Below are 104,801 nucleotides of genomic sequence, written 5' to 3'. Positions count from 1 at the left end.
TATATCGCTAAAAAAGCCTTTACAGATAGGTTTGTGCAACAAAGCCTTTTGTAGGTAATGGATTAGTAAAAGTAGATATAGAATATTTAATCAAATTTCTTCTTTCGAGTAACTTTTTTTATGAAAAGGATATAAACAAAAATGAAGTAAGGAAGCTCTACCAAAATTTTATAAAATATATTGAAAAATCGATGGAAAAAAGTGATATCTGGAAAAAGGCTATTGAGAAAGGTAAGCAAATTAAATAATTAAAAAACCCCGCAATAAGCGGGGTTTTCTTTTGATCACGTATTTAAGAATTAAACACGTTCGATCACTGTTGCGATACCTTGACCCAGACCGATACACATCGTCGCAAGACCGATTTGTGTATCTTGCTGTTCCATCACGTTCAACAACGTTGTTGTGATACGCGCACCAGAACAACCCAATGGGTGACCCAATGCAATCGCACCACCGTTATGGTTCACGATGTCTTGCTTGTCATAAATGCCTAAGCCTTTAAGAACAGACAGACCCTGTGCAGCAAATGCCTCGTTCAATTCAAATGTTTGAATATCAGAAATCGCAAGACCAGCGCGTTTTAACGCTTTTTGTGTTGCTGGAACCGGACCAAAGCCCATGATCGCAGCATCACAGCCTGCAACCGCCATAGAGCGAATTACAGCACGTGGCTTAAGACCCAACGCTTGCGCACGTTCAGCAGACATCAATAACATTGCAGACGCACCATCAGACAACGCTGAAGAAGTCGCAGCAGTCACAGAACCGCCTTTCGGATCGAATACTGGACGCAATGCTTTGAACGCTTCAAGGTTTGCATCAGGACGAATTACTTCGTCGATGTCGCAAAGCTGTTTAAAGCCGTTCGCGTCATGACCTTCAATACCGATGATTTCGTTCTTGAAGCGACCTTCCTGAGTCGCAGCCCAAGCACGGCGGTGAGATTCAACACCAAATGCATCTTGTTCTTCACGGGTAATGCCGTTCATACGACCGAGCATTTCAGCGGTTAAGCCCATCATGTTAGACGCTTTAGCATAGTGCTTAGACGCTTCAGGGTTCAGGTCGATGCCGTGCATCATACCTACGTGACCCATATGCTCAACACCACCAATGATGAAAACATCACCTTGACCAGTCATGATTTGTGCCGCAGCAGTATGGATTGCCTGCATAGACGAACCACACAGACGGTTAACCGTTTGACCTGCAACAGTCTTAGGAAGATCTGCCAGTAACGCGATGTTACGACCGATGTTCATACCTTGTTCTAGAGTCTGGTTTACACAGCCCCAGATTACGTCTTCAACTTCGTTGACATCGAACTGGTTACGAGCAACAAGCGCACGTACAAGTTCAGCAGAAAGGCTGTCTGCACGTACATTGCGGAACATACCATTTTTGGTTTTACCCATTGCTGAACGTACGCCATCAACGATGACAACGTCACGTGGATTTAAAGTAGCCATTCACGTTGCTCCTTAACCGTAGAATTTTTTGTTGTTAGCAGCCATGTCACGCAACATTTGTGGCGCTTCATAAGCCTTACCTAAGTGTGCGTACTTGTCGCAAAGCGCAACGTATTCAGCTACACCAGTCTGGTCGATATAACGGCATGGACCGCCACGGAATGGAGGGAAACCTACACCCATGATCATCGCCATATCTGCTTCAGCAGGTGTTGCTACAATGTTGTCTTCCAGGCAACGAACAGTTTCGTTACAGAAAGCAAGCATCATACGGTCAATGATTTCCTGAGCATCAAATTCGCGTTTTTCCGCAGTTGCAACAGAAGCCACAAGTTCGTATGCAGTTGGATCAACCACTTTGGCTTTCTTGCCTTTACGGTCCAATTCGTATTTGTAGAAACCAACGTCATTCTTTTGACCTAGACGTTTGTTTTCGTACATCACCTGGATTGAACCTTTGTAGTCAGGCTTCATACGGTCAGGGAAACCTTCCGCCATGACTTCTGCACCGTGAACGCCAGTATCAATACCCACAACGTCCATCAAGTAAGCAGGACCCATAGGCCAGCCGAATTTTTCCATCACTTTGTCGATTTGCTGGAAGTCAGCACCATCTTTCAGTAGAAGGTCGAACGCACCAAAGTAAGGGAACAATACGCGGTTCACCAGGAAGCCCGGGCAGTCATTCACCACGATCGGTGTTTTACCCATTTTCTGAGCAAGTACCACAGTGGTTGCAATCGCTTCGTCAGAAGTCTTCGCACCACGGATCACTTCTACCAATGGCATCATGTGCACTGGGTTAAAGAAGTGCATACCGACGAAGTTTTCAGGACGCTCCAGGTTTTCAGCCAGACGCGTGATTGAAATCGTAGAAGTATTCGAAGCAATGATCGTGTTTTCACGAACTTTCGCTTCAGTTTCTTTCAGTACGATACCTTTCACTTTTGGATTTTCAGTCACCGCTTCAATCACGATGTCCACTTCTTTAAACTCGTCATAGCTTAAAGTTGGGCGGATGCGCGCAAGAGTTTCACCCATTTGAGCAGGCTTCATCTTCTTGCGTTCAACTTGTTTGGTCAGTAAGCCGTTTGCTTCTTTCATACCTAAAGCAAGTTGTGGATTACCAATGTCTTTCATGATGATTGGTGTGCCTTTGCTTGCCGCTTGGTAAGCAATACCACCACCCATGATACCTGCGCCTAATACAGCCGCTTGGTTCACAGGGTGTGCACCTTTCTCATATTTCTTGGAAGTTTTCTTCACCACTTGATCGTTGATGAATAGACCAATCAACGCACCTGCTTGCGGTGTTACCGCAGCTTTGGCAAAGCCTTGTGCTTCTGCTTTTAATGCTTCATTACGTGGAAGGCTTGCACCTGCCTGTAGTGAATCAAGCATCAATTTTGGTGCTGGGTACTGAGCAGGGTTTGCTTTTGCAAGAACCGCACCTTTCGCTGTATTGAACGCCATCATTTGCTCAAGCATGTTCAACTTAACAGGATCTAGTTTTTCCTGGCGTTTTGCTTTCCAGTCTAGACGACCTGCAATGGCTTGTTTAACCAGATCAATCGCAGCATCTTGCAGTTTGTCCGCAGCAACCACTGCATCAACAGCACCGTCTTTCAGTGCAGCAGCAGGTTTCTTCGGATTGGCCATTGCCATCCATTCAACCGCATTGTCGATACCGATCACACGGCTTAAACGAACAGTACCACCGAAGCCCGGGAAGATCCCCAGTTTGATTTCAGGCAGGCCAACAGCAGCCGCTTCTGACATCACACGGTAGTCACACACCAGACACATTTCAAAACCGCCACCCAATGCTTGACCATTGATTGCAGCAACTTTAGGAATGTCTAAGTCTTCAAAAGAGTTGAAGATGTCATGAACAGGCAGTGCCCATTCTACAATTGCCTGTTCGCCTTGCGCGAAGTTCGCACCGAACTCAGTAATGTCTGCACCTACGATGAAGGTTGACTTCGCTGAAGTGACGATTAAACCTTTGATGTCAGCGTTTGCTTTTACCGCGTCAATTGCAGCTTTAAAATCTTCAATTGTTGCACGGTTAAATTTGTTGACCGACTCACCTTGTAAGTCAAAGCGGAATTCTGCAATTCCGTCCGAAAGCATTTGGACGGTAATGGCATTGCCAGCGTGGATCATGCCTGATCTCCTTTATTTTGGAGGACTTCTAAGTTGATGTTGTGAAGAGCCTATGCGCGATTCCTGCGCATATTTATGCTTCGCCAATCTTACGATAACTATATCCAAAAAGAACATAACAAGTTGTATCAAGCCGTGACGCAAGGGTCATCTATTTTTGCCTGAACTGTTTTGGCTGTTATGCGTTCTAGTATGGCTCTTATCAAGCACAATGAACTGAACATTTTGTTTCAGCTCATAATTTTTTAATGAGAACCCCATTTATATTGGGCGATAGCGAGGCTTTTCAAGTCTTTGAAAAAATCGTTTTACTGTCAAAAAAGTCAATTTAGGGCAGAGAATTTCTTTGTTGCTGTTTTGCAGCCTGATTAAAATCGCGCTCCAAGTCCAGCTTTGTTGCAGTTTAGTTGTGAGGTGGTTGTTTGCCGATAAGCTGACTGGGATTGTGAATCGGCCCGGCTTAGAATGGGGGGAAATAAGTAAAAACCTAGAACAATAATAAGAAGATCACTGCATGAAATTGACAGATCAGACGCTGATGCAGCAGATGCAGATTTCATTGCCCGACATCCAGCGACGCAAGCAATTATTTGGACTGACTGAAGAAGCCTTGGCAGCACTGGCGACTGTGCGTGAACTGATAGAGCCAGGCTTACAGGACACTGTGGCCGAATTTTATGACTATCAAACCTCTGTACCCGAAATTAATAATCTGATTGGTGATGTCGATACGCTTAAACGCCTCAAGGTCGCCCAGCATCAATATATTCTGGATCTGTTTTCTGGCTGCTATGACAGTGTCTATGTTAATAACCGCTTGCGTATCGGATTGGTGCATAAACGTATTGGGGTAGAGCCGCGTCTGTATCTGGCTGCCTTGCATCAGATTAAATTAGGCATCTTTAAACTGGTGGAACAGTATGTAGCGGATGCAGCCCTGGCGCGGCAGGTGCAGGACACCCTGGAAAAACTGTATACCTTTGATATTACCTTGGTGGTCGAAACCTATATTTGGAGCCTGGTCAAAGAAGTGAATAGCTCCCATCACAAACTGCAGGAATATGCCATGGCACTTGGTGCACATGCACAGGAAATGGAAACCCTGTCCCGGCTGGATCCACTGACAGGGCTTTATAATGTGCGTAGCCTGACCTCGATGTTAAATGAACTACTTTATCGTGCACGGCAACAGCATGCGCCTGTGACCGTGGTATTTATTGATATCAACGACTTTAAACTGTTAAACGACCAATATGGCCATGTCTATGGTGATCAGGTGATTCAGGCAGTAGCGAGTACCTTAAAGCAGATTGCCCGGGATGAAGACTACTGTTTCCGCTATGGCGGTGATGAGTTTCTAGTGATATTGCCGAACTGTACCGAGGTAGATGCCTTGCAAAGCTTTATTCCACGCGTAGAGCAGACTTTGAGCCAACTGACAATGCCGGTCAGTCTTAGTGTCGGGATTCATCAGGCCGATGCCAATAGCGGCTATCTGGATAGCGCCAGCCTGATCCGCTGTGCGGATGACAAGATGTATGCGGTCAAGAAACAGTACAAACTAAAAGGGAAATAACAGTAATCAATACGGCAATTCATGATTGCTATTTCATGCTGTATCACTTTTAAAATATCTGATGAGTTAAGTAATTTTGCTGGTAGATCCTATTTTTAGATTTACAATAGCTTTAAGAATAGGGGAGCACACATGCAGGTATTTCGTTCCAAAAAAGACTGGTGGCTGGTGGCCTTCCTGGTGTGTATGACCGGACTTTTGGTGCAGTTATTGCTGGTAATGTCAGCCAAAGGCACCATGCAGCAATATCCATTGCATACTGCGGTGTATATGCTGACGATTGTAATGATCTGGTGGCCTGTGCTGAATACCCGATATCAGCTTACTGCAGATCAATTGATCGTCAAAAGTATGTGGTTTAGCTGGCAGATTCCCGTAGCTGCTATTCAGGCGGTCACTCCAACTGACTATTCATCTGTTGCGCCCGCTTTGTCCCTGAAGCGTTTACGCGTGGATTATCGTGAAGATGGAACCAATAAATATGTACTGATCTCACCCAAAGACCAGATGGCGTTTATTAATGCGGTACAGAATCAGCAGGCATCTTAAGCGCTCATTCTGTGGTTGAAGCTATTCGGGCTGAATCACTAAATTGCCTTCAATACAATCTAGCTTCAGCGTAGACTGTTCAGGCTGATTTAAAAAATATACCGCTAAAACTGGTTCTAGTTCGATACGCATCTTGCGACCCAGATGACGTGCGCCATAGCGAATATCATGCCCTTGATAGAAATAGGCCTTGGCTGTATCGGTTAGGATCACAGTTCGCTTCTGATGCTGTAATCGCTGATTGAGTTTTTCCAGCTCAATCTCAACCAGTCGTGGCAGAGCATCATTTTGTACAGCCTGATAATGCAGGGTACGGTCAATCCTGTTCAAAAATTCAGGATCAAATTTACGCTGCATGACCTTTTCAATAATGCGCTGTGTCGGTACTTTTTTCAGGCACAGATTCTGAACCTGCTGCGGCAAATAACTGAGCTTTTCCAGATATTGCTGGGCAGCTTGCGCGCCAACATTACTGGTCATAAAGATCATACAATTCCGAAAATCGATGGTCTTGGTGCCTGCTGTGAGGTTTAAACGACCTGTATCCAGCACGTTCATTAAACCTCGAATGACTTCGGTTGAAGCCTTTCCTAATTCATCAAATAGCATAATGCCCGGACGGGTATGGCTACCTGCAATCGCAGTTTCATCAACCAGGCTATGACCTTCTTTGGAGCCGACATAACCCGGAGGCGCACCTGTTAGCGCTGCGGCATAATGTTCTTGCGCCAGCGTATTCATGTCGATACGGCAAAACGCATCTGGACGTCCATAGATAGCTTCGGTGATCAGGCGCACGGTCTCGGTTTTACCTACTCCGGTTGGGCCAAGCATCAAGGTCATGGACAAGGGGCGATCCGGGCTGGAAAAATCAGCCTTGACCACATATAGCATCTTTTCGATTTCATTCAGCGCAGCATCCTGCCCAATAATCCGTTCCCGAAGCAGGTCCATGACTGCCTTGGGTTCAAAGTGAAAGCGTGGCTTGCCAATCAGGCGGTCACGTTCCGAAGCACTATGCGTGGAGGTACCAGGCTGGACGATATGGAAACCGGAATGCTGCGTGGTCATCTTGGGGAATCTCAAAAACGAACCCGTCGAGCATAACAAAGATATCAATTGAAATTTATAGCTTTTAGCAATCACAGTATAACGGCGAGCCTATAAATTAACCGGGATTGCATATTTATAAACTTCGCTTGTGGGCAGGCTTGATGGTAATTTTGTCACCGCGCTTGAAAATCAGGCAATAAGCATCACATTATCTGCATATTGCATGTGAAAAATAGGTTGCAGGTGAACGAGAACGCGCGTCCCCATATTGAAAAAATCCTGGCGAATATGACCACACTTCCGGGGGTATACCGGATGTATGGTAAGGATGGCGAATTGCTGTATGTGGGCAAGGCAAAAAACCTGAAAAACCGCGTATCTAGTTATTTCGTCAAGACCCTTGAACATCCGAAAACTCAAGCTCTAGTAGCGAGGATTTATGATATTCAAACTTTGGTGGTGCGTTCTGAAACCGAAGCGTTACTGTTAGAGCAGAACCTGATCAAGTTGCATCGTCCACCGTATAACATCATGCTGCGCGATGATAAATCCTATGTCTATATCTTTGTATCTAGTGATAAACCTTATCCACGGATTGCAGCAGGTCGAGGCAAGGGCAAACATCAACCAGGCAAGTTTTTTGGACCTTATCCAAGTGCTTACAATGCCAAGGATACCCTGATCGTTTTACAGAAACTGTTTAATGTGCGCCAGTGTGAAAACAGCTATTTTGCACAGCGTAAGCGTCCCTGCCTGCAATACCAGATCAAGCGTTGCTCAGGCCCCTGTGTCGGACTGATTTCACCTGAAGACTATCAGGAAGATGTCAACAACTCGATTCGCTTCTTGCAAGGCGATACCAAGGAGCTGAACCAGCAGCTGATTGCTAAAATGGAAGCTGCTGCCGAACAGCTCGAATTTGAAAAGGCTGTATTTTATCGGGACCGTATGGCTCTGTTACGTGATGTTCAAGCTAATCAGGCGATCTACAAGGTCAAAGGTGAAGCCGACATTCTGGCGATTGCCCATCAGGCCGGCGTGACCTGTGTGCAGATCATGCATGTGCGTAATGGTAAAATGCTGGGAGGTAAAAGCTATTTCCCGGATATCCAGAGCGATGATCTCAGTCAGATGTTGAGTGATTTTATTGCCAACTTCTATTTCCAAGTCGCTGATGAAATTCCAGCAGAACTGATCGTCAATGTAGAAGTGACTGATCGTAACGAGCTGGAACAGGCATTGGCCCAGCATTTTGATAAAAAAATCCAGATTAAATCCAAGGTTCGGGAAACCCGTGCTGAATGGCTGGAACTGGCACAAATGAATGTGCTGCAAGGAATTAAATCGAAACTGGCGAATCACTTTGAACTGAATGAGCGTTTCCATCAGCTGGAGCAGGTGGTGGGACATCCTGTGGACCGGATTGAGTGCTTTGATATCTCGCATACCATGGGGGAGGAAACGGTCGCATCCTGTGTGGTGTTTGATAGTGGCGGTGCGCGTAAGCGGGATTATCGCCAGTTCTCGATTAACGACATTACCGAAGGCGATGACTATGCTGCAATGCGTCAGGCGTTGACCCGACGTTATAAAAAGCACATGTTGCCCGACCTGTTACTGATTGATGGGGGTAAGGGACAGCTGCATATGGCAATGGAAGTCATGCAGGATCTTGGTCTGGACGCTTTTATGGTGGGTGTATCCAAAGGTGAGGGACGTAAACCAGGCTTAGAAACTTTACATTTTACTGATGGCACCAAGATTCAACTTCCCGAAGATCATAAAGCCCTGCATCTGATTCAACAGGTACGGGATGAAGCACACCGCTTTGCAATCACCAAACACCGTGCCAAACGCGACAAGAAACGAGGCTCTTCAGTTCTGGAAGTGATTCCCGGTCTGGGTCCAAAACGCCGTCGTGACCTGCTGACCCATTTTGGTGGCATTCAAGGTGTGTTGAAGGCTTCAGAGAAAGACTTGATGTTAGTACCAGGCTTAGGTGAAGTCATGGCTCGTACTATTTATAAAGTACTGCATGAATAAAAATCCAAATTAAATCATTTGCCAAAGTGCTCAGTGACGGAGAAGTCATTGAGCATTCACATCAATTTAAATTTATTGAATGATATCAGAACTAAAATGAACCACAGGGATGCACAATGACACTGGAACAGGTGTATGCAGCGATTGCTGTTGAGGAATGGGTTGATCTTCCAGCAGGATGGTTACAAGGACGGACCCTGTATGGTGGTCTGGCTGCGGCGATGATGATGCAAAAAGCGGTGCTGAGTATTAATGACCCGGCGAAACATCTTTTAAGCACTAGCGTAACTTTTGTGGGGCCGGTCCAGCAACGGCCAGTCAGGTTAACTGCAGAAATTCTGCGTGAGGGTAAATCCGTCACTACGGTTGAAGTTCGCCTGTGGCAGGATGATGCAGTGCAGAGTATCTTGTTAGCCAGTTTTGGTGTAGCACGTGACTCGACTATTCAAGTACATCAGGAGGCATCTGCTCCGGATTATCCAGCTCTAGAAAGCCTGTTTAGCATTCCTTCAAACGTAGGTATGCCGGAATGTTACCAGCAGTTTGAGGTTCGTTGGGCTGAAGTGAATTTGCCATGCACGGGGAGTGATCATCCTGATTTTGGCGGATGGTGCCGTTTTGATCCGGAAAGACATGCAAACCGCAAATTTGAAGTTGCTGACCTGATGGCAATTTTTGATATTTGGCCACCCGGTGTATTGCCGATGTTTAAGCAGATTGCACCAGCCAGCAGCCTCAACTGGACGGTGACCTATGTGCATCCAGTACAACATCAGTTGAATGATTGGTTTAAATATAAAGTATTTACTGATCATGCAGCAGATGGCTACGCGACAGAACATGCCTATCTGTGGGATGCTGAAAATCGCCTGATTGCGATTGCCAGACAGACAGTGACAGTGTTTGCCTAGTGACACTGCTGGCCAATTCGTATAAAGTGAAGCCTATTAACGATGGATCAAACCTCAATAAAAGTGTGCATTTTCATCGTACATGAGGGGAACAATTGGCGGTGTCTATGACTACAGGTCGTATCCTGAATATTCCAAACATCTTGACCTTGGCACGTATTGTCCTGATTCCAGTCTTTCTATTGGTGGCCTATTGGCCGCCGGCGATGGGGATTGATGAAAGCAATCCGGATATGACGCGTCATATGCTGTTGACTGCAATTTTTGTGGTTGCGGCGGTAACGGACTGGTTTGATGGCTATCTGGCGAGAACATTGAATCAGACTTCGGCTTTTGGTCGATTCCTGGATCCGGTGGCAGACAAGCTGATGGTTGCAGCTGCACTGATTGTACTGGTGCAATGGCAGCCTTCGATCTCCATGGCCTTTGCTGCAATTGTGATTATCTCGCGGGAAATTACGGTATCAGCTTTACGTGAATGGATGGCTGAACTGGGTGCGCGAACCAGTGTGGCGGTGTCTACAGTCGGCAAATACAAGACAGCCTTCCAGATGATCGCAATTACCGTATTTCTGCTTAACTGGCAGCCGCTGGATATGCTGGCTTATGCATTGCTCTATACTGCAGTCGTGCTCACGTTATGGTCGATGTTTATCTACCTGAAAGCGGCCTGGCCCTATTTGAAACAGCCTTAATCGAATATTGAATCAAGCTCCAGTCACTGGGGCTTTTTTATGGTCGATGGTAATTTTCAGGCAAAAAAATACCCAGCCTTTGGGGGAAGAACTGGGATGAAATCGGGGATATTTATCGCTATTATACAAAGATGTTGCCATCCTCTTAATTGCTATTATAGGAAATCCATTTTTTAATTCATGTACATTCTTGTAGTGTAATGTTGCATTTCTATAGTGGCATGTATCTGCCGTTTACAATCTATTATTTTGAAATGAATGAAGGGTTTAAATCTAATAAGACTCATAATTAAATTCTTTAAATCGAATAAGTAAATTCAGCATTTTTAAACTTAATTGATTAGTAAAACTTCATATTTACAATAAATTTAATCTATAAAATAAATAACATTGAGAAAAAATGATCTTAAAACTGATGCAATCTGTTGTTCTGAGAAGTTTAGGAAAAAAGGAAGGATATGATCTATTGATTAGAAAATAGATAACTAGATGAAGGGAATTCTAGGGATTTAATTTGCTTATTTACGGTACATTTCTGCAATCAAGAGAAAGGTAGGTGGAAAAATTAAAAAAACGCTTTAAGAAACCTTTTTCGGATTTTACTTGAGAGGACGGTTCCTGTCTTTAATCATGTTGAGCGTCATATAAAGAGTCTGTCTAATGATGGAGATTCTTTTTAAATTAAAGCTTACGCGCAGCATGGCTGCTTGTCTTACGGCGTGGCAGAGCAGTGCTCTATCAAAGAAAAAGAGCCGCATAAGAGACTCTTTTAAAATTAAAGCCTACGCCCACCTGCGGTGTTTGTCTGGCGGCGTGGCGGTATAGTGCATAAAAAAGGAGTCTTCTTAGACTCCTTCTTGACATTTGAAACTACGCGCTTCGCTTGTCTTGCGTAATTTTTAGAGCAGTGCATAAAAAAGAATCCCCAAGTTGGGGATTCTTTTAGATTAAAGCCTACGCGCAGCATAGCTGCTTGTCTTGCGGCGTGGCAGAGCAGTGCTCTTACAAAGAAAAAGAGCCTCATAAGAGACTCTTTTCTAATTAAAGCCTACGCACACCTTTGGTGTTTGTCTTGCGTAAAACTTAAAGCAACGCTTTAAGTTTTACTCAGGCTTTAGCCCTTCAGCTTTTTCCAATGATTCATCATTATTGAAAAACTTCTCACGTTGTTCTTCAAGGAACTTTTTCGCATCCGCTTCAAACACGTTTAAACGCTTTTCATTGATCAGCGTAGTTTGATGCTTCAGCCATTCCTGCCAAGCCTGTTTAGATACAGTGTCAAACAGTTCCTGACCCTTTGCACCTGGGAATGGTGCAAAGTCTAAGCCTTCCATTTCTTTTTGATACTTACGGCAAAATACTTGTCGAGACATATCAATACTCCGAATTTAAGATAGCGCAATTAAGCGTAAAGTTTTTCCAGACGTGCATAAGCGCGTTCGATTGCTGCTGCGACTTGTACAGGTGCAGTACCACCAATGTGGTTACGCGCATTTACAGATGCTTCTAAAGTTAACGCTTTTTCAAATACATCTGCCTGGATCAGGTCAGAGAATTGCTGTAGCTGTTCAAGGGTGAGTTCAGACAAGTCTTTACCTTCCTGAACACCAAGTGCAACGGCTTTACCCACAATCTCATGTGCATCACGGAAAGCAACGCCATTTTTCACCAGGTAATCTGCAAGGTCAGTTGCAGTCGAGAAACCACGAAGCGCTGCTTCACGCATGATTTCGATATTTGGAACCAGTGCAGGAATCATATCTGCAAATGCCATCAATGAACCACGAACGGTATCGATCGCATCAAATAATGGTTCTTTGTCTTCCTGATTGTCTTTATTGTAGGCTAATGGCTGACCTTTCATTAGAGTCAACAAGCTCATCAAGTCGCCATACACACGGCCAGTCTTACCACGGATCAGCTCAGGCACGTCTGGGTTTTTCTTCTGTGGCATGATCGATGAACCAGTACAGAAGCGGTCCGGAATATTCACAAACTTGAACTGTGCAGATGTCCACAGAATCATTTCTTCAGACATGCGAGACAGGTGCATCATGATTAAAGATGCTGCTGCATTGAATTCGATGCCGAAGTCACGATCAGAAACAGCATCTAATGAGTTTTCAGCTACTGCTTCAAAACCTAGCAGTTCAGCTGTATAAGTACGGTCGATTGGATAAGTGGTGCCTGCTAAAGCAGCAGAACCCAATGGCATACGGTTAACGCGTTTACGGCAGTCAATCAGACGCTCAGAGTCTCGGACCAGCATTTCAAACCAAGCCATCAAGTGGTGACCAAAAGTCACAGGCTGTGCCGTTTGCAGGTGAGTAAAACCTGGCATGATGGTATTGGTATTTTTCGCCGCCAAGCTCAAAATGCCTTTTTGTAATTTCTCTAATAATTTTAGGATGGCATCAATTTCATCACGGACATAAAGACGGATGTCTGTTGCCACCTGGTCATTACGGCTACGGCCAGTATGTAATTTTTTACCTGTAATGCCGATACGCTGAGTCAGACGTGACTCAATGTTCATGTGCACATCTTCAAGGTCAATGCGCCACTCGAAATTACCTGCTTCAATATCTGCCTTAATCGCAGTCAGGCCTTCAATGATGTCATCACGTTCTTGTTCAGTCAGCACGCCCACTTTTGCAAGCATGGTTGCATGCGCAATTGAACCCGCAATATCTTGTTTATAAAAACGTTGGTCAAATTGTACAGATGCTGTAAATTCAGCAACAAAAGCATCAGTCGCTTCAGAGAAACGACCGCCCCACATACCCGAAGTCTGGGCTTGTGATGGATTTGAGGAATTAGAAGATGTGGTCATGTCGGCTCAATAAGATTAAAAGCAGTAGAACGAAAAAGAGTATAGCAAATTCAACGGCTGTTGCCGAAGTTCCATCTGCTCAATCTGTTACAGATCCGATGGGGCAGCAACAATCTTCTTATTTTTTTGGCCAGATTGGCAATTGGCGTTATCTGCTGGAACTGTTTGTTGGCGGTAATGTTTTGGCTTTGGTACTGAGTCTGGCAGAAGCCCAGTCCTGGCAAGCGCTCAATTTTATGCACTTGCTGCAATACATCCTCTATATTAACTGGGTATTGCTATCATTTGCGGCTTGTGTAGACCTGTTTCACCAGTATTTTGATCGTATGGGGATCAAATCTGCATTGATTACCGGATTCTTGTTATTACAGGCTATCGTGCTGGTAACGACAGTTAGTTTAAACATTCTGATACATTTTGGCATAAATTTTCATCTGCATGATCTTACATCTGAAATTGCTTTTAAGCAGGTCGGAATGCACCTGAGTTTTGGAATTTTGCTCGGAACTTTGTGTTTTCGTTATCTTTACTTAAGGGAGCAATGGACACGTCAACGCCATAGCGAGTTAAATTCACGGATTCAGGCCATGCAGGCCCGGATTCAACCACATTTTTTATTTAATAGTTTAAATAGTGCTATCAGCCTGATCAGCATTGATCCCGATAAAGCGGAACATATGCTACTTAATCTTTCCCGACTGTTTCGTGCCAGCTTTCAGGAATTAAAGCTGGTCAGCTTGCAAGAAGAAATCGATTTGTGCAAACGTTATCTGGAGATTGAACAAATCCGGCTCGGTGATCGTTTGCAGGTTGAATGGAAATTAGAAAACAAAGACTTATACTCACAAGTCCAAATTCCATTACTGACTTTACAACCCCTATTAGAAAATAGTATTTTCCATGGAGTTGAAAAAATTCTAACAAAGAGTACGATAAGCGTATTGATTGAAATCCTGCAAAATCAAATTAATATTATTATAACAAACCCATATTCACAGGATCATGCAGCATTAAAGCGGGGAAATGGTATTGCAATTGAAAATGTTCGACAGCGTTTGAAGGCCTATTATGGCCCGAGAGTAACCTTTAGAACCTATGCCGGCAAGGGAATTTTTACGACGGTTGTGCAATATCAGTATAAATAACAATAAAATGCAGTTAACTTAACAACAATGACATGCCGTTAACTGAAGGAGGATAAATGGACATCCTGATCTGTGATGATGAGCCTCTTGCCATAGAGCGTTTGGCACGCCTGGTCAGCCAGCTCGGCCATACTGTGGTTGCAACCGCAACCCATGGTCAGCAAGCCCTTGATCTGGCCCATCAGCACGAGCCCGATGTCATTCTATTAGATATTCAAATGCCCGAAATGGACGGTCTGCGTTGCGCACAACATCTGCGCCAGCTTGACCCAATGCCGGCAATTGTTTTTTGTACGGCCTATGACAACCATGCGCTTGATGCATTCAAGTCGAATGCAGAAGGCTACTTGCTCAAACCAGTGATGCAACAGGAGTTAGCACAGGTATTCGAGCATTTAACCAAACTTACCCAAGCTCAGATGAGCCAACTAAAACAAAAAGAAAATATGGAAGAACTCAATATCAGCCGCCATCAGATTGCGGCAAAGACTTATCGCGGGGTGGAGCTTGTCCCTGTGGAAAATATTTACTATTTCCTGGCTGATCAGAAATATGTCACGGTACGGCATAAAAATGGCAGTGTCCTGATCGATGAAACATTAAAGGACTTGGAACAGGAATTTGGCCAGAATTTTATCAGGATTCACCGCAATGCGCTGGTGTCTGTAAACTATCTGGATGGGCTGGAAGTGGTCAGTTCGGGGCAGTATCAGGTGCGTTGCCGTGAGCTGGATGAAAGACTTGCAGTAAGTCGGCGCCATTTACCATTTTTACGTGAACGCATTCATAAGCTCTGAAGCGTATGGGATCGGGTTGCAGTTGAAACTTGCATAAATTCACTTGCATTTTAAAGTGATCAGGTTAAGTTTAGACTATTGTTCTCATTCACTGTATTTGAAATTTATGAAGACCCTAAAAATTGCAACTCGACAAAGTCCTCTTGCACTATGGCAAGCGGAGCATATCCGTGCACGTCTGCAGGAACTGCATGCCGACCTTCAGGTCGAGTTGGTCACGTTTGTGACACAGGGTGATAAAATTCTTGATACCCCATTGGCAAAAATTGGTGGCAAGGGCCTGTTTGTTAAAGAACTTGAGGCTGCATTACTGGATGGTCGTGCAGACTTGGCCGTGCATTCCATGAAAGATGTACCCATGGCACTGCCTGAAGGTTTAAGTCTTGCGGTGATCTGCGAACGTGAAGATCCATTGGATGCTTTTGTCTCTAATAGCTATACCAGCTTTGACGAGCTGCCACAGGGCGCTAAAGTAGGCACATCCAGTCTGCGTCGTAAGAGCCAGATTTTAAAGGCACGTCCGGACCTTGAGATCATTGATCTGCGAGGTAATGTCGGCACACGGCTGTCGAAACTCGATGCAGGCAATTACGATGCTATTATTCTTGCCAGTGCCGGTTTAAAACGTCTGGGATTGGCAGATCGTATTCGTCATACGCTTAAGCCTGCGGTCAGTTTACCAGCTGTGGGACAGGGTGCGCTTGGTCTTGAATGTCGTGATCGTGATCAGGCTGTACTTGACCTGATCCTGCCACTGTTACATGCTGAAACTGATGCCTGTGTTCGTGCTGAACGCGCATTTAATGCCTATCTGGAAGGCGGTTGTCAGGTGCCGATTGCAGGTTATGCAACTTTACAGGATGGTAAAATTGCTATTGAAGGCCGTGTGGGTAGCGTGGATGGTGCCACCTTATTAAAAGCAGAATTACAGGGTGATGTAAATCAGGCAGAGCACCTCGGTGTGATTCTGGCACAGAATTTACTGGCCCAAGGTGCGGGTGATTTGCTTAAAGCACTATATTCATAAGATTCATGCTGTTTATCAATACTCGCCCTCAGGATCGTGCTGTCCGACTCACACAGCAGTTACAGGCAGCACAAATTCCTGTGGTAGAGCTACCTTTGCTGGAACTGGTTGCACAGCCTTATTCAGCAGAATTGGATAGCTTGTATCAGCAGTTGAATCGTGCTCAAGTCATTGTGGTGGTGAGTCCGACTGCGGTGCAGATTGGCATGCAATATCTGGCGCAGGCAGGCATTGAACTGGCTACATTGGCCTATATACAGTGGATTGCTGTAGGGCGCAGCACTGAACAGGCATTGCTACAATATGGCATTCAAAGTCATGTGCCTGAGGTTGAAACCTCTGAAGGAATGCTACAATTACCGATTTTGGAGAGTCTTGAAAAAGATACTGTTGTAGCCTTTTGGCGAGGTGAGGGCGGTCGATTATTTATGATGGACCATTTGCGTCAACAGGGCGTTGAAGTACTAAATTTTGTACTGTATCAACGTCAGTGTCCGGTTCAGTCACAGCAGGCTATAGCTGCGCTCTTGCCTCGATTGCAGGACAATCGTCATTATGTGGTTCTGATGAGTAGTGAAGCCAGCTGGTTAAACTGGGTGCAGCTAATGCAGCAGGAAATCTCCTTGATCAGCAAGGGAATTTATTTGGTTTTAGGCCCACGTTTGGCCGCTATTTTAGGGGAATACCGTCAACATCATGCTGCAGCATTTGAGTATATACAACTCGAGAACCTGAGCAGCGATGTGATCGTACGGGAGATGAAGCGAGTACTGGGGAACTCATGAAGAAAATTTTAATCGTGCTGTTCATTGTGGCATTCGCCTGGATGGTCAAAATCAGTTATGACCTGTTCAGTTTGCGCCAGGCCCATACAGAACTCAGCTCCAGCTTTACTCTATTGCAGCAGCAAAATGCCAGTTTGAATGACAAGGTGGTTGCACTTAAACGCCAGGTAACTGAACAGCGCCAGGATGCACCAGCTGTATTCAACTCACAGATAGCTACTGCACCTGAATCGCATGATGCCGAACTGGTTCGTCAGCAACTCAGCCTGATTGAGTTCGCTTTGCAGCAGCAGCAATACAGCACAGCATTGGAAAAACTCAGTCAGCTGCAACTGGATTTGCCGAATTATACGCTTGCACCGGCTTTATTAGACGGTTTGGAGCGTGTACTCAGTAAAGATCAGGTAATGTTGCAACAGTTCATCAATAGTCGTCTGGTACAGCAGAATAAAATCCGGGATTTACTTAATCAAATGGATGCTGAAATTGCCAGGGAGTTAAAAGCCCAGCACAGTGCCACACCGGCAGAGTCTGGTTCCTTCTGGCGCAATCTGATTCAAATTGAAGCTGTGCAGCAGCCAAGTACGGTGTTAATGCAGCGAGGACTAGTGTTGAAAGAGGCGCAATTACGTTTATTGATGGCACAAAACGCGCTACAGCAAAGTCAGCAAATTCCTTTCCAGCAATCGCTTGGTGCCGTGGCTGAAGTCCTCAAACAATTACCGGATGCGAAAAGCCAGCAATGGGTTAAACAGCTGGAACAGATCCGCACCATACCGCTGACACCGGTTCCTCCTCTGAATGCCCGTACCTTAATGAGCTGATCGCTTATGAAACAGATTCTGCTTGCCTATTTATTTGTCAGTCTGCTCGGTATTGCGGCTTTAAGTCTACTCAGTTACGGTCACGGACCAGGGTATGTCTATCTGTACTGGCGTAACTGGCAGCTACAGACCAGTCTATGGATACTGGCAGCGCTACTGGTTACGATCAGCTTTGTCATGCATATGCTGTGGTATGCGGTTACGCGTTATCTGAATCGCGAGCAGCGCAAAAAACAGCGCGTTTTCAGTTTTCATCATTTACATCCTTATGAACAGCTGGCAGTGGTGTGGCTGCTCAATGCCTCACAGGATCAACGTGATTTTATTCAGCAGTCTTTTGTCCAGTCTGGATTATTAAAAGATATTATTCATGCACGTTTGTCTTGGGGGCAGCAAGATTTTGATGAGGCCTTGAAATCTTTAAATCAGTCCAATCCGATGGCATTTGAACTGGCTGAATTACAGCGTATTGAAGTGTACTTATCGCAACAGGACGGTCAGCAGGCATTAACCCATCTTGAATTCTTAAATCAGCATGAATTATCCCCGTGGCTGTTTAAAGTTAAATCAGCTTATGAGCAGCGATTAACCAAATTATGGGGACAATTTGCCTTGAAATTTCCCTGGTTGTATTTAAGATCAACTCAATATGGTCATTTAGAGCAAAATACTAAAACACTTTGGCTAGAACAATTATTACTGGCTTTTGAACAGGCGGATCAGGAAGATTTAAAATACTTGCAACAGCGCTATATCGACTTAAGCGAAGAAATATTTACACGTGACTATACCGTCAAAATATTGTGGCTGAAGTTGTTATTTAAAATGCCTGAAATGAGTGCCGAGCATGAAGCGCTAGCAGTGCATTTATTGGAACAGCAATTTAATCAGGACGTATTTTATTTATGGTTTCAGCAACAATTACTTCGACAAAATCCTGATTATGAAATTATTAACCAGCAAATTTCATTGTGGGAAGAAAAATATACAGCAGTGCCGGTCTTAACATTTGCCAAATGGCATGTACTGCAAGCTGCGGGTCGAGTAGAGGAAGCCCAGCAACTGCTTGCACTCTATCCAGATGATGTGCGTATGAGTTATCTGCGCATTAAATCTGCCTTGCAGGGGCAGGATGAGTTACAACAACAACTGAATCAGGTGTTTGAATCAAATGCCAATTTTATTGATACAAGAATATAGGGGATAATATATGGAATCACTTGCGCAGTATCCAGTGATTTTTGAGCAACGCGTGGCTTGGGGTGATATGGATGCCTTTGGTCATGTTAATAATGCGGTGTATTACCGTTATATTGAAAGTGCCCGACTGGCTTATCTGGATCGATTAAATATACTGGTTGGTCCATTATTAACTGTTGTGGCTACGAATCAATGTCGCTATTTAAAGCCTGTGGTTTATCCGGATCAACTTAAAATCGGTGTGCGTATTGAAGATATAGGCACTACCTCATTTCGTATGAGTTATTTATTATGGAGTGAGCAGCAGCAAAGTATAGTGGCAATTTCTGAAGCGGTTCTGGTTTGCATAAATAAAAATAGCATGCAAAAAATGCCAATTCCTGAAGATGTACAGGAAATAATAAGAAATTTAGAAAATACGGTTGAACATACAGTTTAAAATACGAGAAAATTATTTAATTTTGTAATTAATTTTATTATTTGTTGTTATCCGTTCAAATTTTTTTATTGAATATTTTATTTAATCTAAATATTATGAAAAAGTTATTTATAAAACGAATAATATTATTTTTATGGAGAGAGTGATGCCAGACATTACGAATTTATCAGTTGAAGAGTTAAAGCGTTTACAAGCTGAAGCTGAAGCATTAATTGCGTCTAAAAAAGACCAGGAAATCGAAGATGCTTATAATCAGGTATTAAGCATTGCAGAAAAAGTAGGTATGAGCATTGAACAGTTGCTCGAGTTCGGTGCCTCTAAGCGCAAGAAATCATCTCGCAAGACTGTAGAACCACGTTACCGCAGTAAAGCAAATCCGGAAGAAACCTGGACAGGTCGTGGTAAACAGCCACGCTGGCTGGTTGCAGAACTGGAACAAGGTGCCAAGCTGGAAGATTTTCTGATCTAAAGATTTGACTGTGAATGTTGTCATAGGTCAGTCATGGAAATGATCTATATATCTTTAACCAAGCATCATTGCTTGGTTTTTTTATGCCCATCAATTGGCGTGGTGAAAAAAGTATGCATAATGTACTTATATTAAGAAAAGAATCATAACTAGGAACTGAAATTGATGGATTGGTTGGGGTGGGATGAGCAGTAAACCGAAAACTTTCAAATGGTTAATTCTTGCCATAGTCGCCTTTTTTATTTTTGTGGTTTTGCAGGTGCCGGCTGCCTGGCTGATTTCAAAATTTTATAAAAATAATCAGGTACTGCATAACGTCAGTGGCAATATCTGGCAGGGGAGTGCTGACTGGAAAAAAGGTCAATTGCGTGGCAGCCTTAACTGGCAGGTCCGTCCATTGGATTTGCTATTATTGCGTCTCGGGGCAAATGTGGAAGTACATAGCGGCAATACTAAACTTGCCGGTGTAATGGCTTACGGTCTGACCAAAACGCTAGTCGCCAGGAATCTGGAAGGACAGGTCGCACCAGAAACCTTGAAAAATCTGGCAGATTGGCAATGGCCAACCAATGCAATTCAATTTAAGCAGCTCGATTTTAAATATAAGAAACAAAATGGCTTTAGTGATGTGAGTGGTCAGTTGAATTGGACCGGGGGAGAATTGATCTATACCTTTGCACAGCGTCAAGAGCGGATGAGTGTTCCTGTTCTTGCCGGGAAGCTGGCAGATGAGTCAGGTAAATTATTGCTGGATGTTCGCGATAGTCGTGATCAGAAAATGCTGAATATTGAACTTGATCCCGATCTGATGCTGAATGTGCAACTGACACAGCGTATGTTACTGAATGTTCCTTCCTATGAAGGTAAAGCTGGACTGGACACTTATGTCATCAGCACCCGTCAGCCGTTGATGGGAGGCCTAAACTGATGGCCATCAATATAGATAAATTTAAACAGCTGGATCTACAGGCATTTAATAAAGCGGCACCCGCACTTTTAGTTTTACTGATTCTGTATCTGTGCTGGAAACTGGCAGCCCTATTCTGGCTGGTTGTTGCACCGCCTCAAGCCCTACAGGTAGAACGTGTAGAGCTGGGCTCACAGCAGTCACGGATTCCGAATATCAGCTCTTTCGCCTTATTTCAGGAAACTGGACAAAGTGCGGCAAGTGCGGAAGTCTCCAATATTCTGTTACAAGGGGTGATGGTTGCCAGTCCAAGCTATTTGTCTTCAGCAGTATTGAAGTTGAATGATCAGGTCGATCGTTATCGTGTTGGCGAGAGCTTGGGTAATAGCGGCTATGAGCTGGCTGAAGTGTACTGGGATCGGGTGATCATTCGTCAGCAAAATGGTGCGAGTAAGGAAGTTTTCTTTAAGGGCCTGGAAAATGGCTTAAATCAGCCTTGGCAGAGTAATGAGCAGAAGAGTGGGCGTTCATCGTCATCCTCGAATTGGGGTGGGACAGCGAATCAGCCAACAAATGAGCCTGCTTCACCACAGAATGAGATTAGTCGCGCGATTCAGCAGATGAATGAAAACCGTGAACAGTACCTGGAAAATATGGGAGTTTCTGCAGGTGAAGGGGGTTATGAAGTCACTTCGCGAACTCCGGCAGTGCTGCGTAACCGTCTCGGTCTCAGACCGGGCGACCGGATTGTCTCTCTAAATGGTCAAACCGTCACTGCAGGACAATCTGAAGCGCAGTTGCTGGAACAGGCACGACAGCAGGGCCAGGTAAAACTTGAAATTAAACGTGGTGATCAGGTGATGACCATTCAACAGGATTTAAAGTGATGTGTCATCACATATAGGGTTGGGAAGCATTTAGGTTTATGGCTTTATTTAATAATAATCGATCAGCATGGGCGCTTTGTGTTGCCGCACCTCTGGTGGCTATGGTCAGTACCGCAACTTATGCGCAGACTTGGAAAATCAATCTGCGTGATGCAGACCTGGCTGCTTTTATTAATGAAGTAGCCGATATTACGGGGAAAAATTTTGCCGTTGATCCAAGGGTACGCGGCAATGTCACAGTCATTTCAAACCGGGCATTAAACCGGGCTGAAGTCTATGATCTGTTTCTTGGAGTTTTGAATGTTAATGGTGTCGTGGCGATCCCATCCGGGAATACCATCAAACTGGTGCCAGACAATAACGTCAAGAACTCCGGTATTCCGTATGATGCCCGTAACCGTGCGACTGGTGACCAGATTGTGACACGGGTAATCTGGCTGGAAAATACCAATCCGAATGACCTGATTCCAGCACTACGCCCACTAATGCCGCAGTTCGCCCATCTGGCAGCTGTACCGGGAACCAATGCCCTGATTGTTTCCGATCGCGCTAGCAATATTTACCAGCTGGAAACGATTGTGCGTAACTTGGATGGTACCGGTCAGAATGATCTGGAAGCCATTACCTTACAGTCGAGTCAGGCTGAGGAAATGATTGGCCTGATTGAGTCCATGACAGCTACAGGTTCTGCCAAGGATCTCAAAGGCTCACGTGTGCGGGTCATGGCAGATCAGCGGACCAATCGGATTATCATCAAAGGCGATACTGCAACCCGTAAGCGTATTCGCCAGATTATTGAAACGCTGGATGTGCCTGCAGCGGATCGTTTAGGGGGGCTAAAAGTCTTTCGCCTGAAATATGCCAGTGCCAAAAACCTGGCTGAAATTTTACAAGGACTGGTTTCTGGGCAGGCTCAGGGGCGTTCGAGCTCTTCTTCAGAGAACAGCTCCGCAGGAACTTCGCTGAATACATTGGGCAATAACAGCTCTGCATCCAATATGTCTCAGGAAGCTTCCACTTCCGGGATTCAGTTAAATTCAGGATTAGGAAATAACCAGCAAGGAATTACCAGTTTTAATGCCAATGGTGTCAGTATTATTGCTGATGCGACCCAGAATTCATTGGTAGTGAAGGCTGATCCACAACTGATGCGCGAAATCGAGTCAGCGATTAATCAGCTGGATACGCGTCGTCAGCAGGTGTTAATTGAAGCTGCGATTATGGAAGTGGAAGGTACGGATGCTGACCAGCTGGGTGTGCAATGGGCACTTGGTGATCTGAGTAGCGGTATTGGTCTGATTAACTTTGATAACTTTGGTGCCAGCCTGAAAAATATTGCTGCCGGCTATCTGACCGGTGGTGCGGCAGGGGCAGGCAGTGCAATTGGTACAGGAACCTCACTCGTGATAGGTGATTATCGTGAAGGCAGTGATGGTTCTCGAAAGCTCTATGGTGCACTGATTCAGGCACTCAAAGAAACCACGAAGTCGAATCTATTGTCTACGCCATCGATTGTGACCATGGACAATGAAGAAGCCTATATCGTAGTGGGTGAAAACGTTCCATTTGTAACAGGTTCAGTTTCTACGGGTGCGGCAGGTGTTGCCAATCCCTATACCACCATTGAGCGTAAAGATGTGGGTGTGACATTAAAAGTCATTCCGCATATTGGTGAAAATGGAACCGTACGTCTGGAAGTCGAGCAGGAGGTTTCTGCAGTTGCACGTGATAAGGGGCAGGCATCAGATCTGGTCACTAGTAAACGTGCGATCAAAACTTCAATTCTGGCTGAACATGGTCAAACCATTGTGCTCGGTGGTCTGATTTCAGATAACACCAGCTACGGTCGTCAGGCGGTACCGGGTTTGGGTGCAATCCCTGGTTTAGGGCGTTTATTCCGCTCGGAAGGTAAATCCAATCAGAAGCGTAACCTGCTGATTTTTATACACCCAACGATTGTGGGGGATAAAAATGAAGTGCGTAAGATTTCCCAGCAGCGTTACAGCCAGCTGTATAGCTTGCAATTGGCGCTAGATTCGGATGGTAATTTTGCCAAACTGCCAGAAAACCTAGATGACGTATATCAACAACGTCTCCCTGTTTCTAAAACACCCGTAGGGTCGAATTACCAAACTGTACCGACTGCACCTGTAGCCTCACAGCCGACGGCAGTAGTCACTACGCCAGTTGCAATTGAACCTGTAGGGCAACAGCAATCTGTGCAACCAGTACAAAATGTAGAAAAAACCCGAAATACAGTGACAACCACGACGTTGCGTCCGAAAAGCTAGAGGTGCGGTAGTTGCAAACAGCATGTTATGATCAACGTAACAGAATAAAAGAGAAGTGGATGTTATGACTTGGAAAATTCAAGCCATTACTGGCGATCTGACGGGACAGGAAATTAGCATTGACCGTGACATGCTGGTGGGTCGTCATCAGGCAGCAGATATTGTGTTGCAGGCTGCAGAAATCTCGCGTAAGCATGCTGCCTTCTTGCTGAAGGAAAATGCACTGTGGGTACAAGACCTGGGTTCTTCAAATGGTACTTTTGTCAATGATATGCGCATTGATTCAGAAGCATTGCTGAAACAGGGTGATATTGTACAGTTTGCCAGCCTAAAATTCTCTGTGCTTGAGCCAGCACAAGAAGTCATCGTCGAACCTGAACTAGAACAGACAGCTGAACGTATTATTGAAGAGGCTGCTGAGAAGACTGCTGCTCATCAGATGAATGAGCAGGGTATGCCAGAGCTAAAAGAGCGTGATGCTGAAGTCCAGTTGACTCGTGATGGTATGCCAACCAATGTAGGTATTCCAAAACCGGCGCCAATTCCTGAAGGTATAGATTTATCTGCGGTTAAACCTGAACCAACACCAATTCCTGTTGAGCAACCGGTTTCTCGTGTAGAAGAAGCGAAGGAAAAAAAAAAAAATGCTTCAGTCGGTTTGATTTCTTTAATTGTTATTGTGATTTTAGCAATTATGGCCTGGCTATTCTTTAAATAAGCCAAGTATTGGTTACAATTAAGGCATGCAATCGCATGCCTTTTTTGTGGCTGCGTGATGAATAAACATAAAGAGGGTGGAAATGTCTGTAGCACAACTGGATAAACGTGAGCTGATTTTATTTGATCTGGATGGCACCTTGGTGGATTCTGCTTCTGACCTGTATCGTGCCATGAATATGAGCTTAAATGTGCTGCAATTGCCTTTTGTGACTGAAGAACAGGTACGAGTCTGGATTGGAAAGGGTACTTCGAAGTTTTGTGAAAGCGTACTACTGCACCTGACTGGAAGTTTGGATCCAGCACAGCATCAGGAATTACTAAATACTTTCCTGGAAGTCTACAATGCTGATCCATGTGTCGATACCGTACCATTTCCGGGCATTATTGAATTTCTACAATGGGGTAAAGTACAAGGTAAAAAGCTCATTTGTGTGACCAATAAGCCCGAACAGCCTGCACGCAGTATTTTAGATATTTTGGATATGGCGAAGTATTTTGATGACACTATTGGTGGTGACCGTTTTACCGAGCGTAAGCCGGATCCGCGTCAATTGCTGCATTGTGTCGAGCATTATGCTGTCAGCAAAGAGCAGGTGCTGATGATTGGCGACTCGGTGAATGATGTCGAAGCTGCACGCCGTGCCGGTATAGATTGTATTGTAGTCAGCTATGGCTATAATCATGGTGAGAATATAGCAGACAGCCATCCTCAGGAGATTGTGGATGATCTACGTGAACTGCTGGCTTAATTAGGGTATTAGGGAATTAAAATGAATAGTTCTAAGGTTTTTCGATGGCGTCGCTCAGTCCAATTCTATTTACACACTGAGTAACCCTAATTTAAAGAGAAAAACCGAATGACCACTCAAGCACAATTCCAGCAACTTGCTGCGCAAGGCTATAACCTGATTCCCGTTTACCGTCAGCGCTTGGCCGATACTGATACGCCCCTTTCTATTTTTGCTCGCCTTAAACAGCATCAACAGGCTTATCTGTTTGAATCGGTTGAGGGGGGGGAGAACTGGGCGCGTTATTCAATCATCGGTTTGGGTGAATCTACCGTGTTCTCCTGTAACGCAGGTGAACTGACGGTACAACATGCCGATGGCTCGATTGCAAAGCAGCACTGTTCAGACCCCTTCCAATACATTCGCGACTTTCAGGCGCAGTTTAAAGTGCCGACTCAAGCAGACTTACCTGCTTTACCAAGTTTTACTGGTGGTCTGGTCGGTTACTTTGGCTATGACTCGGTACGTTATATCGAGCCAAAGCTGAATAATGTCCCTGAAGCCGATCCAGTAGGTTTGCCAGATATCTGGATGATGCTGTCTAAAACAGTGATCGTATTTGATAACCTCAAAGATACCTTGTTTTTGATTGTGCATGCCGATACGAATGATGCTAATGCATATGAAAAAGCACATGAAAAATTAAATGAATTGGAAAATATTCTGGCAACACCAATCAGTCTGAAAGCAGAAAAACATACTCCACCGCATTTTGAGTCATTAACCGGGCATGACAACTTCCTTGCTTCTATTGAAAAAGTGAAAGAGTACATCCGTGCTGGTGATGTGATGCAGGTAGTACCCGGTCACCGTATGGTCTCTGATTTTGATGGAGAGCCTCTACAGGTCTATCGTGCGTTACGCCACCTTAACCCATCACCCTACCTGTTCTTGGTGCAAGGGCAGACCTTAGAAAACAAGACACCATTCCATATTGTAGGTTCTTCACCTGAGATTTTATCTCGTTTGGAAAATGGGATTGCTACTGTGCGTCCCCTGGCAGGGACTCGTCCGCGTGGCAAGACCAAAGAAGAAGATCTGGCATTAGAAAAAGATCTGCTTTCTGATGAAAAAGAGATTGCCGAGCATTTAATGCTGATTGATCTGGGCCGAAATGATGTTGGTCGGGTGTCAAAAATCGGTAAAGTGCAAGTGACTGATCAAATGGTGATCGAACGTTATTCGCATGTCATGCACATTGTCTCGAATGTACAAGGTGAAGTGCGTGATGATGTAGATGCATTGGATGTTTTTAAAGCAACATTCCCGGCAGGCACGCTTTCTGGTGCACCAAAAATTCGTGCCATGGAAATTATTGACGAAGTTGAGCCGGTAAAACGTGGAATTTTCGGTGGTGCTGTTGGTTATTTAGGCTGGCACGGCGAAATGGACATGTCGATTGCGATTCGTACCTGTGTCATTCGTGAAAATAAGGTCTATGTTCAGGCCGGAGCAGGGCTGGTTGCTGACTCAAATCCTGAATCTGAGTGGAATGAAACCCAAATAAAAGCTCGCGCAGTGATCAAAGCGGTTGAATTATCATCAAATGGTTTGATTTTATGAGTTTTTGACGTTTTTTTTGAAAAAAACACTTGCATGGTTTCTGAGTTTTGCTAAACTGCACACCGTTCCGATACGAAACGTACGAAACACTAAGAAACGCCGGCATAGCTCAGTTGGTAGAGCAACTGACTTGTAATCAGTAGGTCCACAGTTCGAATCCGTGTGCCGGCACCATCTTAGAGAGTTTCTAGTGTAGAGTAAAGAACAGCACTGATGTAAGTGTAAAAAATGGTGAGGTTCCCGAGCGGTCAAAGGGGGCGGACTGTAACTCCGCTACGAAAGTTTCGAAGGTTCGAATCCTTCCCTCACCACCAATTTTAAGACTTCAATAAGTGGTTTGTACCAACATCGTGCGGGAGTAGCTCAGTTGGTAGAGCGGTAGCCTTCCAAGCTACATGTCGCGAGTTCGACCCTCGTCTCCCGCTCCATTGAAGTACTAATATTTGCTCTTATAGCTCAGTGGTAGAGCACTCCCTTGGTAAGGGAGAGGTCTCGAGTTCAAATCTCGATAAGAGCTCCAGATTACAGTTTATCGCAACATTGTTGCAAAAGATTCCAAAAGCAGGCTATTTAGTCTGCTTTTCAAGTATTGGGCGTTTGATTTTTTTAGGCGATATGTCGGAGCTGAGTTTTACTCAGAATTGTGTTCGACGTAAACGAGGAAGATGAACATGGCTAAGGCTAAGTTTGAACGTAATAAGCCACACGTTAACGTGGGCACAATTGGTCACGTTGACCATGGTAAAACAACTTTAACAGCTGCAATTGCAACTGTATGTGCGAAGAAATTCGGTGGTGAAGCGAAAGACTACGCTGCAATTGACTCTGCACCAGAAGAAAAAGCACGTGGTATTACCATTAACACTTCTCACGTAGAATACGATTCTCCAACTCGTCACTACGCTCACGTAGACTGCCCGGGCCACGCCGATTATGTTAAAAACATGATTACTGGTGCTGCTCAGATGGACGGCGCGATCCTTGTATGTGCTGCGACTGATGGTCCAATGCCACAAACTCGTGAACACATCCTTCTTTCTCGTCAGGTAGGTGTACCTTACATCGTTGTATTCTTGAACAAATGCGACCTTGTAGACGACGAAGAGCTTCTTGAGCTAGTTGAAATGGAAGTTCGTGAACTTCTTTCTACTTATGACTTCCCAGGTGATGACACTCCAGTTATCCGTGGTTCAGCTCTTCTTGCGCTTAACGGTGACGCTGGTCAATATGGCGAAGCTGCAGTTGAAGCTCTTGTTGAAGCGCTTGACTCTTACATCCCAGAACCAGAACGTGCAATCGACCAAGCATTCTTGATGCCAATCGAAGACGTATTCTCAATCTCAGGTCGTGGTACAGTAGTAACTGGCCGTGTTGAGACTGGTATTGTTAAAGTTGGTGAATCAGTTGAAATCGTTGGTATCCGTGATACACAAACAACAACTGTAACTGGCGTTGAAATGTTCCGTAAACTTCTTGACGAAGGTCGTGCGGGCGAGAACTGTGGTGTTCTTCTTCGTGGTACTAAGCGTGAAGACGTTCAACGTGGTCAAGTACTTGCTAAGCCAGGTACAATCAAGCCGCACACTAAATTCGACGCAGAAGTATATGTACTTTCTAAAGAAGAAGGTGGTCGTCATACTCCATTCCTTAACGGTTACCGTCCACAGTTCTACTTCCGTACAACTGACGTAACTGGTGCGATCGCGCTTAAAGAAGGCGTTGAGATGGTTATGCCTGGTGACAACGTTGAGATGTCAGTAGAGCTGATCCACCCAATCGCGATGGACGCAGGCTTACGCTTCGCGATCCGTGAAGGTGGTCGTACAGTTGGTGCTGGTGTAGTATCTCGCGTTACTGCATAATATAGTATAAGATATTGACTGGAGCCCCGGCTCCAGTCTGTCTTTTTGAAGGTCAGTAGTTCAATTGGTAGAGCGTCGGTCTCCAAAACCGAATGTTGGGGGTTCGAGTCCCTCCTGACCTGCCATCATTTTTTCTTAAAAGACGCTTGATGTCGGCAAATCTGGTCATATAATAAGTCGCGAAACCTACGACGAGTACAAAAATGTCGAATGATAAATCACGTGACGCAATGAGCGGCGCGGCAATTCCCCAAAGAAATAATCCTGCTGTAGATGTAAAAACTGGTTCTCCATTGGACATTGTTCTATGGGTTATCGCCTTGATTTTATTGGTGGGTGCAATGATGGTAAATCAATATTTGCCAGCGTACTGGGCACCGGCGAATGATATTTGGGTTCGTGTTGGGGTGATTTTGGCTTGTATCGTGGGCGCTTTAGGTTTATTATACGCCACCCATCAAGGCAAAGGCTTTGTTCGACTGCTGAAAGACGCACGAATTGAGCTCCGTCGAGTGACCTGGCCTACCAAACAAGAGACAGTGACCACCTCATGGCATGTTCTTGTTGTTGTTGTCATTGCAGCCGTTGTTTTATGGTGTTTTGACTACGTATTAGGCTGGTTAATGAAGTTTATTATCGGGTAAGAGAGCTATGAAACGTTGGTACATTATTCATGCCTATTCTGGTTATGAAAAACAAGTGATGCGTTCGCTTAATGATCGAATCCAGCGTAGCGCTGTTGCCGATAGCTTTGGTGAAGTCCTGGTCCCTACTGAAGAAGTAGTGGAAATGAAGGATGGCAAGAAACGTAAATCAGAGCGTAAGTTCTTTCCAGGCTATGTATTGGTCGAAATGGAAATGAACGATGAAACCTGGCACATTGTTAAAGAATGTCCAAAAGTATTAGGTTTTATTGGTGGTACGGCAGAAAAGCCGGCACCAATTACGCAAAAAGAAGCTGATGCGATTCTTGCGCGTGTGCGTAATACTGGTGAAGCACCTCGTCCTAAGACGATGTTTGAACCAGGCGAAGAATTACTCGTAATTGACGGTCCATTCACAGACTTTAAAGGTGTGGTGGAAGAGGTTCAGTACGAAAAGTCACGCTTAACGCTGACAATCAACGTATTTAACCGACCAACTCAGGTTGAATTGGAATTTCGCCAAGTCGAAAAAACAATCTAATCGGTATTGGTTGAAAACGCCCGATTTGTTGAAGGATCGGGCATTGTTGTTGTAACGGTTATCGTTACGTAGAATCATTGGGGAGCCTAGCGGCGTTTGCACCCAGAGGTAATTTGAAATGGCTAAGAAGATTGACGGCTATATCAAGCTGCAAGTTCCAGCTGGTAAAGCGAATCCATCTCCACCTATTGGTCCTGCACTGGGTCAACGTGGTGTTAACATCATGGCATTCTGTAAAGAATTCAACGCTGCTACTCAAAAGCTTGAAGCTGGTCTGCCAATCCCAGTAGTGATCACTGTGTACAACGACAAGTCGTTCACTTTCATCATGAAAACTCCACCTGCTGCGATTCTTCTTAAGAAAGCTGCTGGTATCCAAAAAGGTTCAGCTGTACCTAACAAAACTAAAGTTGGTAAGTTGACTCGTGCTCAGTTAGAAGAAATTGCGACTACTAAAGAACCAGATCTTACTGGTGCTGATTTAGACGCACGTGTTCGTACCATCGCTGGTTCTGCACGTTCTATGGGCTTGGAAGTGGAGCTATAAGACATGGCAAAGTTAACTAAACGTCAAAAAGCCATTGCTGCTGCTATTGAAGCGCAAAAAGTTTACACTTTAGAAGAAGCTGTAGAAGTTCTTACTAACCTTCCAGCTGCGAAATTCAAAGAATCTTTGGATATCGCTGTTAATCTAGGTGTTGACCCTCGTAAATCTGATCAGGTTGTTCGTGGCGCGACTACTCTTCCTGCAGGTACTGGTAAAACTGTACGTGTAGCTGTATTCGCTCAAGGCGCTGCTGCAGAAGCTGCTAAAGCTGAAGGCGCAGACGTTGTTGGTTTCGACGATCTTGCTGAAAGCATCCAAGCGGGTAACCTTGATTTCGACGTAGTTATTGCTGCTCCAGATGCAATGCGCGTTGTAGGTAAACTTGGTACGATTCTTGGTCCACGTGGCTTAATGCCAAACCCTAAAGTGGGTACTGTAACTCCTGACGTTGCTACTGCAGTTAAAAATGCAAAAGCTGGTCAAGCACGTTACCGTGTAGATAAAGCGGGTATCATCCACGCTGCGATCGGTCAAGTAGGTTTCTCTGCTGAAGCTGTTCGTCAAAACGTTGAAGCTCTTGTAGCTGACCTTAAGAAAGCAAAACCTGCTACTTCTAAAGGTATTTACATCCAAAAGATCACTCTAAGCTCTACTATGGGTCCTGGTCTGATCGTTGATGTTCAAAACGTTTCTAAATAAGTTTTAAACTTATACAGAATTTTAAAGCCCTGAGTGAAAATCAAAGCGCTGCTTTGATTTTCACGCAAGAAACGCTCCGTCTCTTGTGAACTTAGGCAGACTTTGAATTGATAAATGAGAATTTATCAGCGTCAAAGACCTCAGGCGAGGGGAGTTTTATGCTCTTCTCTTAATAGTCCAGCCTGCGTAGACGCGGTGGTGTGATTTGTTCATCCTCCGCGTGTAGGTCCAGTGATGGACTTGCGAATTGGGAGTGTACTTCTTTGAAGTACATAAATCACCGTTAGGAGGTTTTACAATGGCTCTTCTTATTGAAGGCAAAAAACAGATCGTAGCTGAAGTTGCTGAAGTTGCTTCTACTGCATTTGCCGCTGTTGTTGCTGACTACCAAGGTTTAACAGTTGAGCAATTAACTGCTCTACGTGTTGAAGCTCGTAAACTAGGTGTTCACACACGTATCGTGCGTAACACTTTGGCTAAACGTGCTCTTCAAGATACTCAATTCAATATCTTGAACGACAACCTTGTTGGCCCAACAATCTTAGCTTTCTCGACTTCTGAAGACGACATGGGTGCAGCTGCACGCTTGTTCGAAGAATTCGCAAAAACTAACAAAGCATTTGAACTTAAAGCTGCTGCATTTGATGGCAAGGTTTATCAAGGTGCTGAAGTTAGCGTGATCGCGAATCTTCCGAACCAAGAAAAAGCGCTTACTATGCTTGCAAACGTTCTTCAAGCTCCTATTTCGAAATTGGGTCGCCTTATTACTGCGCTCAAAGAGAAAAACGAGTCAGAAGCTGCTTAAGCTTAAATTTATTTCCACACCATTCAATTTCCATTTGGAGTTATTCTCATGGCTTTAACTAACGAAGAAATCCTAAACGCAGTTGCAGAAAAAACTGTTCTTGAACTTGTTGAACTAATCTCTGCTTTCGAAGAGAAATTCAACGTATCTGCTGCTGCTGTAGCTGTTGCTGCTGCTCCAGGCGCTGCTGCTGCTGCTGAAGAACAATCAGAATTCAACGTTGAGTTGACTTCTTTCGGTGCGAACAAAGTTGCTGTAATTAAAGCAGTTCGTGAAGCTACTGGCCTTGGCTTGAAAGAAGCTAAAGATATGGTTGAAGGCGCACCTGCTGTTCTTAAAGAAGGCGTTTCTAAAGAAGAAGGCGAAGAGCTTAAGAAGAAACTTGAAGAAGCTGGTGCTACAGTTACTCTTAAGTAATTTCTTAAGGGAGTCGGTTTTTTTATAATCGGCTCCAAAAATTGGCTGATGGCTCTTGGGTCATCAGCCTTTTTGCGTTACAATAATCGGCTCGATTTTTGTTTGCATGATAGAAATTCATACAAATTTAAAAAACAAACATAATTGATCAAATGCTTACCAATATTTTTGCAGTAAAAAATATTGTTAAGCGTTTTAATACCACTAAAAATTGCAGCATTTGTAAAGAGTGGTGGCCATATCGGCCAGCGTAATTCCTTCTGAGCCCGTTCTGCAGGCGGGCTTAGTTTACACTTTCCGAGGACTCCAGATGGCATACTCATATACCGAAAAGAAACGGATCCGTAAGAATTTTGGTAAATTGCCTAGCGTTATGGATGCTCCGTACTTGCTCTCGATTCAAGTCGACTCGTACAGAACATTCTTACAAGATGGCAAATCACCAAAAAACCGCGAAGATATCGGTCTCCAAGCCGCATTTCGTTCAGTTTTTCCTATTGAAAGTTATTCTGGCAATGCTGCTTTAGAATTTGTTGAGTATAGTCTTGGTAAGCCTGAGTTTGATGTACGCGAATGTATTCTTCGTGGCTCAACTTATGCAGCACCAATGCGTGTGAAGATTCGTTTGATCTTGAAAGATCGTGAAACGAAATCGATCAAAGACGTACGTGAACAAGAAGTCTATATGGGCGAAATGCCATTGATGACGGATAACGGTACTTTCGTAATTAACGGTACCGAGCGTGTAATCGTATCTCAATTACACCGTTCACCAGGCGTATTCTTTGACCACGATAAAGGTAAAACTCACTCAAGTGGTAAAGTCCTTTATTCTGCGCGTATCATTCCTTACCGTGGTTCATGGTTAGACTTTGAATTCGATGCCAAAGACCTAGTCTATGTACGTATTGACCGTCGTCGTAAATTGCTTGCGACTGTGGTACTTCGTGCGTTGGGTTATAACAACGAACAAATTCTGAACATGTTCTATGAGAAAGTGCCTGTATATCTTGATATGGGTAGCTATCAGATTGACCTTGTTCCAGAACGCCTGCGTGGTGAAATGGCACAATTTGATATTGCTGACAAAGACGGCAAGATCATTGTTGAGCAAGGTAAACGTATTAACGCACGTCACGTACGTCAAATGGAAGCTTCAGGTCTTGAAAAACTTGCAGTGCCTGATGAATACCTGTACGAACGTATCACTGCTGAAGACATCCAGTTAAAAGATGGCGATGTGATCGCGGCCAATACTGTATTAAGTCATGAAATCATGGTGAAAATTGCAGAAGGCGGCGTGAAGCAGTTCAACTTACTGTTCACAAATGATATCGACCGTGGTTCATTCATCGCGGATACATTACGTGCCGATACGACGACAGGTCGTGAAGAAGCACTAGTAGAAATCTACAAAGTAATGCGTCCAGGCGAGCCTCCAACAAAAGAAGCTGCTGAAAACCTGTTCAACAACCTGTTCTTCTCTTCTGAGCGTTATGACTTGTCGCCAGTCGGCCGTATGAAGTTCAACCGTCGTTTGGGTCGTCCTTACGAAGTGGGTACAGACCAGAAGTCACGTGAAGTTGAAGGTATCCTCTCGAACGACGATATCACTGATGTATTGAAAACATTAGTTGAAATTCGTAACGGTAAGGGTGAAGTCGATGATATCGACCACTTGGGTAACCGTCGTGTTCGTTCAGTTGGTGAAATGACTGAAAACCAATTCCGTGTCGGTCTGGTTCGTGTAGAGCGTGCGGTTAAAGAACGTCTATCACAGGCTGAAACTGATAACCTGTCTCCGCAAGATTTAATCAATGCGAAGCCAGTGGCTGCTGCAATCAAGGAATTCTTTGGTTCAAGCCAGTTATCTCAGTTCATGGACCAAAACAACCCATTGTCTGAAATCACTCACAAGCGTCGTGTATCAGCGCTTGGGCCTGGTGGTTTGACGCGTGAACGTGCTGGCTTCGAAGTACGTGACGTACATCAAACTCACTACGGTCGTGTTTGTCCAATTGAAACGCCTGAAGGTCCAAACATTGGTTTGATCAACTCGCTTTCTGTATATGCAAAATGTAACAACTTTGGTTTCTTAGAAACGCCTTACCGTAAAGTTGTTGATGGTCGTGTAACGGATGAAGTTGAATACCTGTCTGCAATCGAAGAAGTAGGTACTGTTATCGCACAGGCCGACTCTGCAATCGATAAAGATGGCAACCTGACTGAAGAATTCGTATCTGTACGTCACCAAGGTGAATTCGTACGTATTCCACCAGAAAAAGTGACGCATATGGATGTATCTGCTCAGCAGGTGGTATCTGTAGCTGCATCACTGATTCCGTTCCTTGAACACGATGATGCGAACCGTGCATTGATGGGTTCAAACATGCAACGTCAGGCAGTTCCTACGTTAATCGCTGACAAGCCACTGGTTGGTACCGGTATGGAAGCGAACGTAGCACATGACTCTGGTGTATGTGTGATCGCGAAACGTGGTGGCCGTATTGAATATGTAGACGCTTCTCGTGTCGTGATTCGTGTCAACGAAGACGAAATGGTTGCGGGCGAAGCAGGTGTAGATATCTACAACCTGATCAAATACACACGTTCTAACCAGAACACTTGTATCAACCAGAAAGTTCTTGTGAACATGGGCGATAAAGTGGGTCGCGGTGACGTTCTTGCTGATGGTCCATCGACTGATGGCGGTGAACTGGCACTGGGTCAAAACATGCGCGTAGCATTCATGACCTGGAACGGTTACAACTATGAAGACTCGATCTTGTTATCTGAGCGTGTACTTCAGGAAGACCGTTTAACGTCTATCCACATCCAGGAACTTTCATGTGTTGCACGTGATACTAAACTGGGTGCTGAAGAAATTACTGCCGATATCCCGAACGTGGGTGAAGCTGCACTTTCTAAACTGGATGAGTCTGGTATCGTTTATATCGGTGCTGAAGTGACTGCTGGTGACATCCTGGTAGGTAAAGTAACACCTAAAGGTGAAACTCAGTTAACACCTGAAGAAAAACTGCTTCGCGCAATTTTCGGTGAAAAAGCAGCTGACGTAAAAGACTCTTCTTTACGTGTTCCATCGGGCACTAAAGGTACAGTGATTGACGTTCAAGTGTTTACACGTGATGGTCTTGAAAAAGACGAACGTGCGCAAGCAATTGAAAAAGCTCAGCTTGATGCTTACCGTAAAGACTTGAAAGAAGAATACAAAATCTTCGAAGAAGCAGCACGTGAACGTATTGTTCGTCTGTTGAAAGGTCAGGAATCTAACGGTGGTGGCACAACTAAACGCGGTGACAAACTGTCTGAAGATGTTTTGTCTGGTTTAGAGCTTGTTGATCTGTTGGACATCCAACCAGTAGATGAAGCAATTGCTGAGCGTTTAACTCAAATTCAAGTTTTCTTGAAAGAGAAGAGCCTTGAAATTGATGAAAAGTTTGCTGAGAAGAAACGCAAATTATCTACAGGCGATGAACTTACAACTGGCGTACTGAAAGTTGTTAAGGTTTATCTAGCGGTTAAACGTCGTATCCAGCCTGGTGATAAGATGGCGGGTCGTCACGGTAACAAGGGTGTTGTATCTAACATCTTGCCGGTAGAAGACATGCCACACGATGCTAACGGTGTACCAGTTGATATCGTTCTTAACCCGCTAGGCGTACCGTCACGTATGAACGTGGGTCAGATTCTTGAAACTCACCTGGGTATGGCCGCCAAAGGTCTTGGCGACAAAATCGACAAGATGCTTCAAGAGCAACGTACGGTACTTGAGCTTCGTGAATTCTTAGACAAGATTTACAACAAAGTTGGTGGCGAGCAAGAAGATCTTGATAGCCTGACTGATGAGGAAATCTTGGCATTGTCTGGTAACCTGCGTAAAGGTGTTCCTTTGGCAACTCCAGTATTCGACGGTGCTGAAGAATCGCAAATCAAAGAATTGTTAGAGCTTGGTGGCATTTCACGTACTGGTCAAACAGTATTGTATGATGGCCGTACTGGTGAACGTTTCGACCGTCCGGTAACTGTAGGTTACATGTACATGCTGAAACTGAACCACTTGGTTGACGACAAGATGCATGCGCGTTCTACTGGTTCTTACTCTCTAGTAACGCAACAGCCGCTTGGTGGTAAAGCACAATTCGGTGGTCAGCGTTTCGGTGAGATGGAAGTATGGGCACTGGAAGCATACGGTGCAGCATATACACTCCAGGAAATGCTTACTGTGAAATCGGATGACGTTGAAGGTCGTACCCGTATCTATAAGAATATTGTAGATGGTAACCATTACATGGACCCAGGTATGCCTGAATCGTTCAACGTATTGACCAAAGAGATCCGTTCTTTAGGTATCAACATTGAACTGAAAAATGGTGACTAATTAGTTCCATTTAATCCCCCCAGCCCCCTTTGAGAAAGGGGGGGTTCTCACTCGAAAGGGTTGGAGCTTCCCTCCTTAAAGAAAGGAGGGACTGAGGGAGGATTATTCAGTTAAAAAACAATATTTGTGACCCAGTTGTTGAGTGAAAATCTCCACAACACACGGAGAAAAAAATTGAAAGACTTGCTCGATATCATGCGCAAAAAGACGGATTCAGACGGTCATGCTCCAGTAGAGTTTGATCGCATCCGTATTGGTCTTGCGTCACCAGAAATGATTAAGTCGTGGTCTCATGGTGAAGTTAAAAAGCCTGAAACCATCAACTACCGTACGTTCAAGCCTGAACGTGATGGTCTATTCTGTGCCAAAATCTTTGGTCCAGTAAAAGATTATGAATGCTTGTGTGGTAAATACAAGCGTATGAAATACAAAGGCGTCATTTGTGAAAAATGTGGCGTTGAAGTAACAACTGCGAAAGTTCGTCGTGAACGTATGGGTCACATCGAGCTGGCTTCTCCAGTTGCACACATCTGGTTCCTGAAATCACTACCTAGCCGTATTGGTCTTCTTCTAGACATGACGCTACGTGATATCGAACGCGTATTGTATTTCGAATCTTACGTTGTCACCGATCCAGGTATGACTCCATTTGAGAAATACCAGCTTCTAAATGATGAAGAATACTTCAATGCCTTAGAAGAACACGGTGACGAATTCACAGCGAAAATGGGCGCGGAAGCAGTTCAGGACTTGTTGAAAGACATCGATCTTGAAGCCGAAATTTCTCGCCTGCGTGAAGAGATTCCTGTAACGACTTCTGAAACTAAGTTGAAAAAAGCGTCTAAGCGTTTGAAACTTATGGAAGCGTTCAAAGAATCGAATAACAAGCCAGAATGGATGGTAATGAACGTACTTCCAGTACTTCCACCAGATCTTCGCCCGCTTGTGCCACTTGAAGGTGGTCGTTTCGCGACTTCTGATTTGAACGACCTTTACCGTCGTGTGATCAACCGTAACAACCGTTTGAAGCGTCTTCTTGACCTTGCAGCGCCAGACATTATCGTACGTAACGAAAAACGTATGCTTCAAGAGTCTGTGGATGCATTGTTAGACAACGGTCGTCGTGGTCGTGCAATTACCGGTTCGAACAAACGTCCTCTTAAATCTTTGGCAGACATGATCAAAGGTAAACAGGGTCGTTTCCGTCAAAACTTACTTGGTAAGCGTGTTGACTACTCAGGTCGTTCGGTAATTACTGTAGGTCCAAACTTACGTCTTCACCAATGTGGTCTTCCGAAGAAAATGGCACTTGAGTTATTCAAGCCGTTCATCTTTGCGAAATTACAAGCATCTGGTCAAGCCACTACCATTAAAGCTGCGAAGAAAATGGTTGAGCGCGAAACTCCAGAAGTTTGGGACGTACTTGCATCTGTGATCCGTCAGCATCCAGTCATGTTGAACCGTGCGCCAACACTTCACCGTCTAGGTCTTCAAGCATTTGAACCTATTCTGATTGAAGGTAAAGCGATCCGTCTTCACCCGTTAGTTTGTGCGGCATTTAACGCTGACTTCGACGGTGACCAAATGGCGGTACACGTACCATTAACACTTGAAGCTCAGTTAGAAGCTCGTGCGTTAATGATGTCAACCAACAACATCTTGTCTCCAGCGAACGGTGAACCAATCATCGTACCGTCTCAGGACGTTGTGTTGGGCTTGTATTACATCACACGTGATGCAATCAATGCCAAAGGTGAAGGTATGGTGTTCGCGGATACTCACGAAGTAAACCGTGCACTTGCAACTGGTCAGGTTGATCTACACGCTCGCGTGAAAGCACGTGTACACCAAACTGTGATTGATGAAGATGGCAACCGTCGTCAAGAAACCATCATTGTTGATACAACCCCTGGTCGTTGTCTGCTTTGGGAAGTTGTTCCTGAAGGTATGGACTTCCAGCAAATTAACGTTGAGATGACCAAAAAGAACATCTCGAAGTTAATCAACTCTTGCTACCGTAAACTGGGTCTGAAAGATACTGTTATCTTCGCTGACCAGTTGATGTACCTAGGCTTCCGTCAAGCGACACGCTCTGGTGTATCTGTGGGTATGGAAGACATGCTGATTCCACCAAACAAACAGGCGATTATTGGTAAAGCTGAAGCTGAAGTTCGTGAAATCGAACAACAGTTCGAACAAGGTTTCGTGACTGCCGGCGAACGTTATAACAAAGTTGTCGATATCTGGGCACGTACTAACGACCAGGTAGCGAAAGCGATGATGGACAACTTGTCTTACACGACTGTTAAGAACAAACAGGGTGAAGATGAGAAACAGAAATCATTCAACAGCATCTACATGATGTCTGACTCCGGTGCCCGTGGTTCCGCAGCTCAGATTCGTCAGTTGGCTGGTATGCGTGGTCTGATGGCGAAGCCGGATGGCTCGATCATTGAAACGCCAATTAAAGCGAACTTCCGTGAAGGTCTGACAGTACTTCAGTACTTCATTTCAACACACGGTGCGCGTAAAGGTTTGGCCGATACAGCACTGAAAACAGCGAACTCTGGTTACCTGACTCGTCGTCTGGTAGACGTTGCGCAAGACTTGGTCATCACTGAGCCAGATTGTGGTACTTATGATGGTCTTGTCATGACGCCGTTCATTCAAGGCGGTGACGTGATCGAGAACCTGGGTACTCGAGTACTGGGTCGTGTCGTTGCTGAAGACGTTAAGAAAGTGGGTACAGACGAAGTTCTTCTTCCTCGTAATACCTTAATTGACGAGAAACTGGCTACGTTTATTGAAAACGCGGGTATTGACGAAATCAAAGTACGTTCAGTTGTAAACTGTGCCTCTACTTTCGGTGTATGTGCGAAATGTTACGGTCGTGACTTGGCACGTGGTCATCAAGTGAACCCTGGTGAATCTGTGGGTGTAATGGCTGCTCAATCAATTGGTGAGCCAGGTACACAGTTAACCATGCGTACGTTCCACGTGGGTGGTGCTGCGAGCCGAACTTCTGCTGCAAACAGCGTACAAGTTCGTAACAAAGGTACTGTACGTTTCCACAATGTGAAAACTGTACAACACGCGAAAGGTCACTTGGTATCAACTTCACGTTCAGGTGAAATCGGTATTGCAGATGATCTAGGTCGTGAGCGCGAACGTTACAAGATCCCTTACGGTGCGTCTATTCTGCTGAAAGATGGCGAAGCTGTAGAAGCGGGCGGTATCGTGGCGACTTGGGATCCGCATACACATCCACTGGTAACAGAAGTAGCTGGTAAAGTTCGCTTCAGCCAGATTGCTGATGGTGTAACTGCAACATCGAAAACTGATGATGCAACTGGTATGACGACTGTTGAGATCTTGCCTGTTACAGCGCGTCCTGCTTCTGGTAAAGATTTACGTCCTGCTGTTGTGCTTGACACAGTAGATGGTGGCGAACAGTTCTACTTCTTGCCACAAAACACAATTCTTTCTGTCCGTGATGGCGAAACAATTGGTGTGGGTGATGTAATTGGTCGTGTACCACAAGAATCTTCACGTACTCGTGATATTACCGGTGGTCTGCCGCGTGTAGCTGACTTGTTCGAAGCACGTAAGCCGAAAGAACATGCGATCCTTGCAGAAGTGTCTGGTATCGTAAGCTTCGGTAAAGAGACCAAAGGTAAGAACCGTCTGGTAATTACTCCGGATGATGGTTCAGAGATCTACGAAGAGCTTATTCCGAAATGGCGTACCATTAACGTGTTCGAAGGCGAACATGTGAACCGTGGTGAAACGATTTCTGATGGTCCACAGAACCCGCATGACATCTTACGTCTGAAAGGTGAAGTGGCGTTGACCAATTACATCGTGAATGAAGTTCAAGACGTTTACCGTCTGCAAGGTGTAAAAATCAACGATAAGCACATCGAAGTGATCGTACGTCAAATGTTGCGTAAAGTTGAAATCACTGATGGTGGTGATTCTAGCTTCATCAAAGGCGAACAGGTGGATTACATCCGCGTTGCTCAAGAGAACCAAGCATTGCTTGCTCAGAACAAGTTCCCTGCGAAGTTTGAACGTCAATTGATGGGTATTACCAAAGCGTCACTTTCTACTGATTCGTTCATCTCTGCTGCATCGTTCCAGGAAACAACTCGTGTGTTAACTGAAGCGGCTGTAACAGGTAAAGAAGATGATCTACGCGGTCTGAAAGAAAACGTAGTTGTAGGTCGTCTGATCCCAGCGGGTACAGGTCTGGCTTACCACTTGGAGCGTCGTCGTCAAGAAGCAGAAGCTGCAGAATTTGAACTGCATAATGACTTCTCTGATGTAGACCAAGCGCTTAGCCAAGCATTTAATGATGAGTTTAACGGTCTGTAATCAGACACTTTAAATCAGAAAAAGCCACCTTCGGGTGGCTTTTTTTATGGCTGGATGTTGTCAAATCAGCACTTTTAAACAATGATTTGAAATCAAACCCTAAAATATGCCAGTATTTCTGAGGAAAACATAAACTTAAATGGGAACAGTAAGATGAAAAATTTAGCAATCTCAGTTGTACTACTGCTAGCACTCGGTTTGACAGCGTGTTCTAAAGATCAAGCAGAAAATACAGCACCTGGCGACACTACAGCCGCGGATGAAACTGAAGTTGTAGATCAAACAGCTGCAAATGAAGAAGCTCAACCTTTGGATGCGGCACCATTAGAAACAGATGACGTTGCAACATCAGAAGCTGTTACTCAATAAAGTAAAACAAGCTTTACATCTATTTAGGCACTGATCATTGCTACTTATTAATCCATACCGATGATCTGTAGTACAAGTGCCGCTTGTTAAGCTCGGTACTTATTTTTTATTGAGAGGGAAAAATGCGTTCTATAAGTAAAAAATTAGCGGTTACCACATTATTCGTAGTCTCAACTGTTTCATTTGCAGCACCTATGCCCAATACTATTATGGTTGAAGATAAAGCTGTGGTTCCTGTATTAAAAACTGAAGTGCTGCGTCGGGTAGAAGGACAGCAACCTGTACGTCATGTTGAAGCCACGATTCTGGAAATCACCAATAAAGGCAAGGATATTGTTGCTAAAGAAGTGGTATTTGATGACACTCTGGGGCAGTTCTCAGATAAAAAACTGTCAATTCCAGTGATTCAAAAGGGGGGCGTGATTGTTCCCACCTCTAAAATTGAATTCAATACGACATTGAAGCAGGACGGTGAAATCCTCCAGCAAATCAGGACTATTGATGCTGAAGGTATCGAGTTTAAAAAAGATCAGGCTGAACCTGTAAAACGTACTCTACAATTGCAGCAACATAGTGGTACGGATAAAACCAAGGTAACCCATACCGTGATGACTGAAGATGGTGCAACCTCTCGTGATTTGATAATAGTAGATACTGCGGAATAAACTTAAAAGATCCCATTTCATGTGCTATTTACAAAATAGCGTAGGGGAGTTTCAAGATTTAACATCTTGTTATAAATCGCTCCTTAAATTCCGGTTACTCTTAACTCATAAGACAGAGGAATCGAACAGGGGGCTGGATCATGAAAAAGTTAATTGGCGTAGTGGCTGCGGTGACAGTTTCAACCTTTATGTTAGCAGGTTGTGAAAATATGTCTGCCCGTGATCAACGTGTAGGTGCGGCAGCACTCGGTGGCGCAGTCGGTGGTGGTGTGGGTAATAGTGTCGGCGGCGGCTGGGGTTCTGCTATTGGTGGTGGTGCTGGTGCCGCTGTCGGAAGTAAAACCCAAGGTGGCTCTAACCGCAATGCAACCTACAGTGGTGTAGGCGGCGCTGTTGGCTCAGCCGTTGGTAAGAGTATTTTTGGTGGTAACGCTGGTGCAGCAATCGGTGGTGCGATCGGTGGTGGTGCAGGCGCGGCGATTGAGCAACGCCGTTAATCACAGCCCTATCTGGTATTAATATATAAAAGCGCCTGTACAGGCGCTTTTATTGTGTTGATCCAATTCCTATTTATCTTTAAAAAGAGCTTTGGGTTTTTTACGACGGATATATAAGGTCTTTTTTACTTCTGCAATACGTACACCTGAATCATCATAAATATCGACCTGATAGTTACGATAGACAGGAGCATGATCAGCCGCCAAATTCATAATAGTTTTCACTTCTTCAGCATCAATGCGTATGTCTGCATACACGGTTCCGCGGCCTGGAGAAAGGAATTGGATGGTCGCTTCTTTATCCCAGACAATATATTTTGGTCCCAGATGATGCATCAGGAGCAGCATGTAGAAGGGATCGACCATGGAATACAGGCTACCCCCAAAATGTACGCCGACAATATTCTGGTTTTTACGAGTTAGTGGCATTTTCACGCGAATATGATAATTGGCATAATCCAGTTCATCAATTTCGATACCCGCTCCACGATAGGGTGCATAACGGTTTAAGATAAATTTAGTGACCAAAGGCAGGCTTTGAATTTTACGTAATAGGCTCATACTGACATTCTTTTTTCTTGTATAGCTATGCATACTAGAACAACAAAATTGTGATGGCATTGATAAATCATGCCGAGTTATAAAATAAACGGTCAATAACAATAAAGGAAGACCAAATGGAAACACAAACTCAATGGGTGGCAACCAGTGATCAGCAGCGTCTTGCAGTAAGAACTTTTGGTGATATCAGCAAGCCTGCTTTGGTTTTGGTGCATGGCTATCCGGATCATCAGGAGGTCTGGAAAAATGTAATTGTCTATCTGCCGGATTATTTTATCGTTACTTATGATGTGCGTGGTGCAGGGGATTCATCTATTCCCAAATATATCCGTGATTATCATCTAGAGCGTCTGAGTATGGATTTGGAGGAAGTGGTGAATGCCGTTCTTCCAGGACAATCTTTTCATTTGGTCGCCCATGACTGGGGTTCGATTCAGTCTTGGGAATCGGTAACTGACCCAAGATTCGAAGGCCGTATTCTTTCCTTTACCACGATTTCAGGTCCCTGTCTGGATCATGCCGCCTTCTGGATGCGGAATCAGTTCAAGCAAAACCGATCAAGATTTTTTAAACAATTAAGCAAGTCTTGGTATATCGCCATGTTTCAATTGCCTTGGCTGGCACCAACTGCATGGAATTTTTTCAATCCCGAGCGCTGGGGCAAAATTATTCGGGAATTGGAAGGCAAAGAAGGACTGCCATTGAACCAGAATATTGTCAAAGATGGAAAATATGGCGTTGGGCTGTATCGGGCCAATTTTATTCCACGGTTGCTTAAACCTCGTGAACGCCATGCCATCTGTCCGGTACAGGCCATTGTGCTAAAGCGGGATAACTTCGTCAGTCCGCAACTAGTTGATGAAATGCCAAAATGGGTGCAAACCTTTTCCAGGGTAGAGCTAGATGCCAATCATTGGGCAATCTTAAGCCAGCCAAAACTTATTGCAGAGTCTATCCGTGAGTTTACTCAACAGCATGCTTAATCCAGTCACAAAGATGGATTTGGATTGATAAAAATGTAGGGGAATTTTTATTCGCATTTTCTGATAAAATACCTCCCTTTCTCTCATTCCCAATTCATTATGTTTGCGATTCTTGCTGCTATCGGAGTCATGTGTGGACTCTCCTTGGCACGTGTACCTGTGGTTTTTGCCCTGGTCATTGGTGCTATTCTTGGTGGTTTGCTGGCGGGTCTAGGCCTGCAGGGAACTTTAGATGCATTTAACAATGGCCTGGGTGGTGGTGCTAAAATTGCCTTGGCTTACGGTATTTTAGGTGCATTTGCTTTAGCTTTGGCACGTTCAGGCCTGCCTGATCTTTTGGCTTATAAGATGATTAGTACCTTAAAAGGTGAGGCTGATATCAAAGCACAAAATCGTGTTAAATATATGATTTTTGCAACTGTTGCAATTGCAGCGGTCTTCTCTCAAAACGTGATTCCTGTGCATATTGCGTTTATACCTGTGTTGATTCCGCCTTTATTGATTGTATTTAATCACTTGCAGTTAGACCGCCGTCTGGTGGCCTGTTTGCTGACATTTGGTCTGGTTGCGACCTATATGCTGATTCCAGTTGGTTTTGGTGCAATCTTCCTGAATGATATTTTGGGTCAGAATATCAATACTTTTGGTAAAGCTTATGGCTTCCAGATCACCTATGACCAGATTCCAGCTGCCATGGCGCTTCCTGTATTTGGCATGTTTATCGGTTTGCTGGTTGCGATCTTTATCAGCTATCGTAAGCCACGTGTGTATAAAGATATCCAGGTCGAACAGCAGCAGAGTATTTCTGCCGAACTGGGCGTAGAACAGCAGGCAGCTCGACCTCAAATTGCCAAGTTCACCATCTGGATGGCAGTGATTGCAGTTGTAGCAACGCTGGCTGTGCAGCTGTATTCAGATTCTATGATTCTTGCAGGTTTGGTGGGCGTAGCAATTCTTAGCTGTGCCGGAATCTTTAAATGGAAAGAAGCAGATGATGTGATCATTACCGGTATGCGTATGATGGCACTGGTTGGTTTCATTATGATCGCTGCCCAGGGGTTCGCCTCAGTCATTGAAGCAACCAATCAGGTGCCAGCGCTGGTTCAGGCCTCTGTAGAATGGATTGGTCAAAGTAAAGCACTTGCAGCCTTCTTAATGCTCTTGATTGGTCTGCTAGTAACTCTTGGGATCGGTTCATCATTCTCGACTGTGCCAATTCTAGCCATCATTTATGTACCGTTATGCATTCAGTTTGGCTTTAGTCCTGAAGCAACTATTGCCATTATTGGTACTGCTGCGGCATTGGGGGATGCAGGTTCGCCAGCGTCAGATTCTACCCTTGGCCCAACGTCTGGCCTGAATATGGATGGTCAACATGACCATATGAAGGACAGTGTGATTCCAACCTTTATCCACTACAACATTCCATTGCTGATTTTTGGCTGGATTGCGGCAATGGTGCTTTGATTGTGTGATGTTTCACACATTTTATTTGAATTAGTGCCTATTAATTCTGACTTGTCTGCTTGGAATAAATAATAATTAAATCAGATTAACTTGGTTGGTGTTTTAATCCAACCGGGTTGGTCAGATTAAAATAAATATATATTAATTACATATACTTAAATAATACTTATAATTTGATTTTATAATATCTATTGCATATTAATTTTAACCATGTTTATTATTAATTAAGGTATATTTTTCTTAATAATTATTCTTCCCGTGGGGTATTAAAAATGTTAAAGCAAGTTGCTCTAATTGCATTAATGGGTCTTTCAGTATCTGCGATGGCAGGCCAGTGGCAAGTTAAGGTAGGTGGCTCGGTTGTTTCTCCGACTGGTGAGTATCAGCTTGGCCCAGATGCTGAGCTAAAAGCTGCGGATGAATTAGCATTTACACCATCGGTTGAATATTTCTTTAATGACAACATCTCTGCAGAATTATTACTTGCAGCACCTATTAATCATGATGTTGAATTAAATGGTACGGATGTAGTGCGAATTAAACATTTACCACCAACACTGACTGCAAAGTATCATTTTAAAAACTCAACTCGCTTTACTCCATACATTGGTGTAGGTGGTACAGTATTTGTTGCTTGGGATGAACGTACAAAAGGTCTAGGCGATACTGACGTAGATGTAAAAGAAGATTTTGGCTTTGCTGGACAGGTAGGCTTCGGCTATCAACCAGCTGATGCGAAAAACTGGGGTGTTTACTTTGATGCACGTTATGCACAAATTAGCCCTGAAGTTACTTTGACTGGAGATGTACCAGCTAAATTTGATCTAGATATTGATCCTATGGTTTACACCATTGGCTATAGCTACAAATTCTAATTTTTGGAATTATCCAAAAGCCTTATCTACGGATAGGGCTTTTTTTTGCAAAATAACAACGATTTATAACGTGATTTAATTGAGCAGATTCGCCCTGTTCAAATATATTGAATGCAATAAAGTTAAAGATAATCTGAAGATAATAAAGAGAATAGGAAGATCAAGAATGAAATGGTTGCTTAGAAGTGGATTGGTCTTCTTTATGGTCTGGACGACTCAAAGCCATGCGGCAAGTTTCGACTGCCAGAAGGCTCAGTCACAAACTGAAAAGGCGATTTGCCAGCATCGGACACTGAATGATGCCGATGTCAAAATGGCCACCAGTTACAATATTATCCGTCATCTTGTGCCCATGGGTACGCGCTCGGTCATTCAGCGAGATCAGGTCAAGTGGTTACAGTTTCGTGATCAGTGTCAGGAGTCTGTCGACTGTCTGACGCAGGTGTATAAAATGCGCCAGCAACAGATCGACTTGCAATTTGACCGGGTCTATCGTCAAGGACCATTTTAAGTGGTGAATTTTTTTGCATGAAAATCACTAGATACTATTGAAAATTAAACAACTCACTCCATCCATATAGGCATCAGCTTAAGTCTGTTTCCAAGAATGAAAGGAGTAAAGAATGAGCGAGTCAAACGCACAAAAGCATAGTTTCCAGGCCGAGGTGGCGCAGTTACTGCACCTCGTGACACATTCGCTATACTCAAACCCTGAAATTTTCCTGCGTGAATTGATTTCAAATGCTTCAGATGCATGTGATAAGTTACGCTTTGAAGGGATCAATCATCCTGAATATTATGAAAATGAACCTGACCTGCGTGTACGGGTTAGCCTCGATCAAGACAACAAAACCATTACTATTTCAGACAATGGCATTGGCTTAAGCCAGCAAGAAGCCATTGATAATCTGGGGACGATTGCCAAATCAGGGACCAAAGACTTTATGTCCAAACTCACTGGTGATCAAAAAGCTGATGCTCAGCTGATCGGTCAGTTCGGTGTAGGTTTCTATTCAGGTTTCATCGTAGCGGATAAGATCACCGTAGAATCCCGTCGTGCAGGTGCGGACAAGTCTGAAGGTGTACGCTGGATCAGTGGTGGTACAGGTGATTTCGAAGTTGAACAGATCACTAAAAATGGCCGTGGTACGGACATTATCCTGCATTTGCGTGAAGATGCTCTGGATTATCTGCAAAGCTATAAAGTAAAGCAGATTATTAATAAATATTCTGACCATATCAGCCTGCCTATCCAGATGCAGAAAGAAGTCTGGCAGGAAGAAGAAGCTGCAGAGGGTGAAACACCAAAAGGTGGTCAATATGTGAAGACGGACGAGTGGGAAGCGATCAACTCTGCCAGTGCTTTATGGACTCGGAATAAATCTGAGATTACTGAAGAACAGTATGTCGAGTTTTATAAGAACCTGACTCATGACTTTGCTGCACCGCTGGCTTGGACACATAATCGTGTGGAAGGTAGCACGGAATACACCCAGCTGCTTTATGTACCGAGCAAGGCTCCACAGGATATTTTCACCCGTGATGCTAAAGCAGGGATTAAGCTGTATGTGAAACGTGTCTTTATTATGGATGATGCGGATAACCTGATTCCAAACTATCTGCGCTTTGTACAAGGTGTGGTGGATAGTGCAGATTTACCATTAAATGTAAGCCGCGAATTACTACAGGAAAGCCGTGACGTCAAAACGATTCGTGAAGGCAATACACGTCGTATCCTGACCATGCTGGATAATCTGGCCAAGTCTGAAGATGAAAAAGATCAGGAAAACTTCAAAACTTTCTACCGTGAATTTGGTGCTGTGCTGAAAGAAGGTTTGGGTGAAGATTTTAGTAACCGTGAGCGTATCCTGAAATTACTGCGTTATGCGACCTCAACCAATGATGAAATCAGTACTTCATTGGCAGACTATAAAGCTCGTATGAAGGAAGGTCAAAAGGCTATTTATTATGTAACGGCTGACAGTCTGAATGCAGCGAAAAATTCCCCTCAGCTGGAACTGTTCAAGAAAAAAGGTATTGAAGTTCTACTGATGTCTGAGCGCGTAGATGAATGGGCAATGAACTTCGTGCATGAGTTTGATGGTACGCCGTTGCAAAATGTATCTAAGGGTGCAGTAGATCTTGGTGATCTGCAAGATGCTGAAGAGAAGAAAGCGCTTGAAGCAGCTGCTGAGCAGTTTAAGCCTGTAGTCGATAAACTGACGGATTCCTTGAAGGATAAAACTAAGGAAGTGCGTGTAACAACTCGTCTGGTAGATTCACCAGCCTGTCTGGTGACGGGGGAAGGGGAGTTATCACCACAATTGATCCGTATGCTGAAAGATGCGGGCCAGCCTGTACCGGATATGAAACCGATTTTAGAGATCAACCCTGAACATCCATTGGTGAAAAAATTGGAAGGCTCTACCCAGTTTGATGACCTGGCCAATGTCATCTTTGATCAGGCAGTAATTGCTGAAGGTGGTTTACCAGAGAATCCGGCGGAGTATGTAAAGCGTATTAACAGTCTGTTATTAGCTTAATTTTCAGAGTTAGAAAAACCCTTCTTATAGAAGGGTTTTTTTATGACTATTCACTGGAAATATTAGACTATAAAAGGGCTTTAATCTGGAAAACCCATCATCAAAATAAAAAAATACATTAAAGTATTTCATTTGATAAACAGATAATAAAATAAAAAATAATTTATAATAACGATTGTTAAGTTAATAGAGATATAGATCATGAAATCAGTAATTGTAATGAGTTTGGCAACTGCTGTACTTATGTCCACAAGCCAGCTTGCTATGGCGAATACCAGTGCTGAAAAAGTGGTGCGTACTGATCGTATAAGTTTCTATAAACCTATGAAAATGGAAGCTCAACAGGTTGAACGTGTACAGCGTACCGATCGTGTAGTGTTTAACAAAGCCACTCTGGATCAACCATCTTTGCAACCTAAACGTGTAATGCGTACAGACCGTATTATGTTTAGCAAAATTTAATGAATGACGATTGTATCGGATTGAAAAAGCCCATCTGACATGGGCTTTTGCATATCTAACGTTACTGATTTTAGAAAATAGCTTCTAAGCGGACTGCGGCGCCTAGGTAATGATTCCGATCTTCACGATGGTCATTTAAATAATTGACATCCGTCTGTACGAAGAACCATTCTCGAAGAAAGGGCTGGCGCCAGGAAACATAAGGTCCCCAAGTATTCAGACGTAGGTCTGTATCATTCATATAACCACCAGTATAAAGACCGTAGCTGAAACGGTGAGCATTAAAGAACTGGTGCTGTCGAAAACTGTAATTATTCCAGCGTAAATCATCATCCTGTTCATCTGCATAGATCAGGCTGAACTGGTTAGAGAGAAAAGGTTGATTAGGGCGCGCATGGGTTAATTCCAGGTTGGTTCGCAGATAGTTTTCACTATCAATCCCGTAACGATAGATCTGTTCGGCATGAAATGAGAAGTCATTATGTAGTGCCCAATCTCGACTTGCTTTTACACGGACATAGATATCATCGCCAGAACGAACCCCCAGATCCAGATCAGTTTCAAAAGGGAGTTTTTTAGAAAGTTCCGACCAGCGCAATGCGAGAGAGCTGTTATTTTCTCGTGTCCGGCTACGGTCCAGCCGTCTGTCAGGCGCATTGCCTGGATTCTCATTGGTAATTGTGACATTGTCATTCAGTTCATTATCGAGGCTGTCATCTCCAAAGACTACACTGAGTTTACGTTCTAATGTGGGAAGCTTGATTCTGCCGCGAATACGGGGTTTGACTTCATATTCATCATATTTGTTCCAGCTATTATCCACGATCACTCTCAGGGTGGCACGTGCAGGTTCATTTTCATCGGGTTCACCAAACCAGTTGTCAATTTTATTTGCAGTACGGTTAGTCCAGTGACGAATCCCTTTTTGTTTTCGATCTACCCAGGTATTTTCCTCAGTCTCATGGGTACTGGGAACGATGGGTTCACTCGACTGCTCCGGTAAAAAAGTAGGTGTGCTATCTATGAATCGCGGAATATAGTCAAGGAAGCTAAAGCTTTTGGAAGGCTCTGCTTCCTGCTCATCAGGCTCGGCTGTTTGACTTGTATCAGAAGATTGATCAAGCCCGGCCCAAAGTATCGGGCTAACACTTGTTAAACTGATCAGTAAGAAAGATGCGGGCAAAATCCGGCTTTTTTTCATAGGGCTATTCTTGCTCTTTTTCTTTATATTTCAAGAATAAGTTTGCAGAATTGCATCTAATAAAAGCAACCAGAACTACAAAATTACATCAATTTTTCCAAAGCCTTATCCAGGATGCTTGCATAAAGTTCTGCTACCGCCACAGGCTCTTTAATCTCCAGCAGAATCTGGTGGATCAGCTGCCAGTTAATTTGCTGATCACGTTTTAGAATCAAGCACGGATACATCTGTTCCGTGGAAGACAGCTTAAGACGTTGTTCCCCATGAATCACACGCAATTTTTGACGTTCCTGTAGTAATAGAAGGGGAGTATGAAAGTTGGCTGGCTGCTCATCAAATAGAATGAATTTTTTGGTGGTAATCTGATGCAGAGGAATAAATGGAAAATAATCCTCTTGTTGCCAGATCAATCGGGCCTGTTCGGAATAAGTTTGATAGAGTGAATCAAGCTGCAAGAATTTAGTATCTAATTCAACAGCGCTAATCGTTTTAATAGCAGCAATATGATAATTCTGTTGTTGTCCCCAGAACTGCATTAACTGTATGGCTTGCTGCCATTCACTTGTCCCTAATAGCATACAATAGTGGCTAAAGCGTCCCATGCTATCTATCTGCTCAGCCAGGTAAACTGGTTGAGAGTTCCACTCTATATGTTCCTGATAATGCCAAGCCATTTTGAGATGTTGCAGGGATGAATCAGAAGCCAGACTTAATTCAAAAAGATGATGATTACCTACTTCGACCAAGCTGAAGTCAGAAACCTGAAATAATAAATCCTGGAATTCTAGGGTCGCTGGAATATCAGGTACTGCGACGCTTTCCTTATTCTCTACTTGTGGTTCGTCTGGCTCTGAATGCCTTAAATCTAATTCTGCTGAAGGTACGATTATTTGAAGCACATTTGAAGCTTTTTGTTGAACGGGCAAAACTTGAGGATTCGCCCAAATCTCATGTTTGGAGATATAAGTATTTGTAGAGGGTTCAGGAAGCTTTTCTTCAACCATCTCTAAAGACAATGGGGTCGCAGTAGCTTGTAATTCATGATCACTTTTCAAACATGAAGAAAGCTGTTGCTGGTGTAACAGCCAGCTAAAGCTCTGCTCTATATCAAGGTTCCATTCACTGATCAATGCAGTACGTTGAGGTGCTGGGATCAGCCAGATTTGCCAGCCACGTTTAGGATCATGCAAGAAAGCCCAACCTGAAAGCGGGTGAGCATACAGGGCTTCTTTCAGATGATCTGCATTGAGAAAAAAACCACGGAAGCTATGGTAATAATGGGTTTCTCGAGCAAATTCCTGTGCAGCAAGTTCAGGTTGAAGACGGGTTCTGAATGCCAGCAGCTGTTTCTTGAAAACAGGCTCATTGCACTGCTGGAAAATTTCTTGCACACGTTTTTTAGAGCGGACTACTTCATATAAGCTGAGACTACGATGATCCAGATCATGTCCTAATTCATGCAGTTCTTTAATCAGGCGTACTTTTTCAAGAGCATTCATCATCGTCATCTATTATAAATATTTAAGTGCTTTATCCAGGCTTTTGGCCAGAATGATATTGGCAGCCAGTTCAATCAGTTTATATTCAGTTGAGTTAGGGTCAGTATAACGTTCGGCTAACTGCAAAAGATGATCAATCGGAATCGCCTGTGGCGAAATTTGACCTTGTACTAAAGCTTGCAATTCATTCATGGCAAAACTTGTCACATATAAAAAATGATCATTTTTTGATTATATGGAGGGAAAATATAAAAATGTTATTTTTTATCAATTATTTTCTAGAAATGTAGCGCGATAAAATTTTGAAGGGTGTGGAAGATCACCTGGATGAATCATGGATCAAAATATTTAGGTAATTGAAATAAGCTTGAAAATAAATTTAATCGTTTTCTGTCATGTAGTACTGCAAAAATAAAAAACAGGCTGAATATTTCAGCCTGTTTTTTTTAAGAAAGAAGCTAGAAAATTAAGCTTCTTTTACAGTTTCAGTAGTATCCGCCGCAACAGTTTCAACGGCAGCCGCTTTTTTTACTGGAAAGTCAGGTGTGTAGACAATCTGCGCAGTTGCAGTTACTGAAAGCGCCATTACCGTTGCAGCCAAAACAAATTTAATTGCGTTCATAATATGACCTTTATGAGCTGATGTTCAATATATTGAACTGGGAGAAAATAGAACCTTATTTGTGTGAAAATGATACCAAAGCGGCAGTATTAAAAAATGATTGATTCGGCAATTTTATAAAAAATAATAAAATTTTATTTATAAAAAACAATAAATTAGAACTTTTACTCTAATCTCGAGAAAACTCATTCTTCATAAGGCTTATTTAAAAAATAATAATTTAAATAAGAATAAAGATTTTTATATGAAAGATTTAAAAGGTGATGCCATGCTGATTAGACTGAGGTGAACACGGTATTGTAAAACACATGTAAGGATTTGCTGTCCGATGTTTAAGGAACGTTTGCTCAGGATTTAAATCCATTATGATGACGCTTCACTCACCATAAAAAGAGAGTTACATCATGGCGATTGCAAAAGTTGTTGAAGTTAATTCGAGTAGCAATAAGAGCTTTGAGGATGCGATTCAGACTGGCATTGCTAAGGTCACCGAAACCGTCAAGAATGTTCAGGGTGCCTGGATTAATGAACAAAAAGTTGTCATCAAAGACAATAAAATTACTGAATATCGGGTCAATCTTAAAATCAGTTTTCTGGTCGAATAAATACAGAACAAAAAAATCCCCATTTGAAATGGGGATTTTTTTATGTGTCTTATCTTATTCAGATTTAGGCAGATCACATTGATCATCAGTACATTGTTCTGCAGCAGCCTGCGGTGGCTCTAGCGCTTTTTCTAGAACCTGTACAAATACTTCCTTGGGTTGGGCACCCGCCAAGGCAATACGCTGGTCAAATACAAAGAACGGAACACCTGTAACTTTCAACTGGTCGCGTGCAATTTCCTGATCGAATTTAACGAAATCTGCATATTCTTCTGAATTCAGCACGTCATCAACTTCAACAGGATTCAGACCTATACGGGCTGCTACATCTTCTAAGGTTTCACGCTCTCCAATGGCTAGACCTTGGGTCATATAACTATAGAAGAAAGCTTCTTCAGCTTCGTTACCTAAACCTTTGCTCTGGGCAAGATGGATAATACGGTGAGCGTTAAAGGTATTGCCTGAGTTGGCACCTTCCCAGTTAAACTCGATACCTTCTGCCTTGGCCATCTCGGCAATATTACGTTGCATTTCTTCGACTTCTGCCACAGTACGGCCATATTTCTGCGCAAGTCTTTCAGAATTAGAAATTTCCTGACGTACAGGTGCTTCAGGATCAAGCTGGAAGCTATGCCAGTGAACTTCAAGTTCTACACCTGCCTGTTCTGCAGCAGCTTCTAAACGTTTTTTACCGATATAACAAAAAGGGCAGACCACATCCGACCAGATATCTACGCGCATGAAATTTCCTAAATATTTCTATTAGGAGAAGTATGAGGGCATATAGCCAGAATTTAAAGGTTGAATAGGTCGAAAGAACTAGGGAGAAGATTAAAGAATTTTAAATTTTAGACATTCTTTATTACTTAACTTGTCTTTGGTTATTCGTCTGAATATTCACGTTTTTTGTGAAATAGTTCAATGAATAGCATAGATCTGTTGGGGATATTTTATAAAATAATGATAAGTGTTTGATCTTATTGTGAATTAAAATGCTATTTTGATATTGCTGAAATTTAGGAGGCAGTGCTATGAATAGGGTCTGTAGCTATACATGCGCTATGTTAATGGCAGGGATTCAGCTTCCAGCAATTGCAAGTTTTTTTGATTCATCTGATTTTGAACATTTGGATGATGATTTACTTGCGCTGGTGTCAGGACAGGATCGTTCATTTCAAACAAAAACAGATTTATATCGGGCTGATACATTGCAAAGAATGACGCCGCAGGGTTTCCCAGTAGCTGCACAGAGTAATCAGGAGAGTTTGAGTTTATTTAATAGTGTATTTCAGTTTAATGAAAAAGGGCAGTTAACCTTACAGATCAATCAGGATGTAGTATCGATTGGTGTGATTGAATGTTCTTTAAGTATTCACGGTCTCTCAGAAGTCAGAAGAATCCTTGGTGATCAAATCAAGTTTAATTAAGTTTTGCCGATAAAAAAACGCCCCGAAGGACGTTTTTTTATCAACTCAATTATGCAGATTTAGCTTCTTTTACAGAGACTAACATCGAACCAGTTTCTTCAAAGTTTGCATGCCAGCTCAGCGCTTCATTTAGAAGGTGAGGTGTCTGACCACCACGTACACATGCACGATCAAAGTAGTCATTTAATGCATCTTTGTACATTGGGTGTACACAGTTGTCGATGATGGCACGAGCACGCTCACGTGGCGCTAAACCACGAAGATCTGCCAGACCCTGTTCAGTTACAAGCACATCTACGTCATGGCCAGTATGGTCAACATGAGATGCCATTGGAACAACAGATGAGATGTCACCGCCTTTGGCAATTGACTTGGTTACGAAGATCGCAATGTGCGCATTACGCGCGAAGTCACCTGAACCACCGATACCGTTCATCATTTTGCTACCACATACGTGAGTAGAGTTCACGTTACCGTAGATATCAAACTCAAGTGCAGTGTTAATACCGATAATACCTAAACGACGTACCAGTTCAGGATGGTTGGAAATTTCTTGCGGACGTAATACAAGTTTATCTTTGTATTGCTCAAGATTGTTAAATACTTTCTCGCCGTATTTTGCAGAAAGGGTAATTGATGAGCCTGAAGCAAATTTCATTTTACCCGCATCGATCAATTCGAAAGTACAGTCTTGCAGTACTTCTGAGTACATGATCAGGTCTTCAAAATTAGACTCTTTCAGACCAGTCAATACGGCATTTGCAATTGAACCGATACCGGCCTGAAGTGGGCCTAAGTTTTTCGGTAAACGTTCTGCTGCTACTTCTTTTTCGAAGAAAGCAATCAGGTGATTTGCGATAGATTGAGTCTCATCATCCGGAGCTGTTACTGTAGATGGAGAATCGTGGTATTCACTGTTAATTACGATACCGACAATTTTCGCCGGATCGATGTTGATTGCATGTGTACCGATACGCTCATCTACTTTAGTCAATGGAATCGCTTGACGTGTTGGACGATAGGTCGGGATATAGATGTCGTGTAAGCCTTCAAAAGCTGGGCTTAAGTTTGTATTGATTTCTACAATCACTTTTTCTGCAAAAATTGCAAAGCTTGCAGAGTTACCAACTGAAGTTGTAGGAATAATGCCGCCGTCTTCAGTAATCGCAACCGCTTCAATCACTGCTACATCTGGTTTTTTCAGCTGCTGGTTACGCATCTGTTCAACAGTTTCAGACAAATGCTGATCGATGAACATCACTTCACCCTTGTTGATTGCTTTACGCAGGGTGTTGTCGACCTGGAATGGCAAACGACGTGCCAATACACCAGCTTCTGTTAATTGCTTGTCCAGGTCATTCCCTAGAGAAGCCCCAGTGATGAGGGTGATCTTTAATGGGTTCGCTTTTGCCTGCTGTACCAGCGCCAGTGGAACCGCTTTTGCTTCACCTGCACGAGTGAAGCCACTCATACCTACAGTCATGCCATCTTCGATGAACTGAGCTGCCTGTTCTGCACTCATTACCTTATTGTGTAGGGATGCTAAACGGATACGGTCTAAAGACATTTGAACTCTCTTAAATTCCTGAATACTGATACGGATTGTACCGATCAAAAAAAGTATTTTGCATAGGTGTTAGGCTAAGGTCTAATTTTTTAGCCAAATAGTGGTATAAAAATAAATGATGATTTTTAACATATTGAATAATATATTATTTATATAAATAAGAAATTAAATCCTAAAAATCAAATGTATAAATATTAATCTATTCTTAAAAGTGACCAGTGATACTTTGTCGGATTTTGTCGAGCGTGGTCGGGGTCGCAGTCTGTTCTGGTTCCGCTTGATGAATTGGTAGTGAAATGATGGCTTCCAATCCACCTTCAGGTCCATTATGAATGTATAGTTCACCAGAATGAATATCGACAATCCGTTTTACAATGGCCAGTCCCAAGCCACTACCCTGAACAGTACGAGCCGAATTACCTCGTACAAAAGGCTGCATGAGATCTTCAATTTGATCCTCTGGAATGCCTTCACCATGATCAGCCACTTTGATTAACAGTCGATCCTGTTCAATCTGGGCCGAGAGTTCAACTGGTTCGGCACCATAGCGTTTTGAATTGTTAATCAAGTTACCAATCAATCGTTTAAGCGACATACTGCGGGCTTGGATTAGCGGTAATTCCTGAGGCGTAAAGCGGATATCAAGCGGCTTAAACTGGGTAACCAGTTCTTGTAGTAGGGTATTGACATTGGTTTCTTGTGGCTCTTCATCGGAACCATCGCGCATAAAGGAAATAAACTGATTTAAAATTGCATCCATGTCCTCGACATCATAAATCAGACCTTCTTTGAGGAAATCTTCGTCTGGCATCATCTCGGCACTCAGGCGGATACGAGTCAGAGGCGTGCGCAAATCATGTGAAATACCAGCGAGCATAATCCGGCGTTCACGCTCGGTCTGTTCTAGCGTATAGATCATATGGTTAAAGGCATTGTTTACTTGACGGATTTCAAGTGGCCCATGATTGGTATCCAGATAGGGTGCAGAACCAGTTGCACTATAGCTATTCGCGGCTTCCTGTAAGCGACGTAGCGGACGATTCAGCTGACGGACCAAAGTCAGAATAATAATGCCAGCAATCAATGGTGTACCCAGCAACCAGCCAAAAATCAGTTCAGGGCTATAGTTAGCATAGGTTTTTAAAGGTTCACGAACCCAATGACCATTCATTTCAGGCGTTTGAATCCAGATCTGTGGACTCGGCTTAAACTGGAAATATACAGTTGCCCGGTCAATACGTAATTCTTTTGCCAGCTTTTCCTCAATTTTACTGGTAAAAAATTCGGCAATCACTTTTTCACGAATATTGGGATACTGTGCAGGGTCGGTAATATACTCAATCCCAATACGGCTTTTTAAATAATCATCGATATCTACTTCCTGATCATGGTGATACAGGCGCAGGCTAGGATTATTCAGGATTTCCAGTTCAACAGCGAGATAGCGGGCATGTTGCTGAATTTCCGGCAAATAAAGAGTTCGCCAGAAAAACCAAATCGACATCACCAGACTGAACAGGACCACAAAAACCACAAGTACCGCGGTTCGCATTGCAGCTGAACGTGGCTTGATTTTGTCGAGAAAACGTTCCATACGGGTACGTTTCTTTTCCGAGTAATGGACAAAATCAGTAAATTCTTGTGGGTCGATGGGGTCGAGTTTCACTGCACAATCCTGTGTTATTACTTCAGCAAATGATTAGAATTCTTTTATAAATAATTTTTTAATTACTATAAAGAAAGTTCCCTCTCCTTATAGGAGACTTGCGGAGCATGCTCCTCAGGGAGAGGTTTTACTCAAAAATCACCTCATCCTCTTACGAAGTAATGCATATCACATCCAAATTAAATTATTTCGAATTTAGATGAGGCTTGAAACCTTCGGTTCGACCTACTTTTGTTTTGGCAAAAGTAGGCAAAACCATCTTACGGAGCAGGGCTCCTCATCGCAAAACTCGTCAAAATGCATTAAGTCATCAAGTGGTCGCAGAAACATTAGAGATGAATACCTCCTACCTCAAACAGCTGCGAATGAATTTGTCACGTAATTCAAAATCAGAAAGGTATATACAGACAATTCATCTTATTTTTCTGATACGAAAAAATTACTCCGCACCATCTGGAACAAAGACATAACCCACACCCCATACTGTCTGGATATAACGCGCACGAGCCGGATTTTCCTCTACCAGACGACGCAGGCGAGACACTTGCACATCAATCGAACGTTCCATTGCCCCCCATTCACGACCACGTGCCAGATTCATCAGCTTGTCACGTGTTAACGGTTCACGTGGATGCTGTACTAAGGCTTTTAATACAGCAAATTCACCTGTTGTGAGGGTTACCACCTGACCTTCACGCGTTAAGGTACGGGTAGAAAGATCAAGTGACCATGGACCAAAGCTAACCACTTCCATTTGCTGGCTTGGCGCACCTGGTACTTCACGCACCTGGCGACGTAATATGGCACGGATACGTGCTAATAACTCATTTGGATTGAATGGTTTAGGTAAATAGTCATCCGCACCGGCTTCAAGTCCTGCGATACGATCCGAGTCGCTACCACGTGCTGTCAGCATGATGATTGGTGTATCGATATTGGACTGGCGTAAACGACGACAGATACTCAGACCATCCTCAACAGGGAGCATAAAGTCGAGCACGATCAGAGAAAACAGTTCTCGCTGTAGCAGTCGGTCCATTTGAGTAGCATCATGCGCAGTCTTGACCACAAAACCCTTATCTTCTAAAAAGCGTTGCAGCAAGGTACGTAAACGGACATCGTCATCGACAACCAGAATGCGTTCTACCCGATCGGTTTCGGTATGTACTGCATCGGTTTTTTCAGCGGGTACAACTAAACTCATAAGGTGCTCCTTTATTCTTTATTGTCGTCTTAAACAAAAACTAATAGATGTCTTGAGTATACGATTCATTTATAGCGATTGACTATGCTCTAAAGCAACAAAAATTGCAGTTAAAATCAAGGGATGGATACCAAATATATACAGGTAAATGATAAAAGTTTCGCAAATATGAGGGAGTCATTGCCTGGATCTAAACGTCATTCTTCAAATATTGAACAACACTGTCATAATTCATAAAGATAAATTAATAAAAACAATTGTGGATTTTATAGGCCTGGTCTTTATAATCATGCCATTTAGTACTTATCCTTGTGGGATCAAACACGATGACTGACTTAGTTCAGCAGTTGGCAAAAGAACTTGCCGTACGTCCAACTCAAGTAGAAGCTGCCATCAAACTTATTGATGAAGGTGCCAGTGTTCCATTTATTGCACGTTACCGTAAAGAAGTAACGCAGGGCTTAGACGATACGCAACTACGCCAGCTCGATACGCGTTTATCATACTTGCGTGATTTGTATGAGCGCCGTGAAAAGGTGATTGAATCACTCAAAGAACAAGATAAATTATCTGATGATTTATTGGCGCGGGTAAATGCGGCAGAAACCAAAAATGCATTAGAAGAAATTTACGCGCCGTACCGTCCAAAACGTACCAGTAAATCATTCAAAGCCAAAGAAGCTGGTCTTGGTCCGATTGCAGAGAAAATCTTTGCTGAAGCGGTTGATCCTGCCGAAGCACTTGCAGGCTTTAGTCATGAAGATTATCCAGATCAAGAAAGCCAGTTGGATGCGATCCAGCACATTCTGATTGATGACTGGGCACAGAACATTGCGCTGACCACTGAGCTGAAAGCGACATTTGCAAAAACTGCCATTTTAAAAAGTTTGGTTGCTTCCGATGAGAAAAAAGAAGTTGGCAAGAAATTCCGTGATTACTTCGATTTCTCTGAAAACCTGAACAAAGTTCCTTCGCATCGTTTGTTGGCAATGCTGCGTGGCCGTCAGGAAAATGTCCTGGGCCTGAAAGTGGATGGCGAAGACGATGCTCCATTGGCACGTATTGAAACAGAATATAATCTGGATGCCATTCAGCCCCAGTCTCGTCAGGATTTCCTGAAACAGACTGCGAAACTGTTCTGGCTGGGTAAAGTCCGCCCAACGATTGAGCATTCTTTATTGACTGAAAAACGTCTGGCTGCTGAAGCAGAAGCGATGCAGGTCTTTGCTGAAAACTTACGTCACTTACTGCTTTCTGCACCTGCTGGCGCGCGTACGACGCTGGGCGTTGACCCGGGTATCCGTACAGGTGTGAAACTGGCAGTAGTAAATGAATCTGGCGATGTTTTGGCACATAGCACCATTTATCCATTTGCTCCAAAAGATGATAAAGAAGGTTCACTGACCGAACTGGCGCGTTTATGCCGTGAGTTCAATGTTGACCTGATCGCGATTGGGAATGGTACGGCAAGCCGTGAAACAGAAGCATTGGTTGCTGAAATGATGGCAGCAAACAGCGACCTGAAACTGACCCGTGTTTCTGTGTCTGAAGCAGGCGCTTCTGTTTATTCTGCTTCTGAATTGGCTTCTCAAGAACTTCCAGAGCTGGATGTATCGATCCGTGGTGCAGTTTCAATTGCACGCCGTCTGCAAGACCCTCTTGCTGAACTGGTGAAAATCGATCCAAAATCGATTGGTGTAGGTCAGTATCAACATGATGTGAATCAGACTGGTCTGGCAAAAACGCTTGAAGCAGTGGTAGAGGACTGTGTGAACTCGGTGGGTGTTGATGTCAATACTGCATCTTCTGCAATTTTGGGTTATATCGCCGGTCTGAATAAATCGATTGCACAGCAGATCGTAGATTTCCGTAAGGAAAATGGCCGTTTTGATAACCGTCAGTCGTTGAAAAAAGTGCCACGTTTAGGCGAACGTACTTTTGAACAGGCTGCGGGCTTCTTGCGTATTCTAGATGGCTCTGAGCCACTGGATGCTTCTGCAGTGCATCCTGAATCATATGCTTTGGTCAGCAAAATTGTTGAAGCGAAAGCCACGACTGTAAAAGACATTATTGGCAATACTGAAATCATTCGCCAGGTAAATCCTGAAGAGTTTGTAGATGATAAATTCGGTCTGCCAACGATTCAAGATGTATTGGCAGAGCTGGAAAAACCGGGTCGTGACCCGCGTCCAGAATTCCGTACCGCCAAGTTCCGTGATGATATCACTGAAGTTGCACAATTGACTGAAGGCATGCAACTGGAAGGTGTAGTGACCAACGTGACTAACTTCGGCGCATTTGTCGATGTCGGTGTCCATCAAGATGGCTTAGTGCATATTTCTGAACTTGCCAATGAATTTGTCGCTGATCCACATAAAGTAGTGAAACCTGGTCAAATCGTGCAAGTTCGTGTTTTGAATGTGGATGCTGAACGTAACCGCGTGAATTTGTCGATGCGTCCTGAAGGTTCTGCAGCTCCGGCAAAAGCCCCACGTCAGCCACGCCGTGAAAACAATGAAGCACGTGGTGAACGTAAGCCTCAAGGCAAACGTCCACAGCAGGCACGTCCGCAAGGTGAGCGTCCTCAGGGCAAGAAACCGCAAGTGGCTAAACCACAAGAGCAAAAAATTGGTGGTTTGGGTGCGTTATTATTACAAGCTGGGATTAAAGGTTCTAAATAATTTGCAGATATCTTTAATTTAAAAAAACCTCCCAATCGGGAGGTTTTTTTATTTGAACACTCTTATGAGTTAATCATCGGAACAATCCAGCTAGTGATGATCAGCAAAATACCCAGATGCCCCAGTTTTCGTGTCACATAAACCAGTTTCGACGGTGGCTGTTCCAGTCGTTTTGCATATTCTTCCATGCTAATTCCAGACTTACCTTTACTGGTATATAAAAACACCCCTAAGTCGATACAGATCAGAATCGTACCAATATCGGCCACCAGTTCCATCAGCTCAAATTGCTGGGTATATAGCGACATGCCAACGCTATAGATCAGATAAAGAGCAAAGGCAATACAGGCATATTGCAGGACCACTAAAAACTTCTGCATAAATCTCAACAGCTCAAAAAATTAAGGCAATTATACAAATAATCGGGCAGCTGCGGCCAATTACAAGGCTTGCATCAGGTCGGCAAAATTCTGTTTCTCGACCAGTTCCAGAAATTCATCGCCCAGACGCTGACTTTCAGCAATACATTGCTTCCAGAGCTGAATCCGCTGAGTTTGATCCAAGCCTTTCAAGGTAAAATCTTTACGGTCTGGCAAACGGCCTAAAGGTAAACTTTGCAGATATTCCTGTGATGGAGATATGAGCAAAGTGCGTGCCTGATTTTCCGGATTTGAGGTGCGTTTAAATAACCTGTCAAACCAGCCCGGCGTAATGCTGTCAGTAAAATGCGGATACAGTACAATGCCTTTGCTCTGGAAGGGTAGGTCAATGTGATAGTCAATTAAACCACCATCGCGGTAATAACCTTGCGGTGCATCCGGAATATTATTTACTGCCGCCATCACCCCCGGAATAGAGGCAGATGCCATTAGCCAAGACAGGACACTCTGTTCAGTCAGGGTATGGTAATGCGTGGTAAATCCATCTTCAGCGATTTTAAACTGTTCACCCATATTCGGTTGGCTGATGACCCGTTGCATAAAATGACGGCTGTGCTTGCGTGCAACTGCAGTCGCCCCGACAATTCCGGCTACAGAAGCCAGTAAAGGTAAGGCCTTGTCACTTTGGAAAATGTGTTGGGCTTTAATCGACAACACGGTCAGATGATAATCTGGATGATTAACTAGCTCATTCTCTTTGCCTTGGACCAAGTCGAATAACATGCCGCGGCAGACTTCGCTCACTTCCAAACGTGACATTTTCTTATGGAAGTAAAGGTTGGTATACAGTTCAGCTAGGCGTTCGGTTCCTTGTTTAGCACCATGAGCAGCAATACTGGCAAAACGCCAGCTGCCAATGGAAGAACCCACCAGGGTTCTACGCTGAGGGGCACGTGGGAAAAAATCACCAAAAATTGCCTGATCCAACCCCTGAATACCAATACCTTTCGGACCCCCTGCAGCCCCAGGAACAATATCCACCTGTTCGGGTTGTAAACCTTCTTTCAGAATCAGCTCACGTGCCAGATGCCCGGCACGGATTTTCAGGGCAGGGGCATGTTTTTGTAAAATCTGCATAGAGGTTTAACCCATATTCGACCAGTGAGGGCTTATTTTAAGCGTTGTGCCTTTGGACCCAATGGCAAGATGTGTCCTAAGGTGACTTTAGAGTCATATGACATTCAGCAAATAAAAAAGCCTGAACAAATCAGGCTTTTTGCGTATCTAAATTGCTTATTTAGCAATCCGCCATATCGCTAGGATGCTGGCCAAAATAATCAGAATGACTGAGACAAACCAAGGTGAAATAATCGCAATCGCAAGCAGAATCGCCATTAAACTGCCAAATATCCAGCTACGTTTTTGTTGATGTTCCATTTGCAAACGCATGCTTTGTAATTCATTCAATTGTTTGGCATGCCAGGCCGACTGATTTTTCAAACCATTCAGACTATCGATCATCAAGGTTGGTAAATCCTGCGCCCCTAAAAGCAGATCCGGGATTTTCTGTCCCAGTTCTTTCAGATTTTTCTGCGGATTCATCTGTGCCTTGATCCAGTCGGTCAGGATCGGTTTGGCCAGACTCCAGATATCCAGTTCCGGATATAGGTCAGTGCCTAGGCCCTCCACATGGACCAAGGTTTTCAATAACAACATCAGTTGCGGTGGAATTTCCAGATGAAAGCGACGGGCAATGTCCATGACTTGAATCAGAATGCCGGCAAAGTCCAGCTCATGCATTGGTTTTGAAACCATGGGACCCACAGTACGGCGCATTTCGCGTGCCAGCGCATCCTGATCGGTGCCCGGTGGAATCCAGCCAGCCTGATGCACAATCTGGATCAGCTGCATGAAGTCGCTGTTCATGACCGCCAGCAGCATGCGCGCCACAGTCATCTGATCATGTTTGGATAGCTCGCCCATAATCGCACAGTCCAGTGCGATAAAACGTGGATTGGCCGGATTAATGGTTTCTACAAAGACATTGCCTGGATGCATGTCGGCATGGAAGAAGTTGTCCCGGAATACTTGGGTAAAGAAGATGGTGAGGCCCTTACGTGCCAGGTCAGCACGATCCATACCCAGTTCATCAAAGGTGGCAATATCCGAAATCGGTACACCGGTAATCCGTTCTGCGACCAGCACATCCTTGCTGTCCATGTAGACTTCAGGCACATACATCATGCTGGAGCCGGTGAAATAATGACGCATCCGGCGGGTATTATCCGCTTCCAGCGTCAGGTCCAGCTCATTCAGAATGATCTGACGATAATCCTGAATAATTTCAGTCAAATGTAAGGCACGCGCTGCTTCCAGACGCTTTTCCAGAAAATCGCCCAACCAGCTCAGGATCTCGAAATCCTGCAAAATCTGATTACGGATATTGGGGCGGGTCACTTTGACTACGACTTCACGGCCATCGTGCAGTGCTGCAGTATGTACCTGTGCAATTGATGCAGCAGCAAGTGGCTGAGCATCAAAACGGGCAAACAGGGTGTTTACATCGGCTTTCAGCGATTCCTGAATACGCATTTTAGCCACGTCATTGTCAAATGGCTTGACGCGATCCTGTAGTAAGACCAGTTGTTGCAGTACTTCAGGTGGAATCAGGTCACGACGCGTAGATAGCAATTGGCCTAGTTTGATTGCCAGTGGCCCCATTTCCTCTAAAGCTTCTTTCAGCTTGAGAGGATTTTTACGCTCTCGGCTGGACCATGCAGCCGGATGCATACGAATCAGGGACAGGATATGACGGCTTTTTTCTGGGAGTTCTTCCGCAGGAAACAACGTATCGAGTCGATAATGCGCGGCAATGCGCCAGAGTTCGAATAAACGTGAAACATGCGGAATCATAAAGTGGTGTACCTAGTTTTGAGTTGAATCTTGTTGGTTTTCAATCTGTATCTGAAGCTGACGAATCTTGGCTTCTACGCGATCAATATTTTGATTGAGTATACGCGTATCTTGCTGTAAATCATCCATTTGCCAACGTGCAGCAAATAGACCGCTGTCTTCTTTAAGCGTATCTTCCATAAAGAACAGACCGCTTTGCAGACTGCGTTTGAGATGTTTGGGTGCCAGTTGCAATTTGCCAATTTCATGCGCAAGGGTTGGTCCGATCCATGGGCTTAAATGAGCCGCCAGATCAGGTTCAGCCTGTTGCATAATACGCTGGATTTCCTGCAATAACTTATAATCACCTTGCAGCGGAATATTGCCTATTTCATCTGAAAGCAGCAGTTTCAGCAGGCTAATGACATTATCGACTTGTAAAGTTGCAGTGGCTTCAGAACTCTGTGAGCTGTCGGCTTCATAAGGCCGCTGTTCAAAAAACGAAGCAGCTTCAGTATGCCCAGTGGCTGTTGGTTCCAGGCGAACCTTGCCATCATCAAAGAATACATCTACAGAAAGCTGCGGTGAGGTAATTACTACACGTAGCATTTTGCCAGCCAATGCATTTAACTGGATGCGGGTAATCGCATCCAGATCAATGAAATGGTGAATCACACGTTCAACGGCACCAAGTGCCAGAATTGACCACATGAATGGGAACCTTAAAGTTTAAAACCACGGTGAACGGCAACGATACCACCCGTCAGGTTATGGTAGTCACAGTTCTGGAAGCCGGCATTTTCCATCATGCCTTTTAGGGTGCGCTGATCTGGGTGCATACGAATCGATTCTGCCAGATATTTATAGCTTTCAGAATCATTGGCAATGATTTTACCCATGATTGGCAATGCCGTGAACGAATACAGGTCATACAGTTTCGAGAATGGCTCAAAGACTGGTTTAGAAAATTCTAAAACAAGAAGACGGCCACCTGGCTTAAGCACACGGTACATCGAAGCAAGTGCAGCATCTTTATCAGTGACGTTACGTAGACCAAATGAAATGGTTAACAGGTCAAAACTGTTATCTGCAAATGGCTCTAAAGTTTCGGCATTGGCCAGTACGAAATCGACATTGGTACAGCCTGCATCAATCAAGCGATCACGACCCACATTCAGCATGGATTCGTTGATGTCAGATAACACCACATGACCGGTTGGACCAACCTCACGGCTGAATACTTTAGCCAGGTCACCCGTACCACCGGCGATATCCAGCACATGCTGACCACGGCGCACGCCTGACATGTTAATGGCAAAACGTTTCCATAGACGGTGAATACCAAAAGACATCAGGTCATTCATGATGTCGTATTTGCTGGCGACAGAATGGAATACTTCCGCGACTTTTTGTGCTTTTTCTTCACTGCTGACAGTTTGATAGCCGAAGTGAGTGGTTGGACCGACATTACCGGTATTCGCCCCACGTGGCAGGTTATATTTCGGTATGCTACCTGTGACAGGTGTATCAGTCAGACGTTGTTCTAGAGACTGTTGCTGACCTTGTGGCGCACCTTGTGGTAACGGTGCAGTTAAGAATGGGCTCACTTTGTCTGTTTGTTGTGCCGACTCAGCTGTAGGGGTAGGCGTAGTATTTTCATTGGACATTGGAGTCACTCCTAACAGATCAATGGGGTTAATCTTGCATGCATGCATGGATTGCATAATGACAGATTCTAAGATGTTATACAGCAATCATCATGCAATTGTTATGAATAATATACAGAAAAATGCGTCTTTAGCTGAAATCTCAGCCGAAAAATCGATCTTAATTGATGATAAAAAGTCATGATATACGTTCTGAATTTTTATATCTTCCTGCTGCTGCGGTGCACCATAGCTTAATTAAATGGCGAGTCAAAACCTACTCAATTCTTTGTAGGTTTTTGCTTACATTGATTCAGGTTTTTGGCGACTATTTTATAGTGATAGAAATTTCATATGATAAGTTCATCAGGAACAGGATGTTCTCTCTAAGAATTAAAATAGATAAATACAAGGAAAGTAAGGTACGACAGGAGTTGTACCAAGCGAACCAATACGGAAAACCCCGGCAGGATGCCGGGGTTTTTCATTTTGTATCCAGAATTTTTAAGATTCGTCCAGTTTATGGATGAACTGGTTTTTACCATAGCGAATGGACAGTTGATCTAGCTCATAATAAAGACCATCTCCGAGTGCATAATCCCCACGTTCAACAGAGATAATCCGTTGTTTATCTGTAGTAATCACAATATGGAAATAGCCTATCTTTAACTTGCATTTCAGATCATGAACAAGCATCGCCTGACCGTAAACATCCAAAGACTTATGGCTTTCAATCTGTATATCTTGAGCATCAATTTTATAACTGCTTATTGAAGGTCTCAGGTTTATTTGTACAGTGCCGCGAATAGATAACTGTTTGTACCCCATTACATTTTTCCTAAAATTCATTGACATGGGTACATCTATAAAGAATCAAGATATACGGAGGCTTAGATAACACGTAAGCCGATCAAGTGCGTTGACCATAAACAGATTAATTTCTATAAATTTTGCATAATTTTTATAACTTTATTAAAGACTATAACTGATTGATACGATTAGGGCTTTGGAACCATTATTTTGTCTATTTATTAAGACCTGATTTTTTTTTGTATCGATGAAATTACTACGATTTAAAAATAGCTGGTTGATTGGGTTAAGAGAATAAGGCAAGCAGATGCCAGCCTTATCCTGAGGTGATATTTTCAGATTTTTTAAGCTGTCGGAAATTAACGGAAAGGCTGTGGATCACCGGCATGCACGCGATCAATGATATTACGTTCAGTTGCCGTAAATTCACGTACAAACTTTTCTGCGGACTTAAGTGGTTTCATCGCCAGGAATCCATCCTGCATAAACTCATACATGACTTCAAAACGGTATTTTTCTGCGGCACCTTTACACATTTTAAATGCTGCCTGCACAATGAACGACCGCATATATTTATCCAGATGAGTGCCTAGCTGATCCAGCATGGCTAGCTGTTTAAGGCGATCCTGGCCCTGATCCAGCTTTAAATAGGTCAGACGCATAATTTCATCAGTCAGTGATTCGGCTGGATGATAATCTTCCAATAACTGTTGTGCCACCTGCTCATCAAGCTGTACCGCAAGAATGGCCAGCTCTACTCCGTGAGTGCCGGTCTTGATCGCATTATCCGGAATCAGCCTTTCTGCCTTATGTGCATAGCGCGTCAAGCGGGCAATCTGTTCTGCCAGCGCATCGAAGTCCGGTCCACCATAGAGACGGTTCAGGAAATATTCTGACATCAGCACATTTTGCTTTTCTGCAAACTGCTTGGCATGAGTGCGTTGCATACGCTCTTTTTGCCAGAGCTGTACATCTTGCAGACGTTGTTGCAGTTCCGGTTGCTTGTGATAGTTCAGTTGATAATAACGTTCCAGAAGATCGTCTAAAACCGCAAGTTTGGACATGGGAAGTTCAAATATGGTTATGGATGCGGGAATCTTAGAACGAGTTAGGATGGCGCGCTATGACAAATTGACCGGTTGCACAGGATTTGAAGTCAATTTGTTGAAAAGTTCGAAAAAAAGATCGTTTAAAAATCGTAGCGATCGCTATTCATCAGGCAAAAAGTCTGTCTATACTGTATTCACGAACAAGAAAAACAGAACAGGCTATGTCTACAGAACAGCAACAATTTCAACTGATTGAAGAAAATGAATTATCGTTACAGCTTATCGATGCGCAATATGCCCTGAAAGATACACGTGGACAGAAGAATGCTAAAAGTTTAGTCATACTGGTCAATGGAATTGAGCTGGCCGGCAAAGGGGAAGCGGTTAAGCAATTACGGGAATGGGTTGACCCGCGTTATTTGCGGGTAAAAGCAGACCAGCCACGGCCCCTGAATGAAAGACAGACTTTCTGGCAGCCTTATGCACGCTTTATCCCGGCTGAAGGACAGATCATGGTGTTGTTTGGTAACTGGTATACAGATTTGCTAAGTACCGCCATGCATGTAGCGAATCCTATAGATGAAAGCATGTTTGATCATTATGTTGAACAGATGCGTGCCTTTGAGCAGGATCTGAAAAATAACCATGTTGATGTGATCAAGATCTGGTTTGATCTGCCCTGGAAGTCTTTACAAAAACGTTTAGATAATATTGATCCAAGTGAGATGCATTGGCATCGTTTACATGGTCTGGATTGGCGCAGTCGTAAGCAATATGACGCGATCCAGCGTTTGCGTCAGCGTTTTACCGAGGACTGGATCATCATTGATGGTGAAGATGAAACCCGGCGTGACCAGCAGTTTGCCCAGACTATTCTTGCGGCCTTGAAACACTGTCCGGATCATCCTGCTAAAGGAAGTAAGACATGGTCCCCGGCGTCTATTCCTGAAGCATTGCTGCAGCCTTCGCGGGAGCCGGTGGATCAGAATCCCTATAAGGACGAACTCAAGAAACTGACCCGCAAGGTGGCCAGTGCAATGCGTATGGATCAACGTAATGTGGTGATCGTATTCGAGGGGATGGATGCAGCCGGTAAGGGGGGAGCAATCAAGCGGCTGGTGAAAAAGCTTGATCCACGCGAATATGAAATTCATACCATTGGTGCACCAGAAAAATATGAATTGCGCCGTCCTTATCTGTGGCGTTTCTGGACAAAATTGCAGCCGGAAGACAAGATTACGATTTTTGACCGGTCCTGGTATGGACGGGTACTGGTAGAACGGATTGAAGAACTGATTAGTCCTGCGCAATGGCAGGCATCTTATGCAGAAATTAACCGGTTTGAAAATGACCTGATTGAGGCACAAACCGTGATTATCAAGTTCTGGCTAGCGATTTCCAAGGACGAACAGGCTGAACGTTTTAAGGCGCGTGAACAGACGCCGCATAAACGTTTCAAGATCACTGATGAAGACTGGCGTAACCGTGAACGCTGGGAGGATTATTTGCAGGCAGCGGCAGATATGTTTGAGCATACCAGCACCGATCAGGCGCCATGGCATGTGATTGCTACCGATGACAAGGATAGCGCGCGTTTACAAATCTTGAAGACTATACTGAAACAGCTTGGCGTAAGTTAATACGACCAAGCTACGTTTAAGTAAGATGATTCTAAATCAAAATTATACAGTTTTAGCTTGCTGTTTTTGCTGGATATTTTTGGCTAGTTTATAAGAGTCTTCCACATGTGCCTCAGCAACTTTTTTCATTACGAAGTAGCCTAAACTTGCCGCAATTAACTGACCACCGAGCGGGATAAATTTGGTCACTTGCTTGGTGATATATTTTGCGGCAACATTATTGATGGATTTTTTTACCGCCGTACGTGCCACCACAAAACCAGAAAATTGTACGCCGCGTTTACGTAATTCATCCCATTGAACCTGTTTGGTTTTTGGATCAAATACGCTGACCTGCTCTGGCGCCAAGCCGAATCGGGCATTGATTTCAGGAATTAGCTGTGACAGGATGCCGACGTCAATCAAGACATCAAGAAACGGTACCGGAATCACGGCTGCACCTGCAGACATATAGGCACGCTTCTTAATCAGCTCCAGGCATTCTTCACGGATCTGTTCTAGATTTAAACTTGGATCAATTTGATCGGGAAATTTGTCTAATTTCATGGGCGATTACCTAAAGCTTCCTGTTGTTGTTTTTCTAAAAAAGTATCCTTAAGATGCTTTTTTAAAAGAAATTTTTCTACTTAAGTGTAGATTAAAAGTGACATAGACAGAACAGGGTGTATAGTAAATAATCTTTATTGTTTTGTAGTGCTGCTTTCTTTTAATTTGGGGAATTCATGGCTATTCATGTTATTCAAAGTCAGAAAATTGATGTGCTTTTGGATAGCATGCTGCTGGTTACGAGTCAGCAGAAAAGAACTGCTTTTCAGGTGCTTGAGCCGCAGCATTTCATTGTGCCTTCGCCTGCCGTTGAAGCCTGGCTCACCCAGAAAATTGCCGAGAAAAAGGGCATCAGTGCCAATACACAATTTCATCATCGAATTCGTGCTTTTCAATGGACTTCTTATCAATGGGTACTGAACAGCCAAAAAGAGCTGGAGCAGGTCCGTGAAGCCAATATCCCACGTATCATCATTAAGTGGCGAGCCTTTCAGGCGCTACGCAAGACTATTCTGGCGGATGAAATTCCACTCAAATCCCCGCATCCGCTGTATTCGATTGTAAAGCGGATTTATGACAGCGCTGACCGTCTGGAACAGCCGAATGAGCGCCTGCTAAAGAAACAAAGCATGCTGTACTGGGTCTGTGAACAGGTATCGCGCCTGTTTAGTCACTATATGGATTATCGCGGCTATTGCGCACGCAATTGTCCGCCGCAACAATGTAGTTGCCCTACCAACTGGCTGCACAACTGGGGACAGAATCTGCCTTTAGAAATAGAGCAGATGCTATATATCCCCAAAGATGAAAATGGTCAGGAAATTCCGGTAGCAGATTTCGTCAAAATTCAGGCGCGGGAACTGGAAGCCTGGCAGCGCTGGCTGTGGCAAAACGTATTTCAGGATGACTATGCCAAAATCCTGGAAATTGAAAAGCTGTACTGGGAACGCATTGAAAATCCGGAAACCCGAGCGCAGGCTTTAAAGCAGCTGCCATCTCAGGTGGTGGTCTTTAGCATGCTGGAATTGCCACCAGCCCAGCTGGATTTCTTGCGCCGTCTGGGTCAGTACATCGAGATTTATATTTTCCATTTTAACCCGTCACAGGAATACTGGGCGGATAGTGTCGATCCGAGCTGGAAGGCGCGCTATGACCTGGGTGTACAGGAACGCTTTATCCGCAAATACGAACAGTCGCGTGGAGGTAAGCCGAGTGATGAGGAAATTGCTGCATTCTGGAAAAAGTTCCAGCTGAACTTTAATGCTGAAGACCGTGAATCACGTCATCCTTTACTGACCCGTTTTGGTAAGCAGGCACGGGACCACTTCTCGTTATTATCCAAACTGTCTTCAGGTGAGGAAGGACATTGGGCGGATGCCTTTGTCGATAATTATCAGGACCATCTGCTGGCAAAAATCCAGTCGGATATTCTGTATCTGGTAGAACCGGAGCGGCATACTTATCCCTTGAAGCCGGACGATAGCTCGGTACAGATCCATGTCTGTCATTCTTCATTACGCCAACTGGAAGTACTGCGCGAACAGATCATTCACTGGCTGGCTCAAGGCACGGAAGAAGTACCGCGTCAGCCCAGTGACATCCTGGTATTGAGTCCAAACCTGAAAGAACTGGAACCGGCGATTCGTAGTGTCTTTGCACCACCACCACGTGAACGAGAAGGCAGCCAGTCCCGTCTGCGCAAAAACAATATTTATCTGCCGATCCAGATATCCGGGGTATCCCGTCTGGATGTCAGCAATGCCTGGCGTGCCGTGCTGGGCCGCATACAGTTGATGCATCGCCGTTTTAGCATTGAAGATTTTGCCGACTGGCTGAGTTTAAGTGCGACTCAGCAGTACTATGCATTGGACTATGCACAAGTGGAACGCATCATCCAGCTGCTCAGTGATGCCGGCTTTAAGCGTGGCTTAGATCAGCAGCATTTACAGCAGCATTTATATGAAGGTGATGAAGATTACCGCTTTAGCTTCCGCTTTGCTCTGGATCGCTTGGTACTGGGCATGGCGGTGCCAGAACATCAGCTGTTTGAAGATACTCTCAGTTATGCCAAAGTGCTCAGCAGTGATTTTCCGCTGATTGTTATCCTGATTCAGATCTATGAGGATTTCAATGAACGTCGCGGCTGGCTGAATGCACATGAGCAGGGACAGCGTACACCGGTAAAAACTTGGCTGGAATATCTAAATCGGGACGTGAATGCATTCCGCAGCAATGGGGTTGAGTCATTAAAAACCGTAGCAGAAATCATTGAAAAGCAGATGCGTATGCTGACGCTGGCCGATTATCATGATCAGGATGATCCAAATGCGATTCAGGAACTGGTGGCATTGAGCTTACCATTGCCTTATGTCTTGGAAGAAATCCAGAATAGTCTGGACATGCAGCTGGATCAGGCCGAACCGACCGGACAAATTACCTTTAGCCAGATTGGCCAGATTCGCCCGCTGCCTTATAAGCTGGTGGTGATGCTGAATTTGGATACGGGCAAATTCCCGAGCCGAAATCAGCAGCTACCGTTTGACTTGATGAGCATTCTTAAGCCACAGCTCGGTGACCGCTCCCGTCTGGATGATGATCAGGGTGCATTTCTGGATGCCTTGCTGTTAGCACAGGAAAATCTGTGGCTGTTCTACAACGGCTTTGATGTGAATGATGGCGAAGTGCGTGATCCATCCACGTCAATGCAGGAATTGATCCAGCATATTGCCCTGATCTGCCAGTCCGAGCATCCAGATGCAGATGTCGATGTGATGACCGAGATGAATGGCTTGCCAGTCGCAGCGCATATCCAGCAGCTCTATCATGTGCATCCTTTACAGCCTTTTGATCCAGTTGGTTTTAGTACACTACGTACCCCACGTTTTCAGGATCAGTGGCATGATGTGGCTTCTTTTCTTTGTAAGGCTGAAGGGCAGCGTCGCAGCTGGATTAATATCCATTGTCCGCCAGTACAGCAGGAGCAGATTCGGATTCTGCATGGCGATGAATGGATTCGGGACATGATCTTCCCGGCACGTCTGTTCCTGAAAAGTGTTGGCATTTCCAGCGTGAAATATAAAGACTTGCCCGCGGCACAGGAACCATTATTGCTGGATAAATTGCAGCAATATCAGGTACGGGATTTCCTGCAGCAGCAGGAACAGGAAATAGATACTCGGTTGATGCTGGATCGTCTGCCAGTCGGAAAAACCCAGGAAGCAACCTGGCTGAGTACCCAGCAGGAACAGGAATTGCTGCAGCAGCGCCTACAGCAACTGGACAAACAGATTACTCGTACCACGCAGCAAAACTATCGTTATTCATCTGATCTGATGTTGCAGATTACTGTGCCGCAGCAACCGAATGCGTCGTACTGGCTGAGCATGCAGTCCGCTTCAGCCTCAGAGCGCCGTCGCGCGCATGTCTGGCTGGAATATCTGCTTTGGCTGGCCTATTTAAATGATGACAGTTATACCGCAGAGCTGGAACGAATTGTGCTGTTCAGTAACAAGACCGTAAAATTCTGCAAGGTGACATCTTCTCAGGCTAAAGAATATTTGGTTCACTGGTTTAAGGCCTGGGAAGCAGGTCAGCAGCAACCGGTAGTGTTGCCGGCTGAGCTCATTCTGAAAAAAGACTGGCAATGGGAAACCAATGAGCAGGGTCAAATGATTATTGGTGATCTGGATAAGCTGTTGGCGGCCTGGAACAACACTTATGAAAGTACCCGCCCACTGAGTTCGGATGAGTCCTGTGTATTGCATCAGGACTGGCAGTTCATTTTGCAGGATCAGGATCCAGAGCAGGCGTTGCAGCATAGCCTGCTAAAATTTGCCTATGACTTGTATGCTCCGATTCAACAACATTTAGAGTGGGTAAAATAAATGACCATCGCCCCTCAACAGCAACATAAAACTTCAACCAATCCAATTCAGGACATGACCTTTACTGGTCTGCACTGGATCGAGGCTTCGGCAGGGACTGGCAAAACCTATACCCTGTCTAGCCTGATGGTGCGGATTTTTCTAGATAAATACTATCCACATCAGGTCATTGCGACGACGTTTACCCGTAAGGCAACAGCTGAACTGAAAAGCCGGGTACGCGCACGTGTGGAAGAAACTTTGCGTTATATCCAGCGCTATCAGCATCTTAATTCGGTAGAAATGACTCAGAAAATCGAGCAGGAATCTGATCCGTTGTTGCAGAAAGTGCTGCAAGATTATGGCAGTCGTATGGATTACGCTCGCCGTCGTCTGGGGCTGGTATTGAACCAGCTGGATGAACTGTTTGTCGGCACGCTGGACAGTTTTAGTCAAAAGTTACTGCGTGAATTTGCTTTTGAAAGTGGGCGGATTGAACGTGCTGAACTGACTGAAGATCAGGACCTGTATATTCAGCAGCTGATTCATGATGTGCTACGGGAATGGATCCAGCAGCAGCCGCAGTATGTCATTAACCAGATGTATTTACAGAACCAGCTCAAAGCTCCTGAACACTATGTGGGGCTGGTACGTGATGCACTCAATTTTAGCGCCAATCATTTCCAATCAGTCCGCCAAGTAGAATGGGATTTGGGTGAACTGGATGCCTGTATTGAGCAGCTGGTCAATATCAGTCCGGCAGAACTGCTCAAGATACAGACTTACTGCGCCGAAACCCCGAAATATTTTCATAAAAACTTTCATGCAAAACTGTCGGAAATCTGCAGCAATTTTTCTGACTGGGCGGTACAGCTGAGTGAACAGAAGGGTATGTGCTTCTTTGATCCTGAGCTGTGCAAGCTGGTGCTGAAGTTATGTTATCTGCTGCGTAATAAAACTGATTTTCAGCCAGCCAAGCAGCGTTTTACCAAAAGCTGTAGCGAAGAAGAGCAGCAGTATTTCCTCAGCCATCCGCTGATCTGTGCCATCGAAGCCCTGTGCAATGTGAAACAGGCACTGGATGAGAAATTCAAACAGCTCACGGCTTATCTGGAATATCACCTGATTCGCAGTGTGCAGCATCGTCTGCCACAGACCTTACAGAAGCAGGGAGAGACTACCTTCTCGCAACAGATCCGTACCCTGACTGAAGCCTTGCAAGGTGAGCAGGGGCGCCGTTTTGCCCAGTTTGTGCAGTCTCGTTATCCCTTAATTCTGGTAGATGAATTTCAGGACACTAACCAGGATCAGGACGATCTGCTGGCACGAATCTGGCGAGATGCTGCGCGGGTACAGCTCGGCTGTATGATCATGGTCGGTGATCCAAAACAGGCAATTTACGGTTTCCGTGGCGGCGACATGCTGACCTATAACAAGGCACATGCTGATGTCCGTTTAAAGCAGGGCCATGAATATACCCTGACCCAGAACCACCGCTCGGTCAAAGCTTTGGTGGAAGTGGTTGATGCCCTGTTCCAGCGCCGGATGGATTTTGGTGAAAGTGTTAATTATAGTTTGATTCAGGCTGGTAGTCGTCCCCATCCGGACCTGATTGATTCCGGACAAGCTAATCCTTATCCATTACGCTGGATGCAGCTAGGTGAGCAGGAGCATGAAGCCGATCAGGTGGCCTGGAAAATCCGCGAATTACTGAATCAATCTGCACAGCAACAACTGTATTTCCAGCAGCAGGAAAGTTCTGCTCCTCTAACTGAGGATGATATTGCTGTACTGTCCTTTGGACATTATGCGCTGGAACAGGTCAAGCAGCGTCTGCAACGGACGGGGATTGCCTGTTATAAGGAGTCAAAACAGAGTGTCTTTGCCAGTAATGTGGCACAGGATGTCGCCGCGGTGCTGACCGCGATCATGGACCCGTTTAATGAGGCCAAGGTTCGTCGTGCTTTAGTGACCCGTCTGCTCGGCTTTGACCTGAAAAAGCTGCTGGAGCTGCAACAGCAGCCAGTTGGCCTAAGTACTTTTATTGCCGATTTTGAGGTGATCCGGGAAATGTGGTTCGACAAGGGCTTCCTGAGTGCTTGGAACTATGCCCTGAACCTGTTTGACGTCTGGACTAATCTGGTATCGAGCCAGAGCATTGATAATGAGCGTGTTGTGGTCAATCTGCGTCATCTGACCGAAATTCTGTCGCAGCAAAGCGAATATTATCAGGGTGCACAGAAACTGTATTACTGGTATCTGCGCCAGCTACAGTCTCCTTCTGGCAAGGACAGCGAAAAAGAGCGCAAGCTCTCTGGCGATCGTGGCGTACAGTTGCTGACAATCCATGCCTCCAAAGGTCTTGAATTCAAAATCGTATTCCTGATGGGCGCTGATGCGCCGTTTGACGTCAACAAAGGTAACCTTAACTTCTCGCTGGCCGGTCATGAGCAGGACGATATTCTGAATCAGTCACGAGTGATTGCGGTAAATCGTGAGGATCTGCATGAACAGGCACAGCTGCAGAATGCAGCACGGAATGCTGCAGAGAATCACCGTCTCTGGTATGTGGCGCTAACGCGTGCCAGCCATCGGGTTTACGCCATGCTGCAGGATCAGAGTGGTCAATCAGATTCGTGTCTGGCCTACTGGCGTGGGCAGGGTGAGCAGGTCTTCCAGCACCCGCTCAGCTGTATGGAAAATACCTTAACAGCAGCGCCACCGCGTATTGCGGTAGAACGGATGCAAACAGCACTGGAATTAGTTGCTCATCCTTTACCGGAACAGCAGTTCTATCCACGGACCAAAACCAGCTTCACCGCTTTATCGAGACATCAGCTGCATGTAACCGTACTGCAAGATGATCTGGTCAGTCTGTATGAACACCCAGAAAGTGCTGCCGATGAAATCCATCTGCAGACAGAAGCAGAAGTGCTGCAACAGCCATTGGACTGGATCAAGCTGAATTTTCCTAAAGGTACTGTGGCTGGAACTTTCTTGCACAGTATTTTCGAGCATCTGGATTTTCAGGATAGCAGTTACTGGAATCTGGAAATCCGCCGTCGCTTCAAGAATACCGCGCCACATATCTGGATGGAACTGAAAGACCAGTTCCAGCAGGACTTTCAGATTCTGCAGCGGCTGCAGCAGGCCTTCCAGCAGTATTATCTGCAGGCCACGATTAACCTGAATACTCTGTTTAAACGGGTAGCCAGTAATGCCAGCTTAAAAGCAGGAGCGCTAGCTGAGGCTATTTTGCATGTTATGGCCAGCATCAACTACAAACTGTTGACCGGTATCCGCTTGCATGACCAAAGTGTTGCCTATCGCCATACATGGCACAGCTTTTTCCAGCAGCCATCTTTAGATGTCACTCATTTTCTACAGTTTATGACGCAGTTTGAGCGTTATTTTCTGGAACTGGATGATGATACCTTTATTCAGCAGTTTGAGCAGGAAATGGGGCAGCTGCCTAAAGCAAGCACGCATGAAAATCTTGATGTGACTGGACTAATGCAGCAGTCAGCGAATCTATTCTTTGAAGAATTATCCGAAGATATTCTGCTGAATCTAATGCATGATTGGGTCGGGGAAATCCTGAACACACCGATTCAGAGCGAGTTTCGTTTAAGCCAGCTGGATCAGCACAGCTTTTTGTCGGAATTCCCGTTTTATCTGGCTTTGAATGATGCACCTTTACAGATTCGCCAGATTCAGCAGCTGTTTGCGGATTATGGCCTGATCATGCCGGACTTTAATGAAGCCAAATCGGCACGTTACCTGACCGGGGCAATTGACCTGGTATATTTTGATGGTCAGCGCTATCACATCGCTGATTATAAGAGTAACTATCTCGGTGCCAATCAGCAGGATTATCTGCCGGAAGCAATTCATGACAGCATGACGCATTCCAGTTACTGGTTGCAGGCTGCCCTGTATCTGGTCGCCATGCACCGCTATTTAAGCGCTAATTTGCAGGGTTATGACAACCGGCAGCATCTGGGTGGAGCGACCTATTTGTATCTGCGTGGCATGAATGGGCAGGCCGGACAGGGGCTATATCACTGGCAGCCTGAAGTTGAATTTATCCAAAAATTGGATCATATTCTGGGCTATTATGCGGTAAATAAGTCAGCATAAAATGGCGAAACTAAGAAATATATACAATAGAAACAGAAAATTATCCTGTGGATAAGTTTGAGGATAACTGTGTGGAAAATGAGCAAAATCACATATCACAGCTGGCTTCGCCATTGATGCCCTGGATCGAGCATATATGTCAGCCACCATTCAGCTCAGCTAACTTCGGCGATGAGGCTAAACTGCTCATGCATGCCGTACTGGAAGCCATGCAAAATGGTAACAGCTGTATTGACGCGGCAGAGGATCAAATCGCCTTGCTACACAATCTGGTGCGCCGTGGCGAGTCTGATCAGCATGCGATTGCACCCTTTATTTTTCAGGACCAGCAGTTGTACCTGTACCGTTACTGGAAACTGGAACAGGCAATCGCTGCGCATGTGGTTCGCATCAAATGCCAGCAGTTAAAAGCTGTTCAGTTGAATGGCTATCATCGCAGCCTGCTTGCTGATCCGCAACAGCAGAAAGCGCTGGAAATGGTGGCCAGTCAAGGTTTAAGTATCATTACGGGTGGCCCGGGAACCGGGAAAACCTATACGCTGGCACATATCATTGCGGTACTGAATGAAAGTTTGCCGGACATCCGGATTGCCATGGCAGCACCGACCGGCAAGGCGGCACAGCGTATGAAGGAAGCGTTGCAGAATGCCTTGAGCAGTCCAGCACTGGCCCAGTTTAATCTGGAAACTTTGAAACAGTTACAACCTGTGACCTTACACCGACTCTTGGGTCTGGGAATAACTGCACAGCCAAGATTCCATGCCCGACAGCCACTACCTTATGAGGTGATTGTGGTCGATGAAGCCTCTATGCTTGATCTGAGCCTGGCACAGATGCTGCTGGCAGCGGTGCCAGATGGGGCGCGTTTGATTCTACTGGGCGATGCGAATCAGCTGGCTTCTGTCGATGTCGGCACCGTATTGGCTGATTTGCAGCAGGTTCCGGCCTTGGCCAATAACCGGATCAATCTGATGAAAACTCGACGGTTTAGTGAAGGGGCACGGATTGGTGCATTGGCACATTTTATTCAGAAAGCACATCCTGATCATGATCTGTTAACCGAATTTGAACAGCAGGTGGTAACTGCATCCGAGCTACAGGCCATTGATCTGGAGCAGATCGAAATTGACCATCTACAGCTGCAATACCTGCCGGAAAATCTACTGCTCAATGATGCTCAACCTTATTATGACCAGCTGATGTATGGTTATCAGGGCTATGTACAGGCTCTCAAAACAGGGGGAGGCAGTCAAGATTTTAATAGGTTTGTAGAGCAGATTATCCGTCATTTTGATGATTACCGTATCCTGACGGCAATCCGCCATGGGGTTTTGGGTCTGACCCGACTTAATCAGCAGATTGAACAGCGCCTGCTCACTGCAACCGGGCAGATCAAGCAGGGCGACTGGTATATCGGTCGTCCGGTGATGATGACTTATAACGATTACCAGCTGGGACTATCGAATGGGGATATTGGGATCTGTTTCCTGCGGGAGCATCTTGGACAGCGCCAGTTTGAAGTCTATTTTCCGAGTCTGGAAAAATGGGTTTTAGCAACGCGTTTGCCAAAAAGTATTGAAACTGCCTTTGCTCTAACCATTCACAAATCCCAAGGTTCAGAGTTTCGGCACACTGCAGTCGTACTGGATCATAAAGCCAGTAACCTGTTAAGTAAGGAACTGATTTACACAGCGATTACACGTGCAAAAAAAGCAGTCACACTATTGGTAGATCGTGAAGCATTTATACAATCATTAAGCCTGAAAACTACCCGTCGTAGTGGCTTAAGCAAAAAAATCATTGAACAGTGTCATAACTTTTCAGGTAATAGTGAAACTGATTAATGTAAGCATATGCTTACAGCGATTCAGGAGATTTGCGGATAGAGCTTCACTGCCCTTTTTGAGAAGATGGGCCCTACAAAGAACTCAACAAGGAAAGTTGAGTATAATCGCATAATTATTATAAGAAAGTCGTGAGACAGCGAACTTACATTGATGTAGGTGAAAAAAGAGGAAACTTACAGCCGCTAAGCCTTGTAGTTTTGGGAGAGACTACAAGGCTTTTTTATGTCTTGAGTTTATGGAAAGGTAGCATAATTTTATAAATTATTTAATTTATCTAAATCATCTGCGTAAGATGAACAGGATGGGTTAAAAATGAGATTTGTGTAATATTAATCACAATTTAGGTTAATTAATGTAAGAAAATACTTACATATAGATGCGAAAAATGCGTCTATGAGTAGCCCGGCTTTATGGCAGAATCTACTACACAGGGATGTTGCAGTAAGAGCATGGAAAGTTTTTATTAACAATAATAACTATAAAGCGCGATGCAGCGTAATAAAAACAATAAACAATAAAAAAATAATGAAGAAGAAGAAACTACAGCGCACAAGAAGCCCGAGTCCTCTCGGGCTTTTTTTTATAGTTAAATAAAATTACCTGTATATTTAGCCAATGAGGCGAAAGATCAGCTGTTCTATATTTGTCTGAAATAATAAGGTGTTTTCATAATTTTTCGTTCAATCTCTAAACCAATTCGACAAGCTTTATCTTGCAGATAAACAATCTGATTCCAATGAACTGAGTGGATTTCTTTAAATCTATCTATCGTCGCATGATCTATTTTTGCAATCTAACGTAATTTCCCTTAAAATATGCAACTTGCTGTAGTGATGCACGGCAGTCAATGTTCTGAATTCTCATTACTTTGATTTTTATCAAGATATATAAGCATCTCGGAGAAATCGAATGGCTTTAACAAACGCAGATCGCGCAGAGATCATCGCTAAATTTGCTCGCGCTGAAAATGACACTGGTTCACCAGAAGTTCAAGTAGCTCTTTTAACTGCTCAAATCAATGACTTACAAGGTCACTTCAAAGAGCATAAACACGACCACCATAGCCGTCGCGGTCTAATCCGTATGGTTAACCAACGTCGTAAGCTTCTTGACTACTTAAATGGTAAAGACCACGGTCGTTATGTTGCTTTGATCGGTGCTTTAGGTTTACGTCGTTAATTCGATTTAAGCTTTATTTTCGGGTTTATTGCATGCATTGTGCTTTACAGCTGAAAACTAAAGTCAGCTTGGCTTTTTAGTCAGGCCTAGGAAGGGGCGAATGTTTCGCTCCTTCTTTGTGTTTAAAATTAGTGTTTCTTTCTGGTGAGGTCGGCTTCTAAGCTTTGTCATTTACTCGTTCAAAAGGACGTGAATGCCAAACCTTAGGGGTCTCCACTAGAATAATTGTTCACAAGAACTAGGAAAAAATAAAACATGTCGATGTTTAATATTGTTCGTAAAGAATTCCAGTTTGGTCAGCACCAGGTGGTTCTTGAAACTGGTCGTGTTGCACGCCAGGCCAATACTGTTGTGATTACTATGGGCGGCGTAACCGTACTGGTCGCTGTTGTTGCTCAACCGACTGCTAAAGCGGGTCAAGACTTCTTCCCGTTAACCGTAAACTATCAAGAAAAGCAATATGCTGCAGGCCGTATCCCGGGTGGTTATGGTAAACGTGAAGGCCGTGCGTCTGAAGCTGAAACTTTAATTTCACGTCTGATTGACCGTCCAATCCGTCCATTATTCCCAGAAGGTTATTACAATGAGATCCAGGTGACTGCGACTGTAATTTCTTCTGACAAGACTATGGAAGCTGACATCGCTGCGATGTTAGGTACTTCTGCTGCACTTGCGATTGCGGGTACACCATTCCGTGGTCCAATCGGTGGCGCACGTGTTGGTTTGATCAACGGTGAATATGTTCTTAACCCGAACTATGAGCAAATGGCTCAGTCTGACCTTGACCTAGTGGTTGCAGGTACAGAATCTGCGGTATTGATGGTTGAATCTGAAGCGAAAGAACTTTCAGAAGACCAGATGCTGGGCGCTGTATTGTTCGGTCATGACGAAATGCAAATCGCGATTCAAGCAATTAAAGAATTTGCTGCTGCAGCTGGCGCGAAAGAATCAACTTGGGTTGCTCCAACTAAAAACGAAGATCTTCAGGCAAAACTGAAAGAAGCGTTTGAAGCGAAAATCTCTGAAGCGTACACCATTGCAATTAAGCAAGACCGTTATGCGGCACTTGATGCAATTCAAGCTGAAGCAGTTGCTCAATTCGTTCCTGAAAATGACGAAACTGGTATTGCAGATGACTTGAACGAATTGTTTGAAGATCTGAAATACCGCACAGTACGTGACAATATCTTGTCTGGTAAGCCACGTATCGACGGTCGTGACACGAAAACAGTTCGTGCACTTGACGTACAAGTTGGCGTGTTAGACCGTGCACATGGTTCAGCATTGTTTACCCGTGGTGAAACTCAGGCGTTGGTAACAACAACTTTGGGTAATACACGTGATGCTTTGATGGTTGATACATTGTCAGGTACTAAAACTGACAACTTCATGCTTCACTACAACTTCCCTGCATACTCTGTAGGTGAAACTGGTCGTGAATCTGGTCCTAAACGTCGTGAAATCGGTCATGGTCGTTTGGCACGTCGTGGTGTACAAGCTGTTCTTCCAGCAGCTGACCGCTTCCCGTATGTAATCCGCATTGTATCTGATATCACTGAATCGAACGGTTCATCTTCAATGGCTTCTGTATGTGGTGCTTCTTTGTCACTTATGGATGCAGGTGTACCAATTAAAGCACCAGTGGCTGGTATCGCGATGGGTCTTGTGAAAGAAGGCGAACGTTTCGCAGTTCTTTCTGACATCTTGGGTGACGAAGATCACCTTGGTGATATGGACTTTAAAGTAGCCGGTTCTGCAAATGGTATTACTGCACTTCAGATGGATATCAAAATCGAAGGTATCACTGAAGAAATCATGGAAGTTGCTTTGAACCAGGCGTATGCAGGTCGTATGCACATCCTGAATGCAATGAACCAGGTGATTTCACGTGCTCGTCCAGAAATTTCTATGCACGCACCGACTTTCCAGGTAATTACCATTAATCCTGACAAAATCCGTGACGTCATTGGTAAAGGTGGTGCGACTATTCGTCAAATCACTGAAGAAACTAAAGCTGCGATTGATATTGAAGACAATGGTACAGTACGCGTATTTGGTGAAACTAAAGCTGCTGCACAAGCTGCGATTGCAAAAATCCAGGCGCTGACTGCTGAAGTTGAACCAGGTACGATCTATACAGGTAAAGTGATTCGTATCGTTGAATTCGGTGCGTTCGTTAATATCCTGCCAGGTACTGACGGTCTGCTACATATTTCTCAAATTTCTAACGAACGTATTGCCAATGTTGCAGACGTATTGAAAGAAGGTCAGGAAGTGAAAGTACAAGTTGCTGATGTTGACAACCGTGGCCGTATCAAATTGACAATGAAAGACATTGAACAAGCTTAATTGTGAGATGACTTTTAAAGTCTGAAAAAAGCCTGCTTTATGCAGGCTTTTTTACATCTGAAGTTTATAAAATCAAAAAATAACGGCTGATTTAAGTGAGATAAATCCGTTAGATCCAGTCAATATTTGAATTACATTGCTTGCGATGATGTTGCTGGAGGATTATGTCTTGATCATATTTTTAGATTTTATTTTGATCAGAGCACTGGCAGCAAATTAAAGTTAATTGAATTTGCTGCCAGTGCAGATGTGATCTAAACAATACCGAATTGATTATTTCGCTTATGAACAAAACATCATCCACTAAATTATTTAGACCACCTTAGGTTTCTGGCATTTTTATAGAGGCAGGAAGTAGGATGCCAATCATTCTCCTGCTTATGCTTAAAATCACTTTTGGATTCTTATAACATGAGTTGCCTGCTTTTAGTCTTAACTATCCTGAATCAGGTCAAAGGATCTGCCTCTGAATTCTTGAGTAGTCTGTAAATCTCATCTTTTAGCTTTAATTTTTTTCGCTTGATTGCTTCGATGTCTGTATTAACAAGATTTACCGGGTCTAATGCCAGCTGTGCAATCTGTCGATCCAATTCATCATGTTCCTCAAAAATACGGGCGAAATACGGATTTTCATCCCGGAGCTGGGTAATAAGGTCGCGATATTCGGGGAACATGTACTTTAATTTTTTATTGCAATCTCTGGTTTTCATAATCAGTTATAAACTCAAAAAAATAATGTAAGAATCCCCGAACTATCTCAGTTTCAGCCGAGACAGACCAGGGAGGGGGAGGTTATTTGAAGTGCAGATGCTTCACTTCACGACGTAGCTGTTGAACTTCATCAATCAGATCCAGCATCATGGCGACAGCACTAAAAGATGCATCAAAATCACGTTGTAAGCGGTATGCCCGTTGTGCTCGGGTAACATCTTCACCAATGAAATGATAGGAAGTGTTACGACTACGGTTAGGTAAAATGCCATGTTCCATCAGCTGCATTACCCATTCCGGGCTTTGCCCGCATGCTTCTGCAAAATGGCTGAGATCAAATTGATGGTCATCCATGATTTCTGAGGGGATAAAACCCTGAGAAAAATTTTCTTTATATTGAATGGTGGTCATGGCCTGCTCCTTAAATATCCAGACTAAAGTCATTGCTGTGAATCAGATCGGGGGCATGTGGTAATAGATAGGATTGGAGATAATGCCTGAGATCAGATTTCCCATGATTCAATATATGCGTGGCAGTCGTGCAAAAACTGCTGGAGGTACAAAACCTGCTTAAATTTAAGTTAGGCAAGTGATGAGCTAAAAGTGGCTGATATCTGCCACGCAATAGCAACTGTTTTGCCGAACATTGGTCAAAAATAGTTTCAGATGCATCACCATATTGCTTATTTTTATTTTTGAACATCCCTGTGCCGTGACCCGCTTTTAATAGAGAGTCAGGTAATCGTTGGAGCATAGAGGTATATGATCTGAACATAGTAAATGGATAAAAAATAACCGTGTTCGATCCATTATTCTGAGTTTTAGTGCACTACAACAGTGAAGATTTGTACCTTATTGTTTCAAATCATGACAATAAAAAAGCCTCCGAGTAGAGGCTTTTTAAAATACTAACTAAATTAGTGTTTTATCCAAGTTACGCTGCGTCCAATTACGGAAACGCCTACATAACCACGTAGAGTTAAGCGTTTACCATTAGCGTTCAAACGTGCTTTACCTTTATAGATCTTGCCCCCAATTGGATCCAAGACTTGACCATCAATGTATTCATTTGGCTTATTTGGATTTTGTTTAAAATTCCAAATAAAAGGTAAGCCAATGAACGGTTTACCTTTGAGCTTGCCAGGGCAGTTATGGCAAATAACTTGTTTTTCGGCACCTGGTAGACTCCGGGTTTCGACAATAATCCCTTCATAGGTGCCATCAGGTTTTTTGCGGATTTCGACATCTGCACGTGAATAGCCACTTTGGTCATCTACAGTCTTCCATATTCCAATCAATGGATCTACATTGGCTAAACTGCATACTGATACGGTTGCTAAAGAAATCCCCATACATAAAGCGCGTACTAATTGTTTCATATCCATCCTAGGAAATTATCGTGTTTTAAAAATAGATTTATTGCTCTAATTTATAAGTAATAACTTTATAAATCAATTTATTATTTTGTGATGAAAGTTGTTTTAATATGGGTTAAATGAACGAAAAATCATGTTTTATCGAAAATGTTTGAAGCTTGTCCAAGTCATATCGCATAACTTGGACAACGCAATTTTCAATTTTTGATCCAGGTCATATTACGCCCGACTGGAGCTCCTTCAGTTCGGCTATGAATTGCCAGATGTCGGCCATTATTTTTCAGACGTGCACGTGCCTGATATAGTTTTCCCGAGATGGGGTCGAGCAGGGTGCCATTAATAAATTCATTAGTCTTTTCTGGATGACTGCTCAGACCCTTAAGCATGGTCAGTCCAACCAGAGGCTGATCTTTGAGAGAGCCAGTGCATTGGGTACAGTTTTGTTGTGGAACCGCCCCCGGAACCTCGCGTACATTTACAATTTTGGCCATATAGCGATCTTTAGCATCCTTGCTGATGATGACATCTGCCAGAGAATAACCGGTACGGTCATCAATGGTTTTCCATTGTCCAAGCAGTGGATCATTGTTGGCAGATACTGACAGGCTAATCGTGCTTGCTGCTGCAACAATCATGGAATAGAACAGTTTAAATTTCATCATCACACATTCCCCAAGTATTAAAAATGCTTCTAAAATCTTAAAGGCATAAAAATATTATGGGATTAATATAGCGTGAAAAATCTACTAATTACCAGTGAATAATCAAATATCTTCAAGAAAAATTAAAACCTGAATTGATCAACAATCACATTAATTGAGGAATGTGGGACGTAGTGAGTATTTGATGGATCAGCAGATTAAAAAGGGAAAGAGACTGAAAGCTAGTTAAATAATTAGTTCAGACAGCTTTGGAAGTCAGGATTGATTAATAAGGGATTGAGTTTATATTCATTAAGAATAGAGGGGGGCCAAATATTGCTATGTCCATATAGCCGTGTAGAGCTGAATGATATGGTAAGTTTGAGATTAAAAATATTTATTCTTCATAGAAAAGACAACTCTGGATTTATAAAAATAAAAGCACTCCTATTGAGTGCTTTTATTAACAAAGATATCTGTAATTAACTAAGGTGCTCACCGAACAGACCTAAAGCTTCTTCAGCAGTAAAGGTGTATTGGCTGTTACAGAACTGACAATCCATTTCAATTGGATTCTGGAATTCTAAAGTTTCACGAACGGATTCAACCCCGATCTGTTGCAAGGCAATGGCACAGCGTTCTTTAGAACAGGTACAACCGAATTTCAGCTGTTCTGCTTCAGGCAAACGAACTTGTTCTTCGTTATATAAACGATAGAGGATTTCATTGGTATCCAGGCTAACCAGTTCTTCTGCTTTCAAGGTTTCAGTCAACATGGTCACGCGTGGCCACAAATCTTCATCCACATAGCGTTGTTCTTCTTCACTATTACGTGGTAGAAGCTGGATCAGCAGACCACCTGAACGCTTCTGGTCACTTGCCAGCACAATACGGGTTGGAATCTGTGCAGACAGATCATAGTACTGCATCAGACAGCCCGCCAGATTATGTTTATCCAGTGGTACGATACCTTGGTAACGCTCACCGACTTCAGGCTCAATATTGATAAACAGTACAGGACTGATCAGGGCTTTTAGAACAGTACTGCTGTCTTCTGCCACCTGAAAACGGGGATCTTCCTCATAATCAGCCAACGCACGCACTTCACCACGATGGTTACATTCCGCCATCGCCCATTTAAACGTGCCAGTAGCCTGAATCTGCAGACTGATGCGTCCCTTGATTTTTAACGTACTTGCCAATAGGGCAGTCGCACTGAGCATTTCGCCCAAAAGGATTTGTACGGCAGGAGCATAGTCGCGCTGCGCTAAAATTGTTTGTAAAGCTTCTTGAAGATGCACTACTTCACCACGAACAGGGCTATCCTCAATAAAAAAGCGTTGGCGTAAATCAGACATAAAATTCTCCATAACCCTGCTTTAATGGTGACACTATTGTAAAACACAAGTTATGACAGATCATCTGTTATGGTATCAATTCCTGTGCCGTTGATATTCTGTTGCTTCTGTATTGGATTTATTACACTTTTACGATGTTGATCCCGTTCGAACAGGTAGCTTAACTCTGCCATGCTGCTGTGCTGTTGAGCATATAATGACTCAGAACCAGATTCCGCCTGCTGTTCTGCTTTTAATACAGTTTCATCATACTGACGGAACTGTAGAATTGTCTGCTCAGCGAGTTCTACAGATTGATGGGTTGCTGCCAGTAATGACTGTGTCAGTGCTAAAGCAGAAAGATAAGTTTCACGGAAAACATTTTCTACACCCAGTTCATGCAGCAAATGTGCATGATGGCGATCACGCGCGCGTACCCACAATTTCAGATCCGGGTAATTCCAGCACAAATGACGTACGACCAGCAAAGAATCCTCAATATCATCAATCGCGACAATCACCTGATCTTTGGAAGCAATATCTGCCCGTTGTAGCGCCGTGGTTTCAGTTGCATCTGCCTGAAAGAAAGGAATAGCTTGATCTTTGAGTAGGTCACTTGCTTCAACCGTATTGTCCATCACACTAAAGCTCAGACCTTGCTGATGAAGTACACGCGCTACGATTTGCCCAAAGCGACCAAAACCAATCAGTAAAATCGGTGTAGTGGCTAAAGGCTCTACCTGGGTATCAAAGTCTGCGACCAGATGATGTGAGCGATTTAATCGCGGTAAGATTTGTTGATCGAGCAACCAATAGAGCACTGGTGTTATTAACATGGATAGCGCCAACATACATAGCAGTGGCGATAACAAGCTGATATCTAAGATGGTATGGGTAACTGCAATAGTGAGTAATACAAAGGAAAACTCACCGCCCTGGGCTAGGCTAACTGCGGTTAAGGTGCTGGTACGCCAGCTATTTTGATAATAACGGGCAATTGTCAGACTGAGCACAAATTTACTCAATATGATCAGCACGGCGCCACCAATGATCAGTCCAGGCATCTGCAAGACATCACTTAGCTGAATCGCCAGGCCAATACTGATAAAACACAAACCGATCAATATGCCATGAAAAGGCTGAATGGCATTTTCGACGTGTGGTCTGAAATCGGAATCTGCCAGCAGAATTCCGGCAAATAAGGCTCCTAAATATAGTGTTAGTCCCAGTGTCTGCATCAGTACCAACAAGCCGAGGATTACAAAAAATGCCACCAGGGCATGCAGGTCATGGCTGCTGCTTCTGGCAATCCAGCGATACAGGGGTTGCATCAAATAGCGGTTACACAGGAACAGTCCGGTAAAGGTTGCCATAATGGCAGCAAAATAAGCCACGCCATGTTCAGTCGAACTTACTCCGGAAAATAGTGGAATAATGGCAATTAGTGGAATCAGCAACAGGGCTTGAATTAATAAACTGATATAACTGAGCTGACCATGGGAAGTCGCGAGCTGCTCCTGTCGCATCAGATGTTGAATACTCAGTGTCATCGCAGACAGGCTGCCAGCCAGCCCAATGACGACACTGGTGATGAGACTTTGCTGTAAAAAAATGGCAGAACATAAACTCAGAATGGCGCCTGACCCCAAGACCAGTGCAGCAGTTGAGATCCAGGCAGAATGAGGCATCTGGATGAAGCGTTGTGGCCGTAGTTGTAAACCCGCCCAGAACAGCAGAGATAGGATACTGATTTGCATTAGCATCGAACGAAGTTGGGGATCAGTAACGAGATTCAGTGTTTCAGAACCGAGCACAAGGCCTGTCAATAAATAACCCAGCACTGCTGGCAGTTTCAAATAGCGGGTGATTGGCACAATCAGCAATGCTGCCACCAGAATTAATGTAATTTGCAACAGTATCGACATGTTCAACCTTAAATCTTATTTCCGTATTGCAGCTTGCAGGACTAGCTCAGTTCTTGTGGATCGACATCCAGGCTTAACTTCATTGAGGAAGGTTTGTCTTGCAGCATGGCTTGCCACCATGCCCTGACATAATAGTGCAAACGTGGACGGTCTGCAGACAGTAGTACCATATGTGATTGGTAACGGCCCGCCTTGCGTTCCATTGGTGCTGGAATAGGTCCCCAGATCTCCAGTTGCAGGTCCTGATACTGCCTTAAGAAGGCAGCATGTTTCTGTAAGAACTCTGTATTTAATGCCTGATCACGTGATTCGCAACGGATCATCACTGCATAGCGATAGGGTGGCATGCGGGCAATCTTACGCTGCTCTAAGGTCTGTTTGGCAAAAGCCCGGTAATTATCTGTCACCAAGGTATTTAGCAAAGCATGATCAGGACGTAAGGTCTGTAGATAGACATCACCTTTATGCTCGCCACGACCGGCACGACCAGCCACCTGTACAATCAGTTGGGCAGTACGTTCGGTGGCACGGAAGTCCACACTGAGCAGACCAGAATCAATATCTAAAATAGCGACCAGTGTGACATAGGGGAAATGGTGACCTTTGGCCAGCATTTGCGTACCGAGCAAAATCGCCGGTTCGCTTTTCTGAATCTTGTCATAGATTTTCTGCCAGCTACCGACCCGACTGGTAGAGTCACGATCTACCCGAATGACTTCATGATCGGGAAAGAGTTCATTCAATTGCTCTTCAACCTTGCCGGTTCCCATGCCGAGTGTTTTGAGTTCAGTATGATTGCAGCTTGGACAATGATCCGGCATACGGTGCAGGGTGCCACAATGGTGACAATGCAAATGTTGATATGGCTGACGGTGTACAGTGAAATTGGCATCACAGTTTGGACACTGTGCCTGCCAGCCACAGCTGTCACAAATCAAAACGGGTGCATAACCACGGCGGTTCAGGAACACCAGTACCTGTTCCTTTTTTTCCAGACGTTTGCGTATTTCCTGAATCAGATGCAGGCTGATGCCATGCTGTTTCTGTGCCACCTTTAAATCTAGAATATGAATCTTTGGCATTAAGGCTGTACCAGCACGCTGGTTGAGTTCCAGTACCTGCATTTTGCCATTGGCAACCAGTGCATAGGTATCGATACTGGGTGTGGCAGAGCCCAGAAGCACCGGACATTGCTGCAAATGCCCGCGATAAAGCGCAACATCTCGGGCATGATAACGGAAGCCTTCCTGCTGTTTAAAGGACAGATCATGTTCCTCATCCAGGATGATCAGTCCCAGATTAGGCATCGGGGTATAAATGGCAGAACGGGTACCCAACACAATCGAGGCTTTACCGGTTTCTGCAGCTTGCCAGGCTTGCAAACGTTTCGAGTCATTTAAACCGGAATGTAACAAGGCAATATGACAATGGAAACGTGACTGGAACCGGCTAATGGTTTGTGGCGTCAGGCCAATTTCTGGTACCAGCACTAAAACCTGTTTTCCCTGTTTCAGCACCTTTTCCATGATCTGCAAATAAACTTCAGTTTTGCCGCTACCGGTCAGACCATCCAGTAAAAAAGCCTGATATTTATTTTTAAATTTCAGCACCTGCTGAATGGCATGTTGCTGTTCCGGATTGGCTGTAAGCGGCATTTGTGCCAGTTGAACAGGCTGCGGGCTGAAATCCTGGGGTTCCAGCACGCATTCACAAATTCCTTTTTTCTCTAAAGCTTTTAGGGTGGCTGTCTCGATCCCTGCCAGGTTCAGTACAGTTTCAGTAGTACCGACTGGATGCAATTTTAAAATTTTATAGGCTTCCTGCTGACGCTCGGAACGGCCCACCTTGGCTTCTGCCTGGTCATCTAACAGTTTCCAGTTCCGGGCCAGCAGGTTATAGGGCTTACCCTGACGTAATAAAGTTGGCAAGGCACTTTGCACCACTTCACCAATCGGGAACTGGTAATACTGCGCTGACCAGTTCAGCAGATTCAGTACCTTGTCATCAATGAGCGCCCGGTCATCCAGTAATTCAGTAATCTCTTTAAGTTTAAAACTGGAATCTAGCGGAGTGTCTGGCGGTAGCTTTTCCATAATGACCCCAACCAGATTCTGCCGGCCAAAAGACACCGCCACGCGCGCACCAACCTTAGCCTGCTGATATTGTGCCGTACTTAAACTGTAATCAAAACAGTCAAACAGATGAACAGGAACAGCAACACGAACACGATAAACTGAAGGAGTTGAGGCTGGGTGATCTGAGATGGGCAAGTGAGGCATCCTGATGAATTTTCGTCGTGCTAAAAAGGCAGTTGTGTTAGAGTGAGCAGATATTTTATATCTAAGAATATGAATGATTTTGATGGTCTGACGCAACTGCGTTGGGGCAAATTTTTGGAAAATTAGAGCATTACAATGCCAGCATATCAATTTATCGCGCTTGATGCTTCGGGTAAGCAGCAAAAAGGCGTACTGGAAGGGGACTCTGCACGTCAGATCCGTCAGCAACTTCGGGACAAAGCCTTGATTCCGGTGTCTGTTGATCCAGTCGAGCAAAAGGACAAGCATTACCGGCCGCGCTGGTTTGAAAAAAGCCTTACAGCTTATGACCTGGCACTGATGACCCGGCAACTCTCCGTTCTGGTTGCCGCCGGTATTCCGCTGGAAGAAGCCATTCGCGCCGTCGGTAAACAAAGCGAAAAGGTGCATGTACAGAACCTGCTGATGTCGGTGCGTTCCAAGGTGCTGGAAGGGCATAGTCTGGCACAGGGCTTGCAGCAATCCGGCCGCTTTCCGGAACTGTATATTGCAACCATTGCTGCCGGTGAACGTTCCGGACATCTGGACCTGATTATGGATCAGCTGGCGGACTATACCGAAAACCGCTTTGCCATGCAGAAAAAAATTCAGGGTGCAATGATTTACCCGATCATTCTGCTGCTGATGTCCTTTGCCATTGTGATGGGACTGATGACCTATGTCGTTCCAGACATTGTCAAAACCTTTGACCAGAGCAAAGATGCTTTGCCATGGATCACGGTCGCGTTGATGAAAGCCAGTGACTTTATCCGGATGGCTTGGCCTTTCATGTTGGCTGGTAGTGCCGTTGCTATTTTCCTGCTGGTGCGTTTTCTACGCACCACCGCAGGACATTATGCTTTTGACCGCCTGACCTTGAAATTACCGCTATTTGGCAAATTATCACGTGGGATTAATGCGGCACGCTTTGCCAGTACCCTGTCCATTTTGACCCGTTCTGGGGTGCCGCTGGTCGATGCCTTAAAGATTGGTGCGGCGGTCAGCAATAACTGGGTCATTCGTGATGCGGTTAATCTGGCAGCGGAAAAGGTGACTGAAGGCGGCAACCTGGCGACCCAGCTGGAGCGTAGTGGTTATTTCCCACCGATGATGGTACAAATGATTCGAAGTGGTGAAGCTTCCGGTGAACTGGACCGGATGCTGGACCGGGCATCAACCATGCAGGACCGTGAAGTGACTACACTGATTTCGACGTTACTGGCTTTGCTGGAACCTCTTATGCTGGTGCTGATGGCAAGTATTGTGTTAGTAATCGTAATTGCGGTGATGCTGCCAATTGTGAATATGAATAATATGATTTAAATAAAGTGTGGGTAGAATTCCAATTATAAGCCCAAACAGATTTTCAAAATTAAGCAATGAGAGACAGGAAATGAAAAGGACTGAGATGATGAATGAACAGCCAGATTCTTTAAAAACAGGCTCAGGTATGACGCGTATCAAACATGCTTCGGGTTTTACCCTGATCGAAGTAATGGTCGTGATTGTGATCCTGGGCGTATTGGCTGCACTGATCGTACCTAACGTGATGGGCCGTGGTGAGAAGGCAAAAGTTGATACTACGGTGATCAAACTGCAAAGCGTGGCCGGGTCTCTGGACCAGTACAAGCTGGATAATGGTAAGTATCCAAGTATGCAGGAAGGTGGTTTAGATGCTTTAGTCAACAAACCTGCATCTGCAAAAAACTGGTTACCGGGTGGCTATGTCAAAGGCGGTTATCCGAAAGACAGCTGGGATAATGAATTGCAATATGTCATTCCTGGTACGGATGGACGTTCATTTGACCTTTATTCATTTGGTGCCGATGGCCAGTCTGGTGGTGAAGGCACAGATGCGGATATTTATTATCAGCCTTAATTGAGAACCATTATAAATTTCTTATTTATGGAATATATCACTTCATTTAATTGGGTATTTCAATACTAAGTGAAGTGATAATAACTATTAATACATAAATATAATCTAAATACATGAATTTAAAATTAATTTTATAATCTATTCTATTTGATAGTCATAATAAGAATTATTCCCATGTTTATCGATTACAATTATCGTAAAATATGAATAAATATAGACTTTTCATTTCTATAAAAAAGCTCATAATGATTTCTATGGCACAAATTCGGCCAAAGGAGATAGGTATGAAAGCATTAATCATAAGAGATGAAATAAATCAGTTTCATTGGACAATGCTGAAATCTGTCTTTTTGGTTCTAAGCATTCTTCCGGTGAGCCAAGCAGTTTTGTATTTGTGGCAAAGCACGGAAGGTAGCAGCCAGATTATGGTAGGTTTCTTTGCACTGAGTCTGATGAGCAGCCTGTTAGCTTTGTGCTTCTGGTCGGCATTAAAAGCCAGCGTAATGGATGTGAAACAGGAAAGAATTTCATCCTTTGAGCGTGGCGTGGTTCAGCTCTACCGTTTTCTGCCGATGCTATCATTGGCCAGTATGATGTCCTATCTTGCTGTACAGATTTAATTATCTTTCCAATAAAAAAACCGGGGCATAAGCCTCGGTTTTTATTTTTAAAATATTGCATAAAACTTCCTCTCCCTCTGGGAGATGAAAAGCACTGCTTTGCAAGAGAAGAGGGTAAAAATTTACCTCTCCCTAACCCTCACTTGCGCTAATTTAAAAAGCAGTGCTTTAAAATTAGCTCAGGAGAGGGAACTTAAGAAATTATCTTCTCGACTTAAAGCTGACATCCACTTTACGTGGGCGGAAACGCCATCCAAGTAATAACAGCAGGGTTGAGAGAATCAGTACAGGCCAGTCACTCAGTTTCGTATACAGCGTTTCACCCTGCATTGCTGGCAACTCACCGCGTAATACCGCTTCTTGATCCATAGGCGCACGTTTCACGATATGACCATTATGATCAATAAAGGCGGTTACACCGGTATTGGTCGCACGGATAAACCAGCGACCATTTTCCTTGGCCCGCATTTGCACCATTTGCAGGTGTTGCTGCGGTCCGGCAGTTCCAGTAAACCAGGCATCATTAGATACCGTTACCAGAAAGTCGCTTTGACTGGCATTGCGACGGGTCAGATTCGGATAAGCGACTTCATAGCAAATCGCAGAGCCCAGATGCTGATTTTTGATATTTAGCGGTTGCTGATCATTTGCCCCACGAGAAAAACCGCTCATAGATGGATCATTTTGCAAAGCGGGAAGTACCCAGCTGAGCGCGCCGGAAAGTGGGATGTATTCACCAAATGGCACCAGGCGCTGTTTCTTGTACAGCCCACTCGCTTCATCACCGCTGGCCATGATGCTGTTGTAATACTTCGGTGTGCCTTCGGCTTGGGATTCTTTCAGATCCCAATAAGGAATACCGGTAACCCAGGAGCTTCCTGATTTCTCTGCCTGTGCTTTCATCGCATCCAGGAAATCAGGAATATCGGCCTGAAACATCGGAATCGAAGATTCTGGCCACACGATCAAATCACGACCCCATTCGGTCTTGGTCAGATTGGCATAGATCAGCAGGGTTTTAACCTGATATTCAGTCAACCATTTCAAATCTTGTGGAATATTACCCTGAATCAGGGACACGCTGAGTGGCTTAGTGCCTTCTTTCTGTTCTACAAAAGTCAGTTGCGAAGCTCCCCAGGCACCCAGCAAGAGCAGCAGGGAGGGGATTGCCCAGAACACACGACGATTAAGAATCTCAACCAAAGCACAAGCCAGTATGATCACCACGAAGGATACGCCAAACACACCGAAGAGTGGCGCATAGCCATCCAGCAAACGTTCGGTAAAGGCATAGCCGGCAAATAGCCATGGGAAACCTGTAAAGACCCAAGTCTTCGCCCATTCAAACAGTACCCACAATGGCGCAAAGGTCAGAGGGGTTTCCGGAAAGAAGCGACGGTAGATAAAGGTCTGTACTGCGGTAAATAGACCCATGACCAAGGCCATGATCAGAATCATCACGACACTAAGGAATGAGCTGGTATCACCATATTCATGGATCGAGGTATACAACCAGAATGCACCGACAAACCATAAACCAATGCCATAAGCCCAGCCAATACCAAAAGCCTGTTTGGCACTGCGTTTACGCAGACAAGCATAAAGCAGCGCCGGAGAAAGGATGGCTAACCACCAATAGTGGTACGGCGCCAGCGCAAAACTGAAGATGGCACCGGAAAATAAAGACAGCAGCAGTGGATAAATCAGTGGAAGTTGCTCAGAACCTTCAGACTGTTTCAACAACTTGTCGAAATGTGCCCTCATTGGCGCACAGCCCGAATCGAGTGAATAGAACGGGCATCCGCTTCCAGAATGGTAAAGATCCAATTTCCAAGCTCAATCACCTGACCTTCTAAATCGCTCACCAATCCGATTTCCTGCAATAACAGGCCACCCATGGTTTCTACTTCATCATCAGAAAAGTCGGCATCGAGCATATTGTTAAAATGCTCAATTGGAGTCAGTGCTTGCACAATCCAGGTATTGGCTGTGGTCGGATCATTGTCGGGAACAATATACAATGCTTCTTCATCAGCAATATCATGTTCATCTTCAATTTCACCAACAATCTCTTCCAGAATGTCTTCTAATGTCACCAGACCAGAAGTGGAGCCATATTCATCAATTACGACTGCAATATGGGTCTGGGTATTTTTCAACATACGCAAAACCTGATCTGAACGTGCACTTTCAGGTACGAACAGTGGCTGGCGCATTAAGGCACGAATATCCACCTTAGAAGTCGGTTCGGTCAGGAAAGGCAGCAAGTCTTTGGCAAGCAAAATGCCCACCACATTATCAGGCTGATCTGATGAAAATACGGGAAAACGCGAATGCGCTGATTCTACCAAAACATGCAGAATATCAAGAAGCTGGTCATCTTCCTGTAAGCTGATCATAGAAGTGCGTGGTGTCATCACTTCACGAATTTTGGTCGCTGGAAGGTCGAGTACGCCTTCTAGCATCGCTACAGTATCGGGTTCTAGAAATCGACGTGAATCTTGTACTAGTTTTAGCAGTTCGTCGCGAGTTTCGGGAGCGGTTCCCAGCCATTTGCGTAAGCCGCGCATACCCCACGACGGGCCTGATTCCTCGTGCATGATCTTTCCTAAAAACTCTTAATATCTAAAAAAATGTAATTTTATCATACCGCAGAAAATGCAGTTGTCTATTGTAATTATTTAAGGCGACCGTGACTGTCGCAGTCAACTACTTAAAACGAAAATGGCAATAAAGCCAGTCATGGGTACAGACACATGTTTATGTTAAAATAACCTGGTCTTTCCCTCCTGAGCCTGCCGATGTCTGAAGCTGAAATTACTCCTAGCCTGCAACTAAATACCCGCGGTTTACGCTGTCCAGAACCTGTGATGATGCTGCATCAGGCGATTCGTAAGTCCAAGTCAGGTGATGTGGTTGAGGTGTTTGCAACGGATAATTCGACTTCATGGGATATTCCAAAATTCTGTATGCACTTGGGGCATGAATTACTGTTACAAGAAGAACGCCTGGATGAAAATGGCAATAAAGAGTTTCATTATCTGGTAAAGAAAGGGTAATAACGTGTTGGGCAGATGAAGTGAATCATTTGCCCTGCTTCGATTAATCAACACTTTCTGGGCGTGAAGCCTATTTCACAATAAAAACTTGAGTTTAAAGCGATAAAGTTTAAAGAAGCCCATCTCTTTAGCAAGCAAACGTCTTTTCTCTGGTCAGAGAACAATTGAAGCGAATCCATCAGACCAAACTCGCTAGGCTTAATCAATTAAATTTATTATAATGCCGAAAAAATAAGCATAAAAATAAAAATGATCAGAAATTCTATTGCTCAAATACTCGAACAATTGGGATTAAGCGCACAGAAACGCGCTTTACATATTCAGTTTTCTAATCAACAGCTTAATTCGGAAATCTTTCTGCAGCGTATTGATGGACAGCATGTGCTCAATCAAGGGCTGAAGATTGGACTTATTTGTTTATCTAGCAATGCTCTGATTCCTCTCAAAAGTTTCATAGGTACACAGGTCGCGGTAGATCAGGTAACAGACCAGGGGCAGCTTTTTCGCAGTTCAGGCATTATTACCCAGGCAACTCAGGGGCAAAGTGATGGTGCATTAACGCTTTATAAGCTTACTTTGGAAGATGCCACTTCACTTTGGCATAAACGCCGGAATAGCCGTGTGTTTATGGACAAAAGTGTCCGTGATATTACCAGAATATTATTTGAGGAATGGCAGAGTAAAAGCCCATTATTTGCGGCTGCACTCAAGCTGGATTTATCCGGTTTGCAGCAGACCTATGATGTGCGTCCTTTTAGTATGCAGTCAAATGAAACTGACTATGAATTTTTAACCCGTTTATGGCGCAGTGAAGGTATTAACTGGCTGATTGATGAATCTGAGCTATTGCTCCTACATTCCTCTGCACCGATTGCAGCACAGAAACTCAGATTGATTGATGATAATAGTCAATATCAGGCTCTAAGCCGCCGGGTAATCCGTTTCCACCGTTCCAGTGCTACCGAACAGACTGATAGTATGACCAGCTTTATTGCAGAGCGAAAATTACAGCCAACTGCTGTGCATATCCAGCGCTGGCATGCTGATCGTTTGAGTCAGGAGGAAGGTACAGGTTCAGTACAAAGCAGGCATCAGCATAGCCAAACTCAGGATAATACAAGTTTAGGGTTGGAACAGGCGTGGCATATTAGTCCGGCATGGGTCACTGACCTCAAGCATGAAGATCAGGCTACGTCAGCATCAAATGCACAAATTGAGAAAGTTAACCAGAACCTGCAACATTTTTATGATGTGCAGGCCAAGCAGTTTTTAGCAACATCTACTGTACGTGATGCGCAAGTCGGTTACTGGTTCCGACTAGATCAGCATCCAGAAATTGACCAGCATCATGCAGCCGATAAAGAATTTCTGATTCTTTCCAAGCAATTCTATAACCAGAATAATTTACCCAAAGACCTGAATGCACAGGTGAATGTTTTAATTCAGCAAAGCCAGTGGCAGCTGACAGAAGTTAAAGATGCTGATGAGCGCCAGACCAATCATTTAGTCTTACAACGTCGCAATATTCCTTTGGTTCCTGAATATCAGCCTTTATTGCATCGACCACCAGCCTGTCCGCAACGGGCAAAAGTAGTCGGGCCAGAAAGTGAAGACATTTATGTGGATGAATGGGGACGCATCAAAATCCGGTTTTTATTCACCCGTCCGGACGATCATACCTATGATAATGGAGCCGGAACGAATGACAGTGATACTGACTCGGCCTGGGTAGATGTTCTCACGCCTTGGGCAGGGGAAGGTTATGGTGTGCGCTTCTTGCCACGTATTGGTGAAATTGTTGTGATCGACTTTTTTGATGGCAATATTGACCGGCCTTTTGTGGTGGGCCGGATTCATGAAGGTCAGCGTTCACCAACAAAATTTGACAAGAAAGGACGCTTACCAGAGACCCAAAAACTTAGTGGTATCCGTTCGCAAGAATTGCAGGGGGAAGGCTTTAACCAGTTACGTTTTGATGATACCACCGGGCAGATCAGCGCACAGTTGCACAGCAGTCATGCAGCCAGTCAGCTCAATCTGGGCAATTTGAGTCATCCGAAACAACAGGCTGAAAGTGAAGGGCGTGGAGAAGGTTTTGAACTCAGAACTGACCAATGGGGTGCAGTCCGTGCCGGTGAAGGTTTGTTGATCTCGACTCATAAACAGCGAGCTGCAGATGGTTCACATATGGATGCTGAACCAGCGAAAAGCCAGCTTCAATCAGCTCTACAGGTAAGCCAGGCGCTCAGTGATGTGGCTAAAAATCAGCAAACTGATCCATTGGAAATTTTTGAGAATTTAAAAAGCCTGATTGAGCAGATTGAACAACAGGATCAGAAAAAAGCTGCTGCCTTTAAACAGGCAATCATGATCCTAACGGCACCACAATCGATTGCGCTGAGCACCCAGCAGGACATTCATTTATCTGCTGCTGGTCAAATCAGCCACATTGCAGGAGAGAGTATTAACCTGAGTACACAACAATCTCTGATTGCCCATGCCAGCCAGAAACTAAGCCTGTTCGCAGCGCAAGACGGAGCACGTTTATATGCAGGTAAAGGCAAAGTCGAGATTCAGGCACAAGGAGATGGAATAGATGTTATTGCGCGTAAAGGTATCAAAATTATCTCTACTGAAGACCTAATCGAAATTATCGCCGCCAAGAAAATCACTTTGACTGCGGGCGGTTCTCAGATTGAAATCAGTAATTCAGGAATTTTGCCCACCACTGGTGGCAAGTTTGAGGTGAAGGCAGGGCAGCATCAGTTTGTACCTGGCATGAAAGTAAATATGAACTTACCATTCTTCCCACAAAGTGTGTGTTGGGAATGTCTGGCACGAAGAGCAAGTCAACGTGGGGCATTTGTCAATAAAGGGGATGGTTCATAAATGATAAATTTATTACACCCTGATTTACATTATTTTTTTGAAGAATATCCATCTGGGGAACATAAGACTTATTTTATTTATGCTTTGGCTGATGCAGCACAAGACAGTTGGTTTTTAAAAAAGAATTCACATTTACATTATCGCAATTTATTAACAGAAGCTGCTGGTGATAAAGCTGCAGAAATCTCACCTCATTTGGTTCAACTCGGACACAATCATAATATCGAGTGGCAATATATCTCCAAACGCATGGTTGGGACTCCTCGATTAACTTTAATAATAAGTCCTTTAGATTTTGATAGTTTATATTCACATTTGAGGCAATTTCTGAATGTCCAGTTTGAAAGTGGATTAGAGATGTATTTAGCATTTTGGGATCCAGCTATTCTTGGTACTTTAGTCGGTCAAATTTCAGACCAGACTCTTTATGTTAAGCAGCAAGTGTTATCAGACCAGCAGAAGAAAGTTTTATTAGAGCCTATTCATAGTTGGTGGTATTGGGATCGAAAAGACAAATTACATAAAATCATCGGCGGTAATGGTCATGAATCTCTGAAATTTTATGATTGGCAAAATCCGTTTACGTTTACGCCAGTACAAGAAGACATGATGGTAGAAGCAAGCTTTCCTGACCATTTGATTTATTATCTAAATCTGAATAATCCTTTCCTGGTTGAGGATTTTAAGGAATGGGAGCTTTACCCATATGTTGTGAAAAAAATAGCATTAGCACGTGAATATGGTTTGGAAGGTACTCGGGATATTTTAAATTTTATTTGTCTAACTTTAATATATAAAAATACTTTCGAGCAAGATGAGCTGCTTCAAAGTGTACTACTAAAAGTGCAAAATAAGATGATCACAATAGATCAGGCGATGGAAGATTTAGAGCGTTTAGTTGAAGAAAACGAATAAATCATAAAACATGAACTTTATGCTAACACAATTAATTAATCATCAAAGAAACGTGAAGTTAGGAATGTTCTTTAAGTAAATTAAAAATTATAGGGGATGTTATGAATATATTTAAAAAAATTGTGATGTTACCAGTAAGCTTGGCTTTAGGTTTGGTGGGATGTAGTTCAGGCTCAAGTAAAACTTATGTACTTACGACAACATCGTTCGGTTATGATCCAAGATATTCACCATATATTGTACAGCTAAATGGCGAGGAAGTTGGAGGAGGCTTTGGGGCAGCCACCAAACGATCTGCAGTTATTACAGGACCACAATATATTAAATGGGGGGAAGGAAATAGCCCAAAAAAACATGTAGCTGTAAATATTCCATATTTAACCAAGGAGGATTTAAAAGGTAAAAATTATTTAGCTGTACATCTTTATCCAGATGACAGTGTTGAAATTACACTTACAGATTCTGATAGTATGCCAAGAGCAACTAAAAAGGGTTTAGCTTGGGAAAAGAAACTAGATGACATGAAATAAGAATAAAGGTGTCCTATGTTATTAAGTACTTTAAAAAAAACTGTAAATAGTAATCAAGATGTAAGTAACCAACCGCCCCAAACAAAACAAGACTGCACTGATGTTGTGCATCTTTCTTTATACTTTGATGGAACTGGCAATAACTTTGAAAAGGACCAGAATAAAGAAAAACTCGCTAATCCAGCGAAGTTGTGGCATAACGCTCAATCCTACGCAATATTTGAGAGAAAAAAAAATCGATTGAGGATTCAAGTTAGTCATCCTATTTATGTTTCTGGGGTCGGAACCCCATTTAATGGTGAGCTCAATAAAGTCGAAAAAAGAATAGCCACAGGGCAAGATCATGAGCTTACTGGTGGGGTAACAGGGATTGGTGGTAGAAGACGGTTAAAATATGGTGAAAATCAAATCAGTAAAAGCTTAGAGGACACCTTAAAACAAAAAATTGCTCAAGCAGAAGCAAAGCTAAAACCTCAAGTTGAAGCACGAAAAAATGAGGCCATAGTTAAAATGGAGACGAAGCTAAATGAGCATCGTCTAATTAAAAAAATTAATTTATCTATTTTCGGCTTCTCACGTGGGGCTGCGCTGGCACGGGTATTTTCTAATGAAATGATTTGGAAAACTGAAACTGAGGATTTAAGCCTAAAGTATCAAATATCAGGTCAAGTAGAACCTGCACCGATGGAAATTCAGTTTTTAGGCATATTTGATACTGTTGCATCTTTTGGTTTACCGGCGACCAATATGTCAAATAAATTTAGTTTCAAAGGTCGAGACATGGTAGTCGATCCAAGAGTAAAAAATTGTGTGCATCAAGTTGCGGGGAATGAATTACGCTTTGCCTTTCCTGTAGATTCAATTTGTTTAGATGGTAAATTAGCTAACCCAAAAACATGGAAAGAAATAGTCTATCCTGGGATGCATTCCGATGTAGGTGGTGGCTATGAGCCGAATTCACAAACAATTAGTAATAATTTCGCACGTATACCTTTAAAACATATGCTAGATGAGGCAGTATCTTCTAATGTTAAAATGTTTGATTTTATCAATTTACAAAATAAACAATCGCAACTCTTTAAAGATGAATTTCATATAGAAGATAAAACCCAGCAACTTTTCGAAGCCGTTCAAAAAGCAGTAGGAGTCTCGACAGGTAACGTAAAAAAAGACATCATAAATTATATGAAACTTCATTATGGTGCCTATGGAACTTTACATCGTCAACGACAACAATATTTAGCAGCAGGTAAATCAAAAGAAGATCCAGCCTTTCTTTCAGTCAGCCAAATTGCTAGAAGAGAGGGCTTTTCATTGCCAACGGGCCCTGCAGATATGGCCACTGAAGTTGAAAGAGTTAAAGCAGCTAAAAATTTCACCACATTTGATCAATCTAATTTAACAGGTATAAAACACGTATTTAGAATTATTTATCCATTTGCTAAAGCTTATGAGTTTCTAGTCGATATAGATGATTGGGAATTACAGAGTTGGGAAAAAAATGTTTCACAAGAAGCAGTAGATTTTTATTCAAGCTATGTACACGATTCGAAATATGGTTTCATCTATAATGCAGAGCCATTTAGTTACTTTAGACAACGAACGGTATATGAATCAAAACGAAGTTGGAAAGGTAAAAGAGTCGATAAAAAATTAGGGCCTATCCACGAACAAATAGCTTATGAAAATAATGAATTTGAAAAAACTCAGAATAATTAGTTTTGAAAGGTAATAAAAAATCTGTATATGAGAATCCCTTATTCAATAAATTAAATATTAGATAGTTCGGCCATCAGCAAGATCAAGTATAACGCACATAATATTCTGTGAAGGATGTTTAATGTCACAGGTCTTACAGCGTGCGCAGTTGGCTGTATCAATGATGAGTAAAAAAAATAATAAGTGTTTAAATAGATCTCTTTCATAAATCAAAAAACGATCTTCTTTTTGGTTAATATT

The 104,801-nt window shown here is 43.9% G+C and carries 86 protein-coding genes and 5 tRNA genes; 59 read left to right on the top strand and 32 right to left on the bottom strand.

The window, feature by feature from the left end; genetic code table 11:
* Positions 1–299: 299 nt before the first annotated feature.
* Positions 300–1,472, bottom strand: a complete 1,173-nt coding sequence (fadA, locus tag C8322_RS11520; protein ID WP_004813618.1) for an acetyl-CoA C-acyltransferase FadA — start codon at positions 1,470–1,472, stop codon at positions 300–302.
* Between the two features lie 12 nt (positions 1,473–1,484).
* Positions 1,485–3,638, bottom strand: a complete 2,154-nt coding sequence (fadB, locus tag C8322_RS11515; RefSeq protein WP_005220686.1) for a fatty acid oxidation complex subunit alpha FadB — start codon at positions 3,636–3,638, stop codon at positions 1,485–1,487.
* Between the two features lie 514 nt (positions 3,639–4,152).
* Between fadB and C8322_RS11510 the strand changes: the two genes are divergently transcribed.
* The gene (locus C8322_RS11510; RefSeq protein WP_111810646.1) at positions 4,153–5,214 is read left to right on the top strand and encodes a diguanylate cyclase; all 1,062 of its coding nucleotides are present in this window, start codon (positions 4,153–4,155) and stop codon (positions 5,212–5,214) included.
* Positions 5,215–5,346: 132 nt separating this feature from the next.
* Positions 5,347–5,763, top strand: a complete 417-nt coding sequence (locus C8322_RS11505; protein ID WP_004890615.1) for a PH domain-containing protein — start codon at positions 5,347–5,349, stop codon at positions 5,761–5,763.
* A gap of 21 nt (positions 5,764–5,784) precedes the next feature.
* On the opposite strand, the gene C8322_RS11500 is transcribed toward C8322_RS11505, so the two are convergent.
* Positions 5,785–6,834 (bottom strand): AAA family ATPase, encoded by a 1,050-nt coding sequence (locus tag C8322_RS11500; RefSeq protein ID WP_111810645.1) that lies wholly within the window; start codon positions 6,832–6,834, stop codon positions 5,785–5,787.
* A 225-nt stretch (positions 6,835–7,059) separates the two neighbouring features.
* Between C8322_RS11500 and uvrC the strand changes: the two genes are divergently transcribed.
* From uvrC to pgsA, 3 genes are all read left to right on the top strand, one after another.
* A complete protein-coding gene (gene uvrC / locus C8322_RS11495) occupies positions 7,060–8,859 on the top strand; it encodes an excinuclease ABC subunit UvrC (protein WP_111810754.1) in 1,800 nt (599 codons plus the stop codon).
* A 116-nt stretch (positions 8,860–8,975) separates the two neighbouring features.
* Positions 8,976–9,770 carry a thioesterase family protein gene (locus C8322_RS11490; RefSeq protein WP_111810644.1) on the top strand — a complete coding sequence of 265 codons (795 nt, stop codon included), beginning with the start codon at positions 8,976–8,978 and terminating at the stop codon, positions 9,768–9,770.
* Positions 9,771–9,877: 107 nt separating this feature from the next.
* Positions 9,878–10,465: a CDP-diacylglycerol--glycerol-3-phosphate 3-phosphatidyltransferase gene (pgsA, locus tag C8322_RS11485; RefSeq protein WP_008302472.1), complete on the top strand. Its 588-nt coding sequence runs from the start codon at positions 9,878–9,880 to the stop codon at positions 10,463–10,465.
* A gap of 1,103 nt (positions 10,466–11,568) precedes the next feature.
* Here pgsA and C8322_RS11475 read toward each other — a convergent pair.
* Positions 11,569–11,838 (bottom strand): oxidative damage protection protein, encoded by a 270-nt coding sequence (locus tag C8322_RS11475; RefSeq protein ID WP_005220695.1) that lies wholly within the window; start codon positions 11,836–11,838, stop codon positions 11,569–11,571.
* A 29-nt stretch (positions 11,839–11,867) separates the two neighbouring features.
* On the bottom strand, positions 11,868–13,298 hold the full coding sequence (gene argH / locus C8322_RS11470; protein WP_008302470.1) for an argininosuccinate lyase: 1,431 nt from the start codon (positions 13,296–13,298) through the stop codon (positions 11,868–11,870).
* Between argH and C8322_RS11465 the strand changes: the two genes are divergently transcribed.
* From C8322_RS11465 to C8322_RS11315, 31 genes are all read left to right on the top strand, one after another.
* The gene (locus C8322_RS11465; protein ID WP_005220696.1) at positions 13,289–14,443 is read left to right on the top strand and encodes a sensor histidine kinase; all 1,155 of its coding nucleotides are present in this window, start codon (positions 13,289–13,291) and stop codon (positions 14,441–14,443) included. The genes argH and C8322_RS11465 overlap by 10 nt on opposite strands.
* A 56-nt stretch (positions 14,444–14,499) precedes the next feature.
* A complete protein-coding gene (locus C8322_RS11460; RefSeq protein ID WP_004813599.1) occupies positions 14,500–15,240 on the top strand; it encodes a LytR/AlgR family response regulator transcription factor in 741 nt (246 codons plus the stop codon).
* 106 nt (positions 15,241–15,346) lie between these two features.
* Positions 15,347–16,267, top strand: a complete 921-nt coding sequence (gene hemC, locus C8322_RS11455) for a hydroxymethylbilane synthase (RefSeq protein WP_005220697.1) — start codon at positions 15,347–15,349, stop codon at positions 16,265–16,267.
* A gap of 5 nt (positions 16,268–16,272) precedes the next feature.
* Positions 16,273–17,052 (top strand): uroporphyrinogen-III synthase, encoded by a 780-nt coding sequence (locus C8322_RS11450; protein WP_005220698.1) that lies wholly within the window; start codon positions 16,273–16,275, stop codon positions 17,050–17,052.
* Positions 17,049–17,876 carry a hypothetical protein gene (locus tag C8322_RS11445; protein ID WP_005220699.1) on the top strand — a complete coding sequence of 276 codons (828 nt, stop codon included), beginning with the start codon at positions 17,049–17,051 and terminating at the stop codon, positions 17,874–17,876. Before C8322_RS11450 ends, C8322_RS11445 begins: the two co-directional genes overlap by 4 nt.
* Positions 17,877–17,882: 6 nt before the next feature.
* A complete protein-coding gene (locus C8322_RS11440) occupies positions 17,883–19,076 on the top strand; it encodes a heme biosynthesis HemY N-terminal domain-containing protein (protein WP_111810643.1) in 1,194 nt (397 codons plus the stop codon).
* Between the two features lie 10 nt (positions 19,077–19,086).
* Positions 19,087–19,515: an acyl-CoA thioesterase gene (locus tag C8322_RS11435; protein ID WP_076752946.1), complete on the top strand. Its 429-nt coding sequence runs from the start codon at positions 19,087–19,089 to the stop codon at positions 19,513–19,515.
* 142 nt (positions 19,516–19,657) lie between these two features.
* Positions 19,658–19,984, top strand: a complete 327-nt coding sequence (locus C8322_RS11430) for an H-NS family nucleoid-associated regulatory protein (RefSeq protein ID WP_026056799.1) — start codon at positions 19,658–19,660, stop codon at positions 19,982–19,984.
* A 184-nt stretch (positions 19,985–20,168) separates the two neighbouring features.
* Positions 20,169–20,912 (top strand): type II secretion system protein N, encoded by a 744-nt coding sequence (gene gspN / locus C8322_RS11425; protein ID WP_004890585.1) that lies wholly within the window; start codon positions 20,169–20,171, stop codon positions 20,910–20,912.
* Positions 20,912–21,778, top strand: a complete 867-nt coding sequence (locus tag C8322_RS11420; protein WP_111810642.1) for a type II secretion system protein N — start codon at positions 20,912–20,914, stop codon at positions 21,776–21,778. The genes gspN and C8322_RS11420 overlap by 1 nt, the downstream gene beginning before the upstream one ends.
* A gap of 38 nt (positions 21,779–21,816) precedes the next feature.
* Entirely contained in the window at positions 21,817–24,069 is a 2,253-nt protein-coding gene (gspD, locus tag C8322_RS11415; protein WP_111810641.1) for a type II secretion system secretin GspD, read from the top strand.
* 64 nt (positions 24,070–24,133) lie between these two features.
* Positions 24,134–24,787 (top strand): FHA domain-containing protein, encoded by a 654-nt coding sequence (locus C8322_RS11410; RefSeq protein ID WP_111810640.1) that lies wholly within the window; start codon positions 24,134–24,136, stop codon positions 24,785–24,787.
* A gap of 82 nt (positions 24,788–24,869) precedes the next feature.
* A complete protein-coding gene (gene gph / locus C8322_RS11405; RefSeq protein ID WP_108675755.1) occupies positions 24,870–25,538 on the top strand; it encodes a phosphoglycolate phosphatase in 669 nt (222 codons plus the stop codon).
* A gap of 108 nt (positions 25,539–25,646) precedes the next feature.
* Complete coding sequence (trpE, locus tag C8322_RS11400; protein WP_004813574.1) at positions 25,647–27,140, top strand: anthranilate synthase component I; 1,494 nt, start codon at positions 25,647–25,649, stop codon at positions 27,138–27,140.
* A gap of 98 nt (positions 27,141–27,238) precedes the next feature.
* A tRNA-Thr gene (locus C8322_RS11395) sits at positions 27,239–27,314 on the top strand.
* Between the two features lie 56 nt (positions 27,315–27,370).
* Positions 27,371–27,454: transfer RNA gene (locus tag C8322_RS11390), tRNA-Tyr, on the top strand.
* A 38-nt stretch (positions 27,455–27,492) separates the two neighbouring features.
* A tRNA-Gly gene (locus C8322_RS11385) sits at positions 27,493–27,568 on the top strand.
* A gap of 17 nt (positions 27,569–27,585) precedes the next feature.
* Positions 27,586–27,660 (top strand) — tRNA-Thr (locus tag C8322_RS11380).
* 151 nt (positions 27,661–27,811) lie between these two features.
* Entirely contained in the window at positions 27,812–29,002 is a 1,191-nt protein-coding gene (gene tuf / locus C8322_RS11375) for an elongation factor Tu (protein WP_004811166.1), read from the top strand.
* A 49-nt stretch (positions 29,003–29,051) separates the two neighbouring features.
* Positions 29,052–29,127: transfer RNA gene (locus C8322_RS11370), tRNA-Trp, on the top strand.
* Positions 29,128–29,205: 78 nt separating this feature from the next.
* Complete coding sequence (secE, locus tag C8322_RS11365; RefSeq protein ID WP_004813570.1) at positions 29,206–29,646, top strand: preprotein translocase subunit SecE; 441 nt, start codon at positions 29,206–29,208, stop codon at positions 29,644–29,646.
* A gap of 7 nt (positions 29,647–29,653) precedes the next feature.
* A complete protein-coding gene (gene nusG / locus C8322_RS11360) occupies positions 29,654–30,187 on the top strand; it encodes a transcription termination/antitermination protein NusG (RefSeq protein ID WP_004813568.1) in 534 nt (177 codons plus the stop codon).
* A gap of 118 nt (positions 30,188–30,305) precedes the next feature.
* Entirely contained in the window at positions 30,306–30,734 is a 429-nt protein-coding gene (gene rplK / locus C8322_RS11355) for a 50S ribosomal protein L11 (protein WP_004813566.1), read from the top strand.
* A gap of 3 nt (positions 30,735–30,737) precedes the next feature.
* Positions 30,738–31,433 carry a 50S ribosomal protein L1 gene (gene rplA, locus C8322_RS11350; protein WP_004813564.1) on the top strand — a complete coding sequence of 232 codons (696 nt, stop codon included), beginning with the start codon at positions 30,738–30,740 and terminating at the stop codon, positions 31,431–31,433.
* Between the two features lie 298 nt (positions 31,434–31,731).
* Positions 31,732–32,238 carry a 50S ribosomal protein L10 gene (rplJ, locus tag C8322_RS11345; protein ID WP_004813562.1) on the top strand — a complete coding sequence of 169 codons (507 nt, stop codon included), beginning with the start codon at positions 31,732–31,734 and terminating at the stop codon, positions 32,236–32,238.
* A 48-nt stretch (positions 32,239–32,286) separates the two neighbouring features.
* Complete coding sequence (rplL, locus tag C8322_RS11340; RefSeq protein ID WP_004813560.1) at positions 32,287–32,655, top strand: 50S ribosomal protein L7/L12; 369 nt, start codon at positions 32,287–32,289, stop codon at positions 32,653–32,655.
* Positions 32,656–32,965: 310 nt separating this feature from the next.
* Positions 32,966–37,054 (top strand): DNA-directed RNA polymerase subunit beta, encoded by a 4,089-nt coding sequence (gene rpoB, locus C8322_RS11335; protein WP_008306739.1) that lies wholly within the window; start codon positions 32,966–32,968, stop codon positions 37,052–37,054.
* Between the two features lie 174 nt (positions 37,055–37,228).
* The gene (gene rpoC / locus C8322_RS11330) at positions 37,229–41,428 is read left to right on the top strand and encodes a DNA-directed RNA polymerase subunit beta' (protein ID WP_004813557.1); all 4,200 of its coding nucleotides are present in this window, start codon (positions 37,229–37,231) and stop codon (positions 41,426–41,428) included.
* Positions 41,429–41,581: 153 nt separating this feature from the next.
* Positions 41,582–41,797 (top strand): hypothetical protein, encoded by a 216-nt coding sequence (locus C8322_RS11325; RefSeq protein ID WP_004813556.1) that lies wholly within the window; start codon positions 41,582–41,584, stop codon positions 41,795–41,797.
* A gap of 122 nt (positions 41,798–41,919) precedes the next feature.
* Positions 41,920–42,462, top strand: coding sequence for a hypothetical protein (locus C8322_RS11320; RefSeq protein ID WP_004813554.1), 543 nt, complete (start codon positions 41,920–41,922; stop codon positions 42,460–42,462).
* A gap of 140 nt (positions 42,463–42,602) precedes the next feature.
* Positions 42,603–42,959 (top strand): hypothetical protein, encoded by a 357-nt coding sequence (locus C8322_RS11315; protein WP_004813553.1) that lies wholly within the window; start codon positions 42,603–42,605, stop codon positions 42,957–42,959.
* Positions 42,960–43,028: 69 nt separating this feature from the next.
* Here C8322_RS11315 and C8322_RS11310 read toward each other — a convergent pair whose 3' ends face one another.
* Positions 43,029–43,520 carry a DUF4442 domain-containing protein gene (locus tag C8322_RS11310; RefSeq protein WP_008306741.1) on the bottom strand — a complete coding sequence of 164 codons (492 nt, stop codon included), beginning with the start codon at positions 43,518–43,520 and terminating at the stop codon, positions 43,029–43,031.
* A 116-nt stretch (positions 43,521–43,636) separates the two neighbouring features.
* On the opposite strand from C8322_RS11310, the gene C8322_RS11305 reads away from it, so the two are divergent.
* The 6 genes from C8322_RS11305 (at position 43,637) to C8322_RS11280 (ending at position 49,850) form a co-directional block, all read left to right on the top strand.
* Positions 43,637–44,503 carry an alpha/beta fold hydrolase gene (locus C8322_RS11305; RefSeq protein ID WP_004813549.1) on the top strand — a complete coding sequence of 289 codons (867 nt, stop codon included), beginning with the start codon at positions 43,637–43,639 and terminating at the stop codon, positions 44,501–44,503.
* Between the two features lie 99 nt (positions 44,504–44,602).
* Positions 44,603–45,970, top strand: a complete 1,368-nt coding sequence (locus C8322_RS11300) for a Na+/H+ antiporter family protein (RefSeq protein ID WP_004813546.1) — start codon at positions 44,603–44,605, stop codon at positions 45,968–45,970.
* A gap of 272 nt (positions 45,971–46,242) precedes the next feature.
* On the top strand, positions 46,243–46,845 hold the full coding sequence (locus tag C8322_RS11295; protein ID WP_004813545.1) for an OmpW/AlkL family protein: 603 nt from the start codon (positions 46,243–46,245) through the stop codon (positions 46,843–46,845).
* A 166-nt stretch (positions 46,846–47,011) separates the two neighbouring features.
* The gene (locus tag C8322_RS11290) at positions 47,012–47,356 is read left to right on the top strand and encodes a lysozyme inhibitor LprI family protein (RefSeq protein WP_004813543.1); all 345 of its coding nucleotides are present in this window, start codon (positions 47,012–47,014) and stop codon (positions 47,354–47,356) included.
* 112 nt (positions 47,357–47,468) lie between these two features.
* Positions 47,469–49,388, top strand: coding sequence for a molecular chaperone HtpG (gene htpG / locus C8322_RS11285; protein WP_004813541.1), 1,920 nt, complete (start codon positions 47,469–47,471; stop codon positions 49,386–49,388).
* A gap of 201 nt (positions 49,389–49,589) precedes the next feature.
* Positions 49,590–49,850, top strand: coding sequence for a hypothetical protein (locus C8322_RS11280; RefSeq protein WP_004813538.1), 261 nt, complete (start codon positions 49,590–49,592; stop codon positions 49,848–49,850).
* A gap of 70 nt (positions 49,851–49,920) precedes the next feature.
* Here the strand turns inward: C8322_RS11280 and C8322_RS11275 are convergent, their stop codons facing one another.
* The 4 genes from C8322_RS11275 to C8322_RS14420 form a co-directional block, all read right to left on the bottom strand.
* A complete protein-coding gene (locus C8322_RS11275; protein WP_004813537.1) occupies positions 49,921–51,051 on the bottom strand; it encodes a hypothetical protein in 1,131 nt (376 codons plus the stop codon).
* 83 nt (positions 51,052–51,134) lie between these two features.
* The gene (locus C8322_RS11270) at positions 51,135–52,553 is read right to left on the bottom strand and encodes a hypothetical protein (RefSeq protein ID WP_228127328.1); all 1,419 of its coding nucleotides are present in this window, start codon (positions 52,551–52,553) and stop codon (positions 51,135–51,137) included.
* 9 nt (positions 52,554–52,562) lie between these two features.
* Positions 52,563–52,742: a hypothetical protein gene (locus tag C8322_RS11265; protein ID WP_004813533.1), complete on the bottom strand. Its 180-nt coding sequence runs from the start codon at positions 52,740–52,742 to the stop codon at positions 52,563–52,565.
* Positions 52,743–53,016: 274 nt separating this feature from the next.
* A complete protein-coding gene (locus C8322_RS14420; RefSeq protein ID WP_004813532.1) occupies positions 53,017–53,172 on the bottom strand; it encodes a hypothetical protein in 156 nt (51 codons plus the stop codon).
* A gap of 404 nt (positions 53,173–53,576) precedes the next feature.
* Here C8322_RS14420 and C8322_RS11260 point away from each other — a divergent pair, with 404 nt between their 5' ends.
* Positions 53,577–53,777: a dodecin family protein gene (locus C8322_RS11260; protein ID WP_004813529.1), complete on the top strand. Its 201-nt coding sequence runs from the start codon at positions 53,577–53,579 to the stop codon at positions 53,775–53,777.
* Positions 53,778–53,831: 54 nt separating this feature from the next.
* Here the strand turns inward: C8322_RS11260 and C8322_RS11255 are convergent, their stop codons facing one another.
* Positions 53,832–54,518, bottom strand: coding sequence for a DsbA family oxidoreductase (locus tag C8322_RS11255; RefSeq protein ID WP_004813526.1), 687 nt, complete (start codon positions 54,516–54,518; stop codon positions 53,832–53,834).
* Positions 54,519–54,844: 326 nt separating this feature from the next.
* Here C8322_RS11255 and C8322_RS11250 point away from each other — a divergent pair, with 326 nt between their 5' ends.
* Positions 54,845–55,204, top strand: a complete 360-nt coding sequence (locus C8322_RS11250; protein WP_227499351.1) for a hypothetical protein — start codon at positions 54,845–54,847, stop codon at positions 55,202–55,204.
* Between the two features lie 49 nt (positions 55,205–55,253).
* Here the strand turns inward: C8322_RS11250 and C8322_RS11245 are convergent, their stop codons facing one another.
* The 3 genes from C8322_RS11245 to ompR all read right to left on the bottom strand — a co-directional run bounded on the left by C8322_RS11245 (position 55,254) and on the right by ompR (position 59,641).
* Positions 55,254–56,771 (bottom strand): acetyl-CoA hydrolase/transferase family protein, encoded by a 1,518-nt coding sequence (locus tag C8322_RS11245; protein ID WP_008305630.1) that lies wholly within the window; start codon positions 56,769–56,771, stop codon positions 55,254–55,256.
* Positions 56,772–56,976: 205 nt separating this feature from the next.
* Positions 56,977–58,437, bottom strand: a complete 1,461-nt coding sequence (locus tag C8322_RS11240; protein WP_004813519.1) for an ATP-binding protein — start codon at positions 58,435–58,437, stop codon at positions 56,977–56,979.
* 439 nt (positions 58,438–58,876) lie between these two features.
* Entirely contained in the window at positions 58,877–59,641 is a 765-nt protein-coding gene (ompR, locus tag C8322_RS11235; RefSeq protein ID WP_004890528.1) for a two-component system response regulator OmpR, read from the bottom strand.
* 326 nt (positions 59,642–59,967) lie between these two features.
* Here ompR and C8322_RS11230 point away from each other — a divergent pair, with 326 nt between their 5' ends.
* Positions 59,968–62,322 (top strand): Tex family protein, encoded by a 2,355-nt coding sequence (locus C8322_RS11230; RefSeq protein ID WP_076752952.1) that lies wholly within the window; start codon positions 59,968–59,970, stop codon positions 62,320–62,322.
* A gap of 62 nt (positions 62,323–62,384) precedes the next feature.
* Here C8322_RS11230 and C8322_RS11225 read toward each other — a convergent pair whose 3' ends face one another.
* The 7 genes from C8322_RS11225 to C8322_RS11190 all read right to left on the bottom strand — a co-directional run bounded on the left by C8322_RS11225 (position 62,385) and on the right by C8322_RS11190 (position 69,114).
* Positions 62,385–62,702: a hypothetical protein gene (locus C8322_RS11225; RefSeq protein ID WP_076752953.1), complete on the bottom strand. Its 318-nt coding sequence runs from the start codon at positions 62,700–62,702 to the stop codon at positions 62,385–62,387.
* 60 nt (positions 62,703–62,762) lie between these two features.
* Positions 62,763–63,839 (bottom strand): patatin-like phospholipase family protein, encoded by a 1,077-nt coding sequence (locus tag C8322_RS11220; protein ID WP_108675760.1) that lies wholly within the window; start codon positions 63,837–63,839, stop codon positions 62,763–62,765.
* A 156-nt stretch (positions 63,840–63,995) separates the two neighbouring features.
* Positions 63,996–65,615, bottom strand: a complete 1,620-nt coding sequence (locus C8322_RS11215; RefSeq protein ID WP_071320695.1) for an ABC1 kinase family protein — start codon at positions 65,613–65,615, stop codon at positions 63,996–63,998.
* Between the two features lie 12 nt (positions 65,616–65,627).
* Positions 65,628–66,305: a ubiquinone biosynthesis accessory factor UbiJ gene (locus C8322_RS11210; RefSeq protein ID WP_004813501.1), complete on the bottom strand. Its 678-nt coding sequence runs from the start codon at positions 66,303–66,305 to the stop codon at positions 65,628–65,630.
* An 11-nt stretch (positions 66,306–66,316) separates the two neighbouring features.
* The gene (gene ubiE / locus C8322_RS11205; protein WP_004890506.1) at positions 66,317–67,261 is read right to left on the bottom strand and encodes a bifunctional demethylmenaquinone methyltransferase/2-methoxy-6-polyprenyl-1,4-benzoquinol methylase UbiE; all 945 of its coding nucleotides are present in this window, start codon (positions 67,259–67,261) and stop codon (positions 66,317–66,319) included.
* A 483-nt stretch (positions 67,262–67,744) separates the two neighbouring features.
* On the bottom strand, positions 67,745–68,068 hold the full coding sequence (locus C8322_RS11195; protein ID WP_076752956.1) for a hypothetical protein: 324 nt from the start codon (positions 68,066–68,068) through the stop codon (positions 67,745–67,747).
* A 341-nt stretch (positions 68,069–68,409) separates the two neighbouring features.
* Positions 68,410–69,114, bottom strand: a complete 705-nt coding sequence (locus C8322_RS11190; RefSeq protein WP_076752957.1) for an FFLEELY motif protein — start codon at positions 69,112–69,114, stop codon at positions 68,410–68,412.
* Positions 69,115–69,320: 206 nt separating this feature from the next.
* On the opposite strand from C8322_RS11190, the gene C8322_RS11185 reads away from it, so the two are divergent.
* Entirely contained in the window at positions 69,321–70,739 is a 1,419-nt protein-coding gene (locus C8322_RS11185; RefSeq protein ID WP_108675761.1) for a phosphate--AMP phosphotransferase, read from the top strand.
* 42 nt (positions 70,740–70,781) lie between these two features.
* On the opposite strand, the gene C8322_RS11180 is transcribed toward C8322_RS11185, so the two are convergent.
* Positions 70,782–71,285, bottom strand: coding sequence for a hypothetical protein (locus tag C8322_RS11180; RefSeq protein ID WP_004890494.1), 504 nt, complete (start codon positions 71,283–71,285; stop codon positions 70,782–70,784).
* 176 nt (positions 71,286–71,461) lie between these two features.
* On the opposite strand from C8322_RS11180, the gene C8322_RS11175 reads away from it, so the two are divergent.
* The 5 genes from C8322_RS11175 (at position 71,462) to pnp (ending at position 84,663) form a co-directional block, all read left to right on the top strand.
* A complete protein-coding gene (locus tag C8322_RS11175; protein ID WP_111810639.1) occupies positions 71,462–75,169 on the top strand; it encodes an exodeoxyribonuclease V subunit gamma in 3,708 nt (1,235 codons plus the stop codon).
* Positions 75,170–79,288, top strand: coding sequence for a UvrD-helicase domain-containing protein (locus tag C8322_RS11170; RefSeq protein ID WP_111810638.1), 4,119 nt, complete (start codon positions 75,170–75,172; stop codon positions 79,286–79,288).
* A gap of 71 nt (positions 79,289–79,359) precedes the next feature.
* Positions 79,360–81,132: an exodeoxyribonuclease V subunit alpha gene (recD, locus tag C8322_RS11165; protein ID WP_111810637.1), complete on the top strand. Its 1,773-nt coding sequence runs from the start codon at positions 79,360–79,362 to the stop codon at positions 81,130–81,132.
* Between the two features lie 912 nt (positions 81,133–82,044).
* Entirely contained in the window at positions 82,045–82,314 is a 270-nt protein-coding gene (gene rpsO, locus C8322_RS11155) for a 30S ribosomal protein S15 (RefSeq protein ID WP_004637724.1), read from the top strand.
* 261 nt (positions 82,315–82,575) lie between these two features.
* Complete coding sequence (gene pnp, locus C8322_RS11150) at positions 82,576–84,663, top strand: polyribonucleotide nucleotidyltransferase (protein WP_171056640.1); 2,088 nt, start codon at positions 82,576–82,578, stop codon at positions 84,661–84,663.
* 446 nt (positions 84,664–85,109) lie between these two features.
* On the opposite strand, the gene C8322_RS11145 is transcribed toward pnp, so the two are convergent.
* From C8322_RS11145 to C8322_RS11115, 7 genes are all read right to left on the bottom strand, one after another.
* Positions 85,110–85,373 carry a YdcH family protein gene (locus C8322_RS11145; protein ID WP_008303905.1) on the bottom strand — a complete coding sequence of 88 codons (264 nt, stop codon included), beginning with the start codon at positions 85,371–85,373 and terminating at the stop codon, positions 85,110–85,112.
* An 82-nt stretch (positions 85,374–85,455) separates the two neighbouring features.
* Complete coding sequence (locus tag C8322_RS11140; RefSeq protein ID WP_008303908.1) at positions 85,456–85,785, bottom strand: chaperone modulator CbpM; 330 nt, start codon at positions 85,783–85,785, stop codon at positions 85,456–85,458.
* A gap of 506 nt (positions 85,786–86,291) precedes the next feature.
* A complete protein-coding gene (locus tag C8322_RS11135) occupies positions 86,292–86,753 on the bottom strand; it encodes a DUF2147 domain-containing protein (protein WP_004813478.1) in 462 nt (153 codons plus the stop codon).
* Between the two features lie 194 nt (positions 86,754–86,947).
* Complete coding sequence (locus C8322_RS11130; protein WP_111810636.1) at positions 86,948–87,412, bottom strand: DUF2147 domain-containing protein; 465 nt, start codon at positions 87,410–87,412, stop codon at positions 86,948–86,950.
* A 461-nt stretch (positions 87,413–87,873) separates the two neighbouring features.
* Positions 87,874–88,749, bottom strand: a complete 876-nt coding sequence (hslO, locus tag C8322_RS11125) for an Hsp33 family molecular chaperone HslO (RefSeq protein ID WP_004813475.1) — start codon at positions 88,747–88,749, stop codon at positions 87,874–87,876.
* A gap of 50 nt (positions 88,750–88,799) precedes the next feature.
* Positions 88,800–90,653, bottom strand: a complete 1,854-nt coding sequence (locus tag C8322_RS11120; RefSeq protein ID WP_111810635.1) for a cation:proton antiporter — start codon at positions 90,651–90,653, stop codon at positions 88,800–88,802.
* Between the two features lie 41 nt (positions 90,654–90,694).
* The gene (locus tag C8322_RS11115; protein ID WP_111810634.1) at positions 90,695–92,932 is read right to left on the bottom strand and encodes a primosomal protein N'; all 2,238 of its coding nucleotides are present in this window, start codon (positions 92,930–92,932) and stop codon (positions 90,695–90,697) included.
* 135 nt (positions 92,933–93,067) lie between these two features.
* Here C8322_RS11115 and gspF point away from each other — a divergent pair, with 135 nt between their 5' ends.
* The 3 genes from gspF (at position 93,068) to C8322_RS11100 (ending at position 95,449) form a co-directional block, all read left to right on the top strand.
* Positions 93,068–94,273 (top strand): type II secretion system inner membrane protein GspF, encoded by a 1,206-nt coding sequence (gspF, locus tag C8322_RS11110; RefSeq protein WP_004813469.1) that lies wholly within the window; start codon positions 93,068–93,070, stop codon positions 94,271–94,273.
* An 88-nt stretch (positions 94,274–94,361) separates the two neighbouring features.
* Complete coding sequence (gene gspG / locus C8322_RS11105) at positions 94,362–94,829, top strand: type II secretion system major pseudopilin GspG (RefSeq protein WP_227499334.1); 468 nt, start codon at positions 94,362–94,364, stop codon at positions 94,827–94,829.
* 284 nt (positions 94,830–95,113) lie between these two features.
* Complete coding sequence (locus C8322_RS11100; RefSeq protein ID WP_004813465.1) at positions 95,114–95,449, top strand: hypothetical protein; 336 nt, start codon at positions 95,114–95,116, stop codon at positions 95,447–95,449.
* Positions 95,450–95,650: 201 nt separating this feature from the next.
* On the opposite strand, the gene lnt is transcribed toward C8322_RS11100, so the two are convergent.
* Together lnt and C8322_RS11090 are read right to left on the bottom strand one after the other, a co-directional pair.
* Positions 95,651–97,213, bottom strand: a complete 1,563-nt coding sequence (lnt, locus tag C8322_RS11095) for an apolipoprotein N-acyltransferase (protein WP_004813462.1) — start codon at positions 97,211–97,213, stop codon at positions 95,651–95,653.
* On the bottom strand, positions 97,210–98,049 hold the full coding sequence (locus C8322_RS11090; protein ID WP_004813460.1) for an HlyC/CorC family transporter: 840 nt from the start codon (positions 98,047–98,049) through the stop codon (positions 97,210–97,212). The genes lnt and C8322_RS11090 overlap by 4 nt, the downstream gene beginning before the upstream one ends.
* Before the next feature lie 201 nt (positions 98,050–98,250).
* Between C8322_RS11090 and tusA the strand changes: the two genes are divergently transcribed.
* From tusA to C8322_RS11065, 5 genes are all read left to right on the top strand, one after another.
* A complete protein-coding gene (tusA, locus tag C8322_RS11085) occupies positions 98,251–98,508 on the top strand; it encodes a sulfurtransferase TusA (RefSeq protein ID WP_004813458.1) in 258 nt (85 codons plus the stop codon).
* A gap of 249 nt (positions 98,509–98,757) precedes the next feature.
* A complete protein-coding gene (locus tag C8322_RS11080; RefSeq protein WP_111810633.1) occupies positions 98,758–101,397 on the top strand; it encodes a type VI secretion system Vgr family protein in 2,640 nt (879 codons plus the stop codon).
* On the top strand, positions 101,398–102,312 hold the full coding sequence (locus C8322_RS11075) for a DUF4123 domain-containing protein (protein WP_004813455.1): 915 nt from the start codon (positions 101,398–101,400) through the stop codon (positions 102,310–102,312).
* A gap of 101 nt (positions 102,313–102,413) precedes the next feature.
* Complete coding sequence (locus tag C8322_RS11070; protein ID WP_004813452.1) at positions 102,414–102,842, top strand: hypothetical protein; 429 nt, start codon at positions 102,414–102,416, stop codon at positions 102,840–102,842.
* 15 nt (positions 102,843–102,857) lie between these two features.
* On the top strand, positions 102,858–104,561 hold the full coding sequence (locus C8322_RS11065) for a T6SS phospholipase effector Tle1-like catalytic domain-containing protein (RefSeq protein WP_004813451.1): 1,704 nt from the start codon (positions 102,858–102,860) through the stop codon (positions 104,559–104,561).
* Positions 104,562–104,618: 57 nt separating this feature from the next.
* Here C8322_RS11065 and C8322_RS11060 read toward each other — a convergent pair.
* The coding region (locus C8322_RS11060) for a 4Fe-4S dicluster domain-containing protein (protein WP_171334351.1) at positions 104,619–104,801 on the bottom strand (183 nt) is incomplete at its 5' end.

This window comes from Acinetobacter sp. SM1B (assembly GCF_003289665.1).
In the GTDB taxonomy this organism is placed as follows: Bacteria; Pseudomonadota; Gammaproteobacteria; order Pseudomonadales; family Moraxellaceae; genus Acinetobacter; species Acinetobacter schindleri.
The sequence above is the reverse complement of the archived record's forward strand: the minus strand, read 5'-3'. Positions and strand labels throughout refer to the sequence as shown.

Excerpts from the sequence above, each read along its gene's own strand:
- C8322_RS11135 (WP_004813478.1), bottom strand. The coding sequence starts at position 86,753 with ATGAAACAATTAGTACGCGCTTTATGTATGGGGATTTCTTTAGCAACC.
- C8322_RS11230 (WP_076752952.1), top strand. The coding sequence starts at position 59,968 with ATGACTGACTTAGTTCAGCAGTTGGCAAAAGAACTTGCCGTACGTCCA.
- htpG (WP_004813541.1), top strand. The coding sequence starts at position 47,469 with ATGAGCGAGTCAAACGCACAAAAGCATAGTTTCCAGGCCGAGGTGGCG.
- C8322_RS11290 (WP_004813543.1), top strand. The coding sequence starts at position 47,012 with ATGAAATGGTTGCTTAGAAGTGGATTGGTCTTCTTTATGGTCTGGACG.
- hslO (WP_004813475.1), bottom strand. The coding sequence starts at position 88,749 with ATGTCTGATTTACGCCAACGCTTTTTTATTGAGGATAGCCCTGTTCGT.
- fadB (WP_005220686.1), bottom strand. The coding sequence starts at position 3,638 with ATGATCCACGCTGGCAATGCCATTACCGTCCAAATGCTTTCGGACGGA.
- C8322_RS11100 (WP_004813465.1), top strand. The coding sequence starts at position 95,114 with ATGAAAGCATTAATCATAAGAGATGAAATAAATCAGTTTCATTGGACA.
- C8322_RS11120 (WP_111810635.1), bottom strand. The coding sequence starts at position 90,653 with ATGTCGATACTGTTGCAAATTACATTAATTCTGGTGGCAGCATTGCTG.
- C8322_RS11130 (WP_111810636.1), bottom strand. The coding sequence starts at position 87,412 with ATGATGAAATTTAAACTGTTCTATTCCATGATTGTTGCAGCAGCAAGC.
- rpoB (WP_008306739.1), top strand. The coding sequence starts at position 32,966 with ATGGCATACTCATATACCGAAAAGAAACGGATCCGTAAGAATTTTGGT.
- gspN (WP_004890585.1), top strand. The coding sequence starts at position 20,169 with ATGAGCAGTAAACCGAAAACTTTCAAATGGTTAATTCTTGCCATAGTC.
- C8322_RS11145 (WP_008303905.1), bottom strand. The coding sequence starts at position 85,373 with ATGAAAACCAGAGATTGCAATAAAAAATTAAAGTACATGTTCCCCGAA.
- C8322_RS11490 (WP_111810644.1), top strand. The coding sequence starts at position 8,976 with ATGACACTGGAACAGGTGTATGCAGCGATTGCTGTTGAGGAATGGGTT.
- C8322_RS11320 (WP_004813554.1), top strand. The coding sequence starts at position 41,920 with ATGCGTTCTATAAGTAAAAAATTAGCGGTTACCACATTATTCGTAGTC.
- C8322_RS11215 (WP_071320695.1), bottom strand. The coding sequence starts at position 65,615 with ATGATTCCGCATGTTTCACGTTTATTCGAACTCTGGCGCATTGCCGCG.
- C8322_RS11185 (WP_108675761.1), top strand. The coding sequence starts at position 69,321 with ATGTCTACAGAACAGCAACAATTTCAACTGATTGAAGAAAATGAATTA.
- C8322_RS11500 (WP_111810645.1), bottom strand. The coding sequence starts at position 6,834 with ATGACCACGCAGCATTCCGGTTTCCATATCGTCCAGCCTGGTACCTCC.
- C8322_RS11140 (WP_008303908.1), bottom strand. The coding sequence starts at position 85,785 with ATGACCACCATTCAATATAAAGAAAATTTTTCTCAGGGTTTTATCCCC.
- gspF (WP_004813469.1), top strand. The coding sequence starts at position 93,068 with ATGCCAGCATATCAATTTATCGCGCTTGATGCTTCGGGTAAGCAGCAA.
- rplJ (WP_004813562.1), top strand. The coding sequence starts at position 31,732 with ATGGCTCTTCTTATTGAAGGCAAAAAACAGATCGTAGCTGAAGTTGCT.
- ompR (WP_004890528.1), bottom strand. The coding sequence starts at position 59,641 with ATGAGTTTAGTTGTACCCGCTGAAAAAACCGATGCAGTACATACCGAA.
- C8322_RS11450 (WP_005220698.1), top strand. The coding sequence starts at position 16,273 with ATGCTGTTTATCAATACTCGCCCTCAGGATCGTGCTGTCCGACTCACA.
- C8322_RS11435 (WP_076752946.1), top strand. The coding sequence starts at position 19,087 with ATGGAATCACTTGCGCAGTATCCAGTGATTTTTGAGCAACGCGTGGCT.
- C8322_RS11465 (WP_005220696.1), top strand. The coding sequence starts at position 13,289 with ATGTGGTCATGTCGGCTCAATAAGATTAAAAGCAGTAGAACGAAAAAG.
- C8322_RS11075 (WP_004813455.1), top strand. The coding sequence starts at position 101,398 with ATGATAAATTTATTACACCCTGATTTACATTATTTTTTTGAAGAATAT.
- rplA (WP_004813564.1), top strand. The coding sequence starts at position 30,738 with ATGGCAAAGTTAACTAAACGTCAAAAAGCCATTGCTGCTGCTATTGAA.
- pgsA (WP_008302472.1), top strand. The coding sequence starts at position 9,878 with ATGACTACAGGTCGTATCCTGAATATTCCAAACATCTTGACCTTGGCA.
- C8322_RS11325 (WP_004813556.1), top strand. The coding sequence starts at position 41,582 with ATGAAAAATTTAGCAATCTCAGTTGTACTACTGCTAGCACTCGGTTTG.
- pnp (WP_171056640.1), top strand. The coding sequence starts at position 82,576 with ATGTTTAATATTGTTCGTAAAGAATTCCAGTTTGGTCAGCACCAGGTG.
- C8322_RS11255 (WP_004813526.1), bottom strand. The coding sequence starts at position 54,518 with ATGCGCGTAGATATCTGGTCGGATGTGGTCTGCCCTTTTTGTTATATC.
- C8322_RS11445 (WP_005220699.1), top strand. The coding sequence starts at position 17,049 with ATGAAGAAAATTTTAATCGTGCTGTTCATTGTGGCATTCGCCTGGATG.
- gspD (WP_111810641.1), top strand. The coding sequence starts at position 21,817 with ATGGCTTTATTTAATAATAATCGATCAGCATGGGCGCTTTGTGTTGCC.
- tuf (WP_004811166.1), top strand. The coding sequence starts at position 27,812 with ATGGCTAAGGCTAAGTTTGAACGTAATAAGCCACACGTTAACGTGGGC.
- C8322_RS11210 (WP_004813501.1), bottom strand. The coding sequence starts at position 66,305 with ATGTGGTCAATTCTGGCACTTGGTGCCGTTGAACGTGTGATTCACCAT.
- C8322_RS11260 (WP_004813529.1), top strand. The coding sequence starts at position 53,577 with ATGGCGATTGCAAAAGTTGTTGAAGTTAATTCGAGTAGCAATAAGAGC.
- C8322_RS14420 (WP_004813532.1), bottom strand. The coding sequence starts at position 53,172 with ATGAACGCAATTAAATTTGTTTTGGCTGCAACGGTAATGGCGCTTTCA.
- rplL (WP_004813560.1), top strand. The coding sequence starts at position 32,287 with ATGGCTTTAACTAACGAAGAAATCCTAAACGCAGTTGCAGAAAAAACT.
- C8322_RS11080 (WP_111810633.1), top strand. The coding sequence starts at position 98,758 with ATGATCAGAAATTCTATTGCTCAAATACTCGAACAATTGGGATTAAGC.
- C8322_RS11460 (WP_004813599.1), top strand. The coding sequence starts at position 14,500 with ATGGACATCCTGATCTGTGATGATGAGCCTCTTGCCATAGAGCGTTTG.
- fadA (WP_004813618.1), bottom strand. The coding sequence starts at position 1,472 with ATGGCTACTTTAAATCCACGTGACGTTGTCATCGTTGATGGCGTACGT.
- C8322_RS11065 (WP_004813451.1), top strand. The coding sequence starts at position 102,858 with ATGTTATTAAGTACTTTAAAAAAAACTGTAAATAGTAATCAAGATGTA.
- C8322_RS11090 (WP_004813460.1), bottom strand. The coding sequence starts at position 98,049 with ATGCACGAGGAATCAGGCCCGTCGTGGGGTATGCGCGGCTTACGCAAA.
- C8322_RS11280 (WP_004813538.1), top strand. The coding sequence starts at position 49,590 with ATGAAATCAGTAATTGTAATGAGTTTGGCAACTGCTGTACTTATGTCC.
- C8322_RS11310 (WP_008306741.1), bottom strand. The coding sequence starts at position 43,520 with ATGAGCCTATTACGTAAAATTCAAAGCCTGCCTTTGGTCACTAAATTT.
- C8322_RS11170 (WP_111810638.1), top strand. The coding sequence starts at position 75,170 with ATGACCATCGCCCCTCAACAGCAACATAAAACTTCAACCAATCCAATT.
- lnt (WP_004813462.1), bottom strand. The coding sequence starts at position 97,213 with ATGAGGGCACATTTCGACAAGTTGTTGAAACAGTCTGAAGGTTCTGAG.
- C8322_RS11270 (WP_228127328.1), bottom strand. The coding sequence starts at position 52,553 with ATGATGAATGCTCTTGAAAAAGTACGCCTGATTAAAGAACTGCATGAA.
- C8322_RS11475 (WP_005220695.1), bottom strand. The coding sequence starts at position 11,838 with ATGTCTCGACAAGTATTTTGCCGTAAGTATCAAAAAGAAATGGAAGGC.
- C8322_RS11305 (WP_004813549.1), top strand. The coding sequence starts at position 43,637 with ATGGAAACACAAACTCAATGGGTGGCAACCAGTGATCAGCAGCGTCTT.
- C8322_RS11275 (WP_004813537.1), bottom strand. The coding sequence starts at position 51,051 with ATGAAAAAAAGCCGGATTTTGCCCGCATCTTTCTTACTGATCAGTTTA.
- C8322_RS11195 (WP_076752956.1), bottom strand. The coding sequence starts at position 68,068 with ATGGGGTACAAACAGTTATCTATTCGCGGCACTGTACAAATAAACCTG.
- tusA (WP_004813458.1), top strand. The coding sequence starts at position 98,251 with ATGTCTGAAGCTGAAATTACTCCTAGCCTGCAACTAAATACCCGCGGT.
- C8322_RS11175 (WP_111810639.1), top strand. The coding sequence starts at position 71,462 with ATGGCTATTCATGTTATTCAAAGTCAGAAAATTGATGTGCTTTTGGAT.
- C8322_RS11245 (WP_008305630.1), bottom strand. The coding sequence starts at position 56,771 with ATGTCTTTAGACCGTATCCGTTTAGCATCCCTACACAATAAGGTAATG.
- C8322_RS11190 (WP_076752957.1), bottom strand. The coding sequence starts at position 69,114 with ATGTCCAAACTTGCGGTTTTAGACGATCTTCTGGAACGTTATTATCAA.
- C8322_RS11505 (WP_004890615.1), top strand. The coding sequence starts at position 5,347 with ATGCAGGTATTTCGTTCCAAAAAAGACTGGTGGCTGGTGGCCTTCCTG.
- rpsO (WP_004637724.1), top strand. The coding sequence starts at position 82,045 with ATGGCTTTAACAAACGCAGATCGCGCAGAGATCATCGCTAAATTTGCT.
- C8322_RS11250 (WP_227499351.1), top strand. The coding sequence starts at position 54,845 with ATGGCAGGGATTCAGCTTCCAGCAATTGCAAGTTTTTTTGATTCATCT.
- C8322_RS11315 (WP_004813553.1), top strand. The coding sequence starts at position 42,603 with ATGAAAAAGTTAATTGGCGTAGTGGCTGCGGTGACAGTTTCAACCTTT.
- C8322_RS11180 (WP_004890494.1), bottom strand. The coding sequence starts at position 71,285 with ATGAAATTAGACAAATTTCCCGATCAAATTGATCCAAGTTTAAATCTA.
- C8322_RS11115 (WP_111810634.1), bottom strand. The coding sequence starts at position 92,932 with ATGCCTCACTTGCCCATCTCAGATCACCCAGCCTCAACTCCTTCAGTT.
- gph (WP_108675755.1), top strand. The coding sequence starts at position 24,870 with ATGTCTGTAGCACAACTGGATAAACGTGAGCTGATTTTATTTGATCTG.
- C8322_RS11070 (WP_004813452.1), top strand. The coding sequence starts at position 102,414 with ATGAATATATTTAAAAAAATTGTGATGTTACCAGTAAGCTTGGCTTTA.
- gspG (WP_227499334.1), top strand. The coding sequence starts at position 94,362 with ATGAATGAACAGCCAGATTCTTTAAAAACAGGCTCAGGTATGACGCGT.
- nusG (WP_004813568.1), top strand. The coding sequence starts at position 29,654 with ATGAAACGTTGGTACATTATTCATGCCTATTCTGGTTATGAAAAACAA.
- C8322_RS11265 (WP_004813533.1), bottom strand. The coding sequence starts at position 52,742 with ATGAATGAATTGCAAGCTTTAGTACAAGGTCAAATTTCGCCACAGGCG.
- argH (WP_008302470.1), bottom strand. The coding sequence starts at position 13,298 with ATGACCACATCTTCTAATTCCTCAAATCCATCACAAGCCCAGACTTCG.
- hemC (WP_005220697.1), top strand. The coding sequence starts at position 15,347 with ATGAAGACCCTAAAAATTGCAACTCGACAAAGTCCTCTTGCACTATGG.
- secE (WP_004813570.1), top strand. The coding sequence starts at position 29,206 with ATGTCGAATGATAAATCACGTGACGCAATGAGCGGCGCGGCAATTCCC.
- C8322_RS11225 (WP_076752953.1), bottom strand. The coding sequence starts at position 62,702 with ATGCAGAAGTTTTTAGTGGTCCTGCAATATGCCTGTATTGCCTTTGCT.
- trpE (WP_004813574.1), top strand. The coding sequence starts at position 25,647 with ATGACCACTCAAGCACAATTCCAGCAACTTGCTGCGCAAGGCTATAAC.
- C8322_RS11220 (WP_108675760.1), bottom strand. The coding sequence starts at position 63,839 with ATGCAGATTTTACAAAAACATGCCCCTGCCCTGAAAATCCGTGCCGGG.
- C8322_RS11510 (WP_111810646.1), top strand. The coding sequence starts at position 4,153 with ATGAAATTGACAGATCAGACGCTGATGCAGCAGATGCAGATTTCATTG.
- C8322_RS11410 (WP_111810640.1), top strand. The coding sequence starts at position 24,134 with ATGACTTGGAAAATTCAAGCCATTACTGGCGATCTGACGGGACAGGAA.
- C8322_RS11295 (WP_004813545.1), top strand. The coding sequence starts at position 46,243 with ATGTTAAAGCAAGTTGCTCTAATTGCATTAATGGGTCTTTCAGTATCT.
- C8322_RS11420 (WP_111810642.1), top strand. The coding sequence starts at position 20,912 with ATGGCCATCAATATAGATAAATTTAAACAGCTGGATCTACAGGCATTT.
- C8322_RS11300 (WP_004813546.1), top strand. The coding sequence starts at position 44,603 with ATGTTTGCGATTCTTGCTGCTATCGGAGTCATGTGTGGACTCTCCTTG.
- rplK (WP_004813566.1), top strand. The coding sequence starts at position 30,306 with ATGGCTAAGAAGATTGACGGCTATATCAAGCTGCAAGTTCCAGCTGGT.
- ubiE (WP_004890506.1), bottom strand. The coding sequence starts at position 67,261 with ATGTCCAATGAAAATACTACGCCTACCCCTACAGCTGAGTCGGCACAA.
- C8322_RS11440 (WP_111810643.1), top strand. The coding sequence starts at position 17,883 with ATGAAACAGATTCTGCTTGCCTATTTATTTGTCAGTCTGCTCGGTATT.